Genomic DNA, 115,343 nt, shown 5'->3' on the forward strand with positions numbered 1-115,343 from the left:
ATGTATGTAACTCATACGCCACTAAAAAGGTATCAACTGTCTTATCGTTATTTCGTCATTTGGATCAGCAATTGCTGATAGGTATTTGCTTCTACGTGGTTGCCAATTTTTTGATAGATTTTTGTTAAATAGGTGACAGGCTTAGGATCATCCGGTGATAATTCCATTTCCCATTTGAAGCAATCAATCGATTTTTCAAATTGCTGGAATTGGAAGTAGAGCTCACCTAATGCGAATTGTTGATCAGGATCGTTGGATAGTTTCTTTATCTTTAGTAATTTTTGTTCGATTGGCAGATGTATTCCTGCTTCATGGAATGGGGTAAACCATTCGATAATGCTTGTTAATGGAATTTCTTCTAGAAAGGCTGAGACAAATGGTGTAATTAGTTTATTTAAGGTTTTTGCATCATGATTGCTCAGAGCAAGTAAACGTTTATTTGATTTCTTGAAGTAGGAAGCAAGTACATGCTTATCTGCGCCAGGCAAGTGATCAATAATTGATTGTAGCTGTTCACTTGTTGGTTGATACACTGTTGTCAGCATGAACTCAATGAGCGCATTTACATCGTTACTTGCTAGTAAGGGAGTTAAGAGTTTTTCTTCAATAATAGGATTTCTAGTTGATTGATATAATTCTTGGAGAATCTCGAGCTGTTCTTCTTGATTAAAGTCCGTGATGAGCGCTTCGATTCCTGCAAAATTTTCTAAGGTAAACTGGTGACGCAGCAATTCAATTCGCAATGCGAGCGCATCAAGCAAACGGTTTTGTGAGCGATATAGCTGGAAAAGGATTGATAAATTATCGGGATCATGACGATCATTAAAGCAGATTAATTCCGTATTGAGTGGATCTCTTTCATAGAGATTTTCAATTTCTTGATAAATGATATGGTGCTGCTGAAACTGCATATGGTGAATCATATCATGGACAAATGAATTATTCTGATCATAGTCCAAATAAACCCTTAACAGTTGATAGGCTGCAAAAAGCTGCCCTTCTCGTCGGTAATTATAAAAACTACTTTTGATTAATTTAGTTATGGAATCGGACTTTGTGAATGAATCAAAATACGTGAAGATTAAAATCGTTTCTAGTTTCGAGTAGTGTTTCTGTATTTGTTTGAAGAGTGGATTAAATTGAATAAAGTTCAAGGATTTTTGCTGGTTGATTAATTTCATTGTTAATGGATGCGACCCATTCACGTGAATACCACTTAACAATGCACGATGAATATGCGAGTTTAATCTGATTTTATTTGCTTTTGTTCCATTAATGAATACATCTTTATAGAAAATCAAATAATAATAATCGGACTTTTGATCTGTTGCTTCTATGATTTTACTTTGCTTATAGAAAGTTAATTGTTCTGCGGTTAGTTTAAGATTTTTCTTATTCACTTGAACCTGGAATTGAAACTTCTTCATCTTAAATCCCCCTCATTCATTAGCAGCCAAGTCTCATAAACGATTTCTAGTTATTTGCAGATGATTCTTCAACAAGAGAAATGCGCTGTAATCGATATGTTAATTTAGTTAATCATATCACATATTGTATTTAGAAAATAATAATAGCTTGTAAATTTCCCTTTTTTATCAGATTATAATCTGATATAATGATTAGGAGTTAGTATCTAGTACTAAAAAATGTGAGGGTGATATTGTTGAATAGAGAAGATTTAATTGCACCGGAAAATTATAATATTGTAATGGAATTCGAAAAGTATGCAAAAGAGCCTGAACGTAAAGCAGTCATTTGGGTAGATGAGCATGGCAATAAAAAGGAAATTACGTATGAAAAGTTAATCAAAAATGCAAATAAAATTGGAAATATATTCTTAGAAAAAGGACTGAAAAAAGGGGACAAATTATTGGTTATGATGCCTCGTCTTATTGAGACGTATGAGGTATATATTGCTGCATTAAAGACGGGAATTATTATTATTCCGAGCTCGGAGATGTTTCGTACGAAGGATTTACAGTATCGAATCACGCATGCGGGAGTAAGTGGTGTTGTAAGTTTCTCTAAGTTTACGAAGGAATTTACGGAAATCGAGCAATACTCAGAGCTTGTGAAATTCACGGTCGGTGACAACGTATCGGAGTGGAATAACTTAGATTCATTAAAAGAATCTGCATCAGATGAATTAGAAATCGCTACAACTTCAAGTGATGATCTCGCATTCTTACCATATACATCAGGCACTACGAGCAACCCTAAAGCAGTAATGCATACACATGCATGGGGATTCGCTCATATGAGCTCGGCACCAGCATACTGGTTGGGAATCAAAGATGGTGATACTGTTTGGGCAACAGCAGCGCCGGGCTGGCAAAAGTGGGTATGGAGTCCATTTTTATCTGTTTTAGGCTCCGGTGCTACAGGTTTTGTTTATAGTGGTAAATTCGAAGCAAAAAAATATCTTTCCTTATTAGAAAAAAATCAAGTGAATGTATTCTGCTGTACACCGACGGAATATCGATTAATGGCGAAGCTAGATAATTTACAGGACTATGATTTGTCAGCATTACACAGTGCAGTTTCTGCAGGGGAGCCTTTAAATCGCGAAGTAATTGATCAATTTGAAAAGTACTTTAATGTAACGGTTCGAGATGGCTATGGTCAAACGGAAAACACATTGCTACTTGGATTCTTAAAGGGAATGAAAGTAAAAGCTGGCTCAATGGGAAAACCGACACCAGGAAATGATGTTCAATTAATTGATGAAGACGGAAATCCTGTTGCGCCGGGAGTTGTTGGTGATATCGCAATCCCACTGGATACTCCAGCATTATTTAAAGGATATTATAAAGACGAAGAGCGCACAAAGAAATCGCATCGTGGAAACTTTTATATTACCGGCGATCAAGCGTCATTAGATGATGAGGGCTACTTCTGGTTTGAGGGAAGAAATGATGATATTATCATTAGCTCAGGCTATACGATTGGACCATTCGAGGTTGAGGATGCATTAGTGAAGCATCCAGCTGTTAAAGAATGTGCGGTTGTTGCTAGTCCAGATGAAATCCGCGGAAATGTTGTAAAAGCATTTATCGTGCTGCAAGATAATGTTGAAAATGCTGGACCAGAGTTAATTAAAGAGCTGCAAAACCATACGAAACAAGCAACAGCACCATATAAATATCCAAGGAAAATCGAATTTATTGATGAATTACCGAAGACAAATTCCGGGAAAATTCGTCGTGTCGAATTACGACAACGTGAAAAAGATAATTTGAAATAATGATAGAAAACTTCCATCAATAGATCCACTCTATTTGATGGAAGTTTTTTTTGTGCTAACTTAGGAAACTATAAAATTGGGTGTTGTGGATAACATAATTACTGCGAATAGCCACGTCCAGCTCCAGCGCTTAAGTAGTAGCGAGACTTCCCTCACCTCCGTAATCTAAGTCAACCGCTTACGCTCCCAAAGAGTTTCCTTTATCTCAAAAGGCAAAAGGAGAAGTTCGACTAAGTCCGTACACAGCTCAAACTAGCTTTAAGCTTTTATTCTACTCAGATTTTTTTAATAGGGAAGGGGCTTGTGGCTGCTCCTTCATTTTAACTGGTAATGCTTGAATCGATTCGATTAACAAAATCAGTTTTCCTTCGATGCGATGTAATAAATAAAACGTCACTGCAATCGGAAAGCCAACTTCTGTAATGAATGCTCCCAAGTATTCCATCATATTCCCTCCAATATTCTGTGCTATTAACTCCTTCAAGTAACCTGATTCTTTAAAGGCAAACATGACCAGTAAGAAAGCGGTAACTGGTCATGTTTGCCTTATTTAGCTTGATGATTATAATTCAATATCTTCAACGTTATGCTCAACAAGGCGTGCGCTCTTCTTTGACATAAGATCTCCGCCTGAAGATGTGAATGCATTTTGCGTAAGGATTTCGTCCATTACTGCATTTATTGCAGCGGGATCAATTGGTTCAATCGGCTTTTCAATGGAATACGTAACAATCTTTCCGTCATCATTGATGAATTTAAGCTCTAAGGTTTTCAAGCTGCTCTCCTCCTTTCTTATTTGTAAGCACTGACGATAGATTCTGACCCAATGCTAGTTCAACAAACCAATTTCGATTACTCGTCGCGAATATCTGACTCATCTTTACGTGTAATTTCGTAAAGTGGACGTTGCTGCAACGAAGCAATTGCTGTTGCGATTGCATAAAGTTGATCTGATGTTGCTGATTTTTTTACATTGTTGAAGCTTTTAAATTTAAAGATTGTCTTCCCTGTTTCTAGGTCATTGCCATCGTTTAGCACTAATTGCAATGTTGTTTTCGTTAAATCTGCTACTGCCATGTTCCTCACCCCCTTTCATAACTACAATCGAATGAAGTTATCAAAAGGGGGTGTAAACATAAAAAGTATTTTAAAATATCATTTTCTACTGTTATGGTTGTAACAAAAATTAATCATGCTGCCACTAGAGACAGCCTTTCAAAAATTCAATCCGGCAGAAAACGGGGATTAGAGTGCGACATCTAATCCCCAACTATATGTCATCATAAAAGTCATGCTTCATAAGTATGAAACATCGATAATTTCAGGTGCTGAATCTTGCGAAATTATAGATAAGTAGTATAATGGTCATAGATTATCAGAATAGTTCCAAATACTGTTTTTAGCAATAGATAAAAGCTTAACTTAAATGATTAAACGACACCAACGATTTAATAACCTAGATTAAATCGTTATTTTTTCATGTTTGTATAGATTTTAAAGGAGGAGCATAGATGGCAAGTGAAAAAATTTTACTTGTTGATGATGATGCAGATATGAGAGAGGTACTTCAATTATATTTAAAGAAAAATGGGTATTTGGTTTTTACAGCAGAGGATGGGGTAGATGCAATCAGAGCTGTTGAGGAGTCGAATCCAGATTTAATCCTTCTCGATGTGATGATGCCTAATCTTGACGGCTTAGAATTTCTGCCAATTATTCGGAAAAAAACTGAGGTCCCAGTACTATTATTGAGTTCAAAAAATGATGATATCGATACCATATTAGGGCTTAGTGTTGGCGGAGATGATTATATTTCGAAAACAACGAGCATGCCTGTCATTGTTTCGAAGGTAAGGGCACATTTAAGACGTAATCGCATATTAGCAGATCGCACTGAAAATACGGGAAATCAACCTCAAAGTGAACGGACGATAATTGAATACCCAGGATTAACGATTAATCTAGTTAATGCGGAAGTTATTGCCAACGGATCTGTCGTTAAATTATCTGCTAAAGAATATCAGCTATTATGTTTAATGGCCCGTAATCCTGAGCGAATTTATACTGTGGAAAAGCTATTTGAATTAATCTGGGCTGAAAATAGTCTTGGTGACTATCGAACGGTCATGGTCCATTTAAGTAATTTGCGAAAGAAAATCGAATTGAATCCGAATGAGCCACAATATATTCTTACATTGCGTGGAATCGGTTACAAGTTTAATGCGTCTAATATGTAGGTATTTTCATCTTGTTTATATGCAGCATTTTTTAAGAATGTTTTCACATCTGCAGGGCTTAGGCCAAGCTCTTTTGCTTGAACAATTAGATTTATCCAATCTTGATCATATAAATTGGAATTATCCGTATCTAACATTTGTTTATTTTTCATTTTTGTCCCCCCTCATTCCCCTAATAACAGAATAATGGGTAAAGTATAAAATACATTAAAGTTCTGATTAAGTTTAGTTAAAGCCTATTAAGGAAGGTGAATCAGATTGTTTACATTACCAGGATATCGGATATTAGATATACTTATCGAAAATACAACATGGACATTGTATAAAGCATATGATCTAAAGGATAAAAAAGTGGTCGCAATCAAACAAGAAAATAAGGAATTGAAAAGCATCCATGATCATGCGGCTATCGTTCATGACTTTCATGTCGCAAAAAAACTACAAACGAAGCAAGTACTAAAACCGATAAAGCTTGAAAAGCATAGAGAAGAGTCATATTTTATTACAGATTTATTTTCCGGCGATACATTAGAGGGACGGCTGCAGCAACAGAAAGCAGCATTTGATCTAAAGACCTTTCTTAAACTTGCAATCAGAATTACAGATGCTGTAGGCAGTGTACATCTGGAACATACGATACATAAATCATTACAGCCACGAAATATTTTGCTTCATCACCAGACAGATGAAATAATATTAACCGGATTTCATCATTCAACAAATTTAAGTTCAGAGATCGGGCATCCGAATGTAAGTCCCTATCAATTAAAAGGGAGAGTCGCATACATGTCGCCAGAGCAAACCGGTCGAATGAATCGCGCCCTTGATTACCGGACCGATTTATATTCATTGGGAATTATTTTTTATGAAATGATTACCGGTATATTGCCATTTCAATTAGAACATCCAGCAGAAATGATTCATGCCCATCTTGCAAGAATACCTGTAAGACCGAGTGCAATCAATGAAGCAATCCCGCCGATGGTTTCTACCATCATCATGCAATTATTAGAAAAGATGCCTGAATCCCGTTATCAAAGCACCCGAGGCTTGAAGGAAGATTTGTTTAAATCTTTAACCGAATGGAATCAAACGGGAGAAATTCGCCCATTTGCATTAAGCGTGAAAGCGCAAGTAAAATTATTTGAACGGCCGCAAGTATTATATGGAAGAGAGGAAGCGGTCAAGGAGCTTGTAGCAGGTTTTCATCGCGTTCGCAGTGGAAAGGCCGAATTAATGTTAATGAAAGGTCCATCCGGTATTGGTAAGACTGCACTAGTTAACGAATTACATAAACAGCTTATAAAAGAAAAAGGATATTTCATTTCGGGGAAATTCGTTCATTTGCAAAAGCAGATCCCATTTGCCCCACTTATAGCTGCATTTCAAGGATTAGTCCGACAGGTTTTATCGGAGGGTAAGGAGAGTAGGCGTCAGTGGCAGGATACATTGAATGCAGAATTAGGTTCGAGCAAGAATGTAATTGCAAATTTTATTCCAGAAATATGCTGGCTGATTGGTCCGCAAGATCAAGTGTCCGAGCTGCCACCAGAAGCCGTACATAATCGATTCCGTTTAGCAATACAGAAATTTGTACAAGTATTCGCTCGTAAAGGACATCCACTCGTTCTATTTCTTGATGATTTGCAGTGGGCGGATGAAGCGACACTGGATCTCATTGATTTTCTCATAACGAATGCTTGTAACTCTTATTTATTAATTGTCGGTGCCTACCGTGATAATGAGGTTACGCTTGGACATCCATTTGAACGGATGCTGCGAAAAGTAAAGGAAAAAGAGGTGCCAATTACAACCATTGCCGTTACCCATTTAAATAAGGAGCATATTCGAACTTGGATTGAAGATGCGCTTGCGATTACAGGGAAGGATGGCATATTTCTTATCGAGCTTATTTTTCGGATTACAGATGGGAATCCTTTCTTTATTATCCAATTACTCCAAACCTTTAATGAAGAAAAGGTCTTTTACTTTCATTCAATTGAAGGGAAATGGCTTGTAAACGTGACGAGGTTAAAGCAGTTAAACATATCAGAAAAAATTCTTGATATTATTTTAAAGCGAATCAATCAGCTGGCACCAGAAACGATAGCTACTTTGCAATTAGCTTCTTGTTTTGGAAATCAGTTTGATCTCAAATCATTAGCAATAATTACGGGAAAAAGCTTTGTTGCGCTTGCAGCGGATATTTGGGAGGGATTGGAAACAGGGCTTGTTCTGCCTATGGATGAGAGTTATAAATGGGTTTATCCAGATGAAAATCTAGTGCTGCTCGATAAACAACCACCAACCTATTTATTTTTACATGATAAGGTACAGCAAGCATTTTACTCGAGCATGTCTAGAGAAACGCAAGAGATGAATCATATGAAAATTGGATTGCAGCTTGTTTCTCAGTATGATGATCATCAAAGAGAAGAACATATTTTTGATATTGTTAATCATTTAAATCATTGTACGCATCATTTAAGCGACGAACAGAAACTAGATTTAGCAGAACGGAATCGACTTGCAGGTGAGCGTGCAAAACAAAGGGCTGCATCCGAGTCTGCTTTACATTTCTTCAACATTGGTAAGGAATTATTACCTGCAGATAAATGGAATGCAAAATATTATGAAACAGCGTTTAATATCATGATTGGCTTAGGTGAGGCAGAATATTTAAATCAACGATTTGAAGAAGCGGAGAGAATATTTGATGAACTATTAGAAGAGGCTCGAACGAATCAAGAGAAGCTACGAATTTATAATCTGAAAATTACGCTGTATGTTCATATTCATGAGGTGGAAAGGGCAACAAACACAGGACTCGAGGGGTTACGCTTATTTAATTGGAATTTCAAATCTAATCCGAATAAGCTAGATGTTGCAAAGGAATATCTATTAACGAAACGTGCATTAAGGCAAAATAAAGATATTGATTTATTGGAGCTTAACACGGTAAGCGAGGATGATTTACAATTCGTTATGCGGACATTAATTAATACAAATGCACCTACCTATCATTGGAACCAAAATCTAGCAACAATCCTGATGCTTCGTGCGCTTAGACTTACATTGAAACACGGTGATATGGATATTACTTCACTTGTATACAATAATTATGCACTGACACAGAGTGCGGGGTTTAGTGATTATGACGCGAGCTATCAATTCGGTAGATTGGCAATTGAGCATACAGAGAAGTTTCAGGATAATAGTTTGAAAGCCCGAGTTTACTTTGTATTTGGCAGCTATGTCAACCACTGGAAACAGTCGATTCGCTTTAATCTTGATTATTTAGATCGTTCACAGCAACTCTGCATTGAATCTGGTAATCTTCATTTAGCGGGTGCTGCCGGTATGTTTATTCCATTAACCGAGTTCATTATGGGAGAAAATATACAAGATGTAAAAAACGAGATTATCCGGCAGCTTGAGTTCGCAACACGGAATGAATACACATTATCCTATGATTTTCTTGGCGAGTTAATGGACTGGATTGATTTGCTGCAGGCACCAAATCAAAAAGTGAATTGGAATCTTCCGGCGTTTACGGATGATGATTCAGCCAAAATTATTCATTTTACAATTAGACTGCAAATGACGTATTTATTGGATGATGAGCTTAAAGCAGTTGAAATTATGGATGTATTAGATAAGTTAGTGGATAGGACATTAAAGCTGATTAATGCACCAGAATATTACTTTTATAGTGGATTGTGGATTGCTAGGCAAATGTATAATGGCACAATTTCCAAAAAGAAGGGGACAGCAAAAATTGCCAAACAATTGGCGAGATTAGAAAAATGGGCGAACCACGCGCCGATGAACTATATGCATAAGTATTTATTAGTAAAAGGGGAATTAGCGAAGGCAAAGGGAAAAACGGATGAAGCTATTCAGCTCTATAATCAAGCGATTGATTTAGCGTCAGAAAATGGGTTCCTACAGGATCTAGCACTTGCCAATCAATGTGCAGCATACTTTTATCTTGACCAACAGCTACCAAAATCGGCGAAGTCTTATTTAGCGGACGCTTATCATCATTATATGGAATGGGGTGCAGAGCGAATTGCCTTTCGTCTTTATGAAAAACATAAGGATTTATTTAGTAAATGGACGACAGAGGACCAGCCACAAGGGTTAAAATCAGCAATGGAAAGAGAATCCCTTGATATGAATGCGGTTTTTGATGCATCTACGGCAATTTCCGAAGAAGTAATTTTAAATAAATTGGTTGATAAACTATTACGAATCGCTGTAATTAATGCAGGAGCAGAACATGGGTATCTTTTCTTATCAGACGAAGCAGAGGAGCTTCAATTAGTTGCAGTTAATCATATGAATGAAGAGGCGAATGTTACACTATATGATCATCCAGAGAAAATTCATGAAAATATGGATATATCATTATCGGTTCTAGATTATGTTGCAAATACGAAGCAAGCAGTCGTTCTAGGAGAAGCAGATCGAAATGGGGAATTCACAAAGGATGCATATGTGAAGAAGCATCATGTGAAATCGATTCTCTGTTTACCAATTATTTATCACAGACGCCTAACTGGTATTCTTTATTTGGAAAATAATCAGTCAACATATGTATTTACAGATGAAAGTATGACATTGCTAACCTTAATTGCATCACAGGCAGCAATCTCCATTGAAAATGCATATTTATATCGTAACCTTGAGGAAAAAGTAATGGAAAGAACAAGGCTATTAAACGAAGCCAACCAAAATCTGTTAGTCGCAAATGAATCGCTTGCAGAATCTGAAAATAATAGAAGCCAGTTGCTTTCGAATATTTCGCATGATTTGCGATCACCGATTGCGACGATAAGAGGCTATGTTGATGCAATTCTTGATGGTGTAGTAAATAGTCCAGAACAGCGTGCAGACTATTTACAAGTAATTAAGAAGCGGCTCGGTTCCTTAAACCGATTGATACAGGATTTATTCGATTTAGCCCAATTTGAATCAGGAAATGTCACCTTCTCAATGGATATTATCCCGATTGATCAATTGTTTAACCACCTTTCCAGTCAATTTGAACAGGATATTAGACAGGCAGGACTAACCGTTCGTACGCTTCTACCGATGCATATGGAAGAAGCATATCCACTTGTGGAAGTAGATGTGCAACGTCTGGAACAGGTGATGAGCAATTTAGTGTCCAATGCCATTAAACATACGGATCAAGGGGGGATAGAAATCAGTCTGGCACTAGAAATGGATCACGGTCGGGCGATAATTAGTGTGGCGGACCAGGGGAGTGGTATACCTGATTCTGACCTTCCATATATATTTGACCGGCAATATACAAAAGGATTTGCTAGTAATTCACAAGGACATGGGCTTGGACTATCGATTAGTAAAGAAATAATTACGGCACATCAAGGTGAAATTTGGGTGGAAAGTGAAGAAGGAGTTGGATCCCGCTTTAGTTTTTCAATGAACGTATTTGACACTGTAACAGCGGGGCTGGAACTTGAAGCTGATGAAGTTTCATAGTAAGGATGTATGCTATTCTTCTTAAATTAGTAGTGATAAAATAAATAGAAGAAAGGAAGTGTTTATGGTGAAAATTATCGATACGCATTGTGATGCATTATTGAAATTGCAAATGGCCAAAAGAGGACAGTATCCGGGTGAAGTATCCTTAGAATTTAGAAACTCTGCTAAAATAGATACAAACTTAAATCGATTAAAGCAGGGGAAAGTAAAGGCACAGTTTTTTGCGATTTTTATTGATCCAGATATTCCATCTGATGAGAAGTGGCAGCATGCATTGGAACAAATTGACTTATTTTATACTGAAATCGTAGAAAAGAATCCGGAAGTGAAACATATCAAGGATTGGGCAGACTTTGATTCATTAAAGGACGGTGAAATCGGCGCTGTTCTAGCTTTAGAAGGTGCAGATGCATTTGGAAATGATCTTGTAAAATTGCGGCACCTATACCGAGCAGGGATAAAATATATGGGAATGACGTGGAATAATGCGAACCTGTGCGCTGATGGGGCAGGTGAACCGCGTGGTGGAGGATTAACATTGCTTGGCAAGGAAGTCGTGAAATTAAATAATGAACATCTAGTCTTTACAGATGTATCGCATTCATCGATTCAAGGTTTTTGGGATATTCTGGAATATGCAGATTACCCAATGGCTAGCCATGCAAATGCACGAGCAATTTGTGACCATCCACGAAATTTATATGATGAACAGGTGGAAACAATGTTTGCGAAGAAAGGCCTTATTCATGTTGTATACAATCCGCCATTCATTAATAAAGATAGCGAGACAGCAAAAATTACGGATCTGATCAAACATATTGATCGCCTCTGTTCACTTGGTGGCGAGAAACAAATTGGTTTCGGTTCTGATTTTGATGGAATCAGCAGCTTTGTAACTGATTTAGAAAACGCCTCCCACTATCCTAACTTGATTAATGAGCTACTTAAATATTATTCAGAGGACCAAGTGAAGGGCTTTGCTTATCGTAACTTCTTGGAGCATCTACCAAAGTAGAATAGAATCCTTGTCCTTCTTTATTTACTCCAGCGCCTGACTCTTGTACCACTGATTGCCATTTGACGTATGATTTTTCCATTTTCATCGGTGTTCTCAACGATGTGCATAAATGGTTTTCTAATAAACCAAGTAATAGAATCAAACACGATTAGTCGGGTTAAGCGAAACGAAGCGAGAACGAAAATCACGAGCTGAATCCATGTCATGTCAAGCATTGATTTCACTTCCTAAACATTATTCTTCAATATTAACGATAAAGAAGAGATTCATATCTAACTGACAAGTACAATCATAATTTGAATCACCTTTACACGAGACATCAATTCGATCTAAGTTGGCGAAAACAGTTGTAAACGAGGATCCAGGTTCGATAATGACTTTAAAAAAATCATCTTTTTCTCTTTCAATACAGACAAGCATCTTACATTGATCACTCGTATTTGTAATAGATATAGTAGTTGATGGAGGTTCTAGCATGGAACATGAAGTTGCTGATTTAAATACGGTCCGCACACTACATCGCATTTCTGTTGAATAGGAAGACATCGATCATTATAGAAAGCTGCTTTTCCTTGTCATTATCATCTGGCAAGGAAAAGCAGTTTAAAGATAAAATGCTATGGACAGCCTTAATTGCACTTAACTACCAAAAAAACAATCACCTCGGCAATTCACTTGCATACTTATTCCTCATGTCACTAAGCATCTCTAAGCGCTGTAAATTTTCCTCTTTATTTTTCATACCAATGGCAATAATTAAATTTTCAATTAGGAATGTTGGTGCAACCATGGAATGGAATTCCCACATTTCCCCTCTACTTGCAAATAGGACGGCATCAGCACCATTCGCAAAACTCGAGACAAGTTGGTCGGTGATGATGATTGTTTTGAAGCCTACTTCTTTGGCATGTTCCAGAATTACCTGTGCCTCTGGAAGTAAACGGACAAAACTGAAAACAACAATCACATCATCCTTGGTCATATGAAGTAGATCCTCTAGAATTTCGCTGCCTCCTTTATTTAAGGGATGAAGGGCTAAACCGAATCTCAATAGACGATATGACATCAGTTCACCCAGTCCTTGAGACGGACCGGGACTGTGGACGTAAATTTTCTTTCCAGCCGTTAATAATTCAACTGTTTTATTGAAAGCTGCTTGTGAAAAATGCTCAATTGTTTTTTGTAAATGATCAATTGAGACGTTCAAGTTATGATGCTCAAGCTCTTGCCCTTCCACATGGTTCATGATATTTTCCATTTTACCTGCTGGGGAAATATCCAGTTGTTTCCGCATGTTTGTTTTAAACTCTTTAAAATTTTTATAGCCAACGATCCGCCAAAATCGGGATACAGAGGCTATACTTATTTGCAGTGCATCAGAAATTTCTTGTTCGGTTGATAATAAGACATGCTTTAAGTTCTTTTGAATATAGTCAGCCATTTTAAATTGATTTGGTGTCATCGTTTCCGTATCCCACTTAAAATCTATCAAGCTTAATTCCTCCTATAGTAAGGATTTCTACCGGTAATGTAATGCAAGAATCATACAATTGATTCTAACTAAATATTACCATAGTCATATTCCGAGAAAAAGGATAATGTAATTTTTTTTACATAAAAGTGCAAAGAGAAATAATATTTACACTCCCTTTACACGAAATCCACACTCCTTTAATATTTGTAATTTACAATGAAGATAATATGAAAAGGGAGGGCTTAGGCATGAGCCAGATACAAGAAAGGTACGTATTAACAAGTTCACAGAAGATGATGGTGTTTATTTTATCGATGTCGCTTTACGGATTATCAAATATGATTACGGAATTAGTTCCATCCGCATATTTAGGACCAATTGAATTTTCCATCGAGTACTTCGCATTTATTCCATTAACATTATGTATGTTATTCCATCCGCTTTATGCTGCTGTTGGTGCCGCACTTGGAGAAGTGATTTTCGGTGAAATCATGTTAGGACAATTTGGTGGGTTTGGAGAGCTTGAGAAATTCATTTCATTCTCACTAGCAATGTACATAGCGGGGTCACTTGTAAAAGACCCAAGAAATAGAAAACAAGTTGGTATTGCAGCAATTACAGGGGTAATTATTCACCAGTTTATTAGTATGATGGTAGATATTGGAAAGGTATGGATTGGTGTTGAAGAGTTAGAGGCTGTTCCTGGACTTGCAGAAAGTATCGTCGTTATTGAAGGATTCGCATTTTTAAATGATGTATTATTCTCTGGTATTTTATTTGCATTATTACCGACGCTTTATCTCGTTCCACGCCTATATGGAAAAATCGAGCCATTACTTGGGATGAAGCCAAGGGATAATACGATGAAATTCTCAACAGGCGAAATCGTAACACCAAGATTAATTGTTGGTGGAATTGTGTTAGCGTTACTTTCATTTTTCTTCGAGTTCCTCTCAGAAACAGATTTCAATGTGGAGTGGGAAGCGGATTTCGGTGAGAACTTCATGTGGGTGAGCATTGGCGTTTCGGCAGTGATTGCGATATTAACGGTTATTTTAATGGTAACAAGAAAAGGTAAGAATACTAAAGAGGGCATGGATGAGAGGAAGGTTCAATGACAACAGAACAAATCAAAATCGAGCATGTAAATTTTAAATATCCGGGTGGGGAGCATCCGGTATTAAATGATGTGAACTTAACGATTCAAAAGGGCGCATTTGTTGCGATCATTGGTGGTAATGGAAGCGGGAAATCCACGCTCTGTAAATTAATCAACGGACTTATCCCACATTATTATGTTGGTGACTTCACAGGCAGTGTTACTGTAAATGGTCTCGATACTAAAGAATCGAAAGTAGCAGATTTGTCCCATCATGTCGGTTATGTTTACCAAGATTTTGATAACCAGCTCGTCCGGGCAAGAGTGTTAGAGGATGCTAGTTTTGCACCACTAAACTTTGGGCATGCGGATTATAAAGAACGAGGCAAGCGGGCACTTGAACTTACGGGTCTTACTGGACATGATGAAGAATTTATTTGGCAGCTTAGCGGAGGGCAAAAACATTTGCTTGCCCTCGCTGGGGCTGTTTCCCTTGATCCAGATATTTTAATTATGGATGAACCTATCGCCCAGCTGGATCCATTTCATGCGAAAGAGATTTACGATGTTTTAAAAATGTTAAATGAACAGCATGGAAAAACGATTATTGTCATCGAGCATCATACAGAGTTCATTGCAGATTACTGTAAAGAAGTAGTCTTAATGGATCAAGGAAACGTAATTTGGAAGAAACCGACGGCAGATGCACTACGACTTGTTGAACAACTGATGGAAAGACAGATATTTCCTCCTCAAGTAACCCAGGCCGCATTTAAACTCGATACATTCTCAAATAAAAGTTACCCGATTACGCTCTCCGAAGCACTTGGATTATTCCCAAATCAAGTGGGGGAAGAAGTCGCAGCACATGGACCAACGAATAATTCGGAAAGAGCTGGTCGACAATCCATAGTCGAGATGGAGCAGGTAAGCTTTGCTTATAAAACAATAACAAGATCGAAAAAGACAGTGCTTAATGGCATCGATTTAACGATTAATCAGGGGGATCGAATTGCACTCGTCGGTAATAATGGTGCAGGGAAATCGTCGCTAATGCGCTTAATAACGGGTCTTGTAAAGCCTGCAGAAGGGAAGGTAATGGTAAAAGGAAAGAATACTAGGGAATGTTCACCAGAAAAGATGGCGGATTTCGTTACATATATTTACCAAAATCCGGAAGAAATGTTTATTGAGGATTCAGTAAGGAAAGATGTTTCGTTTTTCTTAAAAGCTAGAAAGGTCCCAGAATATGAAAAAATCGTCGATCGAATCCTAGAGCAATTTGAACTGACAAGTCTGCAGGAACGCGATAGCAGGCTGATGAGTGGGGGGCAGCAGCGACGTGCGTCATTAGCGATTGGTGTGGCGATGAATCCCTCGATTATTTTACTCGATGAACCAACAGCAAATTTAGATATTGCGACGAGAAAGCATATTACGAGATTGATAGGTACACTCAAAGATAATGTAGAAGCAGTATTAGTTGCGACTCACGATATGCAGCTTGTAGCGGAATGGGCAAACCGAGTCATTGTGCTGAAGGATGGTCATGTGCTTCATGATGGAACGAGGGAATCGGTCTTTAATAACCGAGAATTATTGGATTTAGCTGGACTGAATCCGCCGCAAATTATGGAACTGAGTAGAGGGCTGAATATGTCGCCTGTTTGCTATACGGTCGATGATTTCGTTGCTGCAGTCAATAAACAATTTGGAGAGGAGAATAATGATGGAATACAGACAAAAATTATTTGATAAACTCTCTGTTGAACAGGTGAAGATCGAGCTACTGAATACTGCTTATGGAAATGACCAAACATTTTTAGCGAAGCTTGATCCTAGAACACTATTTATCTGGTATTTGTTCTTTGGCTTTGCGCCGTGGTTTATTCATAATCAAGCAATCTTACTTGGGATGTTTGCATTTGTCGTTGTCATGATGCTCATTGCCAGGTCTAGCCCATTAATCATTTTTATTCTCTGTCTAGGTTTATTAGGGCAGGGTGGATATTTGCTTCTTGCCGCTTGGTTCTTTGGTGGGGATCTCAGTACGATCATGCCACTCTTAATTTTGACGATGAAGCTGTCGATTATTTCGCTTGCAAGTATATCTGTATTCACCTCAATGGATCCAGAAAAACTAAGTGACGGATTACTGAAAGTTGGCGTACCTGGTCAAGTGTCCTTTAGTATTTCCTATGCATATCGGATGTTGCCGAGTTTAATTGAGGAATATCATCATGTATTCCTCTCATTTCGTTTGCGAGGAAAGGCACCTGAAAAGCATGGCATTCTTTACTGGCGTTCGATCGCCTATTTTGTCAAAATCGCGATGCTTTCCTTTTATCCATTGATGCTCAGTACATCAAAACGTGCGAGAACGACAGTCGAGGCATTAGAAACCAAAGGTAGCTTCTTTGCCTTTAATAATCCAAAGGTGAAGGCGATTAAGCTCGCACATCTTACCTTCCGTCAGCGTGATTATTGGTTTCTCACATTTTCACTCTTGTATGTTATAAGTTTATTTATTTTTGGAATTCTTTATTCTTAGGTAGGTGAGAAAGTTTCACGACTTTCTGAACGAATAAGTGCAACTAAGTCTGTCACCCAAAAGCTTGGTTAAACCTTAGTTTTCTAATAAGGCACACAATATGGAGGCGCAACAATGAAGATAGATTTTCACACACATGTAAAAATTTCCAAACAATCAACATTTATGCCAGAATATTTTAACGAAATGATGAGGGAAGCAAAGGCGAGTGGTTTGGATGCACTGGCAGTGACCGAGCATTTTAATACGCTTCGTTTTCATGATATTTATGATTTTCTTGAAGAAAATTATCCATATGAAAATGGCTATTATATGATTGATGGGCTCAAACTGTTTCCAGGGATTGAAGTCGATGTTAAGGAAGTAGGGCATATTCTCTTAATTGGTGACCGAGATGCAATTCTGGATATCCGAGCATCATTGGAAAATCATACAGAAAAATCGAATTTTATTCCTTTTAAAGATCTGCTAGATTTAGCAGAAGAAAGAGATGTTTTAAAAATTGGCGCACACGCATTTCGGGAAAGCACGCCACTTTTTCAGCATGATCCAGAACAGCTAAGGCGATTGGATGCCCTTGACTTAAACGGCAAGGACTTATATGCATATGGGACAGATGCATATTATCAGAAGTTGAAAAGTTTTGCAGCTGAGCTAGGACTGCCGATTGTAGCTGGTAGTGATACCCATCAATTTTTACAATACAGCAGTGTGTACAATGACTTTGCAGTAGAGTGCCAAACAGTAGGAGAATTCAAGTCCTGTATTAAAAATGGCGACTATAAGCTAGAGGTATCGCCAAGCCTTGATATCAAGGTAAAGTCAGCAACCCTTGTGAAGAAGTTGCTGAAGAAAATGCTGAACAAGAATGGCTTATTTGGGTTTAACGCGTAGAAGTGAGTCGAATGGAAATTTATAAAATCAGCAAGAGCCCAGGAATATCGGCGGGAGAATTAGAATATCAGCAAGAGCTCCAGGATATCAGTGCGAGAAAAAATAAATGCAGGAGTCCGGGAATATCAGCATGAGAAAAAATTATATCAAATAAGGAACCGGCTAAAAGGTCATTTACCTTTTAGTCGGTTTTTCTAAATCTATTATTTCGCTACTAACGTATTTACATGTTTTGCAGGATGGTGTGCTGGTAAATAGTCTCCTTTGCCGTAAAGGTTATCGCGAAGTGTTGTGCCTTCGTATTCTCTTGGAACGAGACCTCTTTCTTGGAGAACAGGTACAACGTGTTCCACGAATTCCTCGAAGGTTCCTGGTGTAATCGCATAGGCAATATTGAAGCCGTCCACGCCAGCTTCGTCTACCCATTTTTCCATTTCATCGGCAATTTGCTCTGGTGTTCCGGCAACGGCTGTACCCATGCCGCCGACTCCGATTGCATTGATGACGTCTGCGACAGTTGAAGGGCGATCACTATGAATCTTCGTGAAGTTTTCAAGTGCGGAACGGATGGCATCATTCTCGATATATTGGATTTCTTGATCCTTTGCATAACCAGATAAATCAACACCAGTCCAGCCGCCAAATAAGGCCAGTGCACCTTCTGCACTAATATATCCTCGATATTCCTCCAGTTTAGCTTTTGCTTCTTCTTCTGTTTTCCCAACGATAGGAATGAACATGTTAAGGATCTTTACTTCCTCTGCTGCTCTGCCAGTGGCTGCAATATCGGTTCTTAGCTTTATAACCGTTTCTTTTGCTACTGCAATATTCGGTGCGCTGATAAATACTAATTCAGCATTTTTTGCAGCAAATGCGCGTCCTTTTGTTGATGCACCTGCTTGATAAAGAACAGGTGTGCGCTGTGGTGATGGCTCACTTAAATGTGCTCCAGGAACTTTAAAATATTTCCCTTCATGGTTAATGTTATGAACCTTGCTCGGGTCCGTATAGATGCCGTTTACCTTATCTACCTTTACAGCGTCATCCTCCCAACTTGCTTCCCAAAGCTTGTAGCATACTTCCAAATATTCTTCAGCAATTTCATAACGTTCATCATGCTTGATTTGATCTTCAAGTCCCATATTAATGGCTGCACTCTTTAGATAAGAGGTAACAATGTTCCAGCCAACGCGCCCTTTTGTTAAATGATCTAACGTACTCATCTTGCGAGCGAAAGTATAGGGATGCTCGTGTGTCACAGATGCCGTTACCCCAAACCCTAAGTGCTTCGTAACTGCTGACATTAATGGCACAATTAAGAAAGGGTCATTAACAGGTGATTGTACGCCATTTCGTACTGCTGCATCTCTAGAACCATTGTATACATCATAGGTTCCTAATACATCGGCAATGAAAATAGCGTCAAATCTTCCCTTTTCTAATGTTTTCGCAAGGCTAATCCAATACTCGCTATCTTTATAACGATGGGACTGGTCATCAGGGTGCTGCCAAAGTCCAGGGGATTGATGTCCGGGTGTATTCATATCAAAGGCATTTAGATAAATTCGTTTCTTCGTCATTGATTCATTCCTCCAGTATATTTTTAATAGCTTACGGAAAAGGTCAATGCTGGATTATTTACTAACTGTACGAAATAATCTAGTTGTTTTTTTGTCCGCTGTAAAATTTCATCACTAATAATTGGATTTGGATTATGTTTGTCGATTTGCCCATCAAGCAGATAAAGCCCTTTTAAATTATGTGCTTTAAGCGTTGAAAGCACTGGTTTTAGTGAATACTCCATCGCTAATAAATGGGATGGACTCCCGCCGGTCATTAGTGGGAGAACAGGCTTATGCTTTAACACATCCTGTGGCAGGACATCAAGCAATGCCTTTAATACGCCTGAATATGCCCCTTTATATACCGGTGAGCCAACAACAACCCCTTTTGCATCTTCAATCAATGCTGCGATTTGTTTGATGGCTGGACTATTAAAATTTCCTGTAAATAAATCCTGATACGGCACATCCTTAACCGAAATATGGGTTACAGACAAATTCGCCTGTTCAAGCAATGTACCAAGATATTTTAGTACCTGCTCTGATCTAGAAAGCTCGGAGGGACTACCCGAAATAATAACAATTTCACTCATGAAAACATCTCCTCTCAAATGGTCATTCTGTTATTTAAAAATGGGAGTATAAGCTCATTAGAAAACTTGGTTGTCACCAAGCTTTTGGGTGACAGCCTTAGTTGCACTTATGTAGTAAGAAAGTCGTTATACTTTCTTAACTACTAAAAAATAAAAATCCCCTTTTCTACAATTAAGAGAAAAGAGGATTTGATTAACATGTATCTGCTCTTATCTCTCAAGAAAGAATCTCGCTGGAATTAGCACCTTTCTGACTTGGTCAGAGGTTGCTGAAGCTTCATCGGGCCAGGCCCCTCCGCTTCTCTTGATAAGAATATGTGATTGTTTGTTATATTCTAATATATTAATTCCGATAAGTCAACTACGGTTAATAAAGATTAATAGTTTGACATTTCTTAAACTTTGTATTACTATTCATATCAATTAATTAAATATTTTCTGTTTAATAACTTATCGCGAGAGGTGGAGGGAAATGGCCCATTGATACCTCGGCAACAGGTTCTAGTAAGTGTAGGATACTGTGCCAATTCCATCAAGCGTGCAGCTTGAAAGATAAGGAGAGGGAAAAGGTTTACGCTCTTTCTGAATCTTTAGAAAGGGTTTTTTTTATTATATTTTTTGGAACAGGGGATGTCTATGATGAAATACGGTTTTTGGTTACCTATATTTGGTGGTTGGCTAAGAAATGTCGAGGATGAGAAGATGCCACCGACCTTTGATTATGCGAAGAAGGTAATCCAGTCTGCTGAGGATTGGGGTTATGATACAACGCTAATTGCGGAATTATATTTAAATGATATAAAAGGAACGGAAGCAGATTCATTAGAAGCGTGGTCTACTGCTGCGGCGCTTGCGGCAGTGACGGAAAAAATAGAAATCATGACAGCAGTTCGTCCAGTATTCCATAATCCAGCGGTGACAGCAAAGATGGCAGCGAATATTGATCGCATTAGTAACGGTCGTTTTACGTTAAATATCGTTTCAGGCTGGTGGGCTGAAGAGGCGAAGCAATATGGTGGAGACTTTACAGAACATGATGAACGATACGAACGTACGGAAGAATTTCTAGAAATATTAAAAGGACTATGGACAGAAGAAACTTTCTCATATGACGGAAAGTTCTATCAAATAGAGAATACAAAATTAGCTCCGAAGCCAGTACAGCGACCGAATCCAATTTTATATGCTGGCGGGGAAAGTGAAAAAGGGAAACAAGTGATAACAGAACACTGCGATGCATATGTGCTGCACGGACATACTGTTGAAGAGGCGAAAGTGAAGATTGCAGACATGAGGGAACGCAGAAAAGCAGCAGGACGTGAACCGCTCCAGTCGATAGGAATGGCAGCTTACGTTGTTTGCCGTGATACAGAGGAAGAGGCGCTGGAAGAAGTGAAACGTATTACGACCGTTGGCGATTTAAGCGGATATGCTGGATTTAAAGATTTCACTTCTATGTCAGAGCTTGAACAGCAAATCAAGTTACAGGATTATTCTGTATCGAACCGGGGACTTCGACCAAATCTAGTTGGAACTCCGGAACAAATTGCAAAACAAATCATAGAATTTGAGAAAGCGGGAGTCGACTTACTCTTATTACAATGCTCGCCGCAACTAGAGGAATTGGAACGTTTCTCTAAACAAGTAATGCCGAAAGTGGAAGAATTAAGAGCGTCATTAACGAATATATAAATTTTGCACATATCTTATTGTTTGTTGCTATTTAGATAAAGAGCGGACTAGTTAAATTGTTAAGTGCTCTCGGACCAGTCGCTCCAGAAATACACTTCGCTTCCCGCAGGAGCCTTCGTGTATTTCTTCCGCTGGGATTGAATAAAGTCACATATAAAGAGTTACTTACCACTTAGAGTTGACGCTGATTGAAGTAAAGAATGAAAACTCACTTGTGAACGACAACTGCAGTCTAATTCTGAAATCACTATTGTCACTAGTCCACACTTTATATCAACTGTTTATTATCAATTATTATTTAGAAAACAATCTAAGTGAAAAAGGAGTGGAATTATAGATGAGTAAAATTTATGTAATCCATGAAAATAACGAATGGACGGAGCATTTAATTAAGAGATTAGAAGAATTAAAGCTTCCATATGAGGACTGGTTGCTTGAAGGCGGAACTGTTGACCTAAATAGTGCACCACCTGAGGGGATATTTTACAGTAGAATGAGTGCTTCTTCACATACACGTGGAAATCGATTTTCTCCAGAACTTACAAATGCAGTGCTTGCGTGGCTTGAGCACCATGGCAGAACCGTCATTAATGGTTCACGTGCATTGCAATTGGAAGTAAGTAAAGTATTACAATATTTAGAGCTTGAGAAATACGGGATTAAAACGCCGAGAACAATCGCCGCAGTTGGTAAAGAAAATATTTTAAAAGCAGCGGAATCTTTTGAAGGCAAGAAATTTATTACGAAACATAATCGTGCAGGAAAAGGGTTAGGGGTACAGTTATTCACATCTGTTGATGCATTGCGGACTTATGTAGAAGGGAATACCTTTGAAGAGCCTGTTGATGGTGTAACATTGCTTCAAGATTATATTGAATCACCAGAATCATATATTACGCGCTGTGAGTTTGTTGGTGGGAAATTTGTCTACGCAGTTCGTGTTGATACATCTGAAGGATTTGAACTATGCCCTGCAGATGCATGTGCAATTGATGACTTATTCTGTCCTGTTGGTGAAGAAAGCTCAAAACCAGCGAAATTCCAAATCCGTGAAGGTTTCAGTCATCCAATTTTGGAAAAATATGAGCGTGTCCTTGCTGCAAATGATATTAAAATTGCTGGTATTGAATTCATTGAGGATAAAGATGGAAATATTTATACGTATGATATTAATACGAATACGAATTACAACAGTGAAGCAGAAGCCGTTAGTGGTAAATACGGCATGCTTGAGGTTGCAAATTATTTAGGGAAAGAACTTGAAAAAGTAAATTCCCCTGTTGGTGTATAAGGATTTTTTTCATAAAATAACGGAGTAGTACCTCTCCTAATTTGGGGGAGGACTATCTCTTTATTTTTAAAACCAAGTTAACGCATAGATTATATATGAAATAAGTACTGATGCAGAATTCTGAATTCGAAGGAGAAAAGGAATCATGATGAACAATCAGCATAATGAGAACTTTCATTTTAATACAATTGCCCAGCATGGCGGACAGGAAATAGATGACGTTACCCATTCCAGAGCAGTCCCGATTTATCAAACGACATCATACGGATTCGATAGCACGGATCATGCTGCATCCCTTTTTCAAATGCAAGAGGAAGGCTATATTTATTCTAGAAATGCGAACCCAACAAACCGGGTATTGGAAAACCGTTTGGCCCAATTAGAAGGCGGTGCCGATGCGTTTGCTGTTTCCTCCGGGCAATCAGCCATAACGATTGCATTATTAACCCTTGCAAAGGTTGGGGATGAAATTATTGCGACAAATGCTTTATATGGCGGAACGTACACATTACTTGCCGATACGTTTAAACGCTTTGGTGTCACCGTTCGATTTGTCGATGGACGGAATCTTACCGAGGTTACAAATGCGATTACAGATAAAACTAAAGCAATCTATACGGAAACGATTGGAAACCCAGGCTTGCAGATTGCTGATATTAAAGCACTTAGTAAAGTTGCTCATGATCATGATCTGCCACTTGTGGTTGATTCTACCTTTACGACACCATATCTTCAGAAACCTATCGCATTCGGTGCGGATATTGTCGTCCATTCCACAACGAAATTCATTGGTGGCCATGGCACATCAATTGGTGGAATTATTATTGAAGCAGGAACTTTTCCGTGGGATAATGGGAGATTTCCGGAGTTTACGGAAACTGTTCCAGCATTAAATAATCGATCCTATCTTGAATTATCGGCCGCTAGTGCGTTTATTGCCAAGGCGAGATTTGACCTCGGACAAAATCTTGGTATGTCTTTATCGCCATTCAATGGCTGGTTATTCATTCAAGGGCTTGAATCATTGCCACTTCGGATGAGGCAGCATGTAGAAAACGCCGAACAGGTCGCAAGCTTCTTAGCGGAGCATAAGCAGGTCACATGGGTGAATTACCCAACATTAAAGGGCAATCCGCAATATGAGCTAGCAAAAACCTATTTGCCAAAAGGGGCAGGCTCGATCTTTACATTTGGCATTAAAGGTGGCCTTGAAGCGGCGAAGAAATTCATTGCTTCTGTAAAATTATTCTCCCATGTGGCGAATGTTGGCGATTCAAAATCGCTTGTTATTCATCCAGCAAGTACAACACATGCGCGTCTTTCGGAAGAAGAGCAATTGCTTACAGGTGTAACACCAGAGCAAATTAGAATCTCAATCGGACTTGAAGATATCGAGGATATTAAAGCAGATATTAACCAGGCACTAAATGCGAGTAAATAAGCGAAGGTAATAAAGAAACAAAAGATTATATAAAGTGAAACTTCATTCAGTGGGGGTCATACAGCCAGATAATTCGGGATAAATGGGGGAAAAGCATGAAACATAAGCGTAAGTTTAAGAAGAGTGTTGCAATCGGGGTTTTTTCAATCATATTATTGTTCATTGCTGGTTGTTCTTCAAATGCAAGTACAGAAGGCACACCAGAGAAGATTCGAATGGATTATGCATATTATTCGCCGACTAGCCTAGTATTAAAGGAAAAGGGCTGGCTGGAAGAGGAATTTGAAGAAGAAGGAATTGAAATTGAATGGGTGCTGAGTCAGGGCAGTAACAAAGCACTCGAGTTTCTAAATAGTAATAGTGTTGACTTCGGTTCATCTGCTGGGGCAGCGGCACTGATATCGAAGGCGAACGGGGCACCAATTAAAAATGTTTATATTTACTCGAAGCCTGAATGGACGGCACTTGTAACGATGCCTGACTCAGATATCAGTTCCGTGAAAGACTTGAGCGGTAAAAAGGTTGCAGCAACGATCGGAACAGACCCATATATCTTTCTTCTACGTGCGCTTAGTGCGGAAGGAATACCAGCGGCGGATGTGGAAATTATTAACATGCAGCACGGGGATGGGGCAAATGCATTAACGAAAGGATCTGTTGATGCATGGGCAGGACTTGATCCGAATATGGCAAGAGTGGAGCTTGAGTCGGATGCATCACTATTTTATCGTAATGTTGATTTTAATACGTACGGATTCCTAAATGTTAGGGAAGATTTCGCTGCTGACTACCCTGAGTATGTCAACCGTGTAATTGCTGCATATGAGAAGGCAAGGGAATGGACGATTGAAAATCCAGAAGAGGCAGCGGGAATTTTAGCTAAGGAAGCAAGTATTTCAATGGAAGTCGCTCAATTAACGATGGAAAGAAATGATTTTTCAGAGGCAATACCGGAAATGATTCATCATGATGCATTAATTGAAGCGGGTAAGGTTTTACAAGCAGGAGAAGTAATTGAAGCAAATGTCGATCTTGAGGAGATTACGAGTGAGTTAATTGAACCGTCATTTGCAGAAGAAACAATTGGGGATTGATAAAGTGAAACTTCATTCAGTGGGGGTCTTACTTCACGTTACATGCGGGATAAATAAATGTGAAAGGGGAGAAATCGAATGGAAAAGCTTGAAAGTGAAGTCTCGTCCGTTCTGACAAAGGATTATGCTTCGAAAAGAAAACAACAAATAAAACGAAGTAAGAATGTGGAGAATATCGTCTTAGGAAGCATTATTTCCATTATTCTCCTATTCGTTTGGGAGATACTTAGCAGGCTAGAAGTATTTCCTTCCTACATGCTACCAGCCCCATCGGTCGTCTTAGGAACGATCATTGGACTTGGGCAGGATGGTTCCTTATGGGGACATATTGGAATTACAACATATCGTGTACTCGCAGGATTTGTGCTAGGTACAGCTGTGGCGGTAGTTCTAGGTTCATTTGTCGGCTTTTATCAGAAAGCAGAACAGCTTTTTGATCCAATGATCCAGGCATTCCGTTCCATTCCCTCCCTTGCATGGGTACCGTTATTTATTCTGTGGATGGGGATTGGTGAACCATCGAAAATTACGATGATTGGGGTTGGCGTCTTTTTTCCGGTTTATTTAAATATGGTAAGTGGGATTTTTGGAGTCGATCGGAAATTAATTGAGGTCGGGAAAATTAATAAACTTAACTCCTTCCAGCTCGTGACGAGAATTATTTTACCTGCATCTCTTCCATCTTTTCTCACCGGTTTACGAAGTGGTCTCGGCTTAGGGTGGATGTTCGTTGTTGCCGCAGAACTAATGGGGGCGAGCCAAGGTCTTGGATACTTATTAGTACTTGGGCAAAATACCTTATCACCAGAAACAATTTTGGCTAGTATCATTTTATTCGCAGTGATTGGCAAGTTAACGGATTGGATTTTGAAAATAGTAGAAGCGCGAGCATTACACTGGCAAGATCGACTAGTTAAATCTTAAAAGGGGGGTACAGTTTGAGTCTAGAATTAAAAAACGTAGGTCGTACCTTTGCAGACAAACAGGCGGTGAGGGATGTTTCCTTCACTGCTAAGCAAGGCGAAATTATTGGATTGTTAGGTACGAGTGGCTGCGGCAAGAGCACAATACTCCGAGCAATTTCTGGACTTGATTCCGAGTATGATGGAGAAATCGCCGTAAACGGTAAAGTCACAAGAGACATTCAAGAGGAAGTAGGATTCATCTTCCAAGAGCCTCGCTTGTTCCCTTGGTTAACGGTACTCGATAATGTCACCTTTGGATTAAAGGGGAGTAAATCGGAGAAAGAGAAGCTTGGAAAAGCCTATTTAGAAAATGTCGGTTTGAATGATAGTGCACATCTATTTCCAAAGCAGCTATCTGGGGGAATGGCACAGCGGGTAGCGATAGCTCGTGCTCTTGTTACATCACCAGAAATATTACTGCTTGATGAGCCATTTAGCGCACTAGATGCCTTTACAAAAATGCAGCTCCAGGATTTGTTGCTTAATATATGGAAAACGTATCAATCAACGATCGTCATCGTCACTCATGATATCGATGAAGCAACATATTTATGTGACCGGATTATTATTTTACGAGGACAACCAGGGAAAATAGATAAGGAAATAGGGATTAGTGAACCGCGGCCACGAGCAAGAGGCAGTATGCTTCTGGCAGATATAAAAACAGAAATATTAGAAAGTCTGGGTTTGAATCGAACGGAAGTGCTTGTGAAATAGACTTTACTTGGTAGTTAAAACGCCACTGGAACTGGAATTTTATTCATTCCAGTTCCAGTGGTGTATTGCTAAAAGATGGTATTGATTATAATTTCTGCCCGTAATATTTCTCCAATGAAAACCCGCGACCCATAATTTCAGATGCGTTAATGAAGATAACAAACGATGTTGGCACTTCTTTTTGAAGTAATTTCTTTAAATGTACTGCTTCTGGTTGTTCGGCGACACATAAAAGCATTGTCTTATCTAGGTTTGAATAGCCACCAACAGAGCGTACTTTCGTTAATCCTCGATCAATTTCATCATGAATCAAGTTTTGCACCTTTTCCTCTTCTTCGGTAATGACAACAATTAGCTTCGTAGCAGAGGTCCGTAATTGGACAAAGTCAATCGCTTTTCCTGAAATATAAATTGCTAATAATGCGAATAAAGTTAGCTCTAAATTAAAGACGATAATGGATAAAGCGACAACAATTCCATCGACAATGAATTGTGAATAGCCACTTGAAATACCGGTGAATTTTTTAACAATCTGCGCAATTGCTGCTGTTCCCCCGGTTGATCCATTTCCACGATACACGATCCCAAGTCCAACACCAAGTAGGATCCCACCATAAAGTGCGCCTAGCAATGGATTGGTAACGGTCAATGGAATATCTTCACTGAGAAAAATTATAAAAGGGACCCAAAATGTTCCGACTAATGATTTCCAACTAAACTCCTTACCAAGTGCTAGCCAGCCAATAATAAAAATGGGGATATTGATGACCAGCTGTACAGCTGAAGGGCTAAAATGATACAACTCATTTAGAATTGTCGAAACCCCAGAAATGCCACCCGCTGCAAGTTTTGATGGTAAGAAAAAAATATTGTAGGCTAAGCCAACTAATGTTGCACCGATAATGATATAGACATATTCGGTGATATTTTTATTGCTTCTAAAAAAATTCATGTTCCATTTCCCTCCAAATAATCATACCGTCTTTTACTGTATCATTCTGGAGTAATGGAGTAAATAAAGATTTAGCAAATAAAAAGATTTTTATACCGTTAATTTTTCTTTATTTCTTTCTAACATTTTTGCTGCGACCTTTTCTGTGAATTCTTTACCAACAGTAGGAATAACGGTATTCAAAACTGGGTTAACCATCTGTCCGATGATGCCTTTTAGAGAGATGTTCAGATAACCGGACATTTCTACTGTGAAATCAGTTAATGTGATTGCCTTAAAATAGCCAGTTCCGATGCTTGCCTCATTTAATCGTGATAAGCGAAAAGCGATATCTGTTGGTTTATTCCATTCAATAATATCTACTTTAAGATTGACTGTTTTCCTTATCACGCCGTCACCATGTAATTTCCAAATGGATCGTTGATTGTTGATGATTTCATGTTCAATATATCCTGGAACAAGTGGTGCCCAGTTATTGACATCACTAATAAATTCCCAAACTCTTTCAATCGGCATTTCGAGTCTAACTTGGTGTAAACCATGTACCATTCCATTTTCCTCCTATGTAGTGTTGTTGATGAAAAAAGCATACAAATGTAATATATGATAAATATTGTTTTATAGTACTACAATCAGCAGATAGTTGAACGTATAAAAAAGTCTAATAGTCAAATGATAAATGAGAACAGATTGATACTGTTCAATTCCCCCGAGGAGTGATCGAGGATGGCTGACAACAATCGTAATCAATTGTTAGTGCCAAATGCGGAAAATGCAGTGAACAAGATGAAGGAAGAAATCGCAAATGAATTCGAAGTTGAACTTGGAGCTGACACGACTGCACGTGAGAACGGATCGGTGGGCGGCGAGATGGTCAAAAGAATGATCCAAATCGCTGAAAAAAGTATGGCAGGTCGAGAAAATCAGTAAGTGAACGAAAAACCTGGTGCCCATCATATGGTGCACCAGGTTTTGTTATTAATCCATTAAAGATTTATTTTACTTTTAATATTTACCTTTTCCAACCAATTAAACGGATCTTCTAATTTTCCATATTGAATTGCTGTAATCGTATCATATAATTTTTGTGAAAGCTCGCCGATTTCACCATTATTAATGACAAGATGTTCCCCTTGCCAGCGCAGTTCACCAATTGGCGAAATAACTGCTGCAGTTCCAGAACCAAATGCTTCTTCCAATTGTCCACTTTGATGTGCTTCATACAATTCGGCCATCGATACTCTTCGTTCAGAGACAGGTACATTCCAATATTTTAATAATTGAAGAACGGAATCCCGTGTAATACCAGCAAGAATGCTTCCGTTTAATTGTGGTGTAACTACCTCACCGTTTATTTTGAAGAATACGTTCATCGCGCCTACTTCTTCAATATATTTTCGTTCCATACCATCAAGCCACAACACTTGTGAATAGCCTTCTTTTTCAACATTTTCCTGTGCCTTTAAACTCGCAGCATAGTTACCACCAGTTTTCGCTTCACCTGTTCCACCTTTTACTGCACGAACAAATTGGTCCTCTACCGCGATTTTTACCGGATTAATTCCTTCTTTGTAATACGAACCAACAGGTGACATGATGACAATCAATTTATAATGTTTTGATGATGATACACCTAAATATGGCTCAGTCGAGATAATAAACGGACGTATGTAGATTGAAGTTCCTTCAGAGTGTGGAATCCATTCCTTATCTACGATTAGCAGCTCCTTGATTGCTTCGAGTACAAAATCTTCATCAACTTGTGGAATGACAAGCCGGTCATTTGAATGATTTAAACGTTGAATATTCTTTTCTGGGCGAAATAACTGAATATCTCCAGTTTCTGTACGATATGCTTTTAATCCTTCGAAAACAGATTGGCCATAGTGAAATATCATTGAAGATGGTTCAATCACAAGGGGTTGATAGGGTACAATACGCGCATCATGCCATCCGATTGGCTCTGCATAGTCCATTATGAACATATGATCAGTAAATACTCTGCCAAATTCTAGTTGGCTTTCATTTGGTTTTTCCTTCTTGTTGTTCGTTAATTCTACTCGTATCGTTTGGTCTTCCATCTCACTATCTCCTCGTATACTGAAAGTTTTCTATATATCATAATAGAAAATTTATTTGAATGCAAGCCCTTATTTAGAAAATTCATGTTAAATTAGTATTAGGACTTTTCCTAACAAATTGATTCAAGGAGTTGCTGGACGTTGATAAAAGCTATTCTATTTGATTTAGATGATACATTACTTTGGGATGAGAAAAGTGTGAAAACGGCTTTCGAAAAGACGAGTAATGTTGCACATGCAAAGTACGAAATTGACCAAGAAGTATTCGAACAAAAAGTGAGAGAGAACGCTTGCCGCTTGTATGCAAGCTACGATGTTTACCCGTTTACACAAATGATTGGAATTAACCCTTTTGAGGGTCTCTGGGCTGAATTTCTTGATGAGGGGGAGGAATTTCGCAAGTTAAAGGAAATTGCGCCAACGTACAGGGAGGAAGCATGGACCCTTGGATTGCAGGATGTAGGAATTGATAATCCTGAGTTTGGACGTGAGCTTGCAGATTATTTTAGGGAGGCAAGGAAAGCAAGTCCATTTCTTTATGAAGATTCGTTAACGATTTTGGACCAGTTGAAGGGCGACTATAAGCTGGGGTTGATTACCAACGGCTCGCCAAGTTTACAAAATTTAAAACTAGAGATCACACAAGAGCTCGTTCCGTATTTTAGCGAAATTATTATTTCTGGAGATTTTGGCAGAGGGAAACCAGATCCAACTATTTTTGAGCATGCACTTAAGGCTCTTTCGTTAGATAAAAATGAAGCAATTATGGTCGGAGACAATTTACATACCGATATTCTAGGAGCAAATCGTGCTGGGATTCCCTCTGTTTGGCTTAATCGGCATAATCGAGAAAAGGGGGAAATTAAGCCAATGTATGAGATTTCGAATCTTTCTGAGCTTATGCGTATTTTGATATAAAAAAATCACCCTGAGCTTGTGGATATCAGCATCATCACACCATCCATTCAAACAAATAAGGATTAATCCGCTGCCAAACGGATTAATCCTTATTTGTTAGATATTAAAGATCAATAGCAATAACTTCTTTTATTTCTTCTAAATTCTTCAGTTCTTCTAAAGCATCTTGTTCCAAGTGTTTGTCAATCGTTAGCATCATAATCGCATTTCCGCCAATATCGGAGCGATCTACTTGCATTGTAGCGATATTCACATCATGTTTTGCAAGCATGCTTCCCATTCTGCCGATAACACCGGGTTGGTCAATATGCTGGATGACGACCATATGTCCTTTAGGTGTCACATCGACATGGTAGCTATCTACTTTGACAATTCTTGGTCCGAAGCCATTTAATAATGTCCCGGCAACCGCTTTTTGTTTCGATTTTGTCTTGATTTCCACGTTAATTAAATTCGTAAATCCTTTTAGTACCGATGTTTTGTTCTCGTTCACGGTAATTCCATTTCTTTCCGCAAGATATAATGCATTTACGTCATTTACATGACTGCCGAGATGACGTTTCAGAATACCCTTCACTAAATTTCTTGTTAGTGGTGCAACATCCATGTCATATAGCTCACCAGAATAGCTGATGCTAACTTCTTCTGCAACTTCTTTCGTTAAATCAATTAAGAATGCACCTAATCTCTCTGCTAAATCGAAGTATGGTTCAATTTTGGCAAGTGCTTCTTTTGGCAGTGAAGGTAGATTGACTGGATTCTTCACCATATCCCCATTTAAAAAGCTAATCACATCATGACTTACATCAATGGCAACACTTTCCTGCGCCTCAACTGTGCTCGCACCTAAATGCGGAGTGGCAACCACTTCGGTAAGCTCCAGCAATTTATGATCCATGAAGGGTTCCTGTTCAAAAACATCCAATGCAGCACCAGCTACTTTTCCAGATAGAATTGCATCATACAATGCGTCTTCATCAATGATTCCGCCGCGTGCACAGTTGATAATTTGTACACCATTTTTCATTAGCGAGAAAGCTTCCTCGTTGATCATATGCCTCGTTTCCTTCAGTAATGGTGTGTGGACGGTGATAAAATCTGCTTGTTTAATCACATCTTCAAATGTTCCGTAACCAATTCCTAACTTCTCTGCCTTTTCCTCAGTTAAAAAGGGATCATATGCGATAACATTCATTCGCTGTCCTTTTGCTCTTGTAGCAACTTCTACACCAATTCTTCCAAGGCCAACAATGCCAAGGGTTTTATTTTTCAACTCAACCCCGACATATTTCTTGCGATCCCATTGTTGGTTTTTCAATGCATGGTATGCTTGCGGAATGTTTCTTGATAATGCCATCAGCATTGCCATCGTATGCTCAGCAGCAGAGTTGGTATTTCCGTTTGGTGCGTTGACGACGATAATGCCATGCTCGGTTGCAGCATCAAGGTCGATATTATCGACACCAACTCCTGCACGGCCAATGATTTTCAAATTTGTTGCCTTGCTAATAAGTGAACGAGTAACCTGGGTTTGACTACGTACGAGCAATGCATCGAATGCATGAATTCGGTCCTCAAGCTGTTCAGCGGTTAAACCCGTTTCCATGACAATATTCACATTGTCTGCTTCTCTTAATGGATAAATACCTTCTTCGCTAAGTGGGTCACTAATTAATATATTAAAGCTCAAGATAATACCTCCTGTTGTAAATAAATTTCTTGGGCAGCCTTTACACCTTTGCCAAGATCGATTTTCTTACCAATTTTTATCAAGCCAAGCTCGATAATGCCAATAATTTGTAGCACATCAGCAGGAGAACAGTAGCCCATATGACCAATTCGGAAAATCTCTCCCTTGAGATGCTGCTGTCCACCGGCAATACTTAGGCCAAATTCCTCTTTAATCACTTTTCTTAAATCCTCTGCCGAAAAATCTGCTGGACGAACGGCTGTTACAGTTGGTGATGCTGATTGGTCATCTGTTAAAAGCGGAATATCATGTGCACGGAAAGCAGCTCTCGTCATGTTCATCATTAATTGATGTCTGGCATAGACAATGTCCAATCCTTCTTCATCAAAAAGATTTAGCACCTGATCCAAACCGAATAATAGAGAGGTTGCCGGTGTAAATGGTGTAGAATCCTCATTCATGCTGTTACGATATTTTTGCAAATTAAAATAAAAGCTCGGCTGCTCATTTGCTTCAATTACTTTCCAAGCACGCTCACTAGCAGCAATAAAGGTTAATCCCCCAGGAAGCATGAACGCTTTTTGTGACCCTGTCACTAAAACATCAATATCCCATTCATCCATCTTTGTTTCGACGCCAGCTACACAGGAGACACCATCGACGACAATTAGTGCATCGGATTGCTCATGAACAACCTTAGCCAGCAGGTCAATTGGATTGAGAACCCCTGTTGATGTTTCACAATAAGTAGTGAAGACAACGGTAACCTGAGGATGTTCAAGCAGTGCTTGCTTGAGTGCTGCTGGATTCACAGCTTCACCCCAAGCAACATTCAATTGATGGACGGTAATATTATATTCACGACAAATTTTACTAAATCGTTCGCCAAATGCTCCGGTGACGACAACTAATACTTCGTCACCTGGTTTCACGGTATTCACGACCGCTGCTTCTAGACCCGCTGTTCCACTGCCGGCAATCACTAGTACATCTTGCTTGGTACCGAAAATTGGCTTTAATCTTGGTTTGATGGATTGTAATAGCTTTTTCGTCTCACTTGCGCGGTGCCCAATCATCGGCTTACCCATTGCGCGAGTAACGCTTGGCGGAACCGGACTTGGTCCAGGAATCCTTAATAATTGTTGATCTGCTAGCATTTCTAGTCCCCCCAAAAAAGTTAATTTCTTAACCATAAATATATTTATTATATTCGTATTATAAGTGTTGTCGATATATTTTACTAATTGTAAATTCTTCTCAAATACAGTGTAAACGCTTCATCAACTGTTGGGATTGACTTAATTTTTTTAGTAGTTAAAAAAATATAACGACATTCTTATCGTCTAGGAAATTATTAAATTTGAATGCTGTGGATGACTTAATTACCGAGAATAGCCACGTCCTGTGGCAACGTCGAACCACCTCACGTCCGTGAGGCGCAGTCCGTACACAGCTCAAACGGGATAAATAGATTGAACTATTGGAAAATTATCCATATAATAGTTTGTAAGAAAGGTGGCTAGTACTATGACAAAAGATTTACGAATAAAAAGTAGTGCATTTGATGGTACGATGCGTGCACCAAACCGGGCAATGCTACGCGCGGTCGGATTAACAGACGAGGATTTCAAGAAACCAATGATTGGGGTAGCGGATACGGAAAGTGAAGTAACACCATGTAACATACATATGGGTTCCTTATCCCGCAGAGCAAAAGAAGGGGCCCGTGATGCAGGTGCGGTACCATTCTTATTCCACACAATCACTGTATCAGACGGGATTTCAATGGGAACACCAGGAATGCGCTATTCCTTACCTAGTCGTGATATCATTGCTGATTCTATTGAGACAGTAGTTGGAGCAGAGAATTTTGACGGACTTGTTGCATTTGGTGGCTGTGATAAGAACATCCCAGGTTGTATGATTGCAATTGCCAATGCAGAAATTCCCTCTGTATTCGTTTATGGTGGTACGATTGCACCTGGACATTTGAATGGCAAGGATATTGACCTTGTTTCCGTATTCGAAGGTGTAGGAAAGCATAATAACGGAGATATTACGGACGCAGAATTAAAGGCAATCGAATGTGCAGCATGTCCAGGAGCTGGTGCATGTGGAGGAATGTACACGGCGAATACGATGGCATCTGCTATTGAAGCACTTGGGATGAGTCTCCCGGGAAGCTCTTCACATCCAGCCGAATCATCTGAAAAAGAAGTTGATTCAGAAGAGGCTGGACGTGCAGTAATGAATCTTTTAGAGAATGGAATTTATCCAAAAGATATCATGACAAAAGAAGCATTTGAAAATGCGATTACAGTTGTCATGGTACTTGGAGGATCCACAAATGCAATCCTACATTTGCTTGCGATTGCCCATGCAATTGAAGTCGATCTAACCATTGATGATTTTGATAGAATTCAGAAGAAGGTTCCACATCTGGCTGATCTGAAGCCAAGTGGTCGTTTCGTAATGGAAGATTTATATAAAGTTGGTGGCGTACAAGCAGTAATGAAGATGTTATTTGAAGCGGGTTACCTGCATGGGGACTGTATGACAGTTACAGGAAAAACAATTGCAGAAAACTTAAAAGATGCACCATCACTTAAAGAGGGGCAAGAAATTATTGCACCACTTGATAATCCGAAACGTAAAGATGGTCCATTAATTATTCTTAAAGGTAACCTATCTCCAGAAGGCTCTGTTGCAAAGGTCTCTGGTGTGAAGGTGAAAGTGCATACTGGCCCTGCACGTGTATTTGATACGGAAGAAGAAGCGACCGCAGCGGTCATGAAAAACGAAATTAACGAAGGTGATGTGCTGGTCATCCGTTTTGTTGGTCCAAAAGGCGGACCTGGTATGCCGGAAATGCTATCCATCTCTAGTATTCTAGTAGGTAAAGGATTAGGAGAAAAAGTAGCATTATTAACGGATGGGCGTTTCTCCGGTGGTACACATGGACTTGTTGTTGGGCATATTGCACCTGAAGCACAGGTCGGTGGTCCAATCGCATTCCTAAAAGACGGCGATCTTGTAACGATTGATTCTGAGAAGAAACAATTGACATTTGATGTATCGGAAGAGGAACTCGAACAACGTCGCGCCCATTGGGTTGCACCACCATTATACAAAAAAGGTGTTCTAGGCAAGTACGCACATAATGTTACAAGTGCATCACGTGGCGCTGTAACGGATTATTTAAACCGTGACTAATTGTCATATAAAAATAACTCCAGGGAGCTTTACACCTGGGGCTATTTTTATATAATATGCAATATATTGCACTCCTAAAGTCTGGATCGAGTGAGTGGAATTAAAGTTTCATCATGGTATTCTTTGCATGATTGAAATACTCCTCAACAGGATTTAATAATCGTTGAGAACCTATATTGTGTATAGAAACTTATTTTGATAATACAACTTAAATTTTCTATAAGCATAGCAAAATCATTTATTTCAGCTAAAATTCAGATTGTAACAATTTTTTAATATTTTTTCATAAATTGAAAAATGCTTACTATATTAACAATGTAAACGCATCCAATATATTGCGATTTGTTACAACTATCAAAAAACTTCGAAAAACCTATTGACCCGCGCAGGAAAAAGTTATATGATTAACCGCAATATAAAGTATTCGAAATCATTCATACTTTAGTAAACAATTTCGTACATTTAAGTAATAATTTTGTTCCAACGATGAAAATAGAATAATGACGAACTCGATGACGGGAATAAAGGAATATGGAAAGTGTACTTACAGAGATCTAGGGTTGCTGGAAGCCTAGAAGTACATATTATTCTGACATCTTCCCTGAGTGCTAGGCTGAAAGGTATCTTCCCATTAGGCTTGGTCAGGTGCAATAATTGTACCTGTTATCAATGAGGCTAAGTTATTAGCCTTTTGAGGTAGTATTCGCAAGGATGCTATAAACATGGGTGGTACCGTGAAAAGAAGACTCTTTTCTCCCCAATTATTTCTGAAAATTTGCAGATTTATGGGGAGAGTGGGGTCTTTTTTGATAGCTCAAAACTGTACCTCAATAGCGTATAAACGCATTACTTACACAAGAAGAGAATGATTTACACTTTCCAAATTCTAATAAACATGGAGGAGGTAGTTGAGATGAAGATGGAGGCAAAGCTTGAGACACAATCAAAGAAAAAGCTTAAAACAGGTGCAGATTTATTAATCCAAACATTGGTTGATAATGGAGTTGATACGATTTTTGGATATCCTGGTGGTGCAGTATTACCGATTTATGATGCACTCTATCAAAGTGAGGCGAAATTCCAGCATATTCTGTCACGACATGAACAAGGTTCGATTCATGCGGCAGAAGGATATGCGCGCGTTACTGGAAAACCAGGTGTTGTCATTGCTACCTCGGGCCCTGGTGCAACAAACTTAGTAACAGGTATAACGGATGCGATGATGGATTCCTTACCACTTGTGATTATTACAGGTCAGGTTAGCAAGAACGTTATTGGTACAGATGCATTCCAAGAAGCAGATATAATCGGGATTACAACACCGATCACGAAATATAATTATCAGTTAAGTAATATTGCTGATATGCCAAGAGTCATTAAAGAAGCTTTTCATATTGCTTCAACAGGACGTCCTGGACCCGTTGTTATCGATATTCCAAAAAATATCTCCGAAGTATTAACAAGTGACGAGTACGATAGCGATTTTTATTTACCAGGATACCAACCGACAATCAAGCCAAATGCATTACAAATTACGAAGCTAGCAGAAGCTTTAAGCCATGCAAATCGGCCACTGATATTAGCTGGCGCTGGCGTATTATTCGCCAATGCTTCAGAAGGATTAAAGGCTCTTACGGATGAATACCAAATCCCAGTGACAACAACCTTGCTTGGTTTAGGAGGTTATCCAGGATCTAGTGAACTATCATTAGGGATGGCGGGTATGCATGGAACGTATACAGCAAATATGGCCATCCAAGAATGTGACTTATTAATCAACATCGGTGCCAGATTTGATGATCGACTAACTGGAAATCTTCAGAAATTCGCACCAAAAGCAAAGATTGCCCACATTGACATTGATCCAGCAGAAATTGGAAAAAATGTTAAGACAGATATCCCAGTTGTTGGGGATGCGAAGGAAGCAATCCAGGAATTGTTGAATTGTCCAATCACCATACAAAGCCATACAGATTGGATTAACAAATTACAAAAAGACAAAGTAGACTTCCCGCTATGGTATGATCACTCAGATAAACTGATTTCTCCACAGTGGTTAATCAAGCAAATTAATACGATTACAAGTGGGGGCGCGATCGTTACAACTGACGTTGGTCAACATCAAATGTGGGCAGCACAATTTTATAATTTTAATAAACCGAATAAATGGGTTACCTCTGGTGGGCTTGGAACAATGGGCTTCGGCTTCCCAGCAGCAATCGGTGCACAGCTTGGAAAACCAGATGAATTAGTAGTTGCCATTGTTGGAGATGGTGGATTCCAGATGACCTTCCAAGAACTCTCTGTTATTAAACAAAAAAATCTACCTGTTAAGGTAATCATCGTTAATAACGAGGCACTGGGAATGGTTCGTCAATGGCAGGAAAGCTTCTATGGTGAGCGATATTCAGAATCACTATTATCTGAAAACCCAGATTTCGTAAAACTGGCAGAAAGTTATGGTATTCGTGGCGAGCGAGTAACGAAAGAGGCTGATGTTCCAGAATTGCTACGCGATGTTTTCTCCTACGATGGTCCAGTAGTTGTTGACTGTCGTGTTGAAAGACTAACCCTTGTTAATCCAATGGTTGCCTCTGGAACTGGATTAGATGAAATGATTGGGGTGACGAAATGAGAAGAATCATAACCGCAACCGTGCAAAACCGAAGTGGGGTACTAAATCGGATTACAGGAATGTTATCAAAGCGTCAATTTAATATCGAAAGTATTTCCGTTGGAGCTTCTGATGTGGAGGGAATTTCGAAGATGACCTTTGTTGTCGAAATAAGTGACAACCAGAAATTAGAGCAACTGACGAAACAATTAAATAAACAAATCGATGTATTAAAGGTATCCGACATTACGGATAATGCAATTGTTGCAAGAGAGTTAGCACTGATCAAAGTTAGTAGCAACAGTCAATTACGTGCTGAAATACAAGGTGTCATTACACCATTCCGTGCAAGTGTGATCGATATTAGTAAAGATAGTCTCATCATTCAAGTAACAGGGAAGCCAGAGAAGGTGGATGCACTCATTACCTTGCTCAGACCATATGGAATAAAAGATTTAACCCGAACAGGTGTAACAGCATTCACGAGAGGGCATCAACCAGAACAGCAAGTAACCAACATTAATTCATTTTCTATCCTATAAGTTGCGTTTGATTCTTAACTAGTAAACTTGTAATTGTTGGTAAAAGAACATTACGCTCACAATCCCAGCGTAGGAAATACACGGAAAGCGGAGTGTATTTCCGGAGCGGAGCGACTATTATAACCAGAAAATGCAACAAAATATAAAACAATAAAACTAACATTCGAGAGGGAGATAAATATGTCAAAAGTACTTTATGAAAAAGATATTCAAAAAGAGGTATTACAAGGTAAGAAAATCGCAGTAATTGGCTATGGTTCACAAGGGCATGCACATGCACAGAACTTAAGAGAAAGTGGCTACGATGTTGTCATTGGTCTAAGAGCTGGTAAATCACAACAAAAGGCAGAGGAAGATGGCTTTACAGTTTATCCAGTAGCAGAGGCAGTAAGTGAAGCAGATGTAATCATGATCCTTTTACCAGATGAAAACCAAAAACAAGTATATGAAGAAAGCATTAAACCAAATCTAACAGCTGGAAATGCACTTGTATTCGCGCATGGCTTTAACATTCATTTTAGCCAAATCGTACCACCATCAGATGTTGATGTATTCCTTGTAGCACCAAAAGGACCTGGACATTTAGTACGCAGAACCTTTGAATCTGGTGCAGGGGTACCAGCATTATACGGTGTTTACCAGGATTACACTGGAAATGCTACTCAATTAGCACTTGCATATGCACAAGGAATTGGTGCAGGTAGAGCGGGAATCTTAGAAACTAGCTTCCAAGAAGAAACGGAAACAGATCTATTCGGAGAGCAAGCGGTATTATGTGGTGGGGTTACAAGCTTAATTAAAGCAGGTTTCGAAACACTAACAGAAGCAGGATACCAACCAGAAGTTGCCTACTTCGAATGTATGCATGAAATGAAATTAATCGTTGACCTTCTATATGAAGGTGGACTTGAAAATATGCGCTATTCAATCTCTGATACAGCACAATGGGGTGACTTCGTATCTGGACCACGTGTCGTTAATGAAGATACGAAAGCAAGAATGAAAGACGTATTAACCGATATTCAAACTGGTAAATTTGCAAAAGATTGGATTCTTGAAAACCAAGCTGGTCGTCCACAGTTTAATGCAATCAATGCAGCAGAAAACAAACACCAAATTGAAACCATTGGAAGGGAGTTACGAGATTTAATGCCTTTTGTCAAACAGGAAGTCAAAACAAAACAAAAGGAAGTGAAGCAGCATGTCACAAATTAAAATCTTTGATACCACGCTTCGAGATGGGGAACAATCCCCAGGTGTGAACCTAAATAAGCATGAAAAATTGGAGATTGCCAGACAGTTAGAACGCTTTGGAGTAGATAGAATGGAGGCAGGGTTCCCTGCTTCCTCCAAAGGAGATTTTGACGCAGTAAAATTGATTGCCGATACGATTAAGGATTCATCGGTTACAGGGCTAGCGAGAACTATTAAATCTGATGTTGATGCAGCATGGGAAGCATTAAAAGGTGCTGCAGAGCCACGGCTGCATTTATTTATTGCAACGTCAGAGCTTCATATGCGCGATAAACTTATAATGACCCCAGATCAAGTAGTAGAATCTGCGGTTAACATGGTAACCTACGCAAAACAAAAATTCCCACAAATTGAATGGTCAGCAGAGGATGCATCGAGATCAGATTTAGCATTTTTAGCTAGTATCATCGAGCAAGTGATTGATGCTGGTGCTACTGTAATTAATCTACCTGACACGGTTGGTTATGCAACACCTGCAGAATACGGCAAAATGTTCCGTTATATTAAAGAAAATGTGCCAAATATTGATCGTGTTGCATTATCGTGTCATTGTCATGATGATCTTGGTATGGCAGTTGCTAACTCGATTGCTGCAGTAGAAAACGGGGCAACTCAAGTAGAGGGAACGATAAATGGAATTGGTGAGCGTGCAGGAAATGCAGCATTAGAAGAAGTTGCTGTGGCCCTAAAAATCAGGTCCGATTTTTATCCATATGAAACGAGACTTCAACTAAATGAAATTAAACGGACGAGTGACCTCGTTTCGAAATTGACTGGAATGTACGTGCAGGCGAATAAAGCAATTATTGGCCGTAATGCATTTGCACATGAATCAGGAATCCATCAAGATGGTGTATTGAAAAATGTCGAAACCTACGAAATCATCACTCCAGAAATGGTTGGTGTCTCGTCCAATACATTATTCCTTGGTAAGCATTCTGGACGCCATGCGTTTAAAGATAGAATTAAAGAATTAGGTGTAGAGCTTACAGATGAACAACTGAAGGAAGCCTTCAACCAATTTAAGCAATTAACGGATCATAAAAAAGAAGTAACTGACGATGATTTATATACAATTGTCATGGAAATAAAAACTGATTCAGCTGCAGTTAATAAATATAAATTGGAAATGTTCCAAGTACAGTATGGTACAACAAATATTCCTACAGCTACAGTCGTATTGAAGACACCTAGTGGCGAAACAGTACAAACTGCTTCCACAGGTAAAGGTAGTGTAGAGGCATTATATCAAACGTTAGACAATTTGATTCACGAGGAATTACATCTAATCGACTATCAAATTAACTCCGTTGGTGGCGGGAAAGACGCGCTAGCTGAGTCCTATGTCCAACTAAATGTAAATGGGCAAACAATGAATGGGCGTGGTGCTGCACAGGACGTCCTTGAAGCCTCCGCGGTCGCATTTTTAAATGCTGTGAATCGCTACATCGTACAGCAGCAAACCATGAAGCAAAAGGAAATTGTGAAATAAAAGGGAAGGGGGTTCCAAAATTATGAAGAAGCATATTGTTTTACTTCCAGGTGACGGAATTGGACCAGAAATTATGGAATCAGCAAAGGCTGTATTAAATACGGTTGCGAATGAGCACAATCATGAGTTTATCTTTCATGAGCATGCAATTGGTGGTGATGCAATCGATCGATATAATCATCCACTTCCAGAAGAAACGATTCATGCATGTGAGGCAGCAGACGCGGTTCTTTTAGGTGCGGTAGGTGGGAAAAAGTGGGATAGTAATCCCGGCCATTTGCGTCCGGAAAAGGGCTTATTAGGTATTCGTAAAGCACTTGGTCTTTTTGCAAACCTACGTCCAATTAAAGGATTTAATTCTCTACTTCATGCATCACCGCTAAAAGAAGATATTATTACAGGAAGTGATATTTTAATTATCCGTGAGTTAACTGGTGGGTTATACTTTGGCACCCCAAGTGAACGCAGGGAGAATGGAAATGTCGTTGTCGATACCCTTTACTATGAACGACATGAGATAGAAAGAATTATTGATAAAGCATTTCAAAGTGCGATGCAAAGAAAGAAACAGTTAACATCTGTCGATAAGGCGAATGTGCTCGAATCAAGTAGAATGTGGCGGGAAATTGTCGATGAAAAGGCTAGTGTTTATCCAGAGGTAAAGGTAGAACATTTATTAGTCGACGCTGCTGCAATGAAGCTGATTACCCAGCCAAATCATTTTGATGTTATTGTTACTGAAAATTTATTCGGTGACATTTTAAGTGATGAAGCATCCGTTTTAACTGGATCACTTGGAATGCTGCCATCTGCAAGTGTTCGTACGGATGGTGTCGGACTTTATGAACCTGTACATGGATCAGCGCCAGATATAGCTGGAAAGGGAATTGCCAATCCATTCGGAATGATTCTATCGGCAGCGATGATGCTTAGACATTCATTTGGACTTGAGCAAGAAGCTGTGGAAATTGAAAGAGCTGTAAATGAAACGTTAGAGCAGGGATATCATACAGCTGATTTACAACTCAAAGATGGAAAGCTTGCAAGTACGAAAAAAATTACAGATGCAGTAATCGAGAATTTAACAACAAAGAGTATTTCTAATAGTATTTGTAACACATATGTCTGATTGGAAAGGAGTATTAATATGACAAAACCGGAAACAATTATTAAAAAAATATGGGATAAACACGTTGTCCATCAAGAAGAGGGAAATCCAGATTTATTATATATTGATCAACATTTAATTCATGAAGTGACCTCGCCACAGGCGTTTGAAGGATTACGATTGAATAATCGAACCGTTCGCCGTCCAGATTTAACATTTGCAACAATGGATCATAATGTGCCAACAAAGAATCGGGAAAATATTAAGGATGAGATTTCTAGGAAACAAATGGAAACCTTGAAGACAAATTGTGAAGAATTTGGGATTAAACTTGCGGATATGTTTCATCCAGATCAGGGAATCGTTCATGTAATTGGACCACAGCTTGGTTTAACCCAACCTGGGAAAACGATTGTATGCGGAGATAGTCATACATCGACACATGGTGCATTTGGTGCACTTGCCTTTGGTATTGGTACGAGTGAGGTCGAGCATGTTCTTGCGACACAAACAATTTGGCAAGAACAGCCAAAGACAATGAATGTCCATGTTGAAGGGGATTTAGGCCCAGGTGTTACAGCAAAGGATTTAATTCTTGCAATCATTGCGAAGTTTGGTGTTAAATTCGGTACCGGGCATATTGTTGAATATACAGGTGATGCGGTTCGTAAGCTGTCAATGGAAGGTCGTATGACGATTTGTAATATGTCGATTGAAGGTGGAGCAAGGGCAGGGTTAATTAGCCCTGACCAGACTACGATTGATTTTCTTCGTGGTCGGGAATATGTACCACAAGGTGAAGCATATAATGAAATTGCAGATGAGTGGCTTGCACTTGCAACCGATGAAGGTGCCGAATATGATGCAACCTTAACGATTCAAGCAGCAGAAATTGAACCACAAGTATCATGGGGAACGAACCCGGCAATGTGTGTGCCAATTAGTGGAGCAACGCCAAGTCTAGCAGATGTGGAGCATAAGGAAGATGTACAAAGAGCGCTTGAGTATATGGGATTAGAGGAAAATCAACCAATTACATCAATTGAGATTGATCATGTCTTTATTGGATCATGCACGAATTCACGTTTTGCAGATTTAGAAAAAGCGGCTAGTATAATAGAAGGAAAAAAAGTAAAAGAAGGTATAAAAGCGATTGTCGTTCCGGGTTCATTCAGCGTGAAATTGCAGGCTGAACAAGTGGGACTCGACCAAATCTTCTTAAATGCAGGCTTTGAATGGCGTAATTCCGGTTGTAGTATGTGTTTAGGAATGAATGATGATATTATCCCACCTGGTGGCAGATGTGCATCGACATCAAACCGTAACTTTGAAGGTAGACAAGGAAATGGTGCACGTACCCATCTTGTTAGTCCAGAAATGGCGGCTGCGGCGGCAATTGAGGGACGTTTCGTTGATGTACGCAAATTTGCAGGTGTATTGAATTAGGAGGGATGTAAATGGAAGCAATCAAACAGCATCAAGGACTGGTTTTTCCTTTAAATCGCAGCAATATTGATACAGACCAAATCATCCCTAAGCAATTTCTAAAACGAATTGAAAGAACTGGATTTGGACAATTTCTGTTTTTTAATTGGCGCTTTGATGATGAAGGAAATGAACGAGCAGATTTTGCATTAAATGAACCGAAATACGAAAATAGTACCGTACTCATTGCAGGAGAGAACTTTGGCTGTGGTTCTTCAAGGGAGCATGCACCATGGGCGCTCTTGGATTATGGATTTAAAGTAATCATTGCTCCAAGTTTTGCTGATATTTTTTACAATAATTCATTGAAAAATGGGATTATTCCTATTAAAATGGAAGAAGTACAGTTAAATAAATGGATGGAGCAAGCAGAAACTGGTAGACTAGTATTAGATATCAACCTGCTTGAACAGACCATTACAGATCAAGAGAACCTAATCGTACCTTTTGATATTCCTGAGTATCATAAGGAAAAGCTGATTAATGGCTGGGATGATATTGCGCTAACCTTACTACACCAAGAGAAGATTGAACAATTTGAAAATTCGTTATAACATTCATTTGTGAGAATTATCACGTTCTCACAAATGAAAATAAAATAAATAAGGAAGTGGCCTAATTGGGGATTGCTTAACCGGTGAGTTAGTGCACAATGCGATGAAGCGCTTAGCGCCTATCGTCCATCGTACACCAATACTCACATCAGCGACAACAAATCAGTTACTTGGAAAACATATCTATTTTAAAATGGAAAATCAACAGAAGACCGGTGCATTTAAGTTTCGTGGTGCAAGCTATAAATTAATGCAACTGACGAAAGAGCAACTAGCAAAAGGTGTTATTACTGCTTCAGCGGGAAACCATGCACAGGGAGTTGCGCTAGCCTCTAGAAAGTTAGGGGTAAAAGCCACAATATTTATGCCGGAAAAAACACCATTAGCAAAAGTAGATGCGACAAGAAATTACGGCGCAAATGTTGTGCTTACTGGTGAAAGCTTTCAGGAGGCCTATACAGCGTCATTAGAAAAACAAATGGAAAGTGGTTCCACTTATATCCATCCTTTTGATGATCATCAGTTAATGGCTGGTCAAGGAACAATCGCGATGGAATTATTACGTCAAGAGGACCGTATTGATACGATTATCGTACCGATTGGTGGTGGCGGATTAATAAGTGGTATTGCAGTTGCAGCAAAATACGTAAATCGTAATATTCGAATTATCGGTGTTCAAGCAAGTGGTGCATCTGCAGCATATGATAGCTTCCATTCTAAAAAGAAGATGAAAACAAGTACTGTATCGACAATTGCTGAAGGCATTGCCGTTAAAGAGCCAGGAGAGCATACATTACCAATCATCTATAACTATGTGGATGATGTGGTAACCGTAACAGATGAAGAGATTGCATCTGCTATTGTTTATATGCTCGAGCGAAATAAAACATTAGTAGAGGGTGCAGGGGCTGCTGCAACTGCTGCATTATTTGCCCATAATGATCAAATTAACTCCCGCCATTGTGGTGTGATTGTAAGTGGAGGTAACTTGGACATTGGGATGATGGCAAGAATTCAACAGCTTGCTTCAGAGGATCGTCATGTAGAGAATCAATCTTTGATAGCCCTATAAACTTCTGAATTGGATAGCCTAGCAGATGCTGGGCTATTTATTTTTCCCCAAATTAGGAAAAAGTTCTACAAAGCACGCTAATATTTGCATATATGTAGGGTGAAAATGAAAAAAATAGAAGGAATAATAAATATTTTTCTCTATTGATGAAACCCTTGATATCCCTGCTGCTACTAGTTCTTTTATTGTAAAAACGGCAATATACTGATAATTGGTAGATAAAACTTTCAGAAAACATCTTGCTTTTCTGAAATTATTCACTTATAATTCTTTATAATATATTAAGATTTATTTACGAAATGGTTTCAACCGTAATAAATAGTCCTATTTTTAGCATTAGCTCTAATCGATTGTTTCATAGAATTTTAGATTCTTATAGCTGGAATTATCGGAAAAATAAATAAATTGATTAGCAAATGCTTATCCTATTCCATGTTATTTTTACATTTAATTATTCGAAAATTACATCCAATATTAATATTCCAAATAATAATTAGGGCAATGGATGACCCTTAGTAGAGATGGTCATTTTGGGACAGAGCAAATTAGTACCTAGGGGTGAGAAGTTTGAGCAATAAATTATTAGAGATCAACAATTTAAGAACCTCATTTCGTATTGGGGATAAATATTATGCAGCGGTAGATGATGTATCGCTCACAGTAAATAAAAATGAGGTCTTAGGAATTGTAGGAGAGTCTGGGTCAGGGAAGAGTGCATTAGCATTTTCGATAATGGGATTACATACAAAGGCTAGAGTTGAAGGGAATATTTTTTATAAGGATCAAGACATTGCAAATATCGCACCAGCGAAATTAAATAAATTACGTGGCGATGACATAGCAATGATATTCCAGGATCCACTTACAGCACTAAATCCACTAATGAAGATAGGCGATCAAATCGCTGAAACACTAATCTTACATAAACCGGAAATGTCACAGAAACAGCGTAAAGATAGAGTAATAGAGTTAATTAATCTTGTTCGCATTCCGAGAGCCGAATATGTGTACGAGCAATTCCCACATGAGCTGTCTGGTGGAATGAGACAACGGATAGTAATTGCAATTGCAATTGCAAACCAACCGGATCTGTTGATTGCCGATGAGCCGACGACAGCATTAGATGTGACAATACAAGCGCAAGTACTGGATTTAATTCGAGAATTAAAAGATGATCTGAACTCAGGGGTAATATTAATTACGCATGACTTAGGTGTTGTTGCAGAGATGGCGGACAGAGTTGCTGTCATGTATGCAGGACAAATTGTAGAAATTGCTGATGTGCATACATTATTCGAGAACCCATTACATCCATATACAAGGTCGCTTCTCAATTCTGTACCTGCAGAAGGACAGGATAAACTCCATGTTATCCAAGGTGTCGTACCATCGCTGCAGAAGCTTCCTCGCAATGGCTGTCGATTTGCAGCAAGAATTCCTTGGGTAGATGAATCAGCACATGAAGAGAACCCAGAATTACATGAAGTGGAGCCTGGTCACTTTGTTCGCTGTACTTGTTATAGTCATTTTTACTTCCCAGATGAGAGCAAGGAGGCACAAGTTCATGGCAATTCTTGAGGTAGAGGATTTAAAAGTATATTTTCCGATTAAAGCAGGGATTCTGAACCGGACGGTAGATCATGTTAAAGCAGTTGATGGGGTATCATTTTCGATTGAACAGGGGAAAACATATGGCCTTGTAGGAGAATCTGGCTCTGGTAAAACAACAACTGGTAGAGCTGTGATTGGACTAGAAAGCATTTATTCTGGAAAGGTTTCGTTTAATGGCACAGATATAACGAACTTTGGAAGGGAGAATAGTGCATTACGGAAAGATGTTCAGATGATTTTTCAGGATCCATATTCGTCGTTAAATCCGAGAAAAAGAGTATTAGATATTATTTCAGAACCACTTCGAAACTTTGAAAAGCTATCAAAGACAGAGGAGAAGAAGCGAGTTCAAGAGTTATTGGAAATTGTCGGATTAAGTCCAGAGAGTATTTTAAAATATCCACATGAATTTTCTGGAGGGCAAAGACAGCGGATTGGAATTGCAAGGGCAATTGCACTAAAACCAAAATTAATTATTGCGGATGAACCTGTATCAGCACTTGATGTATCCGTTCAGGCACAGGTACTGAATTTCATGCAGGACATTCAGAAGGAACTAAATTTGACTTATCTATTTATTAGTCACGATTTAGGTATTGTCAAGCATATGTGTGATGACATCGCAATTATGTATAAAGGTCGTTACGTTGAGCAAGGAACGATAACAGATATATTTAATAATCCGCAACATATTTATACAAAGCGACTCGTTTCAGCGATTCCTGATATTAATCCTAGAAATAGGGAAAAACAGTATCGTATTCGCCAGGAGGTACAGAGAGAATATGCGAATTCCTTTAATGACTACTTTGATAGTGAAGGATTGGCATATGGGTTACAACCTGTATCGGATACTCATTTAGTTGCTTTGCCAGAGAGAGGGTGATGATCAGATGTGGAAATTTATCGTTAGAAGGATATTAATTACGATACCTCAAATCATTCTCCTTAGTGTTTTAATCTTTCTATTGGCACAAGCAATGCCAGGTGATGCACTATCGGGTTTGGTGGATCCAAACGTCAGTCTGGAACAAAAGAATGCATTAAGAGAAAAACTTGGATTAAATGATCCATGGTATCAGAAGTATGGGGAATGGGCATCGGGATTGGTGCAGGGTGATCTAGGACAATCCTTCCGATTTAAAATGCCTGTAGCTGATTTATTAGAGCAGCGATTGATTAACACTTTTTGGTTATCACTTGCGACATTAATCATTACATATATTATTGCAATTCCATTAGGGATATTGAGTGGTCGATATAATGACTCCATTCTTGATTCATCGATTACCGGTTATACATATCTAGGATTTGCAACACCATTATTTATTTTTGCACTTGTGATGCTCTGGGTATTTGGCTATCAATTGCAATGGTTTCCAACGAGTGGAAGTGTCACACCAGGTCTTGAACCAGGAACATTAGAATATGTATTAAGCAAGGCACGACATTTATTACTGCCAGCCATCTCGATGGCATTAATTCAAACCGTTTCAACGGTACAGTACTTACGAAGCGAGATTGTAGATACAAAACAAAGAGAATTTATTATTACTGCTAGAGCAAAAGGTGCTTCGGAATCCAGGGTTTATAACAGACATATATTAAGAAATTCATTACTGCCGATTGCAGCATTCTTTGGTTATGAAATTACGTTTCTAATCGGAGGAACCGTCTTTGTTGAAATGATTTTTGGATTTCCAGGGATGGGCCAGCTCTTCATTGAATCGATAAATTTACGCGATTATAGTGTTGTAAACGCTGTTGTACTAATATTTGGGATTGCAGCAATTCTAGGTGCACTTTTATCAGATATTATCTTAAGTCTCGTAGATCCACGTATCCGTATTAAATAAGAATCAAGCTAAACGTTGGAGTGATAAATATGGAAGTAAACAATGCAAATCTAGCGAATCAAATACAGGATCCTACGAAGAGTCCATCTGGCTTAAAAATCCTTTGGAAGGAAATTGTCAGAGATAAGCTCGCACTCATCTCATTAATACTATTGGTTCTTATTACGGTGTTTGTTTACGGAACTGCAGTGGTACTCGACCAGGATGAAATTGTCAGAGTTGATTTGTTCGCAATTCATGAGCCACCATCGGAGGAATTTATTTTAGGAACAGATTATGGCGGGCGTGATGTTTTTGGTCAATTAATAATCGGTACGAGAAATTCACTTTCAATTGGATTTTTAGTAACGGCGATTAGTGGAATATTTGGAATAGCTTTCGGATTAATTGCAGGATACTTTGGTGGATATACAGATAATGCGTTGATGCGTGTCCTCGACTTCTTCCAAGTTTTACCGTTTACAATGTTAGTCATTGTGTTTGTATCGATCGTACCGAATTATACGATTTTGGCATTTTCTATCATTATGGCAGCCTTTAACTGGATGGGGATAGCAAGATTAATCAGGTCAAAGGCACTGCAAGAGAAGGAACTAGATTATGTACAGGCATCGAAAACGCTTGGTACATCGCATACGAAGATTATTTTTAGAGAAGTGATGCCGAATATTAGCTCGTTAATTATTGTAACGATGACATTGAATTTAGCAGCGAACATCGGGATTGAATCGGGATTGTCTTTCTTAGGATTTGGTTTTCCTGAAAGTACACCGAGTCTTGGTACATTATTAAGCTATGCGACAAATCCGCAAACATTGGAATATCGTTGGTGGATTTGGGTACCAGCTGCTGTACTGATACTCATAATGATGCTAATGATTCGTAATGTCGGTGAGGCGCTAAGAAGGGCAACAGACGCAAGGCAAAGAAGAGGCTAATGTAGATATGGGATGGGGGATATTTAAGGGGGTGATGTGCGGAAGAGTAGTGGTTAATAATGAAGAATATGTTGCTTTCATCAATATTTTCTTATATTGATGTTCAAGTATAGCAATCAGTCGGGAAATCACTCATGGCTGATGAATAAAGGACAAAAAAGGGGAGGTTACAAGAATGAAACAGACAAAATGGCTTTTGGCTCTAATGCTTGTATTAGTTCTAGTATTAGCAGCATGTAGTAGTGGCGGATCTGATGAGGAGAAACCGGCCGATTCAGAAGATCCTGCTACAGACGAAGGTACAGATGAAAACGCTGACGCGGAAGAACCGGCAGATGAAGAAGACAGTGGGGATAAACTATATTCAATCGATGACTTTAGCCCTGATAAGACTAATGAGGGGGAAGCGATTGATGGGGGTACACTAAACTATGGTTTAGTATCTGATACTGTTTTCGAAGGTGTCCTTAACCCAGTATTTTATGAAGGTAATCCAGACTTTGAAGTTATGAAATTCTTTACAGAACCTGATGGTAATCTTTTAAGTATCGAAAATGATAACTTCACTTATACACAAGATGGTGCAGCAGAGTGGGAAGTTGATGAAGATGGCACAACATTTACAATAAAAATCCGTGATAACGTGAACTGGCATGATGGTGAACCAGTTAAAGCGGAAGACTTAGAATTTGCGTATGAAGTAATTGGCAGCCCAGATTATACTGGAGTGCGTTACTATGCAGTTGAAAATGTTGTTGGTATTGATGAATATAATGCTGGAGAAGTAGATAAAATCTCTGGTGTTGAAGTTGTCGATGAGAAGACAATAAAAATTACATTTAAAGAAGCAAATCCATCATTATTAGCTAGTGGAATATGGAATGCGCCAATGCCAAAGCATATTTTTAAAGATATTCCGATTGCAGAAATGGCTGAAAGTGATGCAGTTCGTGTGAACCCAATTGGTTTTGGACCATTTAAAGTGGATACAATTGTACCAGGAGAGTCAGTGACATATACAGCAAATGAAGATTACTGGCAAGGTGCTCCTAAGCTTGATGGAATTACATTAAAAGTAATCTCGCCTACAACAGTTGCACAAGCATTAGAAACTGGTGAAATTGATCTTGTTGATAGTTTCCCGACTGATCAATATCCAGATGTTGCAGAAAAATTAACAAACGTAGAATTTTTAGGACAAACAGATTTAGCTTATACGTATATCGGATTTAAGTTAGGACATTTAGATACAGAAACTGGTGAAAGTGTTACAGATCCAGATGCAAAAATGGCTGACGTAAACTTACGTAAAGCAATGTGGTATGCGGTGGATAATAATGCAATCGGTGAGAAATTCTATAATGGTCTTCGCTGGAATGCAACAACATTGATAATTCCACCGTTCACAGAGTACCATGATGCAACAATTGAAACACCAACATATGATCCAGACGAAGCAAATCGTATTTTAGATGAAGCAGGATATGTTGATACAGATGGAGATGGACTTCGTGAAAATCCAGATGGAGAAACGTTAGTCATTAACTTTGCTTCAATGTCTGGAGGAGACACTGCAGAGCCACTTGCAAACTATTACATTCAAGCATGGAAAGCTGTTGGTCTAAATGTCCAATTATTAGATGGTGGACTAATTGAGTTTAACAGTTTCTATGATAGAGTTGAAGGAGATGACCCTGACGTTGATATTTATCAAGGTGCATGGGGTACAGGTACGGACGTAGACCAAGCTGGTTTATATGGTCGTGCTTCAGGATATAACTATTCACGTTATTCGAGTGAAAAGAATGATGAATTACTAGCAGCAGGTGCTTCAAGTGATGCAATGGATATCGAATACCGTCAAGATATTTACAAACAATGGCAACAATTGATGGTTGACGATGTTCCTGTATTCCCAACACTTTATCGTTCTGTTTTAGTACCGGCGAATAACCGTGTTACAGACTTTTCAATTAAAACATCATGGACAAATTGGCATGAAGTTGGTTTGACTCAAGAAGAACCAGTTCTTCCATAAGTTCAGATTTCTTTAAGGGGAGGCCCGCTAGGCGGGTCTTCTTTTATTTGGATTTATTTCAAAGGAAGCATGCAATTTTTCAAGTGATGAATGATAGTACGCAGTTGATATAAAGTGCGGATTATTGATAATTTTGGTTTCACATCTTTAGGAAAATTGAAATTGCTTAAAGGGCTACATTGCTTTACTTCAATTAAGATCGTTTTTAGTAGTAAGTCGCTCTTATATTTGTGGTTTTTTGTAATTACAGCGGAAGAAATACCCGAAGACTCCTGCGGGAAGAAGAGCCTAGGTGAGACTACGAAGTGCGACAGCACAAGTAGGCTCACCAGCTCGCCTAAGGTGCGCGATGGATATTTTTGGAGCGACTAGCCTGAGAGCCTTAAGCACTAAACTGCTCAGCGTTTAACTAAATACTTGCACTTTCTTAGGTTTTCTGTAATCTAGGTATTATTTATCATTAGCTTTCCATGGATTAGTAATATAATAGATGTATGCGATTTGGAAAATACATTGAGCGAAGACTATGGGAGGCTAAACATGACACAAAAGATTGCAATTGCGATTTTGCATGGAATGGGAACGCCAAAAGAGGATTTTGCGGAAGAGCTAATTAAACGGATTTCCAAGCAGTTTGCCAAAAAGCTGCCATGTGAAAAAGTTGAGACAGCGTTAGCATTCGAACCTGTTTTCTGGTCATCTATATTTGAACCGAATCAGGCAGAATTGTGGAATAAGATGCAGCAAAGTGCTAATTTAGATTTTAGGCGTTTAAGACGCTTTGTTATTGAATTTCTAGGTGATGCGATTGCATATCAACCAACAATATATGGAAATCAAAATTATGATAAAGTACATTTCTATGTTGCCTCCGCTATAAATCGCTTACGAGAAAAAGCTGGTTCAGATGCTCCACTTTGTGTGATAAGTCATAGCCTTGGTACGATTGTTGCGAGTAATTATTTCTATGATTTACAATTTAAGCGTGAAAATCGAGGGATTGTAACAAGACGCTGGATGAATCAAACACCAATCGAGCAGTGCGAAACATTAACACTTTTCTATACTTTAGGTAGTCCAATGGTGTTATGGTCTTTACGTTATACTGACTTTGGCTCGCCAATCACCATTCCATCACCAAGGATAAGGGAATTTTATCCAAATGTAGAAGGGGAATGGCTCAATTTCTATGATAAGGATGACGTACTTGCATATCCCTTAAAAGGGATGAATGAAGCCTATAATCAGGCGGTAACCAAAGATGTGGCAGTAAATGCGGGCGGAATCTTAACAAGCTGGACTCCATTATCACATCGTAATTATGACAAGGATAACGAGGTAATTGATCCCATTGTCGATGGCTTGATTAGAACTTGGAGGAGCATTAATGAATAGGGTATAATGGGAGAGAGCGCTAGAGTAGGAGGTTATCATGTTGAATGAGGCAGATATAGGAAAAAAAGCCGTTGGAGAAGAAGCGGCAAAATATGTGAAGAGTGGAATGAAAATAGGTCTTGGATCAGGTTCGACTGTCTACTGGATGGTCAAAAAATTAGGAGAACTTGTTCAACAAGGACTTGATGTGGAAGGGATTCCATCTTCCAATCAGACGGCTGATTGGGCAAGGGAATTCGGTGTGCCATTGACGAATTTTTCAAAAGTGGATCAATTAGACCTTACCATTGATGGTGCAGATGAGGTCGACGAGAATCTACAATTGATAAAAGGTGGTGGCGGTGCACTCTTTAGGGAAAAAGTCATTGCGATGGCGGCAAAAGAGTTGATTATTATCGTTGATAAATCGAAGCTTGTTAAACACTTAGGAGAATTCCCGTTATCCGTTGAAGTGCTGCCGTTTGGCTGGGAAGTAACAGAGAAGAAAATTGCATTACTTGGTTGTCAGCCAACATTGAGAAAAAAAGATCAGGAAATCTTCGTATCGGATAATGGTAATTATATTTTAGATTGTGCTTTCGGAGAGATTATGGATCCGAAGAAACTACATGAACAATTGAAATTAATTGTTGGTGTTGTGGAAACAGGATTATTCGTTGATATGGCGAATGAGGTTATCGTTGGTAATGGTAACGAAATTGAGGTTATTTCTCAATAAATGTATACGTATTAATTCGGTAAAATTCGACAAAACTCGGGGAGTGACAGGCACGTGGCACAGAATTATTTTGCGGTTTTTTCACCAATGTTAGATACAGAGAAGAATGTAACCTTTCGCCCGGACCATCTTGCTTATTTAAAGGAAAAGGAGGAAGAAGGTAAGGTGTTTGCGAAAGGTCGATTTACAGATGGAGTTGGTGGTTTAGTTATCTACATAGCGGAAAGTTATGAGGAAGTAGAAGCAATCGTCAAGCAGGACCCATATGTTGTGAGTGGTGCAAGAGGCTACGAAATTCATGAATGGGAAATGACAGTATAAGCGAGCACAATAGAAGATTGACAGTCTGTTGTTTCCTTTATATAATAGGCTAGATTGATAAGAAGAGGTTCTTAGCATGAAACCCTCTATAAAAAACTAAGGACAGATGATGCGTTTATCATGCCATGTGCCTTAGGGTGCATGGCATTTTTGCTATTAAAAATAGGAGGAGATTCTAAGATGAAGGATCAAGATTTATCAGATTTAACGCTATTAGGCAATCAAGGAACAAGCTATGATTTTGAATATAATCCAAAGGTATTGGAGTCATTTGAAAACAAGCACCAAAATCGTGATTATTTCGTAAAATTTAATTGCCCAGAATTTACGGCGTTATGCCCAATCACAGCACAACCTGATTTTGCTACAGTTTATATTAGTTATATCCCCGACGTGAAGATGGTAGAAAGCAAGTCATTAAAACTATACTTATTCAGTTTCCGTAATCATGGCGCATTCCATGAAGATACGATGAACATCATTATGAATGATTTAATCGAATTGATGGACCCACGCTATATCGAAGTATGGGGAAAATTCACTCCAAGAGGTGGGATCTCGATTGATCCATATTGCAACTATGGTAAACCAGGCACGAAATACGAACAAATGGCAGACCACCGTATGATGAACCATGACATGTATCCAGAAAAAATAGATAATCGCTAAGGTGATGTACGTCTTTCCGAGTGGAAGACGTATTTTTTTCCTATTCCTCCTTCAAACTAAAATTTAATTCGCTAATTATCGATTAGTTCCGCTATTATATCGTATAATTAGAATACAATGTTGAGTAGCAAAGGGAGAATCAAATTAATAATCATCGAGGCTCAAAAGAATTATAGAAAACAAAAGCAGCAACGGGATACATACTATGTAAATAAAGGTTTGTGAACTAATGAAAACACAATGGAATATTTTTATGGCTTTTTTCAGGTCGGGTATGCTTGGATTTGGTGGTGGACCTGCTTCCATTCCTTTAATTCAAAAAGAGGTGGTTGAGAAATATCAATGGATGACGGAAGAGGACTTTGGTGACATGCTGGCAATTGCAAATACTTTGCCAGGACCAATCGCAACTAAATTAGCTGGATATGTTGGCTACCGGATTGCTGGTTTTGTTGGCATGATAAATGCATTAATAGCAGCAGTTGCGCCAACAATTATTCTTATGATCCTGCTATTAACATCACTATCCTCCTTCAAGGAATTTGATTGGGTTCATGGGATGACAGCGGCAGTAGTTCCAATTGTTGGGATGATGATGGCAATATTGACATGGGGATTTATCAAGAAGGCTGGAAAAGGGTTTGGCTGGGGCAAGGTGATTATTATTGGCGCCATTTTATTTGTTGCATTGCAGCTATTACATATTCATCCAGGGATAATCATTGCTGCACTTCTAATTATTGCCCTCACCCTCCGTGATAAAACAACTGTCAGGAATGAAAGAGGGAAAAAATCATGATTTATTGGCAATTATTTTTAGCTGCTTTTATTCCGGGAATATTAGGCTACGGTGGAGGCCCAGCCTCGATTCCACTCGTTGAAAATGAAGTTGTAAAACACTATGAATGGATGACGGTACAAGAGTTTGGAGAAGTGCTTGCGATTGCGAATTCCTTGCCGGGTCCAATTGCACCGAAGCTAGCAGGGTATATTGGCTTTGAAGTTGGTGGCATATTAGGGGTTATTGTAAGTGTCTTTGCCTCGGTTGCGCCTTCCCTAATTCTGATGATTGTACTCGGAAGCATACTTTATAAGTATAAAAATTCACCAAAAGTGCAGCGCTTGACATTGTTTGTCCAACCTGTAATCGCAATATTATTAGGTGTGATGGCATGGCATTTCTTTCTGGAATCCTACATCGGAATTGGTTTGTGGCAAACAATCATGATAGCGTGTATTAGTTATTTGTTGATTGAAAAGTGGAAAGTGCATCCGGCATTTGTGATTTTTGCAGCAATTGTATATGGGGGATTCATGCTATAGCAGTGAATCCATAACAAAAGCTTAAAGCTAGTTTGAGCTGTGTACGGACTTCGCCTCACGGACGTGAGGTGGTTCGACGTTGCCACAAGACGTGGCGAACTTAGTCGAACTTCTCCTTGCCTTTTGAGATAAAGGAAACATGCCCCTTCACTTTAGGGGTATGCCGACGTTGGCGAATGCCCGATTTTAGTCGGCCTTCCTTAATCCTAACGAATCGATGTTGACTTTTACCACAAGGGTATAAGTGCGACTAAGCCTCATGTGTAACCAATCGGCAAGTCTTCTTTATCGTACGGAGGTGAGGGAAGTCTCGCTACAGCTTTAGCGCTGGAGCCGGACGTGGCTCTTCTCGGTAATTAAGTTATCCACAGCATCCGATTTTATAGTTACCTAATCCATAAAATAAGCCATGGCCACTCATTGAGTTGACCATGGCTTTAACACAATTTATTTCACAATACCTAATTCCTTCAATCCGTTATAGATGCCGGAATCTGTTACAGAAGTTGTACGACGCTTCGCATATTGAAAAAGATCTGGATGTGCGTTTGCCATTGCGAATCCTTCGCCAACCGCTCGAAGCATTTCTTTATCATTCATTCCGTCGCCAAAAGCAATTGCTTCCTCTTTTGCTACATTTATCCGTTTAAGCAATTCCGTTATTGCTTCGCCTTTATTTACACTATCGCGAATAATATCATAAGAATGTTCTGCGCCTTCCACATTCACTTGAGAAAGATGGAAAGCTGGATTGAATTCATACAGTGCAGGATGCGATGGCTCGAGGTTCATCACAGTCACTCCTAAAATCTGATGATTGACCGCTTCCGAATAGGCTTCGTTATGCTTCATTTGAAATGCATCACTAAATTTTGAAACGATTGGGCTGTCTAAATTAGAAAAGTAATTTTTCCCATTTGTATACATAACAAATTCATGATTATTTTCCATAGCAATCTTGACAAATCTTTCGATGATAGCGGCATCGATTGGCTCATCCACGACTGTTTCATTTTGGTAAATCGCATATGCACCGTTATAGCCAATGCCGGAATCAATCGTAAGTTCTTCTGCTAACATGCTAATTTCATGGATAGGTCGACCAGTGGCAAGAAAGACTTCAATACCTTGTTCCTTCGCCTGTTTGATTGCATCTTTTGTTGACGCGGTGTATGTATGGTCGGGTTTTAAAATGGTACCATCAATATCTAGGAAAAGTGCTTTGTACGTCATGTTAATCTCCTTTTGGAAAATATAGTTTATGAAGTAAGTTTAGCATATTAAAGAACTTTATTCACTATTGTGTAGGGCTGTAAGAATTGTCCGATATTGAAACAAAAAAATACCAGACACCTGAATGCCTGGTATTAAAAGATATATTTATAATGCTTTATCATCCACTGAATCTAGCCATTCCTCAATCGAATCGATGACAGATTCGACTGTTCCATCTTCAAACGGTGAGCGAAGATTTGCTGCTTCTACTAATCCTAGGAAAGGTTTTGATCCCCCAAGTTTGCACAAATTTAAATAATCCTTCCATGCATCCTCATGGTTTTCACGATCACGTTTCCAGAATTGGAAGGCACAGATTTGTGCCAATGTATAATCAATATAATAGAAAGGACTTTCATAAATATGGCCTTGGCGCTGCCAGAAGCCACCAGCCTCTAGATATGCATTTCCATCATAATCACGATGTGGAAGATAGATTTCCTCTAATTTCTTCCATGCAGCTTTACGCTCATCAGGTGTCCATTCCGGATTCTCATAAATGAGATGCTGGAATTCATCTACAGCCACACCGTATGGAATAAATTGCAATGCCCCACCTAAATGAGAGAATTTATATTTCTCAACATCTTCTTTGAAGAAATTCTCCATCCATGGCCATGTGAAGAATTCCATACTCATGGAATGAATTTCCGCTGATTCACTTGTTGGCCATAAATATTCAGGTATACCAATATTGCGGCTAGAATACACTTGGAATGCATGTCCTGCTTCATGTGTGAGCACATCGATATCTCCAGAAGTACCATTGAAATTAGAAAAGATGAATGGAGATTGATAGTCATCAATGAATGTGCAGTATCCACCAGCTTCTTTTCCTTTCTTCGCTTCAAGGTCCATCAAATTACGGTCAAGCATGTATTGGAAGAACACATCTGTTTCCTCGGATAATTCCCCGTACATTTTCTTCCCATTCTCAATAATCCATTCCGGTGATCCCTTTGGTTCTGCATTTCCACTTGTATACTGGAACCCTTCATCATAAAACTTAAGGGAATCAACACCAATACGTGCCGCTTGTCTTTCATATAACTTCGTAGCCGCAGGGACAATGGAATCACGAACCTGTTTTCGGAAAACCTCAACCATTTCGGCGTTATAATCAATTCGCTGCATTCTTAGATAGCCAAGCTCGATGAAATTCTTAAACCCTAACTTCGTTGCAATTTCATGGCGCGTTTTTACAAGTTGATCATAGAGATCATCGAATTTGGCTGCATTTGTTTCGAAAAAGCCAAATTTTGCTTCAATCGCTTGTTTACGAATTGCCCGATCCTTGCTTTCTTCAAAAGGTTCCAGTTGTGCAAGTGTATAAATTTCACCTTGAAACTCAATTTGTGCGGAAGCCTTTAGTTTTGAATACTCTGAAGTTAATTTATTCTCCTTTTGCATCAATTCGATAACTGCAGGAGAAAATGATTTGATTGCAAAGTCAGCGATTTGGAAAAGCTGTGCACCAAATCTTTCCTCAAGTGCTTGGCGATATTGTGACTTTACTAATTCCTTGTAAAATTCCGTATCAAGCTCTTGGATTTTTGGCAATACTTCATCAAAGAAATCACGTTCCTTTTGATAGAATGCATCATTCGTATCAATGGAGGCTCGAATATAAACAAGGTTGAATAAGGTAGAGAGTTTATTGCGAAATGCATTGATCTTTTCCATTGATTCGGTTGCTACTTCTAAGCTATTTGCAGTTGAAAAGGCTGTCAAAAGCTCTTGGAATGTCGCTTTTTCTGTTTGTAAATTTGGTCGCGCGTAAACATAGTCCTCAAATTTAAGCATGATAATTCCCCCTCTATATAAATGATTGCAAATATAATTATAATTTACTTTCACGTAATTTACATCTATTAGGTGATGTTTTGTTATAATATAGGCACAATAACAATGATGGGAGCGTATTATGGACGAAAAAATGACGTTAACAAAGGAACAGCGGGACGAGATGATTGCATTAATTAAAACATATTTTCAACAGAATATGGACGATGCAATTGGTGATTTAAAAGCAATGATGCTATTAGATTTTATTACTACGGAACTTGCACCGAAGTTTTATAATCGAGGTGTAGAGGATAGCCATACCTATTTAGCGTCAAAGCTGGATGATTTATTTGAAATTCAGAAATAGTAGAAAGGGCGAACAGAAATGGAAATAGATGGTAGGTATCGAAAAAACGTAAAACCTGGATTAGCTGTCGATATTGTTTTGAAACAGGATCAACGAACAGGTAAAACGACGGCTGGAATTGTGAAGGATTTATTAACTAAATCTGAATTTCATCCACATGGGATAAAAGTGCGGCTTGAGGACGGGCAGGTAGGGAGAATTAATACGAAATAGGACTTGATGAATATATCGCGCTTTCATTGACTTTGCTAGCGTTCAATTGTAAACTAAAAATAGTGAACAATTTAGATAATGGGGTGAACAGGATGATTGGGTCAGTCTTTATTGTTGGTGGAATCTTAACATTTGCAGTAGTAGTCATTAATCTTATTCTTGTAAAAGTAACTGCAGCAGATAAATCTTGGAGTTACATTCCAAGTCACATTCTTGTTGCAGCTGGATTAATTTTCCTTTTGGTTGCGACATTTGTGAATGTGACATTTGCAGGGGCACCTTTAGGTGGATGGGGCATTGCTTCTTTATTTGCAGCAGCAATTGGCTATGTGATTACAGCTATTATGGATACTTACACGAATGCAGATGTACAAAATGCGTAATATGATCAAAGAAAAGGGCGAAATATCGCTCTTTTTTTGTTTGGTAATTGATGGAAAGATAGCCACAAACCGAATTAAATAGGTAAAAATTAAATGAAACTTACAAATGAATTTTAAGTAATATTAAAGATAAAGTAAACCCCGCAATCTATTCGATTACGGGGTAAGTTTTTATTTCAAGTACGTATTTCCATCGCGCTGTTCAATTTTTCCTTCTTTCATCAGTTTACCAAGTGCACGCTTAAATGCAGCTTTACTGATATTGAATGTACCGCGAATATCATCGGGGTCACTCTTATCGCTAAACGGAATGATGCCATCATGTGCTTCTAGATGTTCTAAAATCGCATCAGCATCTTCTCCCATACTATCCTGCTTAAGTGGGCGTAATGAAATATTTAATGTGCCATCGAGTTTCACTTCGATTACTCGTCCATGGACAAGCTCACCAAGTCTTGGCTCAGTTTTTCGTTCGGTATGGTGGATGAATCCTCGGTAATTCTCATCTGTTAATATTGCAGAACCTTCTCTACTCGTATGATAGACAGTTCCGCTAATTTGTTGATTCAATAATTCTTCTGGTGCAAGCTCGATTTCTCTTGCAATCACGCCTTCCGTTGCTGGGAGTGCAAGCAGGCGACCTCTTTGATCCTTACCTAAGGTGACGAATAGTTTGTCGCCAACGTTCGGCCAAACATCTTCAAATAAAGGTAGATCATCGATGGAGACGAGCATTTCTTTGGCAATGCCGATATTGACAAATGCCCCTAACTTTGGAATAACCTCAACAACTTCTGCCCAGTCATATGCATCCATTTGCACTGTAGGAATTGTCGTTGTTGCTGCGATATTTTCCTTTTTGTCATTATAGAGGAAGACTTCCACTTCTTGATTTTCTTCTAGTTCATGGTCTGTTTCATTATGATGGAGGAGTGCATCTTCTCCGGCCTTTGATAATACATACCCTGTTTCAATTTTACGTAGTACGTCCATTGTTTGGACCGTGCCAATTCGTAGTAAGTTCATTTTAATTTACCCTTCTTTCAGTCTATGTATTGGAAAAGGGGTACCCTTTTATAAGAGTACCCCTTTAATTATAAAGTAACACTAAAGTTTTATATATATTTTTTTAATCCCGATTAGCTTCGGGTGGGAAATTTCAGCATTGTAATTTCACTTTAACCGCGGTACATGTTCCACTGGGTGTTTCCTAACTTAAGCAACGCAAGCCCATCCTGCTCTTACGTCCTTGCGACCCTTTAGTCGCGCCAGTGTGAATAAGCATCTTCAAAAACATTGTAGAATGCCAGATCACTTTATGTTACTTAGATTATATATATTCTCATAGAAACATTCATTTGTCAATGTTTCTCTAGAAAAATATTATGGTGTATCCTTTCTTGTATAGATCCATGATGATAATAGGTAAGAAAGGTAGAGACAAATGATTGAAAATAGGATGATAATCAAGGCTGGCTTGAATTTGATAAGATTAATGACGAAGAATAGGATTTGATTGGCAGGCTTCTAATAAAAAGAGATCATCATAAACGAAGCCGATTTTCTTTCCTTCGAGTACGATTTTTCCTAATTCGTTTTCCAGCTCGCGAATCTGCCAATCCTTATACACAATATGTATAATGATGTAAACTGAAAATGTAAAAAAATACAAAATAAGATTGTAGATATGGTAAACTATTAAATAGTTCTATAGAAGAAGTTCAAAAAGTCCGATGATACGGACAGATGGTATTCCACTGCCATTACGTACCGCTTTTTGAACGCGCACTATTAAATGGAGATGTTGAAATGAGTTTATTTCTTAATGTAATATTGCCAATCATGGTTATTTTCGCAGCGGGATTTGCATTGCAGCGAATTCGTGTTCTAGATGTAAAATCTGTGTCTGCAGTAACGCTATACATACTATCGCCTTGTCTCGTTTTCACGTCGCTTTATGATGCGAAATTTGATAGTGGGTATATTATCATTATCGTCTATATGTTTTCGTTGTTCTTTATTATGGTATTAATTAATAAGATTTTAGCGAAAATATTTAAATGGCCGGCAAATATTGAAAGTGCATCAATCCTTGCGACTGGTTTTATGAACGCAGGAAATTATGGACTTCCAGTTGTTTTATTTAGCGTTGGACCGCAAGCATTGCCATATGCGGTATTTATCATGGTTGTACAAGGAATACAAAATAATTTCTTTGGTGTCTATTATGCATCACGGAGTTCAAAAGGGATGAAGTATGCATTACGTAATGTCATGAAAATGCCAACGACCTATGCAACGATTCTTGCGTTTCTATTCCAAGCGTTTTCCGTTGAAGTGCCAGAGTCATTTCACTCGGTGCTAGCAATGGTGGGGGATGCGGCAATTCCGGTTATGATGATTATGCTTGGGATGCAACTTGGTTCGTTGACAGGCATCAAATTAAACTGGCAGGTGATAACGTCGGCAGTGACGTTGAAGATGATTGCAGCACCACTTATTGCATCAGGATTTGTCCTATTATTTAATGTTGATCCTTTAATTGGTCTCGTACTAATAATCATCTCTGCAATGCCAACTGCAGCTACGACAACAATGTATGCAATCGAATTTGATACAGAGCCAGAGCTAGTTTCGAGCATCACGTTCATAGCGACAGCGTTAAGTATTGTGACCGTAACAATCCTGTTAAATATTATTGCTTAAGGCCGTTTCAAATATTAACCAACGATAAGACAAGAAATATTGTACATTAATGGGGGAGAAAGAATGGTAGCAGAAGGAATGCATAATCAACAACCAGTTGAACAGTCTGAGTCAATAACTGCAACCCAGCAATTTCTTTTTCCGTTCCTATTAAAGGATGGTAAAATTGAAGCTTTTATAAAGAGGCTTCAACAAGGGGATTTCACCTTCTTTTCGGTAGAGGATAAGGAACAGCAGGATCAGTACTATGGAAGAATGAAAGTTTCTCATGCGAATTTAGAAACGTATTTTATGCCTAACATAGAACCGATACTGTTTCCTGATTCCATTCATGACAGAGAAGGATTGAGGAGATTCTCTAAGAATATGGATAGGGAATATAGCTTCGTGTCACCCCATCTTACGACAACCTTTGTAATTGCTTCTATTGATATTATTATTTGCCCGTTTCATATTGGATTAATGAATATTAGGGTTCATTTTCCTGAAGACTTAGCAACCAATGATATCTTGCATTTTGGTGATTTATTTCGGATGTTAACGATAAATGAGGAAGAGGCTTTCAATGTAAAGGTTGGTTTAAATGAGGATTCTCTCTATTCGGTGAAGGATTTAATTTATCACGAATTGCTTCAAGAATTTACTGAGTATATCGATAATCGGAGTGCCGATAGTACAACCTATTTCGGAAGTTTGCCATTTTTTATTGATGAACGGATGTATGTGATTAGCTTTTTACCACTAAATGAGGAAATTGAAATAACGGCGAAGGATTTATACCGTATTGGCGAGCTGAATGGGTATGATGCAAACGGTGAAGCTTATGTGGGTGCGTCAAACCCTGACTATATTCAGCGCTATTATGAGGAAAAAGTGTATGACAGATGGGGCGACACGACCTATTATGTGACGAGTGATACGCATTTTTCCTGTGTTACAAAAAAGAAGGGAGGGCTTGGTAAGCAATTATCACAGCAAATGTATGGCGAGCATTTTTACGGACTTCTTCTATTCTTCTATTATAAGCTCGTTTTATTAAAACTGAGTCATGATTATTCTAAAGTCGAAGTAGAAAAAGATATGAGAAAAGTAGAGCTCCTGATGATAATGATAACGACATTCACTTCCAAATATTATCTGCCCGAAGTTAATAGTACATCAGCAGGCAAAGAAATTTTTAGAGATGTAAAAAGAATCTTTCGTATTGAGAAACTCTATGAAGATGTGAAGCATTCCTTAGCAATCCTTTATCAAAATCAGGATAAATGGGATGGGAAAAGACTAAATTATTTGATCCAAATTTTGACGATCTATACAGTGATTTCGGGGATTTTTGGAATGAACCTAGTGATTGAGGAGTTAGGTACCGGTCTAACGTTTTCTATCTTAAAAACCTACTCCATCTTTGAATGGCTCGTATTGGCTGTTACCCTTTCAGGGATACTGATTTCACTCGCATTGGGATTCTTTTTCATTAAACGTTTTTTCGATGAAAAGAAAAGCAGAAAGCGTAGAATGTTTTAGCATTGCAATTGAATCTATTAAATTGGAGAGGTGAAAACGGATGGATTTAAAATTACAAGGAAAATCAGTAATCGTAACTGCTGCAAGTAAGGGATTAGGCAAGGCAATCGCAATGGAGTTTGCCCGTGAAGGTGCTCATGTACTAATTAGTAGTCGCAACGCGGAATCACTACAAGCGACAATGGATGAAATTATAGAGGAAACTGGAAATAAGAAAATCGATTATGCCGTTTGCGATATGAAAAATGTAGCAGATATAAATGCTTTAGCTGCAAAGGCAATTTTATGGAATGGAACCGTTGATGTGTTAATAAATAATGCTGGGGGACCGCCAGCTGGACCATTCATGGAAATGACTGATGACGATTGGTATCATGCATTCGAATTAAATTTACTTAGTTTTGTAAGAATGATTCGCTCTGTTGTACCAACAATGCAAAAACAAAAGAGTGGTCATATTGTAAATCTTGCTTCCTCATCAATTAAAACAAGTCTTGATCAGCTAGTCCTTTCCAATACATTACGACCAGGCATTGTTGGATTAGCAAAGACATTGGCACAGGAGTTAAGTGTGGATAATATATTAATCAATACGGTTGGACCTGGAACGATTGAAACGGACCGGATTTTAGACTTAAATCAATCGAAAGCGAATCAGCAAAATGTCGCAATCGATCAAATAAGAGATGAAGAAATAGAGAAAATCCCGATGAAACGATATGGCAGGCCAGATGAATTTGCAAAGGCCGTTGTGTTCTTAGCATCTGGAGCAAACACGTATATTACCGGGCAATCATTAATCGTGGATGGTGGATTGGTGAAGGCATTATAGGATGAAGCTGTGACTGCTTCATCCTTTTTTTTTCAGATTAATAAATAATATTGACGATCCCGAGTCCGATAAGTAGTGCCGGTGGAAGTAGTGTTAATCGTTGTAATTTCTGATGCTGGGCTAATAAAATGCCAATACGCATACCGGAAAATAAAAATAATCCACTCATAGTCGCGATTAGAAATGCAGTAAGTACCGGTGAGTATCCTAGCATTGATGCACCAATTCCAGCACCGAAGGCATCAAGTGAAAGTGCGAATCCAAGTAATACGGCCTCGCTAACAGAAATAATACCAGATTGGTCCAAATCCGCTTTATCTGGCGTGGAGAGCACCGTTTTAATATCGCTGAGGGTGGTAGAATTAGGGTCCGTTTCTGTAACCTGTTGCTTTCTCAATTTTGAACGAATGATATTTACAAGCGAAAATATTCCTAGTGTAATCAGGATGACACCACCAAAAATCTTTGCTGTGTCTGCTGAAATGAGGGTTTCAAGCACTTTTCCAATTGTCATTGCGGTCAATAATACAATGCCGGAGCAGACCATGATAATGAATAAAGCACGTAAAGGGACCTTGATTTTCTGCATGCCATACGTAATGCCAACCCCAAAACCATCTAGACTTACCGCAATCACTAATAAAAATAATCCAGTAAAATATAGCATCGTATCATATCCTTCATGTAAATTCTAAGTTAGTTTATGGAAACAGGAGTAGGGATGTGAACAGAAGTTGAATATATTTATTAGGTATACCGTTAAAGCTATCACTAGGGGAGGGAAAGATGCTCGCTCGAAATCAGTAGTCAGTCGCTTGAAATGTGTGGATGCCCGCTCGAAATCAGCAGCCCGTCGCTCTATTGAATGGATGTCCTGCTCGAATTGAGATAGTTATCGCTCGAATCAATATTACATGCTAACTTACATTGCTGTTTTATGTTAAAGTAACAATAGAGGTTTAAAAAGAGAGGATTTTTTACATGAGTAAAACGTTAGTTCTAGCAGAGAAACCTTCTGTTGGCCGTGATATTGCCCGGGTACTTGGGTGCAGTAAGAAGGGGAACGGCTATTTAGAGGGCTCAAAATATATCGTGACATGGGCGCTTGGGCATTTAGTTACCTTGGCGGATCCAGAAACCTATGATGATAAATATAAAACATGGCGGATGGAAGACTTGCCAATGCTGCCTGTAAGTCTTAAACTTGTCGTGATGAAAAAGACTGGCAAGCAATTTAGTGCGGTTAAAACCCAAATTACTCGGAAGGACGTAACTGAGATTGTTATTGCGACGGACGCTGGTCGTGAAGGTGAACTTGTTGCACGCTGGATCTTAGAGAAAGTCCATGTGAATAAGCCGATTAAACGTCTGTGGATTTCGTCAGTTACAGATAAAGCGATTCGCGATGGTTTCAACCAATTAAAACCGGGAAAAAATTATGAGAATCTATATGCTGCGGCTGTTGCTCGTTCGGAGGCAGATTGGTATGTTGGCTTAAATGCAACCCGTGCATTGACAACCAAATTCAATGCGCAGCTATCCGCTGGACGTGTGCAAACACCAACACTTGCAATGGTTGCAGCTAGAGAAGAAGAAATAAAACAATTCAAACCACGGAAATTTTATGGTATTGAAGCCAAAACAGATAAAGGATTTACATTAAGATGGCTGGATGAGAAAAATAATTCAAGAATGTTTTCAAAAGAAAAAGCAGATGCCTTACTGAAGAAAATACAAAATAAGCCTGCAACAGTAATCAATGTAGAAAAGACATTTAAGAAGAAATTCGCACCGCAGCTTTATGACTTAACAGAATTACAACGTGATGCCAATCGAATCTTTAATTTCTCAGGGAAACAGACCCTTTCAATTATGCAAAAGCTTTACGAACAGCATAAGGTGCTAACGTATCCCCGTACAGATTCGCGTGTGATTACAACTGATATCGTGCCGACGTTGAAGGACCGTGTGAAGGCATGTGGTGTCGATCAGTACGCAAAGGCAGCTGCCAAGGCGTTACGTAAAGACTTCAAGCTAGGAAAATCAGTTGTCGATAATGCCAAAGTGTCTGATCACCATGCAATCATTCCGACCGAACAACATGTCATCTTAGCTGAGCTAACAGATCAAGAACGCCGGATTTATGATCTTGTTGTCAAACGATTTTTGGCAGTGTTATCGGATCCGCATGAATATGAACAAACAACGATTCATGCACAAATTGAAAAAGAACATTTTCAAGCAAGAGGTAAGGTCATTAAAAAGCAAGGCTGGAAAGAAATTTATGATAACCGCTTTGATGACGATGAGAATCATGATGACCAGCGTTTACCTGCAGTAGAGAAAGGGGATACCTTCAGCAACTTAAAGGTTATCCAAACTTCAGGTGAAACAAAACCACCGGAACGCTTTACAGAAGGGGCACTGCTTCAAGCAATGGAAAATCCTGTTCGCTATATGAGCTCTGACGAGAAGCATCTCGCAAATACGATCAACCAGACTGGTGGGTTAGGAACCGTTGCAACACGTGCTGATATCATTGAAAAATTATTCAATAGCATGTCGATGGAATTGAAGGGCAAGCATATATTCATAACATCAAAAGGTCGTCAATTGCTTGAACTTGTTCCAGAGGGCTTACGTTCACCTGCATTAACAGCAGAATGGGAACAGAAGCTTAGCCGGATTGCAGATGGAAAACTAAGCAAGGCCAAGTTCATCGCAGAAATCAAAGAATATACAAAAGTGGCTGTTTCAGAAATTAAAGGTAATGATGATAAATTTAAGCATGATAACATCACGGGAACAAAATGCCCGAACTGTGGCAAGCTCATGCTGGAAGTTAGCAATAGAAATGGGCGAATGCTCGTTTGTCAGGATCGTGCCTGTGGACATAAGAAAAATATTGCAAAAGTAACGAATGCTCGGTGCCCAAATTGCCATAAGCGTCTAGAATTACGTGGTGAGGGTGATGGTCAAATGTTCACCTGCTCATGTGGACACCGAGAGAAGCTTTCTACTTTTAATGAACGAAAACAACGCGAGAAGAAACATAAAGTGTCAAAAAGCGATGTGAACAAGTATTTAAAGAAACAAGATGATGGATTTGCGAATAATGCCCTTGCAGATGCACTTGCAAAGTGGAAAAAATAAGAATGTGGGCTCTCCGTATGGTGGAGGGCTCTTTATTTTTAATGATAAAAAATGCAGTTTACTTGCAATCAATCTCCATGTATCATTAAACTAAATAGGAAATCTTTTTTTATTAGTTTATAAGGAGGTAATACATAAATGGCTTTTGTTATATTAGATCCATGTGGTCCTGAGAAGGCAGCGGAATGTGTTAGTGTCTGCCCGGTGGATTGTATTGAAGAAGGTTCAGATCAATTTTACATTGATCCAGACGTTTGTATAGATTGTGGTGCATGTAAGGCAGTTTGCCCTGTTTCGGCTATTGAAGAAGAGTATGATTTAAGACCTGATCAAGAAATCTTCTTAGAAAAGGCTGAGGAATTTTTCTTAAATCGGTAGAATATCGTATGGAAATTAATAAATCCTCGATAAATGTGGACAGGTTATACTGTCGCATGCTATCGGGGATTTCATTTTGAGATATAGAAGTTATATTGTAGTAAAGTAAAAAGGAGACTATCGCTGGATTATATGCCGTTAACGCTCATGTTTTGAGGTTTATTCCCAAGTGAAATCTTGACTTATTTTTAATTCTTGTAACTGTTCCATAACTTCCTTATGCCGTATTTCACTTTGTTCTTTCATCGATTTAAAGTCAGTTCTTATTGAGGTCTGATTTTTTTTAACAGAGCTTACTTCTTCTTTAATAGAGCTAGTTTCGTATTTCATTGCAGTTTGCTCTTCTATTATCTTGACAACAATATTAACTAATTGAGTTAACGGTGCTTCCATACAGTCCAATGTGCCTGCATTTTTTCACCTCCTATTTAAACATCTTTGTCGTACATTATAATGAAGTCACCGTTTCCATATGCGTATTAAAGCGATTGTAAAGGTTTCAAATTAAAGCTAGAAAAAATTAGGGTTTTGTAAACATTAGTGATAAAATGCAGATATAAAAGTTTCGAAGGAGTGAATCAAATGTCAGTTGATATCTATCTTACATTTAACGGTAATTGTCGAGAAGCGGTATTATTTTATGCAGAAATTTTTGGAACAGAGAAGCCCAAAATTATGACCTTCGGAGATCAGCCAGCAAATCCGGAATACCCTTTACCAGAGGGTACAGAGAACCTTGTCATGCATTCAAGATTAAATATTGATGGAAGTAATGTGATGTTTTCCGATAATTTCCCTGGGATGCCATTTGTTGAAGGGAATAACATTACCTTATCCTTTATCAATAAAAATGAAGATGAAATTAGATCTGCCTACGATAAACTAAGCAAAGGTGGGGAGATTGTATTAGAACTTCAAGAAACATCATGGAGCAAGCTATATGGACAAGTAACTGATAAATTTGGTATTCATTGGCAATTTAACCTAGATAGTGGAGAAATGGAATTTTAATAAAAAAGCCGATTTTCATGTAAATAATTGAAAATCGGCTTTCCTTATCTGTTTGAATACACGCTACATCAATAAATTCTTATTTCGATACCACAACGAATAAATGAAATAGATGACAGCAGTCAATCCAAAAAAAGCTGCACTGAATTGTATCGTTGTGATGATACTACTTTGATTGGCTAAAACACTACCGACTGTTGGTCCAATCATGACGCCAAAACCTTGTAACGCTGAGAATATTCCCCAACCAGCTTCCTTTAAATCCTCTGGAATATAGCTCGCAATGAAGGAGTTCCATGCGGGTAAATAGAGTGCATAGCATATCCCAAGAAAAATAACGATTGAGATGGTTATTGCAAGATTTGGGCTAATAATTAGAAGTAATAGTGACATTGCAAGTAGGCATAGACCAATAATAAAGGGAATTATTTTATTGGAAATGCGATCAACAAGCTTTCCAATTGGTACGAGAAATAATAGTGCACTTCCTCCACCTAACAACATTAACAAGGAATATTGATTCGTTGTAACCCCCAGAACATTAATTGCAAATGCTGGAAGAATAGGGATGATCATGCCGATTGCAATCCCTTGAAATAATAACCCAGGCACAACCACTTTACTTGTTTTTAATAATCGGAACGTAATATTTCGCTGCTCCTTAAGATCGGAATGGCGATAGGATACGTCCCCCTGATTGGCAATGCTATAAATAATCCAACCGATGAGAACAAGTATTGGCAGAAACCATAAAATATGCTGGATATTAAACTGTAAAAAATGGTTCATTGTGACAAGTCCTGCACCGATTCCAGCAAGCCAGCCAAAATAGACAATGCTAATATTCTGACCACGCTTTTCCTGTCCTGCTTTTGCCAATAAAACAATCCAAAGCGGGCAGATACCAATCCCTAATAAAAGGGCACTGAAAATCATTGTAAAGCTATTCGTCCATGTAGCGGCAATCGTTAAGCTAATGAAAGAAATGAAAAAGCTTAAATGAATCACAAGATTACTGCCGAGTGGCTTCATAACATAACCAACAATTAAGTTTGTAACAGAATCCCCAATAAAATGAATCGATACTGCCACCCCGATTATTGTTAATGAAATCCCTATAGGATGGATCGATAATCCAGGGAGAAAGCTAAAAATAAATGCGCCTCGCACAAATTCGATTAGAAAAAGGGCAATCACAAGCAAGAAAAACTCTTGCTTAGCCGAAATGCTTTTTAGAATAGTCATTTGTTAAATAATTTCCTTCTTTAGTTTTATTTGTTCACTATCAATTATCTCACTAACATTTTCATAAATAACTTCAGATGCATTGGCATGATATAAAAATTTCATCTGATGTTTCATCTTCTGTTGTAGTTCTTCATCTGTAATGACATTCGTAATTACCTCGATGAGCTTGTCAGGATTGCTTACATTTAGAGAAGCACCTTTTTGTTCGAAAAATATAGCATTTTCCCGTTCTTGCCCGGGAACAGAACGATATAAGATTAACGGAACCTGTACTGCTAATGCTTCACTTAATGTGATTCCACCGGGTTTTGTGATCATTACAGTAGCTATTTTCATTAATTCGTCCATTTTATTAGTATAACCTAAAATCTGTACGTTCTTATTCTCTTCAAATTTATTAGTTAAATTCATCTTTAACTTTTTATTATGACCACAAACAACAATAACCTGATTATCGTCAATATGGAGAAGATTATTGACAATATCTACCATGTTCTTCAATACACCATAAGCGCCAGAGGCTAACAAGGTGATTGGTTTCTCTGGATTTAACCCATAGGACCTAATCAGTGCGGCACGATCCGATTGCTGCTCAAAGCTTGGCTCAATTGGGATACCGGAAACCTTGATTTTATCTGGTGAGATCCCTTTATCTACCATGGCAGCTTTCAAATCTTCTGATGCAACAAAATATCGGGTAATTTCTTCATGTATCCAGTTATTATGCAAGCCAAAATCTGTTAAGACATTTACCATTGGGATTGGCGAACCGGATTTCTTTAAGAATTCCGGAACAACGACCATTGGAAATGTATTGATGATGATGTCGGGATTGAAGTCCTTCACTAGATTTGCAAGCGTCTTTCTCCCATAGTAGTTCATGAAATCTAGTGGTAAGCTATTCTTATCTTTATTTCCTGCGTAGTAGAAGGAGCCATATAATTTCTGTCCATAAGTAAAGCTCTTAATATATAAGAACTTCGTTGCCTTTGTTAACAATGGATGCGCCTCTAAAAATAAATCAGACTCAATGACTTCGTTACACCCATTATTCATAAACGTATCTTGTAGTGTCTTTGAAACTTTTAAATGGCCATTTCCATAACTGCCAGTTAATATTAATATTTTTGAGTTTTTAATCATCAAATCACCTTTCAGGAAAAAATTCTTATTTATATGTGTATCTTGATAATATCAAAAGTAATCCATTATATTAAGAGTATAATGCAAAAATATTAAAATTACCTAAAGAAATTGTTAATTAATCATTAAAAACGGGACAATCCGGTTGAAATAGGGAATACTAATTGTTTGTTAAGCGTTGATACACAATGATTCCAACGGATGTGATAAAGTAAAACTATATTTAAGAAGCTTGATTGGAGAAAGGATGAAAGAAATGGAGCCTGTTTCATTATTTCAAAAGAAGTATCATGTTGATCCAAGCAATGTTGATTTTACAAAAAGTATGAAACTGAGTCATTTATTCAGTAGTTTTCAAGATATCGCCAGTCTAGCTTCCGAAAATCAAGGATTCGGGATTGCGTCTTTGGATCGGGAATTTGGTGTATCCTGGATTTTGGTGAAGATTCGCGTTGATATTATTCGATATCCTCAAATGGATGAGGAAATTACGATGGAAACATGGGCGCAAGAACCAGGGAAATTAGAATTTGAACGTGATTTTATTGTCCGCGACGGGCAGGGAGAGATTATTGTTAATGCTGTTTCCACTTGGGTAATTATGGATACAAAGGAAAGAAAATTGAGAAGAACAGATGTCATTTCCTATCACACGCCTACTGCTATCGAAGAACGGGCGATTGATTGCAAATTAGGTAAGCTGAAGCATTATGGAGACTTAGAATTGGCATATAAACGGGTGATTGGTTACAGTGATATTGATTTCAATGGTCACTTAAATAATTCGAAATATGTAGATTTTATTATGGATTGTTTTTCGCTTGAAGCCCATAAAGAGCGTGGGGTGCAATCTATTGAAGTTAATTTTAAAAATGAGGCATTGCCAGGGGATTGCATTGTCATGTACAAAGATACGACAGCAAGTAATGAGAATAAAATTTATATTGAAGGCGTAAACGAAAAGGATAAGAAGGTCGTATTTAAATCAGAAGTGAAAATTGGTCTGAGGTGATGGACTCTATTTACAGTCATTATGAAATGAATGGAAAAGAAGTACCGATCGCTACTCTTGGCACTTCTTTTCCAAAAGCGTTTCATGCTTATTTTATTTCAAAAATACGAAAATTTAATGGCTGGATATTAATTGCTGATGTTGGATTTAGCTTAATTGGTCTCTTCTGTAAAGTTAAATGGTCTTTCATTATCCATTCCTCTATGTTACTAGGTTCCGCATTTAAGAAGTTGCTGATCGAAATTTCACTTGTAGCTTTACTATTATTAACAACAAAAATTAGCCGTCTATCTCCATCGAATTTTTCATAAAGGATACTATTTTGTTTATTGTCTGTGTGAAGAAATCTAAATGAACCATGATTACCGAATAGGGAGTCTGATTTTCGTAATTCGATTAGTAATTTTACATAATGAAATAGGTCTTGATTTTGATTCTTTTTTTCCCACTCCATACATGCTCGGCACCCAGGATCCTGTCCGCCAGCCATTCCTATTTCATCACCATAATAAATACAAGGAGTTCCGATAAACGATAATTGGAATAAATAAAGTAGTTTTACCCGGTCTATATTCTCCTCAGCCAGGGTTAAGATTCTCGGTGTATCATGACTATCAAGCAGATTAAAGGAAACCGCATTAACATTCGCTGGATACATCGTTAGAACTTTGGAGATGACATTGGCAAAGCTACTTGCATTTATCATGTCTTTAGCGAAAAAGTCAATTGCTCCATTTGTAAATGGATAGTTCATGACAGCATCAAATTGATCACCCTGCAACCATGGCATCGAATCATGCCATATCTCGCCTAAAATATAAGCATCCGGCTTCGTTTGCTTGACTATGTTACGAAACTCTCTCCAGAATGCATGATCAACTTCATTTGCTACATCTAAACGCCAACCATCAATATCAAATTCTTCAATCCAATAGCGTGCTACATCTAATAAATATTTTTTGACTTCTGGATTCTCAGTATTGAGTTTAGGCATTGCACCGACATAGGCAAATGTATCATAGTTTGGTTTAGGTTTTTCGACAATTGGAAAATCCCATATATGAAACCAATCTTTATAATTAGATTTCTCCTGATTTATTAAAACATCCTGAAATGGAGCAAAATAATAGCCACTATGATTGAAAACGGCATCTAACATCACACGAATGCCGCGATTATGACATTCGTTAATTAAACGGCGGAATGTTTCTTTATCACCAAATTGCGGGTCGACTTCCATATAATTGATCGTATCGTATTTATGGTTTGAATGCGCTTTAAAAATAGGGGTGAAATAGATACCATTAATGCCAAGATCAACTAAATAATCAAGATGGTCGATAACACCTTGAAAATCACCACCAAAGAAATTAGTCGATGTTGGTTTGGAACTCCCCCAAGGAAGTGTTCCAGCTGGATTTAAACTAGGATCACCATTTGCAAAGCGCTCTGGAAATATTTGATACCAAACCGTATCCTTTACCCATTCGGGTGCTGTAAATATATCAGCAGCATTGAGAAACGGAAAGCAAAAATAGTAGGCAGTATCATCAGTCGGAGCTACATTATAAAAGCCCTTTTCGGTATATACGAGTTTTTCATTTCCACTCTTTAGTTCGAATCCATAGCGGAGACGGCGGAAGGGAGGCGTAATTTCTGCAAACCAGTAATCAAATAACGCATCAGATGCTTGCAATAACATATCTTTACGATTAAATTGCCAACCATTTTCATCCCAATTGTAAGGATCTCCATGAACAAGCATTACCTCGTCTACGTCGTTCTTTTTTGTTTTGAGACGAATGTGTAGTCTTTTTTTGTCATAGGCATAGGCAAAATTATTTTTTGGACGGTGGTATATTGCTTCACACAACATAATTATCATTCCTTTCATTAGTAGAACTGGGCATAGCCAAGTGTTTTCAACAGTTAGATAGTATTTTTATTTCTTATTTACTAACTAAATAAAACCCCGCTTTCCAAAATGGAAAACGGGGTTGTTGTTAATAAACAAAGCATTGCCCTTATTATTTACAATTACAATTTACAGGAAGATTTTTTAATTGTCAATCATTATTTGATGTAGATCATATACTTCGTGAGGTTTCAATGCAAGCGGGTAATCACATTTAGATTATTAATCAAAAAAAGATTTGTGAAAACGATTGCATTATTTTTAGAGACGGGCTATAATAAAATCACAAGTTGCGCAAACGTTTTCACAAAACATTTAGTTTGCCTGCTACCATGCTAAAAGGGGGAAATGATGGAAAGGTGAATCATGAATGCGAATGTTATAGGTCATGTTGTCTATACATATTAATGGCATTCATGAAGTCTTAGGCTAGGAAACAGATACTTTTACAAAGCAATAATCATATAATTGTTGATTAGCCTAAAACCAAATGTATTAGATTGTTAGAATTAACCGTAACAGTTAAGTAGGGGAATTTATTTGTTTTAGTTAAAGAAAATTATTAACTGATAAAGGGAGGAAATAACAATGATTACGATTGGATGGAAAAAACTTGCTCTCGGTTTGGCTGTATCTGGGTCGCTATTCTTAGCGGCGTGTAGTGATGGTGAAGACAAATCTACCGGTGGAGAAGATAGTGGGAGTAGCAGTACCGCAACTTTAGAAATTGGAATCGAGGAAGGTTATATTGATTTTGTAAATGAAATCGTTCCCAAATTTGAAGAAGAATACGATGTAACCGTTAAAGTCACCGAAAGAGATTTATTTGATACTTTAGAGGCATTACCATTAGACGGTCCAGCAGGGCTTGCTCCAGATGTAATGATTGCACCATATGATCGAATTGGGAATTTGGGGCAACAGGGTCATTTAGCGGAAGTAACGCTACCAGATGATGGAAGATATGATGACGTTGACGAGCAACAAGTAACGATAAATGAAAAGGTTTACGGATCACCTTTCGTCATTGAATCATTAATTATGTATTACAACAAAGACTTAATTGATAAGGCGCCAGCTACATTTGAAGAACTCGAAGCATTAACGGAAGATGAGCAGTTTGCTTTTAAATCTGAATCGGGAAAGAGTACAGCATTTTTAGCAAATTGGCTGGATTTCTATAATTCATACGGTCTACTATCTGGTTACGGTGGATACGTTTTTGGGGATGTAGGAACGAATACATCAGATATCGGCTTAAATTCAGCTGAATCTATTGAAGCAATCGAATATGCAACCCATTGGTTAAAGGATATTTGGCCACAAGGAATGCTAGATTCTACTACTTCAGGTAACTTTATTGATGAGCAATTTACAACTGGAAAAGCTGCAGCAATTATTGGTGGACCATGGTCAGCTAATAATTATAAAGATGCAGGGGTTAATTATGGTGTTTCAACAATCCCAACATTGCCAAATGGTGAGAATTATCAGCCCTTCGCGGGTGGTAAAGGCTGGATTATCAGTAATTATGCCAAAAACAAAGAGGCAGCACAGAATTGGTTAGATTTTGTTACAAATGATGAAAATCAGCAGCTGTTGGTTGAAAGAAATGCAGAGGTTCCCGCTAATCAACATACAAGAGAAATTGTAAGCCAAGGGGATGACGAATTAACGATAGCGGTTATTAATCAATACAATTCTGCTGTTCCAATGCCGAATATTCCGGAGATGGCAGAAGTTTGGACTGGCGCAGCAACATTAATGTTTGATAGTGCATCAGGAAATAAAACACCTGAAGAATCTGCAAATGATGCAGTTAAAGTTATTAGTGACAATATTGAACAGAAGTATGAATAATATTCTATAATCCTATATTTGGCAGAGATGAACTCTGATCTCTGCCAAAGTTCATTTTAGGTAGATGAGAAAGTGTAACTAAGGATGTCGCCTAAGTTCTTGGTTAAACCTTAGTTTTCTAAAGGGAGTGAAATAATTGTGAAGAATACAGAACTAGATGAAAAGCGCATTCGGAATGCGACATTGCTCTCTATTATTCCTGGTTTAGGTCAATTTTATAATAAACAAGTATTTAAAGGAATCGTATTTCTTGCGGTATTTCTATTATTTATTATAGAAATGGTAGGTTTTGGTGCGGGAGCATTAGTTGGATTAATTTCGCTGGGTAGTATTCCAGGTGAGAATCACTCCCTTTTCATGCTAATTGAAGGAGCATTACAAATTCTTATTTTTGCTATTTTTTTACTGTTTTATATTGTAAATATATATGACGCTAGAAAAGTTGCAAAATTATGGGCGGAAAATAAAAAAGTAAATACATCCATTACATCCATTATGGGAAATGTTGCTGATCATGGATTTCCATATTTATTAACGATTCCAGCATATCTCGCAATGATATTTGCAATTATCTTTCCCGTTCTCGTAACGCTATTCATTGCTTTTACGAATTATGATTTCTACCATATACCACCAGCAAGTTTAATTGACTGGATTGGTTTCAAGAACTTTATCAATATTTTCCTGTTAAGCTCTTATCGGGATACATTTTTGGCTGTATTAGGCTGGACGATTATTTGGACAGTATGTGCAACAACCTTACAAATCGTAATCGGTATTTTTACTGCAGTTGTACTAAATCAAAAGTTTATTGTTGGAAAAAGAGTCTTTGGAATTATCTTTTTGCTACCGTGGGCTGTTCCCGCTTTTATTACAATCATGAGTTTTTCAAATATGTTTAATGATAGTATTGGGGCAATCAATACACAAGTAATCCCACTAATCGATTCCCTTCTTCCTTTTATTGATATAGGAGCTATTCCGTGGAAGACAGATCCTTTCTGGACTAAAATAGCGATTATTATGATTCAAGGCTGGCTAGGATTTCCATATATTTATGTTTTGGTTTCAGGCATTTTACAATCTATCCCAGAGGAACAATATGAGGCGGCAAAAATTGATGGTGCAAATGCAATTAAGCGATTCAGACATATTACAATGCCAACCATTTTCATGATAGCTGCGCCTATTTTTATCACACAATATACGGGGAACTTTAATAACTTCTCGATGATTTACTTATTTAATGAAGGTGGACCAGGCAGTATTGGTGCCGGTGCAGGATCAACTGATATTTTAATTTCCTGGATTTATAAATTAACAACGGGAACATCGCCACAGTATTCTGTTGCAGCAGCGGTTACATTGTTTATTTCTGCCTTTGTCATTATTGTTTCTTTAATTGTATTTAAAAGAACAAGGGCATTTGAAATGGAGGATTAACGATGAATTTATTTAAATCCCAAAAATTTTCCCAGTCTCTAAGCAAGGTCTTTACTTATTTCTATCTCATCCTGTTGGCGATTGTTATCATATATCCACTTTTAATCACAGCAAGCTCCGCTTTTAAAGCAGGGAATATAACCGCTTTTGATCTGAGCTTCGATGCTAACTGGACGTTAGATAATTTTAGAAGATTATTTACGGAGACCCTATATGGCGAATGGTATATGAATACTCTAATCATTGCCATTATTACGATGGTCATTCAAGTAGCAATTATTACATTAGCAGGGTATACGTACAGTAGATACCGTTTCATTGGTAGAAAAAGAAGTTTAATGTTCTTCTTGGTTATCCAAATGGTACCAACAACTGCTGCTCTAACCGCTTTCTATGTTATGGCCTTGCTGTTTGGAGCATTGGACCAAAGCTGGTTCTTGATATTCATTTACATCGGCGGTGGTATTCCAATGAATACATGGTTAATGAAGGGATACTTTGACACAGTACCAATCGATTTGGATGAATCAGCGAAGCTCGATGGTGCAGGCCATTTAAGGATATTTATCCAAATTGTGTTACCTTTAGTGAAACCAATGCTAGCAGTTCAAGCCTTATGGGCCTTCATGGCACCATTTGGGGAATATATGCTTGCCAGGTTCCTGCTTCGTACACCTGAAAACTTTACCGTAGCAATTGGGCTGCAAACCTTTATTAATAATCCAATGAATCAGAAGGTTGCACTCTTTGCAGCTGGAGCAATTTTGATTGCTGTCCCAATTAGTGTTTTATTCTTTATGCTCCAAAAGAACTTTGTATCTGGTTTAACTTCCGGAGGTACAAAGGGATAATATTAGAGGAATACTGCGAATTATATAGAAATGAAGTGAATAAATGAAAACAGATATTTTCCCATTAAATTATTTTAAGACAATATGGACACCATTAAAGGTTTTTAGAGGACGACAGCAATTAAATTGGTTGCAAATTCTAGTCATTTTCCTGTTCTTAAATGCTTTAATCATGATACCAGTCTCCCTTAGTTTTGCAAAAATGGATGCATTTCCTATCGAAGGATCCTTTCCAAATGCATTTGCATTAATAGACGAATCTGCAGTTACAGCTATGAAGGAAGCAGAATTCACAAATGGGAGAGTGGATTTACCTTCCAGCTTTCTTTTTACAAGTGACAATGGGGTGATTGGCGGCGCTTTATCTAAAAAAGAGGCAGATGAGCTGATCAAGGAAGAAAATGCAATCATATTTCTAGCAGATAAACTGATAATAAAAGAAGGAGACAATCCGATTTCAGAAGTAAAATATACAAAGGATTTTACTTTAGATAATGTGACATCAACTGCTGAATTGAAAACTGCTATATCACAGCAGTGGTTCATTCAAAATAAAGGATTTATTGTCGGTAGTTTAATTCTTGCTGTTTTCAGTCTGTCACTCGCTAGCATTGTATTTATCGTTCTAGGATCATCCATTTTCATTTATTTTACAAGAAAAGGACAATTTTCTTCGATAAAAACTTTTAAAGAATCCGTAAATTTAATTGTAAACGCAATGGGACTAGCTTCCGTAATATCAATGGTTATCGGCCTCATCCGATATGATATGATCACGATGCTTATGATTCAGTCATTCGGAGCGGTACTGATGATATTAGCTGTTTTCTATAAAACTCGTTTCAATGATGACGCAGCAGTATGAATTTTCCATTCAATATGACTAAGTTAGTTTTCTTGTAGATTATTGATTTAATCAAGGAATGAAAAAATGATTTTAAGTGCGACATAGTGACAATTTTGTTTAAGATCTGGTGGGATGTGGCTATCCAAACACTGGTCACCATCTCTTCATTACAAATCAACATCGGTTATCACTGGGTAAGTCACTCCTTTATTATTAGTTTTTGCACTTACCCAGCGGAAGAAATACACGAAGACTCCTGCGGGAAGAAGAGCTTAGGTGAGACTTCGAAGTGCGTCAGCACGAGATGGCTCACCAGCTCCCCGCGGAAAGCGAAGTGTATTTCTGGAGCGATATGCCTGAGAGCAATTGACAAACCACTGTGGTTCACATTTTATCTAATGTCCTAAACAAAAATGAAGTTAATAATGATTAGATGGTGAGATGAATGGTGACGATAAAAGACGTAGCAAAAGCAACCGGAGTATCTCCCTCTACAGTATCTAGAGTTATTGCGGATAATCCAAGAATAAGTATGGAAACAAAGAAAAAGGTTAGAAAAGCGATGAAGGATTTAGGATATTATCCTAATATTCACGCCCGTAATTTAGTGGTGAAGTCATCGAATGCAATTGGGGTTGTCATGTCTTCATCAGCAGACAAAGCATTACAAAATCCGTTTTTTCCAGAAGTTTTGCGTGGAATCGGATCCGTTACACATAAAAATCAATATTCCATTACACTTTCCAGTGGACAATCAGAAGAGGAGATTCTAAATGAAGTAAAAAGTATGGTCTATGGCAGTTCAGTAGACGGCGTAATTTTACTTTACTCCCGAATAAATGATGGTGTAACAAACTTTTTACTTGAGCAGAATTTTCCATTTGTCATCGTTGGAAAGCCAGTTGAAGCTATCGAGCAAGTCACACATGTAGATAATGATAATTTTAAAGCTGGAAAAGAGATAACAAATTATCTTATTGAACAGTCCCATGAACGAATTGCATTTATTGGAGGGTCACGTGACTTGATGGTGACAATGGATCGTGAATCAGGATATCAAGTTGCATTAGCGGAAGCAGGATTGCCAAATATTGATGAATATAGAATCCAAACGGAGTTTTTAAAGTCAGGTGGTCAGGAAGCGGTTGAATGCATCTTAGCTATGAAACATCGTCCAACAGCGATTGTTATAAGTGATGACTTAATTAGTCTCGGGGTAGTGAGTATGTTAGAAAAATCAAATATACGAGTACCAGAAGATATTTCAATCGTAAGCTTTAACAATGTCTATCTTTCAGAAATTATCCGTCCAGCGCTCACTACTGTTGATGTGCATATTTATGAGCTAGGTGCAAAATCTGCAGAAGCGATAATAAATAAAACAAATAATAAGTCAGAGCCTGCTAAAAGAATAATCATACCGCATAACATTGTTTATCGGGATTCGGTTATTAATCGAGGCTAAGCAAATATATAACGTTTTAATATATTCAATGATTCATATCATTTAAAGGATTGTTACCACGTATTAAAGAATACTAGTATATGCAGGTGGAAAATAGAAAGGGGTATACAAAAATGAACATCCTCGTCTGGAATGAATACCGACATGAAAAAAAGGATCCGAAAGTTGCGGAGATTTACCCAAATGGGATCCACGGAACAATTGCAACATTTCTTCAAGAAGACTATGAGAATGTGAAAACGGCAACATTGGATCAACCAGAGCATGGATTAACAGATGAAGTATTAGAGAATACCGATGTATTGATTTGGTGGGGGCATCTCGCACATGATGAAGTAAGCGATGAGATTGTTGAAAAGGTAAAACAGCGTGTCCTAGATGGAATGGGGCTGATTGTTCTGCATTCTGCCCATTTTTCAAAAATATTTAAAACATTAATGGGCACAGGATGTGATCTGAAGTGGCGGGAAGCGGGCGATAAAGAACGCCTATGGGTTGTTGACCCAACACATCCAATCACAGAAGGAATTGGCCAGTATATTGAACTGGAACAGGAAGAAATGTATGGGGAACACTTTGATATTCCAGCGCCAGATGAGTTGATCTTTATTGGCTGGTTTTCAGGTGGTGAGGTATTCCGTAGTGGGGCAACCTTTAAACGTGGCAAGGGGAAGATTTTCTACTTCCAGCCTGGACATGAAACCCATCCGACTTACCATCATAAAGACATTCAACAAGTGATTAAAAATGGAGTAAAGTGGGCTGCAAGTATCAATACCCCAACACCAACATATGGTAATCATCAGGCATTAGAACAAAACAAATTGGGAGAGTGAAAGTCATGACAAAATTACGTGTGGCAGTTATTGGTTGCGGAAGTATCGCGAAGTATCGACATCTACCAGAATATGCGCTAAATCCAAATGTCGAAATTGTTGCTGTTTGTGATCTTGTAGAAGAAAGAGCAATGGCCACAGCAGAGAAATATCAAGCAACAGCATATACAGATTATGAAACATTACTAAAGACGGAAAAGCTAGATGCTGTCAGTGTTTGTTTACCTAATTACTTACATGCACCAGTATCTATTGCGGCTTTGAATGCCGGAAACCATGTGCTATGTGAGAAGCCAATGGCAACCTCTATCGAAGAAGCGGAACAAATGATAGAAGCTGCGAACAAAAACAATAAGAAATTGATGATCGGTCATAATCAGCGCTTTGTACCTTCCCACCAAAAGGCGAAACAACTAATTGAAAAAGGCGAAGTTGGGAAAATTTACAGCTTCCGTACTGCCTTTGGACATGGTGGACCTGAAGGCTGGAGTATTGACGGTAAAGATAGCTGGTTCTTTAATAAGGATCAAGCATTTATTGGTGCCATGGGTGATCTTGGGGTACATAAGGCAGATTTACTTCGCTATATACTCGGGGAAGAGTTCGTTGAAGTTGGAGCATTTGTAGAAACGAGTGCAAAGGAAAATACGAATGTTGATGATAATGCCGTGTTTATTTTGAAATCAGCGAGTGGTGTCATTGGCACATTAGCTGCAAGCTGGGCATATACGGCAAAGGAAGATAATTCGACGATTATTTATGGCGAAAATGCAACATTAAGATTGGAGGATCATCCGGATTTTTCGCTTATCGTCCAGCATAAGAATGGTGAGGTTGTGAAGTATGAACTAGGTGGAATCCAATCTAATGAAGCAGGCGGGCAAACAACGACACATGTCATTGAACATTTTGTCGATGCGATTCTTAACAATAAAGAACCGTTAATTAATGGGGTTGAAGGGAAGAAATCGCTCGAGGTCATTTTAGGAGCAATCGAATCTGTAGAAACAAAAAGCATTTACCAATTGGAGCGAGAAGTCTAATGAAAAAATTGAAAATGGGGATTATCGGTGTTGGCGGTATTGCCCAAGGTAGACATATTCCTGCATACCTTAACATACCGGATAAAGTGGAAATTATTGCAGTTCAAGATGTGGACACAGCTCGTGCAGAGGAAGTAGCTAAGAAATTTGATATTCCTCAAGTGTTTACAGATTATCATAAGCTCTTTTCCGTTGTTGAGGCAGTGACAATTTGTACACCAAATGCATTTCATGCGGAAATTACAATAGCTGCATTAGAAGCTGGTGTTCACGTATTATGTGAAAAACCGATGGCAATCACAGCGGCCGAATGTGAAGCAATGATTGCTGCAGCGGAAAAAGCGAATAAAGTATTAAGTATTGGCTACCATTATCGCCACCTAGAAGTGTCGCAGGTTGCCAAACGTGCAGTACCTGACATTGGTGATCCGCTTGTAACAAGGGTACAGGCACTCAGACGCAGGAAGATACCTGGATGGGGAGTATTTACGAAGAAGGAATTGCAAGGTGGAGGAAGTTTAATTGATTATGGCTGTCATTTTCTTGATTTAGCCCTTTGGTTATTAGACAATCCGAAACCTGTTGAAGTAATCGGTACTACTTATAATAAACTTAGTAAAATACCAAATCAATTAAATGACTGGGGAACCTTTGATCATGAAACCTTTGATGTCGATGATCATGTATCCGCTTATATTAAGTTCGAAGATGGTTCATCCATGTTTTTCGAATGCTCATGGGCAGCGAATATAAAAGAAGATACGAATCATCTCAGTATTTCAGGAGTCGATGGTGGATTAAATGTGTTTCCGTATGAATTCTACCAGCCGAAGCATGGAACATATATGACGACAGGTGCAGCATTATCGGATAATCAGCAGGAAGCAGGATTACTCCAAGCTGAAAACTTTGTTGACGCTTGTATTGGGGAAGCAGAGTTAATTAGTAAACCAGCACAATCATTACAAGTTTCAAAGATAATAGAGGCAATCTATCAGAGTAGTGAAATAGGTAAAAGTGTGAGACTTGGATAATTATTAAAATAGATGGAGGAGATCATATGAAACTCGGCGTATTTACAGTATTGTTTTCAGGAAAACCATTAGAAGAAATGCTAGATTATGTAAAGGATGCAGGACTACAAGCAGTAGAAATCGGTACTGGTGGAAATCCTGGAACGGCGCATTGTAATGTCGATGAATTGCTTGAAAGCGAAGACAAGCGCAAAGCATTTTTAGAAAAAGTGGAATCGCGTGGATTAACCATTAGTGCATTTAGCTGCCATGATAATCCCATATCACCGGATAAGGCACATGCGGAGAAATCACATGATACGTTTATTAAAACTGTGAGATTAGCAGAATTATTGAATGTACCTGTCGTTAATACATTCTCAGGTGTACCTGGTTCCAATGAAGATTCCAAACTGCCAAACTGGCCTGTCACACCATGGCCAACAGAGTATTCGGATATTCTAGAATGGCAATGGGAGAAAAAATTGATTCCATATTGGAAAGAGCAGGGACAATTTGCGAAGGACCACGGTGTGAAGGTTGGTCTTGAACTGCATGCAGGGTTCCTTGTTCATACGCCATATACGATGCTTAAATTGCGTGAGGCAACAAATGATGCAATCGGTGCGAACCTCGATCCAAGTCATTTATGGTGGCAGGGGATTGATCCAGTTGCAGCAATTAAAATTCTTGGTAAAGAAAATGCAATCCATCATTTCCATGCAAAAGATACATACATTGACCAGGATAATGTTAATATGTATGGTTTAACAGATATGCAGCCGTATTCAAATGTACAGACCCGTGCATGGAGTTTCCGTTCGGTTGGTTACGGACATAGTATTCAGGAGTGGTCGAATATTGTGAGTGCATTGCGGACTTATGGATATGATTACGTAATCAGCATTGAACATGAAGACCCAATCATGTCGATTGATGAAGGATTTAGAGCAGCAGTCAGGAATTTGAAGGCAGTAAATATTGAAGAATCGCTTGATGATATTTGGTGGGCGTAACTATGACTAAATAATAAATAATGCCCCTTCCTTTAGACTATAAATTGAAGGGGCTAACTGTTTTATCAATACTGGTACTGATTGCTAGATTGGCGGTAAGTAAGTGTCTGATGCGTTTGGCTGTCAGTAATATGTTTTGGCACTTCTTTAACTTACAGATCATTTTTCTTATCGTAAATATTTTGTTTACTAAACAAATTATGAATATGATGCTGCTAACGTTTTTGCTTCTCCTTCTGCCAGTACGTTTTTTTTTTCTGCAACATTAGTAATGTTTGCATTGACTAGGGAATGGGCAAAAAAAAGATAATAAAGGTCTGATATAATCCTTTCTGTATTATTTTAAGGAGAATTTTAAGTAGAGCACTGATTTTGTACATTAGCTATTATGAATTCACTTTTCTCCTTCTTGTCTTTTGCGGCTTTGTATCTACTCTATTTAACATTAACCAATCAAACCAAAGAATAAAGGGGGATTTTCCATGAAGATATGGTGGAAAGAAGCGGTTGCGTATCAGGTTTATCCACGAAGTTTTATGGATTCGAATGGGGATGGAATTGGTGATATTCAAGGGGTCATTTCTAAACTTGATTACTTGCAAAATTTAGGCATTGATGTAATCTGGATGTCACCAATTTATCAATCACCAAATGATGATAATGGCTATGATATTAGTAATTATCAGGAGATTATGGCTGAATTCGGAACGATGGCTGATTTTGATCAGTTACTAACTGAAGTTCATCAGCGTGGGATGAAATTAATTATGGATCTTGTGATTAATCATACATCCGATGAGCATCCATGGTTTATCGAGTCAAGGAAATCGAAAAACAATGCCTATCGTGATTATTATATTTGGCATCAGGGGAAAAAGGGTGTAGAACCGAATAACTGGGAATCGATCTTCGGTGGTTCCGCATGGAAGCATGATAACGCAACGAAAGAATATTTCCTTCATGTATTCTCAAGTAAACAGCCAGACCTCAATTGGGAAAATCCCAACGTAAGAAATGAGTTATACAATATGGTGAACTGGTGGCTGGATAAGGGAATTGATGGCTTTCGTGTTGATGCAATTTCTCATATTAAAAAGCGTCCAGGATTTCCGAATCTGCCAAATCCAAAGAAAAAGAAATATGTACCATCGTTTGCAGGACATATGAATCAGGATGGCATTCATATTTTTCTAGAAGAATTAAAGAAAAAAACATTTGCGAATTACGATATTATGACGGTTGGTGAAGCAAATGGCGTGAAGATTGAAGATGCAGATGAGTGGGTTGGCGAAGTTAAGGGCAAATTCAATATGATTTTTCAGTTTGAACATTTGGATTTATGGGGCAAGGATACAGATACAGGACTCGATATCCACGCCTTGAAAAAGACGCTGACCAAGTGGCAGAAAGGGCTAGATGGTGTGGGCTGGAATGCATTATTCCTGGAAAACCATGATCAGCCGCGTTCTGTCTCAAGCTGGGGAAATAGTGAACAATATTTAAATGAATCTGCAAAATGTTTGGCGACGATGTACTTCCTCATGCAAGGAACACCATTTATTTATCAAGGACAAGAAATCGGCATGACGAATGTGCATTATCCGTCGATCAATGACTATGATGATGTCGATGCAAAAAATCTATACCACAATGAACTCGCAGCTGGAACGCCGGTTGAAGAGATAATGGAAATAATTTGGAACACCGGCCGAGATAATTCACGGACACCAATGCAGTGGAATGATATGAAGAATGCAGGATTTTCTGATGGAGACCCATGGCTTAAGGTGAATCCAAATTATCAAGAAGTAAATGTAGCCAAGGCGATGGAATATTCAGATTCAATCTATTATTATTATAAACTGTTAATAAAGCTGAGAAAAGAAAATCCGGTACTAATCTATGGTAGCTATGAGCTCATTCTAGAGGATCATAATCAGGTATATGCATACACACGGACCCTTGGAGATGAAAAAGTGCTGGTATTGACGAATCTATTTGCTGTCGAAGCTAAGATAGAACTGCCAGAAGACGTTAAGTTAGGGGAGTTGTGGCTAGCAAATTATGAAGTCCGTTTAGTGGCATCTGATAGGGTGATGACGTTTAAACCGTATGAGGCAAGAGTGTATCAATTAAAATAATTTGCGTTGCATCGCTAACGATACTATCTAGGACACTATATAATTTTAATGCAGTAGATAACTTAAATACTGAGAATAGCCACGTCCAGCTCCAGCGCTAAAGCTGTAGCGAGACTGCCCTCACCTCCGTAATCTAAGTTTACCGCTTACGCTCCCAAAGAGTTTGCATTGTCTCAAAAGGCAAGGAGAAGTTCGACTAAGGTCGCTATTTCCTGTAGCAACGTCGAGCCACCCCACGTCCTGTGGGGGGCAGTCCGTACACAGCCCAAACTAGCTTTAAGCTTTTGTTCCTATATAAGTGCAACTAAGCCTTTCAGTGACAGTCAATTGTTTCTTTTAAGACCTGTTACATTGAAAATTAATTTATTTGAAAATGATTCTCATTATCAGTATAATGGATCTAGATAAATAACTCTCATGGAGGGACGAATATGAGCAAAATCTTAATGCTTTATGCCAGTGCGACTGGAAATACGGAGTTGATGGCTAAGGCGATGGTAAATCATTTAGAGAAAAATAATCATGACGTAGATGTGAAGATGTTTGATATATGATGATATAGAAGTCAAAGAACTTGAAAACTATGATGGCGTATTATTTGGCGTTTACACCTGGGTTGGCGGGGAATTACCGTTTGAAGTCGAGGGTTTTTATGATGAACTTGATGGTGTAAATATTAAAAGAAAGCCATTTGCTGTCTTCGGCTCTGCGGATTCCTTTTATGACGAATATGGTACTGCGCTTGATTTGATGTATGAACGCTTTGAGAAGTTAGGTGCCGTTATGGTCCCAGAGAAGCTAGTCGTCGATTTGGAGCCAAGCCCGGAAGAAATTAAGAAATGTGAACAGCTTGCTGAAAAGTTATCACTTCTAATTAATAGTAATCAACAAATTGTTAAGTAATACTTTTAAAAATGAAAGCATTTTGTATAGACCCGAATATAAACTATTTTTGCAGATAAGAAGGTGTGATGCTTTCTAATCTGCATTTTTCGTAGGTAAGGAAGGATAAGAACTTTCTTACCTACGAAAAGCAGACAGATTACATATTATTCAGATTAAATATAATTATAAAATATTATTTCGGCAAAAGTATTGTTTATTGACATAAAATTATATAATCTATAAATATACGAATATACTAAAGGAAACTGAGGGGAGAAAGAATGGAATATGTCCTTGGTATTGATGGTGGTGGAACAAAAACAAGCGCAGCACTTGCTAACGAAAAAGGAGAAGTTATTGCAAAAGTGACGGTAGGGGCAACGAATCCGAACGCAGTATCCAATAAAGTACTAAAGAATACATTCCAGGAGCTTTTTCTTTCATTAAAAAGCCAAACAGAAAATATAGGGTGCGAGTATATTCAAATTTTTGCAGGAATTGCTGGAGTTGGAAATGAAACGAATCGACGTCGAATTATTGACGTAATTGCTGGTTTCGTAACAAAAACTACGGATATCCATGTTGAGCCAGATCCTGTTAATGCCCTTTATTCCGGTACATACGGGAAACCAGGCATTGTCCAAATCTCAGGAACTGGGAGCATCACCTATGGAATTAACTCCGAATTACAAAATAGTCGTGTTGGTGGCTGGGGATATTTACTTGGTGATGATGGTAGTGGATACGATATCGGTAGGCGGGGTATTGTGGAAGCCTTAAAATTCTACGATGGCAGAGGGGATGCAACAATTCTGCTTACCAATCTATTCGCCTTTTATCATGTGAGTAATCCACAGGAATTGATGAAAAAAATCTATGCATCGACAACACCTAAAAATGATATTGCAGCTTTTGCAAAGATCGTGCTCGATGCATATAAACAAAAGGATTCAATTGCGGCCAGAATAATGATGAAGGTAGCAAAGGAATTATCCGCTAATATTGCAACACTTTATCAGAAACATTTTCAAGCAAATGAAAAAGTGGAAGTCGTTTTATGTGGAGGTGCATTCAGCGAACAAGAAATCCTACCGAAACAAATAGGGAAGAGACTACAGGAGTTGCAGTTAGATTTATCCGTAATATTGCCAAAAATGCCTCCTGTTGGTGGATCGTTAATCGGTGCTTATTTAAGCCAGGGGAAAAAGCCGTCTCAAGTAATGATTAACAACATAATTAATACGATTTAATTTAAGGAAGAGGTTGAAGTGATGTCGCACATTAAAGGTGGGCTTGTGATTTTGAAGGCAATGATAAATCGTTTACCACCATCTGAGAGAAAAATAGCCGAATATATTTTGCAAAACCCAGAGGAAGCGATTCTTTTAACAGCGTTAATGCTAGGAGAAAAGAGCAAAACGAGTAGTGCCGCCGTTATTCGTCTTTGTAAATCATTAGGGTTTAGTGGATTACAGGAATTGAAAATCCGCATTGCTGGTGACTTACAGGAGGGAGCTATCAATGAATACCGGGATATCGAGCCAAATGAAGAATTTAATAATATTATTCATAAGGTGACATCGAATACGATTCAAACGCTAAAGGAAACGGCAGATATGATGAACATCGAAGCACTTGAAAGGGCTGTAAGAGCGCTATCAACTGCAAGCTCGATTATATTCTTTGGTGTAGGTGCCTCTAATATTGCGGCAAAAGATGCGGAACAGAAATTTTCACGAATTAATAAGAATGCATTTTCGTTTTCCGATGTGCATATGGCTGCAACATCTGTTGCGAACAAAGGTGAAGGGGATGTCGTTGTCGGTATTTCCTTTTCTGGTAATACGGAAGAAGTAGCAAAATTAATGGAGCTTGCAAAATCAAAGCAAACGACAACGATTAGTATTACGAAATATGGAAATTCAGCGGTTGCAAATTTTTCCGATATTCAATTATATACTTCCACTGCAAAGGAAGCGACAATTCGAAGTGGCGCAACATCTTCGCGAATCGCTCAATTACATATCATTGACATACTATTTATGTCGCTCGCCTCTGTAGAATATGAGAAAACGGTAAAACATTTGGATGCTACAAGAGAAGCTATCTCGTTTATTAAAGATTGGAATTAAAGAAACCTGTGATGAAATGGAGGAATGAAATAATATTACTAAATTTATAATATATATTGACAATTTAGTTCAGTGTTATATAATGGGGTAAAATTATGAAAATTTACTTATTAATCTGAGTACAGAGGAGATTACATGCAAATGGAATTATCCAGACTTACCACAGAGCAGAGAAACAAGAATAGTATGGACCTGGATCAAATGTCTACAGCAGAGATGTTACATACAATTAATGAAGAAGATAAAAAAGTCGCTTTTGCAGTAGAAAAGGTATTACCGAAGATTGACATTGCGGTAAATCATATTGTTCCAGCACTAGCCGGTGGTGGCAGACTATTTTATGTAGGTGCTGGAACTAGTGGTAGGCTAGGGGTAATTGATGCATCGGAATGTCCACCAACATTTATGACACCTAAAGGAATGGTGCAAACTGTAATGGCAGGAGGAATGGATGCATTTTTTAATGCGGCGGAAGGATCTGAAGATAGTGAACAGCAAGGAGAAGTGGATTTAAGGGCAAGAAAGCTAACAAAGCAGGATGTCGTTATCGGAATTACCGCAAGTGGTCGGACGCCATATCCAATAGGTGCCCTCAAGTATGCACAAGACATTGGGGCATATACCATATCATTATCATCTAATCAAGATTCATTGATTCGTAATGTTGCAGATTGTGCGATAGAGGTTGTTGTAGGTCCGGAGGTATTAACAGGCTCTACAAGAATGAAAGCGGCTACTGCGCATAAAATGATATTAAACATGATAAGTACAATAACAATGGTGAAATTAGGAAAGGTTTATGAGAATCTAATGGTAGACCTCCATGCGAATAACTTTAAATTGCGAGAAAGAGCAAAGCGGACAGTGAGCGAAGTGACAAAAGCGACGTATGATGAGGCTGAAAAGGTATTGATTCAGACAAATTATAAAGTAAAACCAGCGATTGTAATGCTCGAAAAAAATGTCACACTTCAAGAAGCGGAAGAAGCAATCGCTCAGTCGGATGGCTATGTAAGAAAAGCAATTGATCATTTTTCATAGGAATGGAAGTTTAGAAATTCCATTAGTAGCAAGTCGCTATTAATGTCTTTCACATAATGAAGGATAAATAGAGGGGGATGAATTAGTTGAAACAATTACAAAAGGGACGAGGTTGGTTACTATTCGCCTTGTTGTTAGCGTTTGCAATATTTATTTCAGCGTGTTCTTCAGATGATGGAAATACGGATCCAGATTCAACAAGTGATGGGGCAGAGAAACCGAGTGATTCAACAAGTGATGGGACTGATGGAGGAATTTCAGGGGATCTCGAAATTCAATATTTTGTAGGGGGATATGGAGATTCTTGGTGGAAAGAAGTGATTGCTGATTTTAAAGAAGCAAATCCAAATGTAAATATTATCGAGCATGCAGGTCCAAATATTAATGAAGAGATGCGATCACGTTGGGTATCAAATAATCCGCCAGATGTTGTATACATTGATGGAGCAGGTTCAAGTGAGACACAGATGGTCGAAGATGGGCAATTGATGAATTTAACAGATTGGGTAAAGGAGATTGAGCTTGATGGTGGCGATAAACTAATCGATAGTTTCATTGTTGCCCCAGCATCCTATGATGGTGATATTTATTCGCTACCATTAGTGTTTGATACATGGGGAACATGGTATGACAGAGCTTTATTTAACGAGAAAGGCTATGAAGTACCAACAGATTTCGATAGTTTCATGAGTTCAATGGAAAAGATTAAAGAAGAGGAAGGCATTGATCCATTAGTAACAAGTGGGCAGCATCCATACTATTTCATGCGTGGCATGCTTTATCCCGCATTTGCAGCGGCAGGCGGAGAAGAATTGCTTGGCGATCTTATCAGTGGTGCAGAAGGAGCTTGGAGTAGTGATATTGTATTAGAAACGATGAAAAAGGTGGAGAAAATTCAAAAGGCAGGATTATTTGATTCTGGGTTAGGTGCATTAAATCATACACAATCACAAATGAATTTCTTATTGCACAAGAATGCCTTCGTACCTGTTGGCTTCTGGTTACCAAATGAAATGGCAAATGATATTCCAGAAGGATTTGATTTTGGATTTATTCCATCCCCAATGCAGGATGCAGGTGAACCGTTTGCAATCGTTCCGGATTTACGTCCATTAGCAATTGCGGAAAATGCAAAAAATCCGGAAGCAGCTAAGGCATTTGTTGCATTTGCTTTTACACGGGAATACGCGATGTCATTCTCTGAACATACAGGAGCGATTATGAATATTAATGGCGTTGATTTAACAGAAAATGAAAAGGTTCCTAGTTATTTAACCGAGGCAAATGCGATGATTAACGATCCGGAACAAGTACAAATCTATGAGAAGCCATACCCAATGAGTGCAGATTTAGAGACACCTCTCGGAAATGCTTTAATGTCACTAATGCTGGGAAATATGACAGCAGAAAAGTTTGTCGAGGAAGCTGAAAAAGCTGCTGCTGAATATCGTAGCGGACTTTAAGTAAATGAAATTGGTGTGGAATGTGACGGTGCTTCCCATGCGTTCCATACCAATTATTTCATTTTAGTAATGGCGCGTTTTCTCTTATCTAGTCTTTATCTGCCATAGAAAAGAGTGATGAAATGGTTCAATCTAAAAAGCAAAAATATTTGTTTCTAGCATTTTGTTTAGTCCCTACGTTTATTTTATTTGCGATTTTTACGTTATACCCGTTATTTAGTGGTTTGTATTATTCCTTTTTTGATTGGTCAGGATCATCGAGTAATAAAACGTTTATTGGATTTGGCAATTACATAAAGCTATTTCATGATGCAATCATCCCGAATACAATTATTCATGATTATTTTCTTGTTGTAACAAAAGTTATTGGAATAATGGTGTTGGCGATGTTTTTTGCGGTCGCCCTTACACAATTAAAAATCAAAGAGGCGCCATTTTACCGGGTAGTATTTTTCTTTCCGAATATCATGTCGGTTGTCGTAATCGGGATCTTGTGGACATTCATTTATAACCCAAGTATTGGTTTAGTTAATTCTGGTCTGGAATTTATTGGATTAGAATCGTTAGCGAAACCATGGCTTGGCGATGAAACATGGGCACTCCCTAGTTTAGTATTACCATCTGTTTGGGCTGGGATTGGTTTATTTATGCTAATGCTAATCGGCGGTATTTCAAATATTGATAAAAGCTATTATGAAGCAGCTGAAATTGATGGTGCGACACAGTGGCAGCAATTCTGGAGGGTGACCGTTCCACTTCTATGGCCACAAATAAAGATTGCAATTCTATATATTGTCATAACGACATTAAATGGCTCCTTCGTTATTGTTCAAGTGATGACAGGTGGGGGACCAAATAATGCGACACATGTAATGGGTTCCTACCTTTACCAACAAGCATTCGTTCAGTTCAATTTTGGATATGGAGCAACGATTGGTGTGATGATTTTAGTACTTTCATTACTCACCGTGCTAATTTTGCAATTCTTCATGCGCAGAGAAAAAGTGGATTATTAATCATATGAGTGAAGTTTGAAAGGGATGAATAATCGTGAAGCAAAGTGTTGGTCAGATTCTTGGACGAGGCGGAATTCGAATACCATTAATCCTCTGGACAATAGCGGTACTATATCCTATTTTCTGGATGTTTCTTGGATCATTTAAATCAAACGCAGAAATTTATCGGAATCCGTGGGGCTTTCCAGAAACATTAAATTGGCAAAATTATATTGATGCATGGACAAACTTTAATATTGGATCCAGTGTATGGAATAGTTTCATTGTTACAATCGTTGGTGCTGTCCTAACATTGATGCTTGCTATTCCAACGGCATATGCGATTGAGCGGGTGAACTTTCGCGGTAGCAAGTATTTATTTACGTTATACGTTTCAGCAATGATGATTCCAATGGTATTAGGTTGGATTCCGTTATTTTTCTTATTAAGTGATTTACATTTACTCGATAATATTTTTGGGTTAGCAATCGTTTACGCTGTTAGTCAGTTACCATTTACGATTTTCGTGTTAACCAGCTTTATAAGTACGATACCTAAGTCATTAGAAGAAGCGGCAGCCATCGATGGGCTTTCCCCTTATGGTGTATTGTGGAAGGTAATCACTCCACTTAGTATGTCGGGAATTATTACAGTTACGATTATGAATGCCATCCAGTTTTGGAATGAATATTTTATGGCATTAATCTTTTTACAAAGCAGTGAGAACTATACACTAGCACTCGCAATTGATTTCATTAGTAGTGAAGCACAATATACAAATGCATGGGGTACATTGTTTGCAAGTCTTGTAATCGCAATTGTTCCTGTTATTATTCTTTATGCTATCTTCCAGAAGCGGATTGCGGAGGGAATGACGGAGGGTGCGATTAAAGGCTAGGGTGGAAGGAGCATTGTATTTAAATGTAAAAATCCCTCTCCTTTAATTTGCGTTGAATAAGGAGAGGGGAGCATTTCAATGATTTCTTTTCTGCCATTCTGTACTTACTAGATTGAATGGCAATGACTGATTTGCGATGTCAGTCAGTTTAATATTCGTTACATACCAGCCATGCCCGTTGATTGCTCCATCGGTATGATATCGAAAGCGGATATGGGTTGTCCCAGCTGGGATGGAGATTGTTTTTGATTGAAAATCGCCACTATTTCCGGTGATTTTATTGCTAACTTGCTTCCAATTATCCCCACCACTTGAGATCTCGATAATTCCACAATCCTTATCTTGCTCTATTTGATACCATGTGTTATATGAAAGCATTGCTTCATTTTCTATTGTCGCTTCAAGGATTAGTACCCGGTTTAACTGATCCCCATATCCAGAAAACCATGCACCCTTATTTTCTGCTGGCATTCTTACTGGAATCGCACCAGCCACTTGTCTTGCAAATTCTCGTCGTAATGGATTTATTGATACTGTATCACGTGATGGATGTACCCGATTCGTTAATAAAATTGCGATGGTATCGTTGTTACGATTAATCACAAGGGATGTTCCAGTGAATCCGGTATGCCCAATTGTTGAGGGTTCGGATAAGGCATCCATATACCAGCCCTGTGATAGCTCCCAGCCTAGTCCGTGGTCATTCCCGGGAAATTCGGGAACTTGATTGTCCACTAAAAGCTGGATCGTTTCTGATGTTAATATTCTTTTACCGCCATACTTTCCATCATTTAACATCATTTGGGCAAACTTGGCTAAATCATTGGCGGTGGAAAATACCCCTGCATGGCCTGCTACACCATCTAAAACCCATGCATTTTCATCATGAACCTGACCCCATATGAGGCCTCTATTTGTTTCTTGCTGATATTCTGTTGCTGCAATTCGATGCCTAAGTGATGCATGTGGATGATACATTGTGTCGTCCATATTTAAAGGAATGGTAATTTTTTCGGAGATATACTCATCAAGTCGTCGTCCAGAAATTTTTTCAATCATCGCGCCTAATATTATCATATTTAAATCACTGTATGTGTAAGTGGATCCTGGTGCATTCGCAAGAGGGTAGTTAAATACATATCCCAAGCGTTCCTCTCTATTACCCGCAACGTTGTATAGTGGTACCCATGAAGTAAATCCAGATGTGTGAGTCATAAGCTGCTTAATTGTGATGTTTTCTTTTCCATTACCAGCAAACTCTGGTATGTAATTAATAACGGGATCATCAAGGTGAAGAAATCCATCCTCATAAAGCCTCATTGCAGCAGTTGTGGTGAAAATTTTACTAATGGAAGCAAGATCAAAAATCGTATCTTTTTTCATGAGAATTGGTTGCGCTCCCATTGTTCTCGTTTCAGCTTCATATAAGCATGCATGTCCATATGCCTCATGTTGGACAATGTGGCCACATCTTGCTACGAATGTGACAGCACCAGGTATTATTCCATCCGCAATCCTTTTTTCTATCATTGCATCAATTTGCAATAACGGTTCCTTCATCATACCTGCCTGTTTTGCGGAACCAGGTTGTAACAAAGATGAAGTTGAGCCGCAGTGATCCCATGGAAATCGAGTGTGTGGCATGTTTTTTATCTCCTTTCTTTTTCAATTGCTAATACTCTTGTTGGAGGTAATGAAGTATATTTTTAATTATATGATACAGCACCGATTTGATTGAATATACAAGATATAATTTTGATTTCTGTCAGCTTATTTCCCTTATAGCTAACATAGCATAAGACTTAAGTCTTAATGAAAGTTACATTTTAAGGTCATGATGTTAAACTTAACCATAGCGTATACTTTAATTATTAAAGTAAAGGTAAAATAAATGGTTATTTTCTAAAAGCTTGAATTAAGGAATGATTTTACAAAAACGGAAATTAGAAAGGGTAGATGTTTGTAATGAAGAAGGGATTACTTATCGGAGTATTAATAGCGGTTGCTGTTGTAATTGTAATCATAAATTTTATACCGCTTGGGGCAAATGGCAGAGGGGATGATAAAGTAACCATTAACGATGATTTTTCACATGTTGATGTAGAGACAGAAAATGTAGAAATTGAAATTCTTCCGACAAATGGCAATTCAACTGAGATTGAATTAATGGGGAATGAAAATAATAAATATAGGCTTGTCACTAATGTGGAAGGGGATACACTGCATATTGAAGTAAAGAATAAACGATTTCGCTGGTTTTCATTTGGTCTCTTTAATAGGTCATCAGCATCACTTAAAGTATTATTACCAGAAAAGCCATATGAAAATGTGGAGGTCGTTACAGACAATGGAAAAATATTCGCTAGTGAAATGGAAGCAGATGTCGTGAAAATTGAAGCAGATAATGGACAAATTGCACTAAATGAGATTAAATGTACGTTGCTCAACGCCGAGGTGGATAATGGCGATGTTTCATTAGAAAATATTGATGGCGAAATAAACGGTACATCAAATAATGGTCGTATTTCACTACGAACGGATTCGCTTGACCGGCCGATTACGTTGGAAACAGATAATGGTGCAATCGAGATTCAAACAGAGAAGGAACCAACAAACGCTACCTTTGATATTCATGTAGATAATGGAAAGATTTCTATCTTTGGGAAATCTGATTATGATACGGTAATTGGAAATGGTGATAATTTAATCAAACTGACAACAGATAATGGAAAGATAACGGTACGATAAAAGGGGGTGCCTGCCACTCCCAAAATTTTGTCGAAAGAAGTTACTGTGGATAATAATTCGACATATTGTTTAACCATCGCTTCCATGTTAGAATATTATTATCATATTAAAAAGGAGGGTTTTTCATGGAGAAGGAAACTACGAATCAGATTCTGCTAGCAATAAGAGAGCTTGGAGATAGTTTAAACCGGACGAATAAGGAGGTTGCAAATCTAGGAGTACAAATGCAGGAAATGAAAGATGAATTAAAACAAGAGATGCAAGAAATGAAAATCGAAATAAGACAAGAAATGCAAGAAATAAGAGTCGAATTAAAAGAAGATATCCAAAAAGTCGATACGAAGCTTACGATTCTATCAAATGAATTGTTAGAGACAAGAGCGGATGTTATGCTTTTGAAAAAGAATGGCTAGAATGTGTCATTTATTTAGGACTTAACGATTACAACATTAAGATTATCAGAGAAAAATGTAATATTAGTCACAAGAATAAACCGCAGCGTAACTACTAAAAATTCCAGAATGCTCACCTCCAATCGTGTACAAAGAATGTATGCTTCATCCGAATCATCTTTCATCAATTGTTCCAAATAGAAAAGAGTACCGCCCCATAAAGAGTTGATATACATGGCTTTATACTTTATATGTGGAAAACGGCAAATCGACCCACTTTTGCATGCGACTTTACCTTTTAACTTATGTAGATTGTAATACTACCTCTACATTATTCGACCATCTTTTAGTATACTAATAGTACTAAAGGAGGGACCTCCCTTGAATCCTATATTACAAGAAAAACTATTATCCTATAAAAAGAGAAATCTTAGCCTTTCTGATATAGAAGGTATGCTAGGAAACACGACAAAAACCTATGCAGCATTTGCTGACCAAGTGTTAGAAATGGAATCACTTGGCTATTTAGAAATGGTGAAATCCAAAGGACGAAACCATCATACACCCTCATTAGCATATCAATATAAAATTAATAAAGGAAAATTAAATAAGGAATACCATCAGGAATTACAGCGGTATCGCTTAAAATTACATGATGGGATCAATTTAGATGCTTATTTTAATCTCGATCGAACAACGTGGAAGCATGACCTACCATATTTGGAAAAGATTCATCAATATATCGTAAAAAATGGTTTTCCATTGGAGGATGCTGCTGCACCGGAAAGAAGCTTTGAATTAGTCCGTGATGAGAAGTGGATTGTGGAGCAGAAAGGTAGCGAAATTCTTAATCGAATTGGACTTTGGGAGCAGTTTCGTATCCTGCCAGTCTCCGACCCCCTCATGTTTGCAATAAATCCGCTAATGATACATCAGCAAACCCAGCTCCATTTGATTGTCGAAAATAAGACGACCTATCAAGGGCTTCTTCCAGTCATAATGAAAACAGATTTTTCTACCCTCATTTATGGAAGCGGCAATAAGATTGTAAAAAGTATTGAAAACTTTACGAGCCAATATCCAATCGAAGCGAATCATATTTTCTACTATTTTGGTGATCTTGATCAGTCGGGGATTACGATTTGGAACTCGTTAAATAAGCGGCAAACCGCTATCCCCGCCTATCCGTTTTATCATGCATGTCTATCCAAACCAAGGGCATATGGTAAAACCAATCAGCGACCGAATGAAGCAGCACTTAACGAATTCTTGACCTTTTTTAATGAGGAACAACAAATACAAATTAATGAACTGCTTTCTAAAGGGGCTTATTATCCACAGGAGGTCCTGAAAACGAAAGAGCTACAACATATTTGGGAGGATGCGGAATGGACACGATAAATATTGCAGAGCTAACAAGTGGATATCGTGATCGAATCCGTAGATTAGCACTAATGGATCCGCTTGTGGAGCTCAGTCGGAAACATAAGGTGGATAAACAAGAAAAGGCGCTTGATATGCTTGGTCTTGGTATGCTAACTTTGTTATTCTTCTTTGAGCGGAGGCTTTCTAGAGAATATAAAACAGGTGTGAAGCATCTCGCAGCATTTTTAAGAAATATATCAAAGGAAACGTACATTATCGAAGAGGAAGATGCGGAAACACTCGCGCGGACTATTATCCAGACATTCAGGCCAACAACAGGCGTGAAGCGAAGCTATTCCTTTTATAATTGGGAAAAAAACACAGAGGAATTAATCGAGTATTCTATTTTGAAGGATAATGATTTTGATCTAAAGACGAATACGCAATACTATACATTGGATGAAGATGGACTGGAGCTTATTTTTGCTACGAAAGAATTTTATAGTGAATTTCAAATTTCGATTAACCAGCTTCTACTGCGGCAACAGATTCAAAAAGGGGAGTTCCAGGGGGCTTTAAGGCAAATTCGGGAAATGGAAATCGATGTAGACACATTAAAGGAGCGAATGGAGAAGGTAAAACTCGAGATCTTGCGCAGTATCGTTTCCGAGGAGACATTTGAAAGATATAAAAAATTACTGGAAGACACGTATTTGCGGCTAGAAAGAGAAGATGAGGAATTTAAGGCATTAAAGACGTTTATCACGGAAACGAGTGATGTGCTTTATACCGATGATACGAGGCAAAAGGAAAAGAAATCGTACCATCTAATTATCCAGATTACAAAGGAATTAGAGAAGGTTCATTATGACCATAGCAGATTGCTAGAATTAACAGCGGACTTGAAAAATACAGCATTAGCGACGGCACAGGAATCGCTCTATTATACGGGAATTCAGTCGTTTAATTTTGATAAAGATATCGTTTCGACGATACTTGCAAAACCATTGCCACCAGAGGCGATGAAAGCCATCTTGCATCCGTTTCTAAAAGTAGAAGAGAATCGGTTTTGGTCGCCAATGACAGTTTTAGCAGAGCAGAATATTACAGAGGAACAGGAGGAACGGGCAGACGCAAGCTTTATCGAGGCAAAGCAACAGGAAGAAGACCATACATATCGTAAATGGTTAGCAGACAAATACTTGCTAATCATGCAGTTGTTTATTGTTGCCTATCGAAGTGGAAATGGTGCTACGTTACAAGCATTTATGGAATATTTACAAGAAGAAGATGCCACCTTGCTCGCGAAGCGTTATTTCTACAGTTTTTGGATTCTCCTGCATCAACGCTCCCCAATTTCTTACGGGCAAACAGTTGAGGATGAGGAAAAGACCTTACTTGGGGAAGCATTACGTTTACTAGGGGAAAAGCAGCTTGTCATTAAAGAAACGAAAGAAGTATTGCATTACCATGAACGATATTCCATTCAAAATATGATGATTAGGTTGGAGGAGGACGCCGATGAATTATCCTGAAATTAAAGTAATCCGCGCGTTTCAATATTATACGGTTCTTGCCCGTGATGGCGTTTTGCCAGTTGAGGCTGTCCGTGAGTATCAGGCAGATGATGACATTAGAGGACTTCTGGAAAAGTTCAGCAATGCGGTCGATTGTGTCATTATTAATACAAGTGAAGCAATGTACCTCGTACCCCGGACAAAGCTTTCTCCATTTCATGTGAGCAATGATTGGATTAAACGTCGCTATTTACGAACGGCCGCAACGAATACAGATATTTACCTTCTCTATTTTGCGACGATTGTGTTATTTGGCAGCTTCTTTGATCGTTATAATAGTGAGGAACAGACGATTCAATTTCTCCGTTTAGATGATTGGGTAAAGCATATCAATGAGCGAGTCAATTTTCTGCAATCCCATGAGGAAGAAGATTTAATCGCATATGAGAAGGAGTTTTCCTATAACTGGCGTGCTATTATTGATAAATGGGAAGACATGGATGATATTAAGGAAACGGCGAAGAAACAGACGGGAAATACAATTAGCAGGCTGAGTTTTGTCGATACAGTAAAGCGCTTTTTAATAAGTCAGCAATTAATTCGAGAGCTTGGAAATGAGGAAATAACCATTACAGAAAAGGCAAAGATCATTGTTCAGCGATTCTTTATGGAAGCAGAATATAATAAAGGGATTTTCGAATTTATCTACGGCTTTAAGGGGGACGAAGCATAATGCCAGCAATTAGTAAAATAAGGTTAACGAATGTTGTTTATGAGGATGGAAATAAGCGCTATAATGATGAAACCTTTTTATTTGATGGACATAATGGGGCGATTTTGCTTGAGAACGGTGGTGGAAAAACGGTGTTCATTCATACCGTACTCCAGGCTATTTTGCCACATACCAATCTTGGTGATAGGAAAATAAAACAAACCCTACAGCTTGAAAACGCTCCAGCCCATATTGGGATTGAATGGATTAAAAATGATAATCCACGTCGATATGTGGCAACTTGTGTTTCTTTATTTATGACAAAGGATGGACTTGACTCCTTCCGCTATGTTTATGAATATGATGGCGATAGTCACGATGCCCTAGATTATATCCCATTTGTCCGAGAGACGAATGGCAAGAAGCGTCCAGCAGATCGTAGTGAAATTATGGAGTATTATAGTGCAATGAACAGCAAGTCCTTATATGCACAATCATTTCCAACGATAACAGGCTTCAAGGAACATCTCGAAGAACAACATCATATTATTTCCAACGAATGGGAGAATATTGTCAAAATTAACCGCGATGAAGGTGGGATTGATAAGTTTTTCGAGGCATGTCGAACAACGACGGATTTGTATGATAGGCTACTTATCCCAACGGTAGAGGATTCCATCATGGGGCATGACCAAGGCATGTTTGTTGATATGTTTGAGAAGCAACGCGAAGGATTCCGCACCTATAAGAAGCTAAAAGAAAGCATTCTGGAAAATTTAAGGATTCAGGAAGAGCTGGAAAAGTATGTCGCGGTGTTCGGATCGTTTTCTAATATTCAAGTAGAATACGAAAAGGCAAAAGCACATGCGAAAGGGACATGGATGGTTATTCAGAATCAAAGACTAGCAACTGAAAAAATAGCGGAAGAAAACCTGCAAAACAACAATCAATGGCAAGTGGATAACCATATCTACCAATTAAAGAAGGAATCCCATGTTATTCTACTAGAAGAACATGAGTCTAATCATTTGGAATCAACCTATAAAATGATACTTGCAAAGCATGAGGAAAACCTTGAAATTCTTAATGGGCAGATTAAAGAATCCAACTCTCTAAAGCATGCCTCCTTGAAAAAGGAATTGAAACAACATGAGGATCAGCTCAAAGACTATCAAGTCGATATGCTTGCTCGTGAGCAGGATGATGATTTAATTGATTATGAGGAAAAGATGAACGAAGCGAATCGTGCATTACATGGCTATTTTCAAGGTGAAGTTGAACGGATAAAGAAATTGATTGAGGAGGTAATGATTGAACTTAGACCAATTGTTGAGGAGCATACACGTTTAGTTGCACATCATGAAAAACTAGCCAAACAAGTATCGGAGAGAAATATAGAGAAGGCTGGACTAGAAGCAGAAATCAAAATCAAGCAACATCGGGTAGCAGCTTTAAAGCAGGAAATCTTAGCGAACCCAGGACAGGAAGACCTTAAAACAGAATTTAGCAAATGGTTAAAACGGCACCAGTTTTTAGATGAAGATTGGATTCGCTTGAGGCAGTTAGATAAAGGAAAAGAAAATGAAATCACTGAATTGAATGCTGCAAGAGAGAACCTGTTTTCAGTGAAGAGCGAGTCAGAACAAGCATTGAATCGGGTTGTAGTCGAGGAAGAACGACTACAAGAAATGCATCGTAATCTAGCAGTACAACTAGCAGAAATCCGTCCGAAATGGGGAACGATTGTAGACTTATATTTACGGGAAACAACGATCTACGATGAATTATTGGACATGGAAATTGGTCTTGGCAAAGAGCTAGAGGATTTATTGTATAAAGAGCGACTAGCAAGACGGTTTGTTGATGATTATGATGAACAGGACAGCTTTTTTGGCGATCCTTTTTTGAATCAGCAACTAATTGCTTGGAAGAATCAAGTTGATTATGTTGTTTCTGGTGTAGAGTACTTTCAAGGGTTTGGCATAGTTGAAAAGGAAAAAAATAAAGCATATGGATTATGGCCTTTAACCCTGGTTACAACGAAAAAATCCAAACAGGCGATTATTGAAAAACTGGAGAAGGTTTCTAGTAGTTTACAATTTCCTATAACGGTATTATCACTGGAGGAAGCAAAGCAGATTGGATTAGTAGAAGTCCAAGGTGCATGGGTTTCACCAAGCCATTGGTATGACGTTCTAGACCAGGAACAGTTCAGAACTTGGAAAGAAGAAGTGAAGAGCCAAGCAGACATTGTAATTGAAAATAGGGTTAAAAAGGATTCGGAAAAAAGGCAATTACAAACGGTTATAAAAGCATTTAAACAATTTTTCGCTACTTATCCAAAAGAGAGACGGGAAGCAATCACTACGAAGCTCGGTCAATTGCGGAAGCAAATCGAAGACTACAAACAAGAAATCAAAAAGAACATGGATACACAGCTAAAGTTAAACAGCGAACGGGAAGCAATCCAGGAAAATATCCGTGCATATCAAGCTGAGATGCATGGGTTGGATATAAAAATTGGGAAAGGAAATGAATGTTTAACCATTGAAAAAGAGCTAATCAATCATTTACAATCGCACGGCCAAATAGGCGATTACTTAGAAAAACTTGAAAAAGAAGCACGACAAACAAGCTATCAATTGGAACGCTATCAGGAGGAAATGGATAGCAAAAGGGAGCGAAAAACAGGCTTAGATTTCGAACTTACTAGAATCGAAACGGATGATCTTTATCTCGAAGTAAAAAACGTTTTACCGTTGTTCATGGAAGACGAAAAATCCGTTATCTTAAATCGACGTGTAGAGCTTAAATTTGCCATTCGTAATTTGCAAAAGTCGAACGCAGAACTATTAATAAATATTGAAAATGAAAAGTCAAATATAGCCCGAATAAAAACAGATATCGTTAACTTAGTCGCCGAAGCATCTGCAATTGATCTTGAACTGGAATTTCCTCCAGATGGGGAGCACTTGCTCGCAAGTGTAAGAGATGCAATTCAAAAACTAAAGAAGGAAAAGGAATTATTAGAAAAAGAGACAGCTGCAGCAAAGGAAAAGCGGGACGGGCAATTAGCAAGAGAACGAACACTGAAAGAACAATTTTCTAAAGCGTTCACTGGCGAAGATTTGTATCGATTTACTGAAGCATTACATGAAATCCCAAGGATATTAAAAGAAGAAAAAGTAAAACTGGCAAAACGTGAAAATTATTTAAACGAAGAAAAAGCAAGAATTGATAAAGCGCTAACCGACATGAAACAAGCAGCAAATAATTTGAATTTGTTTGAAGAAGCACATCATTTTAAAAGTACAACGATTACAGGGAGAGTCTTTACTGAGAGTGAAAGCAGTGAATTTTCATACCGACGAATCGACTATGTAAAGGAAGTTACCAATTTATTAAGATCCACCAAATTAGCAGTCGATAAAGGAATGGAAGATGTTGATCATGCAAGAAGGCATTTTCGTGATTTCTGTAATCGGCATATTAGCGATGGAAAGCTACAGCATATGGCAATCCAAGGCATGGAGCAAAAGGAAACATATGAAGACATCATTTCGTTTAAGAATAATATGATGGTACGAATTGAACAGGCAGACAAATATGCGCGGAATTATATTAGTGAAAATGACAAGGATATGCAGGCGTTCATTAATAATATTCATAATCACCTAAAAAACTTAACGGAACAATTACGGATTATCCCGAAAAAAACAAAATTAAAAATCGGCAACGACTGGAAAGAGATTTTTAAATTTAAAGTACCAGAATGGGCGGAGGAAGATGGCAAACAGCGGATACGGGCTCATGTTGATTGGATTTTAGAACAGCTCGAATCTGACATTTATTTGAATGAACAAGGAATGGATGACAGTGGCAAGGTGAGAAAAGACATCGAGACATGGCTCCAATCGAAACAATTATTGCGTGTTGTCATGAATAATGAAGGGATGAAGGTTAACTGTCGGAAAGTGACGAATGATAATCAAGTAACAACAAGATCCTATTCTTGGGAGCAAAGCAATAATTGGTCTGGTGGGGAAAAATGGAGTAAAAACATGACACTTTTCTTGGGGATTCTTAACTTCGTAGCAGAGAAGAAGCAGCATATCGAGGGGAATATGAAGCGGCACCGAGTTGTTATTTTAGACAATCCTTTTGGAAAAGCATCAAGTGAACATGTACTTAGCCCAGTATTTTTCATCGCCGAGCAGTTGGGCTTCCAAATTATAGCTTTAACGGCACATGCAGAAGGTAAGTTCTTACAGGATTACTTCCCAATTATTTATAGCTGTCGTCTCAGAGCAACAGACGATCCGACTAAAAAGATCATGTCGAAGGAAAAATCATTGCATCATGCATACTTCCAAGACCATGAACCAGAATCAATCGAGCGATTAGGTGAAGTGGAACAGATGGAATTGTTTTAGGAAAGGGGCTCTTTAAATGGGGAGCCCTCTTTCCTATGGAATGTCGTAATGTCTAATAAAATGTCCTGTTATTAATTGTGGTGGATGGTTTAGAATCAGATAATCGCGGTATAAAAATACCTAGACGTAATTCGTAATATCATACTAAATACACTTGTGAAACGATGTACCACTAATTATGATTGGGTAGACAGGAGGAATGTGGGTTGACCCAGAAGATGATTGACGATCTGTTGGAAGTTATTACTTTTTGGTTGGCTGATATAAAGGATATTCAAGCAAATAGCTATCATATTGATGCATTATTCACCGAACTAGAATCCCAAGCAGATGATATTCATACAGGTATCACCGGGCTGGAGCGGGATGTTCAACAAATAGATGAAAGACTCGCGAGCATATTATCTTGTGTTCTTGAAAATAGCAATAATAAGAAAATAATCCAAAAAGCGGTTTAATTAAAGTTTGCATTTGCAGGCTTATTTTTTTTGCATTGATATATGATTTTTCCCGTTAATATAGTTATGCTTCCTGATAAAGTATTTCTCCTGCCGATATCCTAACCATAGTCACAATCCTCACGTTAACAAGCGATCCTTCTACATCAATCCCTGAGTATGTGCTGAAGATCGCGAAGACACTAAAAATAATAGTATTGATTGTCAGTTCTAGCGAAGAATGCATGTCCCGTTGGAGCGTTTCTTTAAAAAGCGGGATCCTCGTTAATAAGAAAAGTACGATTAAGAGTAGTGCAGCGCGTTCGAATAAGCGAATTAGCATGTCAAAGGAATCAATCATTTCGTGTTCTCCTTAAAATTATGATAGCAAAAAAAATGAGCTAATAGTCCAAGTTAAAATCTAAAACGTTCCATAATGAGGTTTCCAATAATCTATCGATAATCTTATCACAATCTAATTTCAAAACTCCATGTATTCGATTCCAATTAAATTTGCATAAAATGTTCATCGAAATCCCTTTATTATTCTCATAATTGAACCGATAGATTATATAGAACATCCTTACGTCTATTTAGGAGTACATAAGCGAAATCAAGTGTGAACGACTATTCTAACAATTTCAGTTGCCACTTAACTTCAGGAGGAAAATCATGGATATATCAACATTAATTGGGTTAATATTAGGAATTGTCGCCATTGGGGTTGGAATGGTACTAAAAGGTGTTAGTATCTCGGCATTAATCAATCCTGCGGCATTATTAATTATTTTCTTAGGAACAATTGCCGCAGTTGTCATTGCATTTCCAACAAGTACATTGAAAAAAGTACCTAGCTATTTCAAAATTTTATTTACCAATCAGAAATTAACGGAGCCGAAAGCGTTAATTCTTATGTTTACGGAATGGGCTGATCAAACGAGGAGAGAAGGTATTTTATCCTTAGAAATGCAATTAAATGAAGTAGAGGATCCATTTCTTCTTTCGGGGCTACAGTTAGCAATTGATGGACAAACTCCGGAATTTATTCGTGAGGTAATGCTTGAAAAAATTGACGCGATGGAAGAACGGCATGAGGTAGGTGCATCTGTGTTTACGCAAGCAGGGACCTATGCGCCAACACTTGGGGTGCTTGGTGCTGTTATTGGTCTGATTGCAGCATTAGGGGACATGTCGGATATGAATAGATTAGGTATAGCTATTTCCGCAGCGTTCGTTGCAACATTACTCGGGATTTTTACGGGATATGTTCTATGGCATCCGTTTGCAAATAAACTCCGGGAAAAGTCGAAAAAGGAAGTTTTACAAATGGAAATTATGGTGGAAGGAATTCTATCGATTACGACAGGTGATTCTGCAATGATGGTACGTGAAAAGCTTGGATCATTATTATCTACAAAAGAGCAGGCGGGTATGAAACAGAGGGATAGCGATGCGTAGAAATAAAAAGAAAAAAAGGAGCCATATTGATGAATCATGGTTACTTCCTTATTCTGACCTGCTAACACTGCTTGTTGCCCTATTTATCGTCTTATTCGCAATGAGTGATGTCGATGCAACCAAATATAAAGAGCTTGCAGGGATCTTTCGCAATGAATTCTCAGCTGGTGGCGGAAATGGGATTCTTGAGCAAAACATTGATCCAATTTCCCCAATTCCACCCGAAAAACAGCAAGAAGAGGAAAAAGAAGAAGAGCTAGAATCGGAAACGGAAGAAGAACGAAATAGTGCAGTTGAACTGCAACAATTAGAAGGACTTCAAGAAGAAGTGAACCATTATATTACGACGAATAGTTTGACTAATAATCTAAGTACAGAATTAACCGATGAAGGTCTACTCGTTACGATTGTCAATGAAGTTTTCTTTGATCCTGGAAGTGCAGATGTTAAGGAGGACGGGGCGGTAATCGCAAGAGAGGTATCCAATCTACTAGTTACAGAACCACCTCATCAAATTGTTATTAGCGGCCATGCGGATGATGTCCCCCAGAATAATGAAAAGTATGGTTCAAACTGGGAACTAAGTGTTACCAGGTCTCTTAATTTCATGCGGTTAGTGCTGGAAAATAAGAATCTAGATCCAACACTTTTCAGTGCGAAGGGCTACGGAGAGTATAAGCCAATTGTGCCAAATACAAGTGCAGAAAATCGTGCGAAAAATCGACGGGTAGAAGTATTGATCTTACCAAATTATGAAATAAATACAGGAGAATAAGCAATCCCTTTGCAATAATCTAAACTACTTAGAAACAGACTAAAAGGAGCGTTAGTTGGATGAAAAAGCGATTTAGAATAAAAAGTATTCGAACAAGGATGACAATAGGGTTCTCTATTATCATTGGATTATTTATCTTATTTGCGATTTATAATACTTTCTCTATCTATAGAACGAATGATGCAACAAGAGACATTATGGACCATCAGATGGAGTTACTAATCGTTGATGAAGAGTTAACAACGAATATGGCACAGCGAGAAGGGTATTTACGAGGCTTCTTATTGTATGGTGACACAGGCATGAAAAATAAGTTTTCAGATTCATTAGAGGAGACAATTGCACTTGAAAATAGAATTCTTGAATTAAATGATTCGGAAGCAACAAAAGCACTAATTGATAAGAAAATCACATGGGGAACACTAACGGATGAAGTGATCGCTGCGTATGAGGGCGGAAATGAGGCAGAGGCTCATCAGATTATGAGCACGGAAGTTATGCCACTTTCAGAGGAAATTATGAATGACTTTAAAGAGGCTTCGAATAAACGGAAGGAGCTTATAATAGCCGGAGGTCAGGAGATCATTGATAATGGAACAACAACGTTTTATATTACTCTAATTGTCAGTGGGCTTATTTTAATATTGGGTATTTTCATTGCAGTCTTTACTTCAATGAAAATTACGAAGCCGATTAAATTGCTTATGAACCGGATGAATTCAGTAGCTCAAGGGGATTTAAGTGGAGAAATGTTAGAGGTCGAATCAGCAGATGAGGTAGGTCAACTTACGGTAGCTACAAATGAGATGGTATTGAAGAATAGAAATTTACTATCAAAAATTAGTACCGTATCCGAAAATGTTTCAAGTGAAGGGGAAGAGCTAACAATTGCAGCCAATGAAGTAAAGGCTGGTTCAGATCAAGTTGCAATTACAATGCAGGAATTAGCAACAGGGTCAGAAACACAGGCAAATAGTGCGAGTGACCTTGCATCGATCATGGCAAACTTTACTGAAAAAGTTGCTGAAGCAAATAATAAAGGGCAATCGATTAATAAATACTCCAATAAAGTATTGGAAATGACAAATGAAGGAAGAAATTTAATGGAAGGCTCACAGAGACAAATGGGAAGTATTGATCAGCTTGTAAAAGATGCTGTTCAAAATGTCCAAGGTTTAGACGAGCAGTCCAAGCAAATTTCAAAATTAGTTTCTGTCATTCAAGAAATTGCCGATCAAACCAATCTGTTAGCACTAAATGCGGCAATTGAAGCAGCAAGAGCGGGCGAGCATGGGAAAGGTTTTGCGGTTGTTGCAGACGAAGTACGTAAATTAGCTGAACAAGTTTCGGTTTCTGTAACAGATATCACTGGCATCGTTACAGCAATCCAAACCGAAGCAAGTAAAATCGCTGGATCATTGCGCGGTGGATATAAAGAAGTTGAAGAGGGAACGAAACAAATTCAAACGACTGGTATGACGTTAAACGAAATTAGCAAGTCCGTTACAAAAATGGTAGAGGATATTAATACTATTTCTGGAAATCTCACGGAAATTGTAGATAATACACAAGAAATGAATGGTTCAATTGAAGAAATCGCCTCTGTTTCCGAAGAGTCTGCTGCTGGTGTTGAAGAAATTGCAGCATCGACAGAACAAACAAGCAGTTCGATGGATGAGGTTGCAGCAACATCTGTACAGCTAGCAAGAGCAGCGGAAGAATTGGATGGATTAGTGAAACAATTTAAGTTATAGTTTCGTAGGTTGGCCAATTTTTGACGTTTGATAAAAGAAAGGAACGATTAGGTTTGCGGCATCATGTCGCAAACTCAATCTGTATTTAGCATTATTACATATGTTAAATCGTCAAATATAGTTGCATAAAAATTTACATTGACAGGAGATTTCCTAAATGACGATACCAACGCAAGAACGTAATCGGTATGTGACCAAATTACTAAACGGGATGCATCACTCGTTACAATCGATTATTCCACTAGAGCACGAACTTTCCAAACCACATTTACAGGAACGAGCGCTACAACTTCCATTTGGTGTTCTCATTGGCATTACGGGAGATATTAGAGGGAAATTAGTTTTGGCAGGAAATCAATCCATTTTTGCTTCGATTGGTCAATCCATGTATGGCATGGCAATCGAAGGTGAAATGTTAATCTCGTTTAGTGGGGAGCTGGGCAATATGATTGCTGGAAATCTAGCAACAAATATCGTCCAATATGAGCTACGAACAGATATTACTGCACCAACAATAATCGAAGGAAATACAACCCTTTCTGGCTATGATAAAGCAATTCATCTATCCGCAGTCTTTGTACATGCAGGAAATTTGGACATTTATCTCATACTGGATTAACTATACCTAATTATAATATTCTGTATTTTAATAAACCCCTTTATTTACAAGCGCTTATCCTAGATAATAGAAGTAGGTAATTATTACTATTAATGTACCGGATAGGAAAGAGTCTGGATATTTAATCAAGTCCAGAAAATCAATAAAGTTGTTTATTAGAAGAATACATAAAGTTTGTCTGATCGGATTAACCATACGAGAAGGGAAGTACGACATGGATACGGATCAATATTTAGAAGTATTTTTGGATGAAAGCCGTGAACATTTACAAGCTGTAAATGATAATATTTTAGAATTAGAAAAGAAACCAGATGACCTTGATCTAGTGAATGAAATCTTTCGTTCTGCCCATACCCTTAAAGGGATGTCTGCAACAATGGGATATGAAGACATCGCGTCTTTAACCCATAAGATGGAAAATGTGCTGGATCAAATTCGTAATCATAAATTAACGGTAACGACTGAAGTAATTGATATTATCTTTCTAGCAATCGAGTATTTGGAGGATATGGTAGATTCGATTAGTGAGGGAAATGATGGGAAAAAGGATGTTTCCGATCTTGTGCAACGATTAGAACGAGTAGAAAGAGGAGAAACGACTAGCCCTTCAAAGGAAAACCAAGAGATTGCGAGTACGACAGAAGCAGAAGTGGAAGAGGAAGTAAAGCAGTTAGATTTAGATGAATTCCAAATGACGATTATCGAGCAAGCGAAGGAGCAGAATGTTACTGCATATCAGCTTACCGTTCGCCTGTCAGAAGATAGTATATTAAAAGGTGCTCGTGCCTTCATGGTATTTGAAGCGTTAGAGAAGATTGGTGAGGTAATTAAGACTTCTCCAGCAGTTGAAGAAATAGAAGAAGGAGATTTCGAACAGGAGTTCACTGTTATTTTCCTATCGAAGGAAACAGTGGATGCGATTAAGAACCCATTGTATAAAATATCGGAGATCCAGCATGTTGCTGTAAATCCGCTTGTATTTGAAGAAAGCACTCCAAAGCAAGAAGTTATAGAGGTGCAAGAGGAATCGGAAGTACAGGTAAAGGATACACCAGCAGAAAGTAAAACAAACCATACAACGAAGACTATTCGGGTGAATTTGGAACGAATTGATGACCTGCTAAACTTATTTGAAGAGGTAGTAATTGATCGAAGTAGATTAGAAGTAATCTCTGAAAGTATCTCAAATCCCGATTTAATAGAAACCGTTGAACATATGGGGCGTGTATCTTCTGATATGCAAAGCTTAATATTAGCGATGCGTATGGTGCAAATCGAGCAAGTATTTAATCGTTTCCCGAGGATGATCAGGGGATTAGCGAGAGATTTGAATAAGAAAATAAACCTTGAGATTATTGGTGCGGAAACAGAGCTAGATCGAACGGTTATTGATGAGATTGGCGATCCATTGGTACATTTAATTCGAAATTCAGTCGATCATGGGATTGAAATGCCAGAAGTAAGGAAGCAAGCAGGGAAGCCTGAGGTAGGTCAAATTATCCTCCGAGCATTCCATAGTGGAAATCATGTCTTTATTGAAATAGAAGACGATGGTGCTGGAATCAATCGTAAAAAAGTAGAAGCAAAGGCAATTGAAAAAGGGCTAATTACTGCTGAACATGCAGAAACATTATCCGATGATGAGATTGCACACCTCATATTGTCTTCTGGATTTAGTACCGCAGACCATATTTCGAATATATCTGGTCGTGGGGTTGGTCTTGATGTCGTGAAGAGTAAGATTGAATCGTTAAGTGGACAAATCAGTATTGAAACAGTGGAAGGAAAGGGAAGTATCTTCTCAATCCAATTACCATTAACCCTTTCGATTATTTCAACGCTATTAGTAAAAGTACAACAGGAAACGTATGCAATTCCACTAACCTCGATCATTGAAACGGTTCGTTTAGAGGAATCTGAAATTATGACAGCACATGGTCAGCAGGTAATGGATTTCCGAGGTCATGTCATTCCACTCGTATCGTTAACAGAAGTATTCCAAGTACCAAAGATGGACAAGGAAAAATCGAAATATGAAGCGATTGTCATCGTCAAAAAAGGTGAAAAAATAACAGGTTTAATCGTTGATAGCTTCCTCGGTCAAAAAGAGGTCGTATTGAAATCATTAGGCTATTATTTACGAGATGTCTTTGCAATATCTGGTGCAACAATTTTAGGTGATGGTGAGGTTGCATTAATCATCGATCCGAATGCATTGATTAAATAGATGGTTTCTGGAGCAATTAAACAAAACCTACTCATTATAACTAATAGCAGCAAATTATTAGAGTCAAGCCATTAAATATATGAAAGGGGGCTTTTGAGATGGCAGAAGTGAATAAATATATTTTATTTAAACTAAAAAGTCAGACGTTTGGTGTGGAGGTATCGCAAGTAATCTCAATTGAACGGTTGCAGGAGATTACTGGAGTTCCACGGACAACGGAATTTATTAAAGGTGTCACCTATATTCGTGAGAAAACAACCCCTGTCATTGATCTGAAAGAAAGATTATTGATGGACGAAACAAAAGCAACCGATGATACTCGTATTTTAGTTGTGAATATTAACTCCATGCAAATTGGGTTAATCGTTGATGCGGCGACAGAAGTGAAGGATATTGAATCGTCCGCCATTGACCCGGCACCAGAAATTATTGGTGGAGTGAAAGAAACCTTTATCAAAGGTGTAGCTAGATTAGAAAATGGTTTATTGATTTTGCTAGAATTGGAGAGCATTATCGATCCAAATGAAACGAATGAATTACTCGAAGTAGTTGCCGAGTAGCAATAATTCGTATTTACAACTTAATGGGATATAGTGTTTAGTAAGAATCGCATATTTTCGGATATGTGATTTTTTTCTCGTAGGCTGTTTAGATAAAATACGAACTAAGTTAGGAGCAAAGTTGATTTTCGCTACAAGCAAGTCGCTATCAGCGGGCTCAACATCTTCGCTTTTCCCGCAGTAGTCTCCTGCCTTCCGCTACAATCAACGGCCTTACAGAGGGAATGCTAACTCCTATTTTT

101 protein-coding genes, 1 pseudogene and 3 riboswitches are annotated in these 115,343 nt (G+C 38.3%); of the genes and pseudogenes, 77 read left to right on the forward strand and 25 right to left on the reverse strand.

Features of this window, described 5'->3' with window-relative positions:
* Positions 1-47: 47 nt before the first annotated feature.
* Positions 48-1,427, reverse strand: coding sequence for a hypothetical protein (locus CWR48_RS14950; protein WP_115774129.1), 1,380 nt, complete (start codon positions 1,425-1,427; stop codon positions 48-50).
* 236 nt (positions 1,428-1,663) lie between these two features.
* Here CWR48_RS14950 and mbcS point away from each other — a divergent pair, with 236 nt between their 5' ends.
* A complete protein-coding gene (gene mbcS / locus CWR48_RS14955) occupies positions 1,664-3,244 on the forward strand; it encodes an acyl-CoA synthetase MbcS (protein ID WP_115774130.1) in 1,581 nt (526 codons plus the stop codon).
* A gap of 271 nt (positions 3,245-3,515) precedes the next feature.
* Here mbcS and CWR48_RS14960 read toward each other — a convergent pair whose 3' ends face one another.
* From CWR48_RS14960 to CWR48_RS14970, 3 genes are all read right to left on the reverse strand, one after another.
* Positions 3,516-3,689, reverse strand: a complete 174-nt coding sequence (locus CWR48_RS14960; RefSeq protein WP_115774131.1) for a YvrJ family protein — start codon at positions 3,687-3,689, stop codon at positions 3,516-3,518.
* 117 nt (positions 3,690-3,806) lie between these two features.
* Positions 3,807-4,019, reverse strand: a complete 213-nt coding sequence (locus CWR48_RS14965; RefSeq protein WP_115774132.1) for a DUF2922 domain-containing protein — start codon at positions 4,017-4,019, stop codon at positions 3,807-3,809.
* Positions 4,020-4,096: 77 nt separating this feature from the next.
* Positions 4,097-4,321 (reverse strand): DUF1659 domain-containing protein, encoded by a 225-nt coding sequence (locus CWR48_RS14970; RefSeq protein WP_115774133.1) that lies wholly within the window; start codon positions 4,319-4,321, stop codon positions 4,097-4,099.
* Between the two features lie 434 nt (positions 4,322-4,755).
* On the opposite strand from CWR48_RS14970, the gene CWR48_RS14975 reads away from it, so the two are divergent.
* Positions 4,756-5,481, forward strand: coding sequence for a response regulator transcription factor (locus CWR48_RS14975; protein ID WP_115774134.1), 726 nt, complete (start codon positions 4,756-4,758; stop codon positions 5,479-5,481).
* Here CWR48_RS14975 and CWR48_RS14980 read toward each other — a convergent pair.
* Entirely contained in the window at positions 5,454-5,633 is a 180-nt protein-coding gene (locus tag CWR48_RS14980; protein ID WP_245976829.1) for an anti-repressor SinI family protein, read from the reverse strand. The two genes, CWR48_RS14975 and CWR48_RS14980, sit on opposite strands and share 28 nt — an antisense overlap.
* 106 nt (positions 5,634-5,739) lie before the next feature.
* Here CWR48_RS14980 and CWR48_RS14985 point away from each other — a divergent pair, with 106 nt between their 5' ends.
* Positions 5,740-10,992 (forward strand): AAA family ATPase, encoded by a 5,253-nt coding sequence (locus CWR48_RS14985; protein WP_115774135.1) that lies wholly within the window; start codon positions 5,740-5,742, stop codon positions 10,990-10,992.
* A 67-nt stretch (positions 10,993-11,059) separates the two neighbouring features.
* Positions 11,060-12,010 (forward strand): dipeptidase, encoded by a 951-nt coding sequence (locus CWR48_RS14990; RefSeq protein ID WP_115774283.1) that lies wholly within the window; start codon positions 11,060-11,062, stop codon positions 12,008-12,010.
* Positions 12,011-12,030: 20 nt separating this feature from the next.
* Here CWR48_RS14990 and CWR48_RS14995 read toward each other — a convergent pair whose 3' ends face one another.
* The 3 genes from CWR48_RS14995 to CWR48_RS15000 form a co-directional block, all read right to left on the reverse strand.
* Complete coding sequence (locus CWR48_RS14995) at positions 12,031-12,228, reverse strand: DUF1360 domain-containing protein (RefSeq protein WP_245976830.1); 198 nt, start codon at positions 12,226-12,228, stop codon at positions 12,031-12,033.
* Positions 12,229-12,247: 19 nt separating this feature from the next.
* Complete coding sequence (locus tag CWR48_RS21230) at positions 12,248-12,559, reverse strand: S-Ena type endospore appendage (protein ID WP_425453906.1); 312 nt, start codon at positions 12,557-12,559, stop codon at positions 12,248-12,250.
* 112 nt (positions 12,560-12,671) lie between these two features.
* Positions 12,672-13,505 carry a MurR/RpiR family transcriptional regulator gene (locus CWR48_RS15000; RefSeq protein WP_245976831.1) on the reverse strand — a complete coding sequence of 278 codons (834 nt, stop codon included), beginning with the start codon at positions 13,503-13,505 and terminating at the stop codon, positions 12,672-12,674.
* Between the two features lie 230 nt (positions 13,506-13,735).
* On the opposite strand from CWR48_RS15000, the gene CWR48_RS15005 reads away from it, so the two are divergent.
* The 4 genes from CWR48_RS15005 to CWR48_RS15020 all read left to right on the forward strand — a co-directional run bounded on the left by CWR48_RS15005 (position 13,736) and on the right by CWR48_RS15020 (position 18,031).
* Complete coding sequence (locus tag CWR48_RS15005; protein ID WP_115774136.1) at positions 13,736-14,605, forward strand: DUF8171 family membrane protein; 870 nt, start codon at positions 13,736-13,738, stop codon at positions 14,603-14,605.
* Positions 14,602-16,341, forward strand: a complete 1,740-nt coding sequence (locus tag CWR48_RS15010; protein WP_115774137.1) for an ABC transporter ATP-binding protein — start codon at positions 14,602-14,604, stop codon at positions 16,339-16,341. Before CWR48_RS15005 ends, CWR48_RS15010 begins: the two co-directional genes overlap by 4 nt.
* Positions 16,316-17,137, forward strand: coding sequence for an energy-coupling factor transporter transmembrane component T family protein (locus tag CWR48_RS15015; protein WP_115774138.1), 822 nt, complete (start codon positions 16,316-16,318; stop codon positions 17,135-17,137). The genes CWR48_RS15010 and CWR48_RS15015 overlap by 26 nt, the downstream gene beginning before the upstream one ends.
* Before the next feature lie 114 nt (positions 17,138-17,251).
* Positions 17,252-18,031, forward strand: coding sequence for a PHP domain-containing protein (locus tag CWR48_RS15020; protein WP_115774139.1), 780 nt, complete (start codon positions 17,252-17,254; stop codon positions 18,029-18,031).
* A gap of 203 nt (positions 18,032-18,234) precedes the next feature.
* Here CWR48_RS15020 and CWR48_RS15025 read toward each other — a convergent pair whose 3' ends face one another.
* Both CWR48_RS15025 and ssuE read right to left on the reverse strand, forming a co-directional pair.
* On the reverse strand, positions 18,235-19,611 hold the full coding sequence (locus CWR48_RS15025; protein ID WP_115774140.1) for an LLM class flavin-dependent oxidoreductase: 1,377 nt from the start codon (positions 19,609-19,611) through the stop codon (positions 18,235-18,237).
* Positions 19,612-19,634: 23 nt separating this feature from the next.
* Positions 19,635-20,186, reverse strand: coding sequence for an NADPH-dependent FMN reductase (gene ssuE / locus CWR48_RS15030; protein ID WP_115774141.1), 552 nt, complete (start codon positions 20,184-20,186; stop codon positions 19,635-19,637).
* 207 nt (positions 20,187-20,393) lie between these two features.
* Positions 20,394-20,500, reverse strand: a riboswitch (SAM riboswitch).
* Positions 20,501-20,633: 133 nt separating this feature from the next.
* A riboswitch (SAM riboswitch) is annotated at positions 20,634-20,745 on the forward strand.
* Positions 20,746-20,825: 80 nt separating this feature from the next.
* On the opposite strand from ssuE, the gene CWR48_RS15035 reads away from it, so the two are divergent.
* The 6 genes from CWR48_RS15035 (at position 20,826) to CWR48_RS15060 (ending at position 27,386) form a co-directional block, all read left to right on the forward strand.
* Complete coding sequence (locus CWR48_RS15035) at positions 20,826-21,878, forward strand: LLM class flavin-dependent oxidoreductase (RefSeq protein ID WP_115774142.1); 1,053 nt, start codon at positions 20,826-20,828, stop codon at positions 21,876-21,878.
* A 337-nt stretch (positions 21,879-22,215) separates the two neighbouring features.
* The gene (locus tag CWR48_RS15040) at positions 22,216-23,169 is read left to right on the forward strand and encodes an ATP-grasp domain-containing protein (RefSeq protein WP_115774143.1); all 954 of its coding nucleotides are present in this window, start codon (positions 22,216-22,218) and stop codon (positions 23,167-23,169) included.
* 145 nt (positions 23,170-23,314) lie between these two features.
* A complete protein-coding gene (locus CWR48_RS15045) occupies positions 23,315-24,610 on the forward strand; it encodes an O-acetylhomoserine aminocarboxypropyltransferase/cysteine synthase family protein (protein ID WP_425453907.1) in 1,296 nt (431 codons plus the stop codon).
* A gap of 95 nt (positions 24,611-24,705) precedes the next feature.
* A complete protein-coding gene (locus CWR48_RS15050; protein WP_115774144.1) occupies positions 24,706-25,704 on the forward strand; it encodes an aliphatic sulfonate ABC transporter substrate-binding protein in 999 nt (332 codons plus the stop codon).
* Positions 25,705-25,782: 78 nt separating this feature from the next.
* The gene (locus CWR48_RS15055; RefSeq protein ID WP_115774145.1) at positions 25,783-26,628 is read left to right on the forward strand and encodes an ABC transporter permease; all 846 of its coding nucleotides are present in this window, start codon (positions 25,783-25,785) and stop codon (positions 26,626-26,628) included.
* 14 nt (positions 26,629-26,642) lie between these two features.
* Complete coding sequence (locus tag CWR48_RS15060; RefSeq protein ID WP_115774146.1) at positions 26,643-27,386, forward strand: ABC transporter ATP-binding protein; 744 nt, start codon at positions 26,643-26,645, stop codon at positions 27,384-27,386.
* 85 nt (positions 27,387-27,471) lie between these two features.
* On the opposite strand, the gene CWR48_RS15065 is transcribed toward CWR48_RS15060, so the two are convergent.
* Positions 27,472-28,338 (reverse strand): YitT family protein, encoded by an 867-nt coding sequence (locus tag CWR48_RS15065; RefSeq protein ID WP_115774147.1) that lies wholly within the window; start codon positions 28,336-28,338, stop codon positions 27,472-27,474.
* A gap of 90 nt (positions 28,339-28,428) precedes the next feature.
* On the reverse strand, positions 28,429-28,887 hold the full coding sequence (locus tag CWR48_RS15070) for an SRPBCC family protein (protein WP_115774148.1): 459 nt from the start codon (positions 28,885-28,887) through the stop codon (positions 28,429-28,431).
* A 177-nt stretch (positions 28,888-29,064) separates the two neighbouring features.
* Here CWR48_RS15070 and CWR48_RS15075 point away from each other — a divergent pair, with 177 nt between their 5' ends.
* A complete protein-coding gene (locus CWR48_RS15075) occupies positions 29,065-29,268 on the forward strand; it encodes an alpha/beta-type small acid-soluble spore protein (protein ID WP_115774149.1) in 204 nt (67 codons plus the stop codon).
* A gap of 56 nt (positions 29,269-29,324) precedes the next feature.
* On the opposite strand, the gene CWR48_RS15080 is transcribed toward CWR48_RS15075, so the two are convergent.
* Complete coding sequence (locus tag CWR48_RS15080) at positions 29,325-30,419, reverse strand: branched-chain amino acid aminotransferase (protein ID WP_115774150.1); 1,095 nt, start codon at positions 30,417-30,419, stop codon at positions 29,325-29,327.
* 141 nt (positions 30,420-30,560) lie between these two features.
* On the opposite strand from CWR48_RS15080, the gene CWR48_RS15085 reads away from it, so the two are divergent.
* Complete coding sequence (locus CWR48_RS15085; RefSeq protein ID WP_115774151.1) at positions 30,561-31,337, forward strand: HAD family hydrolase; 777 nt, start codon at positions 30,561-30,563, stop codon at positions 31,335-31,337.
* A 103-nt stretch (positions 31,338-31,440) separates the two neighbouring features.
* On the opposite strand, the gene serA is transcribed toward CWR48_RS15085, so the two are convergent.
* Both serA and CWR48_RS15095 read right to left on the reverse strand, forming a co-directional pair.
* Positions 31,441-33,027 carry a phosphoglycerate dehydrogenase gene (gene serA, locus CWR48_RS15090; RefSeq protein WP_115774152.1) on the reverse strand — a complete coding sequence of 529 codons (1,587 nt, stop codon included), beginning with the start codon at positions 33,025-33,027 and terminating at the stop codon, positions 31,441-31,443.
* Entirely contained in the window at positions 33,024-34,184 is a 1,161-nt protein-coding gene (locus tag CWR48_RS15095) for a pyridoxal-phosphate-dependent aminotransferase family protein (RefSeq protein ID WP_115774153.1), read from the reverse strand. Before CWR48_RS15095 ends, serA begins: the two co-directional genes overlap by 4 nt.
* A 370-nt stretch (positions 34,185-34,554) precedes the next feature.
* On the opposite strand from CWR48_RS15095, the gene ilvD reads away from it, so the two are divergent.
* The 20 genes from ilvD to CWR48_RS15195 all read left to right on the forward strand — a co-directional run bounded on the left by ilvD (position 34,555) and on the right by CWR48_RS15195 (position 57,230).
* Positions 34,555-36,240, forward strand: a complete 1,686-nt coding sequence (gene ilvD / locus CWR48_RS15100) for a dihydroxy-acid dehydratase (protein WP_115774154.1) — start codon at positions 34,555-34,557, stop codon at positions 36,238-36,240.
* 913 nt (positions 36,241-37,153) lie between these two features.
* A complete protein-coding gene (ilvB, locus tag CWR48_RS15105) occupies positions 37,154-38,875 on the forward strand; it encodes a biosynthetic-type acetolactate synthase large subunit (RefSeq protein WP_115774155.1) in 1,722 nt (573 codons plus the stop codon).
* Positions 38,872-39,396 carry an acetolactate synthase small subunit gene (gene ilvN, locus CWR48_RS15110; RefSeq protein ID WP_115774156.1) on the forward strand — a complete coding sequence of 175 codons (525 nt, stop codon included), beginning with the start codon at positions 38,872-38,874 and terminating at the stop codon, positions 39,394-39,396. Before ilvB ends, ilvN begins: the two co-directional genes overlap by 4 nt.
* A gap of 180 nt (positions 39,397-39,576) precedes the next feature.
* Positions 39,577-40,611, forward strand: a complete 1,035-nt coding sequence (gene ilvC / locus CWR48_RS15115; protein ID WP_115774157.1) for a ketol-acid reductoisomerase — start codon at positions 39,577-39,579, stop codon at positions 40,609-40,611.
* Positions 40,598-42,142: a 2-isopropylmalate synthase gene (locus CWR48_RS15120; RefSeq protein ID WP_115774158.1), complete on the forward strand. Its 1,545-nt coding sequence runs from the start codon at positions 40,598-40,600 to the stop codon at positions 42,140-42,142. The genes ilvC and CWR48_RS15120 overlap by 14 nt, the downstream gene beginning before the upstream one ends.
* Before the next feature lie 22 nt (positions 42,143-42,164).
* Positions 42,165-43,271: a 3-isopropylmalate dehydrogenase gene (gene leuB, locus CWR48_RS15125; protein ID WP_115774159.1), complete on the forward strand. Its 1,107-nt coding sequence runs from the start codon at positions 42,165-42,167 to the stop codon at positions 43,269-43,271.
* Positions 43,272-43,289: 18 nt separating this feature from the next.
* Positions 43,290-44,696, forward strand: coding sequence for a 3-isopropylmalate dehydratase large subunit (gene leuC, locus CWR48_RS15130; RefSeq protein WP_115774160.1), 1,407 nt, complete (start codon positions 43,290-43,292; stop codon positions 44,694-44,696).
* Positions 44,697-44,707: 11 nt separating this feature from the next.
* Entirely contained in the window at positions 44,708-45,289 is a 582-nt protein-coding gene (gene leuD, locus CWR48_RS15135) for a 3-isopropylmalate dehydratase small subunit (RefSeq protein WP_115774161.1), read from the forward strand.
* 103 nt (positions 45,290-45,392) lie between these two features.
* The gene (gene ilvA / locus CWR48_RS15140; protein ID WP_115774162.1) at positions 45,393-46,361 is read left to right on the forward strand and encodes a threonine ammonia-lyase; all 969 of its coding nucleotides are present in this window, start codon (positions 45,393-45,395) and stop codon (positions 46,359-46,361) included.
* Positions 46,362-46,928: 567 nt separating this feature from the next.
* Complete coding sequence (locus CWR48_RS15145) at positions 46,929-47,939, forward strand: ABC transporter ATP-binding protein (protein WP_115774163.1); 1,011 nt, start codon at positions 46,929-46,931, stop codon at positions 47,937-47,939.
* On the forward strand, positions 47,926-48,858 hold the full coding sequence (locus CWR48_RS15150; protein WP_115774164.1) for an ABC transporter ATP-binding protein: 933 nt from the start codon (positions 47,926-47,928) through the stop codon (positions 48,856-48,858). Before CWR48_RS15145 ends, CWR48_RS15150 begins: the two co-directional genes overlap by 14 nt.
* A 7-nt stretch (positions 48,859-48,865) precedes the next feature.
* Positions 48,866-49,828, forward strand: a complete 963-nt coding sequence (opp4B, locus tag CWR48_RS15155) for an oligopeptide ABC transporter permease (RefSeq protein ID WP_115774165.1) — start codon at positions 48,866-48,868, stop codon at positions 49,826-49,828.
* A gap of 29 nt (positions 49,829-49,857) precedes the next feature.
* Positions 49,858-50,766: an ABC transporter permease gene (locus CWR48_RS15160; RefSeq protein WP_115774166.1), complete on the forward strand. Its 909-nt coding sequence runs from the start codon at positions 49,858-49,860 to the stop codon at positions 50,764-50,766.
* 175 nt (positions 50,767-50,941) lie between these two features.
* A complete protein-coding gene (opp4A, locus tag CWR48_RS15165; protein WP_115774167.1) occupies positions 50,942-52,804 on the forward strand; it encodes an oligopeptide ABC transporter substrate-binding protein in 1,863 nt (620 codons plus the stop codon).
* Between the two features lie 540 nt (positions 52,805-53,344).
* Positions 53,345-54,199, forward strand: coding sequence for a chemotaxis protein (locus tag CWR48_RS15170; protein ID WP_115774168.1), 855 nt, complete (start codon positions 53,345-53,347; stop codon positions 54,197-54,199).
* A gap of 37 nt (positions 54,200-54,236) precedes the next feature.
* The gene (rpiA, locus tag CWR48_RS15175; RefSeq protein ID WP_115774169.1) at positions 54,237-54,917 is read left to right on the forward strand and encodes a ribose-5-phosphate isomerase RpiA; all 681 of its coding nucleotides are present in this window, start codon (positions 54,237-54,239) and stop codon (positions 54,915-54,917) included.
* 87 nt (positions 54,918-55,004) lie between these two features.
* Positions 55,005-55,238: a YciI family protein gene (locus CWR48_RS15180; RefSeq protein WP_115774287.1), complete on the forward strand. Its 234-nt coding sequence runs from the start codon at positions 55,005-55,007 to the stop codon at positions 55,236-55,238.
* A gap of 58 nt (positions 55,239-55,296) precedes the next feature.
* A riboswitch (PreQ1 riboswitch) is annotated at positions 55,297-55,344 on the forward strand.
* Positions 55,345-55,418: 74 nt separating this feature from the next.
* Positions 55,419-55,907, forward strand: a complete 489-nt coding sequence (gene queF, locus CWR48_RS15185; protein ID WP_115774170.1) for a preQ(1) synthase — start codon at positions 55,419-55,421, stop codon at positions 55,905-55,907.
* Positions 55,908-56,136: 229 nt separating this feature from the next.
* Positions 56,137-56,706, forward strand: a complete 570-nt coding sequence (locus CWR48_RS15190; RefSeq protein WP_115774171.1) for a chromate transporter — start codon at positions 56,137-56,139, stop codon at positions 56,704-56,706.
* The gene (locus CWR48_RS15195; RefSeq protein WP_115774172.1) at positions 56,703-57,230 is read left to right on the forward strand and encodes a chromate transporter; all 528 of its coding nucleotides are present in this window, start codon (positions 56,703-56,705) and stop codon (positions 57,228-57,230) included. Before CWR48_RS15190 ends, CWR48_RS15195 begins: the two co-directional genes overlap by 4 nt.
* A 447-nt stretch (positions 57,231-57,677) precedes the next feature.
* On the opposite strand, the gene CWR48_RS15200 is transcribed toward CWR48_RS15195, so the two are convergent.
* Positions 57,678-58,463, reverse strand: coding sequence for an HAD family hydrolase (locus CWR48_RS15200; RefSeq protein ID WP_115774173.1), 786 nt, complete (start codon positions 58,461-58,463; stop codon positions 57,678-57,680).
* Between the two features lie 147 nt (positions 58,464-58,610).
* Positions 58,611-60,308, reverse strand: coding sequence for a M3 family oligoendopeptidase (locus CWR48_RS15205; protein WP_115774174.1), 1,698 nt, complete (start codon positions 60,306-60,308; stop codon positions 58,611-58,613).
* Positions 60,309-60,429: 121 nt separating this feature from the next.
* Here CWR48_RS15205 and CWR48_RS15210 point away from each other — a divergent pair, with 121 nt between their 5' ends.
* The 3 genes from CWR48_RS15210 to CWR48_RS15220 all read left to right on the forward strand — a co-directional run bounded on the left by CWR48_RS15210 (position 60,430) and on the right by CWR48_RS15220 (position 61,253).
* Positions 60,430-60,657, forward strand: a complete 228-nt coding sequence (locus CWR48_RS15210; RefSeq protein ID WP_211316757.1) for a DUF2164 domain-containing protein — start codon at positions 60,430-60,432, stop codon at positions 60,655-60,657.
* Positions 60,658-60,675: 18 nt separating this feature from the next.
* Positions 60,676-60,870 carry a YwbE family protein gene (locus tag CWR48_RS15215; protein WP_115774176.1) on the forward strand — a complete coding sequence of 65 codons (195 nt, stop codon included), beginning with the start codon at positions 60,676-60,678 and terminating at the stop codon, positions 60,868-60,870.
* Between the two features lie 92 nt (positions 60,871-60,962).
* Positions 60,963-61,253, forward strand: coding sequence for a hypothetical protein (locus CWR48_RS15220; RefSeq protein WP_115774177.1), 291 nt, complete (start codon positions 60,963-60,965; stop codon positions 61,251-61,253).
* A gap of 171 nt (positions 61,254-61,424) precedes the next feature.
* Here the strand turns inward: CWR48_RS15220 and CWR48_RS15225 are convergent, their stop codons facing one another.
* Positions 61,425-62,279, reverse strand: coding sequence for a CvfB family protein (locus CWR48_RS15225; protein ID WP_115774178.1), 855 nt, complete (start codon positions 62,277-62,279; stop codon positions 61,425-61,427).
* 783 nt (positions 62,280-63,062) lie between these two features.
* Here CWR48_RS15225 and CWR48_RS15230 point away from each other — a divergent pair.
* The 3 genes from CWR48_RS15230 (at position 63,063) to CWR48_RS15240 (ending at position 66,315) form a co-directional block, all read left to right on the forward strand.
* On the forward strand, positions 63,063-63,959 hold the full coding sequence (locus CWR48_RS15230) for an AEC family transporter (protein ID WP_115774179.1): 897 nt from the start codon (positions 63,063-63,065) through the stop codon (positions 63,957-63,959).
* Between the two features lie 63 nt (positions 63,960-64,022).
* Complete coding sequence (locus CWR48_RS15235) at positions 64,023-65,483, forward strand: magnesium transporter CorA family protein (protein ID WP_115774180.1); 1,461 nt, start codon at positions 64,023-64,025, stop codon at positions 65,481-65,483.
* A gap of 40 nt (positions 65,484-65,523) precedes the next feature.
* The gene (locus tag CWR48_RS15240; protein WP_115774181.1) at positions 65,524-66,315 is read left to right on the forward strand and encodes an SDR family oxidoreductase; all 792 of its coding nucleotides are present in this window, start codon (positions 65,524-65,526) and stop codon (positions 66,313-66,315) included.
* Between the two features lie 37 nt (positions 66,316-66,352).
* Here the strand turns inward: CWR48_RS15240 and ytaF are convergent, their stop codons facing one another.
* Positions 66,353-66,982, reverse strand: coding sequence for a sporulation membrane protein YtaF (ytaF, locus tag CWR48_RS15245; RefSeq protein ID WP_115774182.1), 630 nt, complete (start codon positions 66,980-66,982; stop codon positions 66,353-66,355).
* Positions 66,983-67,296: 314 nt separating this feature from the next.
* On the opposite strand from ytaF, the gene CWR48_RS15250 reads away from it, so the two are divergent.
* Together CWR48_RS15250 and CWR48_RS15255 are read left to right on the forward strand one after the other, a co-directional pair.
* On the forward strand, positions 67,297-69,468 hold the full coding sequence (locus CWR48_RS15250; protein WP_115774183.1) for a DNA topoisomerase III: 2,172 nt from the start codon (positions 67,297-67,299) through the stop codon (positions 69,466-69,468).
* A 138-nt stretch (positions 69,469-69,606) separates the two neighbouring features.
* The gene (locus CWR48_RS15255; RefSeq protein ID WP_115774184.1) at positions 69,607-69,846 is read left to right on the forward strand and encodes a ferredoxin family protein; all 240 of its coding nucleotides are present in this window, start codon (positions 69,607-69,609) and stop codon (positions 69,844-69,846) included.
* Positions 69,847-70,005: 159 nt separating this feature from the next.
* On the opposite strand, the gene CWR48_RS15260 is transcribed toward CWR48_RS15255, so the two are convergent.
* A complete protein-coding gene (locus CWR48_RS15260) occupies positions 70,006-70,239 on the reverse strand; it encodes a hypothetical protein (RefSeq protein WP_115774185.1) in 234 nt (77 codons plus the stop codon).
* A gap of 189 nt (positions 70,240-70,428) precedes the next feature.
* On the opposite strand from CWR48_RS15260, the gene CWR48_RS15265 reads away from it, so the two are divergent.
* Positions 70,429-70,857: a VOC family protein gene (locus CWR48_RS15265; protein WP_115774186.1), complete on the forward strand. Its 429-nt coding sequence runs from the start codon at positions 70,429-70,431 to the stop codon at positions 70,855-70,857.
* Between the two features lie 63 nt (positions 70,858-70,920).
* On the opposite strand, the gene CWR48_RS15270 is transcribed toward CWR48_RS15265, so the two are convergent.
* Positions 70,921-72,102: an MFS transporter gene (locus CWR48_RS15270; RefSeq protein WP_115774187.1), complete on the reverse strand. Its 1,182-nt coding sequence runs from the start codon at positions 72,100-72,102 to the stop codon at positions 70,921-70,923.
* 3 nt (positions 72,103-72,105) lie between these two features.
* Complete coding sequence (locus CWR48_RS15275) at positions 72,106-73,248, reverse strand: MGDG synthase family glycosyltransferase (protein WP_115774188.1); 1,143 nt, start codon at positions 73,246-73,248, stop codon at positions 72,106-72,108.
* A gap of 247 nt (positions 73,249-73,495) precedes the next feature.
* Here CWR48_RS15275 and CWR48_RS15280 point away from each other — a divergent pair, with 247 nt between their 5' ends.
* A complete protein-coding gene (locus CWR48_RS15280) occupies positions 73,496-74,260 on the forward strand; it encodes an acyl-[acyl-carrier-protein] thioesterase (protein ID WP_245976832.1) in 765 nt (254 codons plus the stop codon).
* A gap of 88 nt (positions 74,261-74,348) precedes the next feature.
* Here CWR48_RS15280 and CWR48_RS15285 read toward each other — a convergent pair whose 3' ends face one another.
* Entirely contained in the window at positions 74,349-76,136 is a 1,788-nt protein-coding gene (locus tag CWR48_RS15285; RefSeq protein ID WP_115774189.1) for a glycoside hydrolase family 13 protein, read from the reverse strand.
* A 627-nt stretch (positions 76,137-76,763) separates the two neighbouring features.
* Between CWR48_RS15285 and CWR48_RS15290 the strand changes: the two genes are divergently transcribed.
* From CWR48_RS15290 to CWR48_RS15375, 18 genes are all read left to right on the forward strand, one after another.
* A complete protein-coding gene (locus tag CWR48_RS15290; protein ID WP_115774190.1) occupies positions 76,764-78,035 on the forward strand; it encodes an extracellular solute-binding protein in 1,272 nt (423 codons plus the stop codon).
* A gap of 138 nt (positions 78,036-78,173) precedes the next feature.
* On the forward strand, positions 78,174-79,478 hold the full coding sequence (locus tag CWR48_RS15295; RefSeq protein WP_115774191.1) for a sugar ABC transporter permease: 1,305 nt from the start codon (positions 78,174-78,176) through the stop codon (positions 79,476-79,478).
* Between the two features lie 2 nt (positions 79,479-79,480).
* Positions 79,481-80,329: a sugar ABC transporter permease gene (locus CWR48_RS15300; protein WP_115774192.1), complete on the forward strand. Its 849-nt coding sequence runs from the start codon at positions 79,481-79,483 to the stop codon at positions 80,327-80,329.
* Positions 80,330-80,372: 43 nt separating this feature from the next.
* Entirely contained in the window at positions 80,373-81,194 is an 822-nt protein-coding gene (locus CWR48_RS15305) for a DUF1189 family protein (RefSeq protein ID WP_115774193.1), read from the forward strand.
* Positions 81,195-81,621: 427 nt separating this feature from the next.
* Entirely contained in the window at positions 81,622-82,641 is a 1,020-nt protein-coding gene (locus tag CWR48_RS15310; RefSeq protein WP_115774194.1) for a LacI family DNA-binding transcriptional regulator, read from the forward strand.
* 113 nt (positions 82,642-82,754) lie between these two features.
* Positions 82,755-83,477, forward strand: coding sequence for a ThuA domain-containing protein (locus CWR48_RS15315; RefSeq protein ID WP_115774195.1), 723 nt, complete (start codon positions 82,755-82,757; stop codon positions 83,475-83,477).
* Between the two features lie 5 nt (positions 83,478-83,482).
* On the forward strand, positions 83,483-84,520 hold the full coding sequence (locus tag CWR48_RS15320) for a Gfo/Idh/MocA family protein (RefSeq protein ID WP_115774196.1): 1,038 nt from the start codon (positions 83,483-83,485) through the stop codon (positions 84,518-84,520).
* A complete protein-coding gene (locus CWR48_RS15325; RefSeq protein WP_115774197.1) occupies positions 84,520-85,554 on the forward strand; it encodes a Gfo/Idh/MocA family protein in 1,035 nt (344 codons plus the stop codon). The genes CWR48_RS15320 and CWR48_RS15325 overlap by 1 nt, the downstream gene beginning before the upstream one ends.
* Positions 85,555-85,580: 26 nt before the next feature.
* Positions 85,581-86,549, forward strand: a complete 969-nt coding sequence (locus CWR48_RS15330; protein WP_115774198.1) for a sugar phosphate isomerase/epimerase family protein — start codon at positions 85,581-85,583, stop codon at positions 86,547-86,549.
* A gap of 482 nt (positions 86,550-87,031) precedes the next feature.
* A complete protein-coding gene (locus tag CWR48_RS15340) occupies positions 87,032-88,690 on the forward strand; it encodes a glycoside hydrolase family 13 protein (protein ID WP_115774200.1) in 1,659 nt (552 codons plus the stop codon).
* A gap of 431 nt (positions 88,691-89,121) precedes the next feature.
* A complete protein-coding gene (locus CWR48_RS21030; protein WP_281270294.1) occupies positions 89,122-89,244 on the forward strand; it encodes an NADPH-dependent FMN reductase family protein in 123 nt (40 codons plus the stop codon).
* The gene (locus CWR48_RS15345) at positions 89,234-89,593 is read left to right on the forward strand and encodes a flavodoxin domain-containing protein (RefSeq protein ID WP_115774201.1); all 360 of its coding nucleotides are present in this window, start codon (positions 89,234-89,236) and stop codon (positions 89,591-89,593) included. Before CWR48_RS21030 ends, CWR48_RS15345 begins: the two co-directional genes overlap by 11 nt.
* Positions 89,594-89,856: 263 nt before the next feature.
* Entirely contained in the window at positions 89,857-90,825 is a 969-nt protein-coding gene (locus CWR48_RS15350; protein WP_115774202.1) for an N-acetylglucosamine kinase, read from the forward strand.
* Positions 90,826-90,846: 21 nt separating this feature from the next.
* Complete coding sequence (locus CWR48_RS15355; protein ID WP_115774203.1) at positions 90,847-91,707, forward strand: MurR/RpiR family transcriptional regulator; 861 nt, start codon at positions 90,847-90,849, stop codon at positions 91,705-91,707.
* Between the two features lie 141 nt (positions 91,708-91,848).
* Positions 91,849-92,748, forward strand: coding sequence for an N-acetylmuramic acid 6-phosphate etherase (gene murQ / locus CWR48_RS15360; RefSeq protein ID WP_115774289.1), 900 nt, complete (start codon positions 91,849-91,851; stop codon positions 92,746-92,748).
* An 86-nt stretch (positions 92,749-92,834) separates the two neighbouring features.
* Positions 92,835-94,211 (forward strand): ABC transporter substrate-binding protein, encoded by a 1,377-nt coding sequence (locus tag CWR48_RS15365; protein ID WP_115774204.1) that lies wholly within the window; start codon positions 92,835-92,837, stop codon positions 94,209-94,211.
* A gap of 122 nt (positions 94,212-94,333) precedes the next feature.
* Entirely contained in the window at positions 94,334-95,227 is an 894-nt protein-coding gene (locus tag CWR48_RS15370; RefSeq protein WP_115774205.1) for a carbohydrate ABC transporter permease, read from the forward strand.
* A gap of 34 nt (positions 95,228-95,261) precedes the next feature.
* Positions 95,262-96,104 carry a carbohydrate ABC transporter permease gene (locus CWR48_RS15375; protein ID WP_115774206.1) on the forward strand — a complete coding sequence of 281 codons (843 nt, stop codon included), beginning with the start codon at positions 95,262-95,264 and terminating at the stop codon, positions 96,102-96,104.
* Positions 96,105-96,179: 75 nt separating this feature from the next.
* Here the strand turns inward: CWR48_RS15375 and CWR48_RS15380 are convergent, their stop codons facing one another.
* On the reverse strand, positions 96,180-97,748 hold the full coding sequence (locus CWR48_RS15380; protein ID WP_115774207.1) for a serine hydrolase domain-containing protein: 1,569 nt from the start codon (positions 97,746-97,748) through the stop codon (positions 96,180-96,182).
* Positions 97,749-98,069: 321 nt separating this feature from the next.
* On the opposite strand from CWR48_RS15380, the gene CWR48_RS15385 reads away from it, so the two are divergent.
* The 7 genes from CWR48_RS15385 to CWR48_RS15415 all read left to right on the forward strand — a co-directional run bounded on the left by CWR48_RS15385 (position 98,070) and on the right by CWR48_RS15415 (position 107,729).
* The gene (locus tag CWR48_RS15385; protein ID WP_170140778.1) at positions 98,070-98,852 is read left to right on the forward strand and encodes a DUF4097 family beta strand repeat-containing protein; all 783 of its coding nucleotides are present in this window, start codon (positions 98,070-98,072) and stop codon (positions 98,850-98,852) included.
* A gap of 125 nt (positions 98,853-98,977) precedes the next feature.
* Complete coding sequence (locus tag CWR48_RS15390) at positions 98,978-99,265, forward strand: hypothetical protein (protein WP_115774209.1); 288 nt, start codon at positions 98,978-98,980, stop codon at positions 99,263-99,265.
* A 360-nt stretch (positions 99,266-99,625) separates the two neighbouring features.
* The gene (locus CWR48_RS15395; protein WP_245976833.1) at positions 99,626-100,645 is read left to right on the forward strand and encodes a Wadjet anti-phage system protein JetD domain-containing protein; all 1,020 of its coding nucleotides are present in this window, start codon (positions 99,626-99,628) and stop codon (positions 100,643-100,645) included.
* The gene (locus tag CWR48_RS15400) at positions 100,633-102,144 is read left to right on the forward strand and encodes a replicative DNA helicase (protein ID WP_115774210.1); all 1,512 of its coding nucleotides are present in this window, start codon (positions 100,633-100,635) and stop codon (positions 102,142-102,144) included. Before CWR48_RS15395 ends, CWR48_RS15400 begins: the two co-directional genes overlap by 13 nt.
* Complete coding sequence (locus CWR48_RS15405) at positions 102,131-102,859, forward strand: DUF6063 family protein (RefSeq protein ID WP_115774211.1); 729 nt, start codon at positions 102,131-102,133, stop codon at positions 102,857-102,859. The genes CWR48_RS15400 and CWR48_RS15405 overlap by 14 nt, the downstream gene beginning before the upstream one ends.
* Entirely contained in the window at positions 102,859-107,271 is a 4,413-nt protein-coding gene (locus CWR48_RS15410) for a coiled-coil domain-containing protein (RefSeq protein ID WP_115774212.1), read from the forward strand. The genes CWR48_RS15405 and CWR48_RS15410 overlap by 1 nt, the downstream gene beginning before the upstream one ends.
* 206 nt (positions 107,272-107,477) lie before the next feature.
* The gene (locus CWR48_RS15415; protein WP_115774213.1) at positions 107,478-107,729 is read left to right on the forward strand and encodes a hypothetical protein; all 252 of its coding nucleotides are present in this window, start codon (positions 107,478-107,480) and stop codon (positions 107,727-107,729) included.
* Positions 107,730-107,805: 76 nt separating this feature from the next.
* On the opposite strand, the pseudogene CWR48_RS15420 reads toward CWR48_RS15415, so the two are convergent.
* Positions 107,806-108,069, reverse strand: a pseudogene (locus CWR48_RS15420) (LytS/YhcK type 5TM receptor domain-containing protein); the annotation flags it as partial.
* A gap of 311 nt (positions 108,070-108,380) precedes the next feature.
* Here CWR48_RS15420 and motA point away from each other — a divergent pair.
* From motA to CWR48_RS15450, 6 genes are all read left to right on the forward strand, one after another.
* Positions 108,381-109,166, forward strand: a complete 786-nt coding sequence (gene motA / locus CWR48_RS15425; RefSeq protein ID WP_115774214.1) for a flagellar motor stator protein MotA — start codon at positions 108,381-108,383, stop codon at positions 109,164-109,166.
* A complete protein-coding gene (gene motB / locus CWR48_RS15430; RefSeq protein ID WP_115774215.1) occupies positions 109,159-109,941 on the forward strand; it encodes a flagellar motor protein MotB in 783 nt (260 codons plus the stop codon). The genes motA and motB overlap by 8 nt, the downstream gene beginning before the upstream one ends.
* 59 nt (positions 109,942-110,000) lie before the next feature.
* On the forward strand, positions 110,001-111,695 hold the full coding sequence (locus CWR48_RS15435) for a methyl-accepting chemotaxis protein (RefSeq protein ID WP_115774216.1): 1,695 nt from the start codon (positions 110,001-110,003) through the stop codon (positions 111,693-111,695).
* 157 nt (positions 111,696-111,852) lie between these two features.
* Positions 111,853-112,314, forward strand: coding sequence for a chemotaxis protein CheX (locus CWR48_RS15440; RefSeq protein WP_115774217.1), 462 nt, complete (start codon positions 111,853-111,855; stop codon positions 112,312-112,314).
* Positions 112,315-112,528: 214 nt separating this feature from the next.
* Positions 112,529-114,541: a chemotaxis protein CheA gene (locus tag CWR48_RS15445; RefSeq protein ID WP_115774218.1), complete on the forward strand. Its 2,013-nt coding sequence runs from the start codon at positions 112,529-112,531 to the stop codon at positions 114,539-114,541.
* Between the two features lie 98 nt (positions 114,542-114,639).
* The gene (locus CWR48_RS15450; protein WP_115774219.1) at positions 114,640-115,101 is read left to right on the forward strand and encodes a chemotaxis protein CheW; all 462 of its coding nucleotides are present in this window, start codon (positions 114,640-114,642) and stop codon (positions 115,099-115,101) included.
* Positions 115,102-115,343: the final 242 nt, after the last annotated feature.

This window comes from Oceanobacillus arenosus (genome assembly GCF_003369575.1).
In the GTDB taxonomy this organism is placed as follows: Bacteria; Bacillota; Bacilli; order Bacillales; family Amphibacillaceae; genus Oceanobacillus; species Oceanobacillus arenosus.

Excerpts from the sequence above, each read along its gene's own strand:
- motA (WP_115774214.1), top strand. The coding sequence starts at position 108,381 with ATGGATATATCAACATTAATTGGGTTAATATTAGGAATTGTCGCCATT.
- ilvA (WP_115774162.1), top strand. The coding sequence starts at position 45,393 with ATGAAGCGCTTAGCGCCTATCGTCCATCGTACACCAATACTCACATCA.
- ilvN (WP_115774156.1), top strand. The coding sequence starts at position 38,872 with ATGAGAAGAATCATAACCGCAACCGTGCAAAACCGAAGTGGGGTACTA.
- ssuE (WP_115774141.1), bottom strand. The coding sequence starts at position 20,186 with ATGAGTGAAATTGTTATTATTTCGGGTAGTCCCTCCGAGCTTTCTAGA.
- CWR48_RS15180 (WP_115774287.1), top strand. The coding sequence starts at position 55,005 with ATGTTAGATACAGAGAAGAATGTAACCTTTCGCCCGGACCATCTTGCT.
- CWR48_RS15355 (WP_115774203.1), top strand. The coding sequence starts at position 90,847 with ATGTCGCACATTAAAGGTGGGCTTGTGATTTTGAAGGCAATGATAAAT.
- CWR48_RS15320 (WP_115774196.1), top strand. The coding sequence starts at position 83,483 with ATGACAAAATTACGTGTGGCAGTTATTGGTTGCGGAAGTATCGCGAAG.
- CWR48_RS15045 (WP_425453907.1), top strand. The coding sequence starts at position 23,315 with ATGATGAACAATCAGCATAATGAGAACTTTCATTTTAATACAATTGCC.
- CWR48_RS15410 (WP_115774212.1), top strand. The coding sequence starts at position 102,859 with ATGCCAGCAATTAGTAAAATAAGGTTAACGAATGTTGTTTATGAGGAT.
- CWR48_RS15070 (WP_115774148.1), bottom strand. The coding sequence starts at position 28,887 with ATGGTACATGGTTTACACCAAGTTAGACTCGAAATGCCGATTGAAAGA.
- ilvD (WP_115774154.1), top strand. The coding sequence starts at position 34,555 with ATGACAAAAGATTTACGAATAAAAAGTAGTGCATTTGATGGTACGATG.
- CWR48_RS15250 (WP_115774183.1), top strand. The coding sequence starts at position 67,297 with ATGAGTAAAACGTTAGTTCTAGCAGAGAAACCTTCTGTTGGCCGTGAT.
- CWR48_RS15315 (WP_115774195.1), top strand. The coding sequence starts at position 82,755 with ATGAACATCCTCGTCTGGAATGAATACCGACATGAAAAAAAGGATCCG.
- CWR48_RS15290 (WP_115774190.1), top strand. The coding sequence starts at position 76,764 with ATGATTACGATTGGATGGAAAAAACTTGCTCTCGGTTTGGCTGTATCT.
- CWR48_RS15160 (WP_115774166.1), top strand. The coding sequence starts at position 49,858 with ATGGAAGTAAACAATGCAAATCTAGCGAATCAAATACAGGATCCTACG.
- CWR48_RS15025 (WP_115774140.1), bottom strand. The coding sequence starts at position 19,611 with ATGACGAAGAAACGAATTTATCTAAATGCCTTTGATATGAATACACCC.
- CWR48_RS15205 (WP_115774174.1), bottom strand. The coding sequence starts at position 60,308 with ATGCTTAAATTTGAGGACTATGTTTACGCGCGACCAAATTTACAAACA.
- CWR48_RS14995 (WP_245976830.1), bottom strand. The coding sequence starts at position 12,228 with ATGCTTGACATGACATGGATTCAGCTCGTGATTTTCGTTCTCGCTTCG.
- CWR48_RS15280 (WP_245976832.1), top strand. The coding sequence starts at position 73,496 with ATGAAAGAAATGGAGCCTGTTTCATTATTTCAAAAGAAGTATCATGTT.
- CWR48_RS15225 (WP_115774178.1), bottom strand. The coding sequence starts at position 62,279 with ATGAACTTACTACGAATTGGCACGGTCCAAACAATGGACGTACTACGT.
- CWR48_RS15170 (WP_115774168.1), top strand. The coding sequence starts at position 53,345 with ATGACACAAAAGATTGCAATTGCGATTTTGCATGGAATGGGAACGCCA.
- CWR48_RS15020 (WP_115774139.1), top strand. The coding sequence starts at position 17,252 with ATGAAGATAGATTTTCACACACATGTAAAAATTTCCAAACAATCAACA.
- CWR48_RS15095 (WP_115774153.1), bottom strand. The coding sequence starts at position 34,184 with ATGCTAGCAGATCAACAATTATTAAGGATTCCTGGACCAAGTCCGGTT.
- CWR48_RS15350 (WP_115774202.1), top strand. The coding sequence starts at position 89,857 with ATGGAATATGTCCTTGGTATTGATGGTGGTGGAACAAAAACAAGCGCA.
- ytaF (WP_115774182.1), bottom strand. The coding sequence starts at position 66,982 with ATGCTATATTTTACTGGATTATTTTTATTAGTGATTGCGGTAAGTCTA.
- CWR48_RS15150 (WP_115774164.1), top strand. The coding sequence starts at position 47,926 with ATGGCAATTCTTGAGGTAGAGGATTTAAAAGTATATTTTCCGATTAAA.
- leuB (WP_115774159.1), top strand. The coding sequence starts at position 42,165 with ATGAAGAAGCATATTGTTTTACTTCCAGGTGACGGAATTGGACCAGAA.
- CWR48_RS15230 (WP_115774179.1), top strand. The coding sequence starts at position 63,063 with ATGAGTTTATTTCTTAATGTAATATTGCCAATCATGGTTATTTTCGCA.
- CWR48_RS15285 (WP_115774189.1), bottom strand. The coding sequence starts at position 76,136 with ATGTTGTGTGAAGCAATATACCACCGTCCAAAAAATAATTTTGCCTAT.
- CWR48_RS15445 (WP_115774218.1), top strand. The coding sequence starts at position 112,529 with ATGGATACGGATCAATATTTAGAAGTATTTTTGGATGAAAGCCGTGAA.
- CWR48_RS15050 (WP_115774144.1), top strand. The coding sequence starts at position 24,706 with ATGAAACATAAGCGTAAGTTTAAGAAGAGTGTTGCAATCGGGGTTTTT.
- murQ (WP_115774289.1), top strand. The coding sequence starts at position 91,849 with ATGGAATTATCCAGACTTACCACAGAGCAGAGAAACAAGAATAGTATG.
- CWR48_RS15275 (WP_115774188.1), bottom strand. The coding sequence starts at position 73,248 with ATGATTAAAAACTCAAAAATATTAATATTAACTGGCAGTTATGGAAAT.
- CWR48_RS14950 (WP_115774129.1), bottom strand. The coding sequence starts at position 1,427 with ATGAAGAAGTTTCAATTCCAGGTTCAAGTGAATAAGAAAAATCTTAAA.
- CWR48_RS15120 (WP_115774158.1), top strand. The coding sequence starts at position 40,598 with ATGTCACAAATTAAAATCTTTGATACCACGCTTCGAGATGGGGAACAA.
- CWR48_RS15255 (WP_115774184.1), top strand. The coding sequence starts at position 69,607 with ATGGCTTTTGTTATATTAGATCCATGTGGTCCTGAGAAGGCAGCGGAA.
- CWR48_RS14975 (WP_115774134.1), top strand. The coding sequence starts at position 4,756 with ATGGCAAGTGAAAAAATTTTACTTGTTGATGATGATGCAGATATGAGA.
- queF (WP_115774170.1), top strand. The coding sequence starts at position 55,419 with ATGAAGGATCAAGATTTATCAGATTTAACGCTATTAGGCAATCAAGGA.
- CWR48_RS15010 (WP_115774137.1), top strand. The coding sequence starts at position 14,602 with ATGACAACAGAACAAATCAAAATCGAGCATGTAAATTTTAAATATCCG.
- CWR48_RS14960 (WP_115774131.1), bottom strand. The coding sequence starts at position 3,689 with ATGGAATACTTGGGAGCATTCATTACAGAAGTTGGCTTTCCGATTGCA.
- CWR48_RS15380 (WP_115774207.1), bottom strand. The coding sequence starts at position 97,748 with ATGCCACACACTCGATTTCCATGGGATCACTGCGGCTCAACTTCATCT.
- CWR48_RS21230 (WP_425453906.1), bottom strand. The coding sequence starts at position 12,559 with ATGTCTTCCTATTCAACAGAAATGCGATGTAGTGTGCGGACCGTATTT.
- CWR48_RS15065 (WP_115774147.1), bottom strand. The coding sequence starts at position 28,338 with ATGAATTTTTTTAGAAGCAATAAAAATATCACCGAATATGTCTATATC.
- CWR48_RS15075 (WP_115774149.1), top strand. The coding sequence starts at position 29,065 with ATGGCTGACAACAATCGTAATCAATTGTTAGTGCCAAATGCGGAAAAT.
- opp4A (WP_115774167.1), top strand. The coding sequence starts at position 50,942 with ATGAAACAGACAAAATGGCTTTTGGCTCTAATGCTTGTATTAGTTCTA.
- CWR48_RS15215 (WP_115774176.1), top strand. The coding sequence starts at position 60,676 with ATGGAAATAGATGGTAGGTATCGAAAAAACGTAAAACCTGGATTAGCT.
- leuD (WP_115774161.1), top strand. The coding sequence starts at position 44,708 with ATGGAAGCAATCAAACAGCATCAAGGACTGGTTTTTCCTTTAAATCGC.
- CWR48_RS15270 (WP_115774187.1), bottom strand. The coding sequence starts at position 72,102 with ATGACTATTCTAAAAAGCATTTCGGCTAAGCAAGAGTTTTTCTTGCTT.
- CWR48_RS15310 (WP_115774194.1), top strand. The coding sequence starts at position 81,622 with ATGGTGACGATAAAAGACGTAGCAAAAGCAACCGGAGTATCTCCCTCT.
- CWR48_RS15340 (WP_115774200.1), top strand. The coding sequence starts at position 87,032 with ATGAAGATATGGTGGAAAGAAGCGGTTGCGTATCAGGTTTATCCACGA.
- CWR48_RS15190 (WP_115774171.1), top strand. The coding sequence starts at position 56,137 with ATGAAAACACAATGGAATATTTTTATGGCTTTTTTCAGGTCGGGTATG.
- CWR48_RS15370 (WP_115774205.1), top strand. The coding sequence starts at position 94,334 with ATGGTTCAATCTAAAAAGCAAAAATATTTGTTTCTAGCATTTTGTTTA.
- ilvB (WP_115774155.1), top strand. The coding sequence starts at position 37,154 with ATGAAGATGGAGGCAAAGCTTGAGACACAATCAAAGAAAAAGCTTAAA.
- motB (WP_115774215.1), top strand. The coding sequence starts at position 109,159 with ATGCGTAGAAATAAAAAGAAAAAAAGGAGCCATATTGATGAATCATGG.
- CWR48_RS15210 (WP_211316757.1), top strand. The coding sequence starts at position 60,430 with ATGGACGAAAAAATGACGTTAACAAAGGAACAGCGGGACGAGATGATT.
- CWR48_RS15300 (WP_115774192.1), top strand. The coding sequence starts at position 79,481 with ATGAATTTATTTAAATCCCAAAAATTTTCCCAGTCTCTAAGCAAGGTC.
- CWR48_RS15330 (WP_115774198.1), top strand. The coding sequence starts at position 85,581 with ATGAAACTCGGCGTATTTACAGTATTGTTTTCAGGAAAACCATTAGAA.
- CWR48_RS15200 (WP_115774173.1), bottom strand. The coding sequence starts at position 58,463 with ATGACGTACAAAGCACTTTTCCTAGATATTGATGGTACCATTTTAAAA.
- CWR48_RS15385 (WP_170140778.1), top strand. The coding sequence starts at position 98,070 with ATGAAGAAGGGATTACTTATCGGAGTATTAATAGCGGTTGCTGTTGTA.
- CWR48_RS15005 (WP_115774136.1), top strand. The coding sequence starts at position 13,736 with ATGAGCCAGATACAAGAAAGGTACGTATTAACAAGTTCACAGAAGATG.
- CWR48_RS14970 (WP_115774133.1), bottom strand. The coding sequence starts at position 4,321 with ATGGCAGTAGCAGATTTAACGAAAACAACATTGCAATTAGTGCTAAAC.
- CWR48_RS15220 (WP_115774177.1), top strand. The coding sequence starts at position 60,963 with ATGATTGGGTCAGTCTTTATTGTTGGTGGAATCTTAACATTTGCAGTA.
- CWR48_RS21030 (WP_281270294.1), top strand. The coding sequence starts at position 89,122 with ATGAGCAAAATCTTAATGCTTTATGCCAGTGCGACTGGAAATACGGAG.
- CWR48_RS15035 (WP_115774142.1), top strand. The coding sequence starts at position 20,826 with ATGAAATACGGTTTTTGGTTACCTATATTTGGTGGTTGGCTAAGAAAT.
- rpiA (WP_115774169.1), top strand. The coding sequence starts at position 54,237 with ATGTTGAATGAGGCAGATATAGGAAAAAAAGCCGTTGGAGAAGAAGCG.
- CWR48_RS15235 (WP_115774180.1), top strand. The coding sequence starts at position 64,023 with ATGGTAGCAGAAGGAATGCATAATCAACAACCAGTTGAACAGTCTGAG.
- CWR48_RS15040 (WP_115774143.1), top strand. The coding sequence starts at position 22,216 with ATGAGTAAAATTTATGTAATCCATGAAAATAACGAATGGACGGAGCAT.
- CWR48_RS15405 (WP_115774211.1), top strand. The coding sequence starts at position 102,131 with ATGAATTATCCTGAAATTAAAGTAATCCGCGCGTTTCAATATTATACG.
- CWR48_RS14980 (WP_245976829.1), bottom strand. The coding sequence starts at position 5,633 with ATGAAAAATAAACAAATGTTAGATACGGATAATTCCAATTTATATGAT.
- CWR48_RS15240 (WP_115774181.1), top strand. The coding sequence starts at position 65,524 with ATGGATTTAAAATTACAAGGAAAATCAGTAATCGTAACTGCTGCAAGT.
- CWR48_RS15080 (WP_115774150.1), bottom strand. The coding sequence starts at position 30,419 with ATGGAAGACCAAACGATACGAGTAGAATTAACGAACAACAAGAAGGAA.
- CWR48_RS15305 (WP_115774193.1), top strand. The coding sequence starts at position 80,373 with ATGAAAACAGATATTTTCCCATTAAATTATTTTAAGACAATATGGACA.
- CWR48_RS15055 (WP_115774145.1), top strand. The coding sequence starts at position 25,783 with ATGGAAAAGCTTGAAAGTGAAGTCTCGTCCGTTCTGACAAAGGATTAT.
- CWR48_RS15260 (WP_115774185.1), bottom strand. The coding sequence starts at position 70,239 with ATGGAAGCACCGTTAACTCAATTAGTTAATATTGTTGTCAAGATAATA.
- ilvC (WP_115774157.1), top strand. The coding sequence starts at position 39,577 with ATGTCAAAAGTACTTTATGAAAAAGATATTCAAAAAGAGGTATTACAA.
- CWR48_RS15440 (WP_115774217.1), top strand. The coding sequence starts at position 111,853 with ATGACGATACCAACGCAAGAACGTAATCGGTATGTGACCAAATTACTA.
- CWR48_RS15450 (WP_115774219.1), top strand. The coding sequence starts at position 114,640 with ATGGCAGAAGTGAATAAATATATTTTATTTAAACTAAAAAGTCAGACG.
- CWR48_RS15400 (WP_115774210.1), top strand. The coding sequence starts at position 100,633 with ATGGACACGATAAATATTGCAGAGCTAACAAGTGGATATCGTGATCGA.
- CWR48_RS15265 (WP_115774186.1), top strand. The coding sequence starts at position 70,429 with ATGTCAGTTGATATCTATCTTACATTTAACGGTAATTGTCGAGAAGCG.
- CWR48_RS15015 (WP_115774138.1), top strand. The coding sequence starts at position 16,316 with ATGGAATACAGACAAAAATTATTTGATAAACTCTCTGTTGAACAGGTG.
- CWR48_RS15435 (WP_115774216.1), top strand. The coding sequence starts at position 110,001 with ATGAAAAAGCGATTTAGAATAAAAAGTATTCGAACAAGGATGACAATA.
- CWR48_RS15195 (WP_115774172.1), top strand. The coding sequence starts at position 56,703 with ATGATTTATTGGCAATTATTTTTAGCTGCTTTTATTCCGGGAATATTA.
- CWR48_RS15390 (WP_115774209.1), top strand. The coding sequence starts at position 98,978 with ATGGAGAAGGAAACTACGAATCAGATTCTGCTAGCAATAAGAGAGCTT.
- CWR48_RS15325 (WP_115774197.1), top strand. The coding sequence starts at position 84,520 with ATGAAAAAATTGAAAATGGGGATTATCGGTGTTGGCGGTATTGCCCAA.
- opp4B (WP_115774165.1), top strand. The coding sequence starts at position 48,866 with ATGTGGAAATTTATCGTTAGAAGGATATTAATTACGATACCTCAAATC.
- leuC (WP_115774160.1), top strand. The coding sequence starts at position 43,290 with ATGACAAAACCGGAAACAATTATTAAAAAAATATGGGATAAACACGTT.